101 protein-coding genes, 1 tRNA gene, 6 rRNA genes, 1 other RNA gene, 1 pseudogene and 1 riboswitch (2 of these 111 cut by a window edge) are annotated in these 115,343 nt (G+C 39.6%); of the genes and pseudogenes, 80 read left to right on the top strand and 30 right to left on the bottom strand.

Going from position 1 to position 115,343, the window contains the following annotated elements:
• Together nagB and ACSBPO_RS19515 are read left to right on the top strand one after the other, a co-directional pair.
• Positions 1 to 599: the 3' portion of a glucosamine-6-phosphate deaminase gene (gene nagB / locus ACSBPO_RS19520; RefSeq protein ID WP_442596232.1), read on the top strand. Its footprint begins 157 nt before the window's first position; only the last 599 of its 756 coding nucleotides appear in the window; the start codon falls outside the window, past its left edge; its stop codon occupies positions 597 to 599.
• Positions 596 to 1,318, top strand: a complete 723-nt coding sequence (locus ACSBPO_RS19515; protein WP_442596230.1) for a GntR family transcriptional regulator — start codon at positions 596 to 598, stop codon at positions 1,316 to 1,318. Before nagB ends, ACSBPO_RS19515 begins: the two co-directional genes overlap by 4 nt.
• A gap of 390 nt (positions 1,319 to 1,708) precedes the next feature.
• Here the strand turns inward: ACSBPO_RS19515 and ACSBPO_RS19510 are convergent.
• Positions 1,709 to 3,193 (bottom strand): annotated as a pseudogene (locus tag ACSBPO_RS19510) (glycoside hydrolase family 10 protein); the annotation flags it as partial.
• A 381-nt stretch (positions 3,194 to 3,574) separates the two neighbouring features.
• Here ACSBPO_RS19510 and ACSBPO_RS19505 point away from each other — a divergent pair.
• From ACSBPO_RS19505 to ACSBPO_RS19435, 15 genes are all read left to right on the top strand, one after another.
• Positions 3,575 to 4,429, top strand: a complete 855-nt coding sequence (locus ACSBPO_RS19505; RefSeq protein ID WP_442596229.1) for a MurR/RpiR family transcriptional regulator — start codon at positions 3,575 to 3,577, stop codon at positions 4,427 to 4,429.
• 42 nt (positions 4,430 to 4,471) lie between these two features.
• Positions 4,472 to 4,780, top strand: coding sequence for a PTS sugar transporter subunit IIB (locus ACSBPO_RS19500; RefSeq protein WP_442596227.1), 309 nt, complete (start codon positions 4,472 to 4,474; stop codon positions 4,778 to 4,780).
• A gap of 92 nt (positions 4,781 to 4,872) precedes the next feature.
• Positions 4,873 to 6,168, top strand: a complete 1,296-nt coding sequence (locus ACSBPO_RS19495) for a PTS sugar transporter subunit IIC (protein ID WP_442596225.1) — start codon at positions 4,873 to 4,875, stop codon at positions 6,166 to 6,168.
• Between the two features lie 182 nt (positions 6,169 to 6,350).
• Positions 6,351 to 6,632: a hypothetical protein gene (locus tag ACSBPO_RS19490; protein ID WP_442596223.1), complete on the top strand. Its 282-nt coding sequence runs from the start codon at positions 6,351 to 6,353 to the stop codon at positions 6,630 to 6,632.
• 11 nt (positions 6,633 to 6,643) lie between these two features.
• Entirely contained in the window at positions 6,644 to 7,960 is a 1,317-nt protein-coding gene (locus ACSBPO_RS19485; RefSeq protein ID WP_442596221.1) for a 6-phospho-beta-glucosidase, read from the top strand.
• A gap of 198 nt (positions 7,961 to 8,158) precedes the next feature.
• Positions 8,159 to 9,316: an anhydro-N-acetylmuramic acid kinase AnmK gene (gene anmK, locus ACSBPO_RS19480; protein WP_442596219.1), complete on the top strand. Its 1,158-nt coding sequence runs from the start codon at positions 8,159 to 8,161 to the stop codon at positions 9,314 to 9,316.
• Positions 9,316 to 9,642 carry a PTS lactose/cellobiose transporter subunit IIA gene (locus ACSBPO_RS19475; RefSeq protein ID WP_442596218.1) on the top strand — a complete coding sequence of 109 codons (327 nt, stop codon included), beginning with the start codon at positions 9,316 to 9,318 and terminating at the stop codon, positions 9,640 to 9,642. The genes anmK and ACSBPO_RS19475 overlap by 1 nt, the downstream gene beginning before the upstream one ends.
• Positions 9,643 to 9,648: 6 nt before the next feature.
• Complete coding sequence (locus ACSBPO_RS19470; RefSeq protein ID WP_442596216.1) at positions 9,649 to 10,737, top strand: DUF871 domain-containing protein; 1,089 nt, start codon at positions 9,649 to 9,651, stop codon at positions 10,735 to 10,737.
• Positions 10,738 to 10,749: 12 nt separating this feature from the next.
• Positions 10,750 to 11,649, top strand: a complete 900-nt coding sequence (locus ACSBPO_RS19465; RefSeq protein WP_442596214.1) for a BadF/BadG/BcrA/BcrD ATPase family protein — start codon at positions 10,750 to 10,752, stop codon at positions 11,647 to 11,649.
• Positions 11,650 to 11,665: 16 nt separating this feature from the next.
• On the top strand, positions 11,666 to 12,562 hold the full coding sequence (gene murQ / locus ACSBPO_RS19460) for an N-acetylmuramic acid 6-phosphate etherase (RefSeq protein ID WP_442596212.1): 897 nt from the start codon (positions 11,666 to 11,668) through the stop codon (positions 12,560 to 12,562).
• Positions 12,563 to 12,711: 149 nt separating this feature from the next.
• The gene (hprK, locus tag ACSBPO_RS19455; RefSeq protein ID WP_442596210.1) at positions 12,712 to 13,644 is read left to right on the top strand and encodes an HPr(Ser) kinase/phosphatase; all 933 of its coding nucleotides are present in this window, start codon (positions 12,712 to 12,714) and stop codon (positions 13,642 to 13,644) included.
• A gap of 141 nt (positions 13,645 to 13,785) precedes the next feature.
• On the top strand, positions 13,786 to 14,607 hold the full coding sequence (gene lgt, locus ACSBPO_RS19450) for a prolipoprotein diacylglyceryl transferase (RefSeq protein WP_442596208.1): 822 nt from the start codon (positions 13,786 to 13,788) through the stop codon (positions 14,605 to 14,607).
• 38 nt (positions 14,608 to 14,645) lie between these two features.
• Positions 14,646 to 15,593 carry a nucleoside recognition domain-containing protein gene (locus ACSBPO_RS19445; protein WP_442596206.1) on the top strand — a complete coding sequence of 316 codons (948 nt, stop codon included), beginning with the start codon at positions 14,646 to 14,648 and terminating at the stop codon, positions 15,591 to 15,593.
• Positions 15,583 to 16,233, top strand: coding sequence for a pyrophosphatase PpaX (ppaX, locus tag ACSBPO_RS19440; RefSeq protein WP_442596204.1), 651 nt, complete (start codon positions 15,583 to 15,585; stop codon positions 16,231 to 16,233). Before ACSBPO_RS19445 ends, ppaX begins: the two co-directional genes overlap by 11 nt.
• Complete coding sequence (locus tag ACSBPO_RS19435) at positions 16,233 to 16,760, top strand: acyltransferase (protein WP_442596202.1); 528 nt, start codon at positions 16,233 to 16,235, stop codon at positions 16,758 to 16,760. The genes ppaX and ACSBPO_RS19435 overlap by 1 nt, the downstream gene beginning before the upstream one ends.
• A gap of 726 nt (positions 16,761 to 17,486) precedes the next feature.
• On the opposite strand, the gene ACSBPO_RS19430 is transcribed toward ACSBPO_RS19435, so the two are convergent.
• Positions 17,487 to 17,801 carry a DMT family transporter gene (locus ACSBPO_RS19430; protein ID WP_442596200.1) on the bottom strand — a complete coding sequence of 105 codons (315 nt, stop codon included), beginning with the start codon at positions 17,799 to 17,801 and terminating at the stop codon, positions 17,487 to 17,489.
• A complete protein-coding gene (locus ACSBPO_RS19425) occupies positions 17,798 to 18,142 on the bottom strand; it encodes a DMT family transporter (RefSeq protein ID WP_442596198.1) in 345 nt (114 codons plus the stop codon). The genes ACSBPO_RS19430 and ACSBPO_RS19425 overlap by 4 nt, the downstream gene beginning before the upstream one ends.
• Before the next feature lie 72 nt (positions 18,143 to 18,214).
• Positions 18,215 to 18,385, bottom strand: a riboswitch (guanidine-I (ykkC/yxkD leader).
• Between the two features lie 196 nt (positions 18,386 to 18,581).
• Here ACSBPO_RS19425 and ACSBPO_RS19420 point away from each other — a divergent pair.
• The 8 genes from ACSBPO_RS19420 to hisIE all read left to right on the top strand — a co-directional run bounded on the left by ACSBPO_RS19420 (position 18,582) and on the right by hisIE (position 25,488).
• A complete protein-coding gene (locus tag ACSBPO_RS19420; RefSeq protein WP_442596196.1) occupies positions 18,582 to 19,766 on the top strand; it encodes an ATP phosphoribosyltransferase regulatory subunit in 1,185 nt (394 codons plus the stop codon).
• A 31-nt stretch (positions 19,767 to 19,797) separates the two neighbouring features.
• Positions 19,798 to 20,421: an ATP phosphoribosyltransferase gene (gene hisG / locus ACSBPO_RS19415; protein WP_442596194.1), complete on the top strand. Its 624-nt coding sequence runs from the start codon at positions 19,798 to 19,800 to the stop codon at positions 20,419 to 20,421.
• 31 nt (positions 20,422 to 20,452) lie between these two features.
• Positions 20,453 to 21,718, top strand: a complete 1,266-nt coding sequence (gene hisD, locus ACSBPO_RS19410; RefSeq protein WP_442596193.1) for a histidinol dehydrogenase — start codon at positions 20,453 to 20,455, stop codon at positions 21,716 to 21,718.
• A 428-nt stretch (positions 21,719 to 22,146) separates the two neighbouring features.
• On the top strand, positions 22,147 to 22,734 hold the full coding sequence (hisB, locus tag ACSBPO_RS19405; protein WP_442596191.1) for an imidazoleglycerol-phosphate dehydratase HisB: 588 nt from the start codon (positions 22,147 to 22,149) through the stop codon (positions 22,732 to 22,734).
• Positions 22,735 to 23,364 carry an imidazole glycerol phosphate synthase subunit HisH gene (gene hisH / locus ACSBPO_RS19400; RefSeq protein WP_442596189.1) on the top strand — a complete coding sequence of 210 codons (630 nt, stop codon included), beginning with the start codon at positions 22,735 to 22,737 and terminating at the stop codon, positions 23,362 to 23,364.
• Positions 23,361 to 24,092, top strand: a complete 732-nt coding sequence (gene hisA / locus ACSBPO_RS19395; RefSeq protein WP_442596187.1) for a 1-(5-phosphoribosyl)-5-[(5-phosphoribosylamino)methylideneamino]imidazole-4-carboxamide isomerase — start codon at positions 23,361 to 23,363, stop codon at positions 24,090 to 24,092. The genes hisH and hisA overlap by 4 nt, the downstream gene beginning before the upstream one ends.
• A 14-nt stretch (positions 24,093 to 24,106) precedes the next feature.
• Positions 24,107 to 24,865: an imidazole glycerol phosphate synthase subunit HisF gene (gene hisF / locus ACSBPO_RS19390; RefSeq protein WP_442596185.1), complete on the top strand. Its 759-nt coding sequence runs from the start codon at positions 24,107 to 24,109 to the stop codon at positions 24,863 to 24,865.
• Positions 24,862 to 25,488 carry a bifunctional phosphoribosyl-AMP cyclohydrolase/phosphoribosyl-ATP diphosphatase HisIE gene (gene hisIE, locus ACSBPO_RS19385; protein ID WP_442596183.1) on the top strand — a complete coding sequence of 209 codons (627 nt, stop codon included), beginning with the start codon at positions 24,862 to 24,864 and terminating at the stop codon, positions 25,486 to 25,488. Before hisF ends, hisIE begins: the two co-directional genes overlap by 4 nt.
• A 68-nt stretch (positions 25,489 to 25,556) precedes the next feature.
• Here the strand turns inward: hisIE and ACSBPO_RS19380 are convergent, their stop codons facing one another.
• From ACSBPO_RS19380 to ACSBPO_RS19355, 6 genes are all read right to left on the bottom strand, one after another.
• Positions 25,557 to 26,435 carry a CAP domain-containing protein gene (locus ACSBPO_RS19380; RefSeq protein ID WP_442600414.1) on the bottom strand — a complete coding sequence of 293 codons (879 nt, stop codon included), beginning with the start codon at positions 26,433 to 26,435 and terminating at the stop codon, positions 25,557 to 25,559.
• 402 nt (positions 26,436 to 26,837) lie between these two features.
• Entirely contained in the window at positions 26,838 to 27,665 is an 828-nt protein-coding gene (locus ACSBPO_RS19375) for a carbohydrate ABC transporter permease (RefSeq protein ID WP_442596181.1), read from the bottom strand.
• An 11-nt stretch (positions 27,666 to 27,676) separates the two neighbouring features.
• Positions 27,677 to 28,519 (bottom strand): carbohydrate ABC transporter permease, encoded by an 843-nt coding sequence (locus ACSBPO_RS19370; RefSeq protein WP_442600413.1) that lies wholly within the window; start codon positions 28,517 to 28,519, stop codon positions 27,677 to 27,679.
• A 388-nt stretch (positions 28,520 to 28,907) separates the two neighbouring features.
• Positions 28,908 to 30,176 carry an ABC transporter substrate-binding protein gene (locus tag ACSBPO_RS19365; RefSeq protein WP_442596180.1) on the bottom strand — a complete coding sequence of 423 codons (1,269 nt, stop codon included), beginning with the start codon at positions 30,174 to 30,176 and terminating at the stop codon, positions 28,908 to 28,910.
• A 64-nt stretch (positions 30,177 to 30,240) separates the two neighbouring features.
• Positions 30,241 to 32,328 carry an amylo-alpha-1,6-glucosidase gene (locus ACSBPO_RS19360; RefSeq protein ID WP_442596178.1) on the bottom strand — a complete coding sequence of 696 codons (2,088 nt, stop codon included), beginning with the start codon at positions 32,326 to 32,328 and terminating at the stop codon, positions 30,241 to 30,243.
• A gap of 206 nt (positions 32,329 to 32,534) precedes the next feature.
• Entirely contained in the window at positions 32,535 to 33,557 is a 1,023-nt protein-coding gene (locus ACSBPO_RS19355) for a LacI family DNA-binding transcriptional regulator (protein WP_442596176.1), read from the bottom strand.
• 241 nt (positions 33,558 to 33,798) lie between these two features.
• Here ACSBPO_RS19355 and ACSBPO_RS19350 point away from each other — a divergent pair, with 241 nt between their 5' ends.
• The 7 genes from ACSBPO_RS19350 (at position 33,799) to ACSBPO_RS19320 (ending at position 40,427) form a co-directional block, all read left to right on the top strand.
• A complete protein-coding gene (locus tag ACSBPO_RS19350; RefSeq protein WP_442596174.1) occupies positions 33,799 to 35,289 on the top strand; it encodes a tetratricopeptide repeat protein in 1,491 nt (496 codons plus the stop codon).
• Positions 35,290 to 35,384: 95 nt separating this feature from the next.
• Positions 35,385 to 36,332, top strand: a complete 948-nt coding sequence (gene trxB / locus ACSBPO_RS19345) for a thioredoxin-disulfide reductase (protein WP_442596172.1) — start codon at positions 35,385 to 35,387, stop codon at positions 36,330 to 36,332.
• A 380-nt stretch (positions 36,333 to 36,712) separates the two neighbouring features.
• Entirely contained in the window at positions 36,713 to 37,174 is a 462-nt protein-coding gene (locus ACSBPO_RS19340) for an NUDIX hydrolase (protein WP_442596170.1), read from the top strand.
• A gap of 36 nt (positions 37,175 to 37,210) precedes the next feature.
• On the top strand, positions 37,211 to 38,104 hold the full coding sequence (gene rapZ / locus ACSBPO_RS19335; protein WP_442596168.1) for an RNase adapter RapZ: 894 nt from the start codon (positions 37,211 to 37,213) through the stop codon (positions 38,102 to 38,104).
• Positions 38,101 to 39,084, top strand: coding sequence for a gluconeogenesis factor YvcK family protein (locus ACSBPO_RS19330; RefSeq protein ID WP_442596166.1), 984 nt, complete (start codon positions 38,101 to 38,103; stop codon positions 39,082 to 39,084). Before rapZ ends, ACSBPO_RS19330 begins: the two co-directional genes overlap by 4 nt.
• A gap of 97 nt (positions 39,085 to 39,181) precedes the next feature.
• Positions 39,182 to 40,129, top strand: a complete 948-nt coding sequence (gene whiA / locus ACSBPO_RS19325; protein WP_442596164.1) for a DNA-binding protein WhiA — start codon at positions 39,182 to 39,184, stop codon at positions 40,127 to 40,129.
• A 40-nt stretch (positions 40,130 to 40,169) separates the two neighbouring features.
• Complete coding sequence (locus ACSBPO_RS19320; protein ID WP_442596162.1) at positions 40,170 to 40,427, top strand: HPr family phosphocarrier protein; 258 nt, start codon at positions 40,170 to 40,172, stop codon at positions 40,425 to 40,427.
• Positions 40,428 to 41,245: 818 nt separating this feature from the next.
• Here the strand turns inward: ACSBPO_RS19320 and clpP are convergent.
• On the bottom strand, positions 41,246 to 41,857 hold the full coding sequence (clpP, locus tag ACSBPO_RS19315; RefSeq protein ID WP_442596160.1) for an ATP-dependent Clp endopeptidase proteolytic subunit ClpP: 612 nt from the start codon (positions 41,855 to 41,857) through the stop codon (positions 41,246 to 41,248).
• A 245-nt stretch (positions 41,858 to 42,102) separates the two neighbouring features.
• Between clpP and ACSBPO_RS19310 the strand changes: the two genes are divergently transcribed.
• A tRNA-Arg gene (locus ACSBPO_RS19310) sits at positions 42,103 to 42,174 on the top strand.
• A gap of 42 nt (positions 42,175 to 42,216) precedes the next feature.
• Here the strand turns inward: ACSBPO_RS19310 and ACSBPO_RS19305 are convergent.
• Positions 42,217 to 42,432 carry a helix-turn-helix domain-containing protein gene (locus tag ACSBPO_RS19305; RefSeq protein WP_442596158.1) on the bottom strand — a complete coding sequence of 72 codons (216 nt, stop codon included), beginning with the start codon at positions 42,430 to 42,432 and terminating at the stop codon, positions 42,217 to 42,219.
• A 103-nt stretch (positions 42,433 to 42,535) separates the two neighbouring features.
• Here ACSBPO_RS19305 and rpoN point away from each other — a divergent pair, with 103 nt between their 5' ends.
• From rpoN to ssrA, 14 genes are all read left to right on the top strand, one after another.
• Positions 42,536 to 43,861, top strand: a complete 1,326-nt coding sequence (gene rpoN, locus ACSBPO_RS19300) for an RNA polymerase factor sigma-54 (RefSeq protein ID WP_442596156.1) — start codon at positions 42,536 to 42,538, stop codon at positions 43,859 to 43,861.
• Between the two features lie 13 nt (positions 43,862 to 43,874).
• A complete protein-coding gene (locus ACSBPO_RS19295; protein ID WP_442596155.1) occupies positions 43,875 to 44,132 on the top strand; it encodes a glutaredoxin family protein in 258 nt (85 codons plus the stop codon).
• Between the two features lie 219 nt (positions 44,133 to 44,351).
• Entirely contained in the window at positions 44,352 to 45,398 is a 1,047-nt protein-coding gene (locus ACSBPO_RS19290) for a sugar-binding transcriptional regulator (RefSeq protein WP_442596153.1), read from the top strand.
• 133 nt (positions 45,399 to 45,531) lie between these two features.
• The gene (gap, locus tag ACSBPO_RS19285; protein ID WP_442596151.1) at positions 45,532 to 46,539 is read left to right on the top strand and encodes a type I glyceraldehyde-3-phosphate dehydrogenase; all 1,008 of its coding nucleotides are present in this window, start codon (positions 45,532 to 45,534) and stop codon (positions 46,537 to 46,539) included.
• A 223-nt stretch (positions 46,540 to 46,762) separates the two neighbouring features.
• Entirely contained in the window at positions 46,763 to 47,947 is a 1,185-nt protein-coding gene (locus ACSBPO_RS19280) for a phosphoglycerate kinase (protein WP_442596149.1), read from the top strand.
• An 89-nt stretch (positions 47,948 to 48,036) separates the two neighbouring features.
• Positions 48,037 to 48,795 carry a triose-phosphate isomerase gene (gene tpiA, locus ACSBPO_RS19275; protein WP_442596148.1) on the top strand — a complete coding sequence of 253 codons (759 nt, stop codon included), beginning with the start codon at positions 48,037 to 48,039 and terminating at the stop codon, positions 48,793 to 48,795.
• Positions 48,792 to 50,327 (top strand): 2,3-bisphosphoglycerate-independent phosphoglycerate mutase, encoded by a 1,536-nt coding sequence (gene gpmI / locus ACSBPO_RS19270; RefSeq protein ID WP_442596146.1) that lies wholly within the window; start codon positions 48,792 to 48,794, stop codon positions 50,325 to 50,327. The genes tpiA and gpmI overlap by 4 nt, the downstream gene beginning before the upstream one ends.
• A gap of 42 nt (positions 50,328 to 50,369) precedes the next feature.
• Positions 50,370 to 51,671 carry a phosphopyruvate hydratase gene (gene eno / locus ACSBPO_RS19265; RefSeq protein WP_442596144.1) on the top strand — a complete coding sequence of 434 codons (1,302 nt, stop codon included), beginning with the start codon at positions 50,370 to 50,372 and terminating at the stop codon, positions 51,669 to 51,671.
• Between the two features lie 485 nt (positions 51,672 to 52,156).
• Entirely contained in the window at positions 52,157 to 52,390 is a 234-nt protein-coding gene (gene secG / locus ACSBPO_RS19260) for a preprotein translocase subunit SecG (RefSeq protein ID WP_442596143.1), read from the top strand.
• A 100-nt stretch (positions 52,391 to 52,490) separates the two neighbouring features.
• Positions 52,491 to 52,922, top strand: a complete 432-nt coding sequence (locus ACSBPO_RS19255; protein WP_442596141.1) for a ferritin-like domain-containing protein — start codon at positions 52,491 to 52,493, stop codon at positions 52,920 to 52,922.
• Positions 52,923 to 53,141: 219 nt separating this feature from the next.
• Positions 53,142 to 53,888 (top strand): alpha/beta hydrolase, encoded by a 747-nt coding sequence (locus tag ACSBPO_RS19250; RefSeq protein ID WP_442596139.1) that lies wholly within the window; start codon positions 53,142 to 53,144, stop codon positions 53,886 to 53,888.
• A 66-nt stretch (positions 53,889 to 53,954) separates the two neighbouring features.
• A complete protein-coding gene (gene rnr / locus ACSBPO_RS19245; protein WP_442596138.1) occupies positions 53,955 to 56,423 on the top strand; it encodes a ribonuclease R in 2,469 nt (822 codons plus the stop codon).
• A gap of 102 nt (positions 56,424 to 56,525) precedes the next feature.
• Positions 56,526 to 56,990, top strand: coding sequence for an SsrA-binding protein SmpB (smpB, locus tag ACSBPO_RS19240; RefSeq protein WP_442596136.1), 465 nt, complete (start codon positions 56,526 to 56,528; stop codon positions 56,988 to 56,990).
• 200 nt (positions 56,991 to 57,190) lie between these two features.
• Positions 57,191 to 57,549: a transfer-messenger RNA gene (gene ssrA / locus ACSBPO_RS19235) on the top strand.
• Between the two features lie 65 nt (positions 57,550 to 57,614).
• On the opposite strand, the gene ACSBPO_RS19230 is transcribed toward ssrA, so the two are convergent.
• Together ACSBPO_RS19230 and ACSBPO_RS19225 are read right to left on the bottom strand one after the other, a co-directional pair.
• Complete coding sequence (locus ACSBPO_RS19230; RefSeq protein ID WP_442596134.1) at positions 57,615 to 58,061, bottom strand: GNAT family N-acetyltransferase; 447 nt, start codon at positions 58,059 to 58,061, stop codon at positions 57,615 to 57,617.
• A gap of 215 nt (positions 58,062 to 58,276) precedes the next feature.
• Complete coding sequence (locus ACSBPO_RS19225; protein ID WP_442596132.1) at positions 58,277 to 58,960, bottom strand: class I SAM-dependent methyltransferase; 684 nt, start codon at positions 58,958 to 58,960, stop codon at positions 58,277 to 58,279.
• 602 nt (positions 58,961 to 59,562) lie between these two features.
• Between ACSBPO_RS19225 and ACSBPO_RS19220 the strand changes: the two genes are divergently transcribed.
• The 7 genes from ACSBPO_RS19220 (at position 59,563) to ACSBPO_RS19190 (ending at position 70,682) form a co-directional block, all read left to right on the top strand.
• Positions 59,563 to 61,112, top strand: a 16S ribosomal RNA gene (locus ACSBPO_RS19220).
• Between the two features lie 326 nt (positions 61,113 to 61,438).
• Positions 61,439 to 64,375 (top strand): 23S ribosomal RNA (locus tag ACSBPO_RS19215).
• Positions 64,376 to 64,467: 92 nt separating this feature from the next.
• Positions 64,468 to 64,583: ribosomal RNA gene (rrf, locus tag ACSBPO_RS19210) — 5S ribosomal RNA — on the top strand.
• 280 nt (positions 64,584 to 64,863) lie between these two features.
• A 16S ribosomal RNA gene (locus ACSBPO_RS19205) occupies positions 64,864 to 66,413 on the top strand.
• A gap of 222 nt (positions 66,414 to 66,635) precedes the next feature.
• Positions 66,636 to 69,572 (top strand): 23S ribosomal RNA (locus ACSBPO_RS19200).
• 115 nt (positions 69,573 to 69,687) lie between these two features.
• Positions 69,688 to 69,803 (top strand): 5S ribosomal RNA (gene rrf / locus ACSBPO_RS19195).
• Together the 16S, 23S and 5S rRNA genes form the textbook arrangement of a ribosomal RNA operon.
• 141 nt (positions 69,804 to 69,944) lie before the next feature.
• Positions 69,945 to 70,682 carry an urease accessory protein UreH domain-containing protein gene (locus tag ACSBPO_RS19190; RefSeq protein ID WP_442596130.1) on the top strand — a complete coding sequence of 246 codons (738 nt, stop codon included), beginning with the start codon at positions 69,945 to 69,947 and terminating at the stop codon, positions 70,680 to 70,682.
• A 26-nt stretch (positions 70,683 to 70,708) separates the two neighbouring features.
• Here the strand turns inward: ACSBPO_RS19190 and ACSBPO_RS19185 are convergent, their stop codons facing one another.
• The 5 genes from ACSBPO_RS19185 to ACSBPO_RS19165 all read right to left on the bottom strand — a co-directional run bounded on the left by ACSBPO_RS19185 (position 70,709) and on the right by ACSBPO_RS19165 (position 75,547).
• Positions 70,709 to 71,263, bottom strand: coding sequence for a TVP38/TMEM64 family protein (locus tag ACSBPO_RS19185; protein WP_442596128.1), 555 nt, complete (start codon positions 71,261 to 71,263; stop codon positions 70,709 to 70,711).
• A complete protein-coding gene (locus ACSBPO_RS19180; protein WP_442600412.1) occupies positions 71,264 to 71,941 on the bottom strand; it encodes a response regulator transcription factor in 678 nt (225 codons plus the stop codon).
• Positions 71,941 to 73,311 carry an ATP-binding protein gene (locus ACSBPO_RS19175; protein ID WP_442596126.1) on the bottom strand — a complete coding sequence of 457 codons (1,371 nt, stop codon included), beginning with the start codon at positions 73,309 to 73,311 and terminating at the stop codon, positions 71,941 to 71,943. The genes ACSBPO_RS19180 and ACSBPO_RS19175 overlap by 1 nt, the downstream gene beginning before the upstream one ends.
• 212 nt (positions 73,312 to 73,523) lie before the next feature.
• Positions 73,524 to 73,772, bottom strand: a complete 249-nt coding sequence (locus ACSBPO_RS19170) for a hypothetical protein (RefSeq protein WP_442596124.1) — start codon at positions 73,770 to 73,772, stop codon at positions 73,524 to 73,526.
• Between the two features lie 95 nt (positions 73,773 to 73,867).
• The gene (locus ACSBPO_RS19165) at positions 73,868 to 75,547 is read right to left on the bottom strand and encodes an ATP-binding protein (RefSeq protein WP_442596122.1); all 1,680 of its coding nucleotides are present in this window, start codon (positions 75,545 to 75,547) and stop codon (positions 73,868 to 73,870) included.
• A gap of 246 nt (positions 75,548 to 75,793) precedes the next feature.
• Here ACSBPO_RS19165 and ACSBPO_RS19160 point away from each other — a divergent pair, with 246 nt between their 5' ends.
• The 7 genes from ACSBPO_RS19160 to ACSBPO_RS19130 all read left to right on the top strand — a co-directional run bounded on the left by ACSBPO_RS19160 (position 75,794) and on the right by ACSBPO_RS19130 (position 85,143).
• Positions 75,794 to 77,371 (top strand): alpha-amylase family glycosyl hydrolase, encoded by a 1,578-nt coding sequence (locus ACSBPO_RS19160; RefSeq protein ID WP_442596120.1) that lies wholly within the window; start codon positions 75,794 to 75,796, stop codon positions 77,369 to 77,371.
• 109 nt (positions 77,372 to 77,480) lie between these two features.
• Positions 77,481 to 77,789 carry an iron-sulfur cluster biosynthesis family protein gene (locus ACSBPO_RS19155; RefSeq protein WP_442596118.1) on the top strand — a complete coding sequence of 103 codons (309 nt, stop codon included), beginning with the start codon at positions 77,481 to 77,483 and terminating at the stop codon, positions 77,787 to 77,789.
• Positions 77,790 to 77,803: 14 nt separating this feature from the next.
• Positions 77,804 to 79,048, top strand: coding sequence for an MFS transporter (locus ACSBPO_RS19150; protein WP_442600411.1), 1,245 nt, complete (start codon positions 77,804 to 77,806; stop codon positions 79,046 to 79,048).
• Positions 79,049 to 79,074: 26 nt separating this feature from the next.
• Positions 79,075 to 80,022, top strand: coding sequence for an MBL fold metallo-hydrolase (locus tag ACSBPO_RS19145; RefSeq protein WP_442596116.1), 948 nt, complete (start codon positions 79,075 to 79,077; stop codon positions 80,020 to 80,022).
• A gap of 246 nt (positions 80,023 to 80,268) precedes the next feature.
• On the top strand, positions 80,269 to 81,414 hold the full coding sequence (locus ACSBPO_RS19140; protein ID WP_442596115.1) for a serine hydrolase domain-containing protein: 1,146 nt from the start codon (positions 80,269 to 80,271) through the stop codon (positions 81,412 to 81,414).
• A 152-nt stretch (positions 81,415 to 81,566) separates the two neighbouring features.
• Positions 81,567 to 82,019: a MarR family winged helix-turn-helix transcriptional regulator gene (locus tag ACSBPO_RS19135; protein ID WP_442596113.1), complete on the top strand. Its 453-nt coding sequence runs from the start codon at positions 81,567 to 81,569 to the stop codon at positions 82,017 to 82,019.
• A 4-nt stretch (positions 82,020 to 82,023) separates the two neighbouring features.
• Positions 82,024 to 85,143, top strand: coding sequence for an MMPL family transporter (locus ACSBPO_RS19130; RefSeq protein WP_442596111.1), 3,120 nt, complete (start codon positions 82,024 to 82,026; stop codon positions 85,141 to 85,143).
• Positions 85,144 to 85,231: 88 nt separating this feature from the next.
• Here ACSBPO_RS19130 and ACSBPO_RS19125 read toward each other — a convergent pair whose 3' ends face one another.
• Positions 85,232 to 85,948 carry a 3-ketoacyl-ACP reductase gene (locus ACSBPO_RS19125; protein ID WP_442596109.1) on the bottom strand — a complete coding sequence of 239 codons (717 nt, stop codon included), beginning with the start codon at positions 85,946 to 85,948 and terminating at the stop codon, positions 85,232 to 85,234.
• Between the two features lie 216 nt (positions 85,949 to 86,164).
• Between ACSBPO_RS19125 and ACSBPO_RS19120 the strand changes: the two genes are divergently transcribed.
• Positions 86,165 to 86,527 carry a winged helix-turn-helix transcriptional regulator gene (locus ACSBPO_RS19120; RefSeq protein WP_442596107.1) on the top strand — a complete coding sequence of 121 codons (363 nt, stop codon included), beginning with the start codon at positions 86,165 to 86,167 and terminating at the stop codon, positions 86,525 to 86,527.
• Positions 86,528 to 86,749: 222 nt separating this feature from the next.
• On the opposite strand, the gene ACSBPO_RS19115 is transcribed toward ACSBPO_RS19120, so the two are convergent.
• Positions 86,750 to 86,935, bottom strand: a complete 186-nt coding sequence (locus ACSBPO_RS19115) for a thioredoxin family protein (protein ID WP_442596105.1) — start codon at positions 86,933 to 86,935, stop codon at positions 86,750 to 86,752.
• Between the two features lie 405 nt (positions 86,936 to 87,340).
• Between ACSBPO_RS19115 and ACSBPO_RS19110 the strand changes: the two genes are divergently transcribed.
• The 7 genes from ACSBPO_RS19110 to ACSBPO_RS19080 all read left to right on the top strand — a co-directional run bounded on the left by ACSBPO_RS19110 (position 87,341) and on the right by ACSBPO_RS19080 (position 92,589).
• Positions 87,341 to 88,213, top strand: coding sequence for a carbon-nitrogen hydrolase family protein (locus ACSBPO_RS19110; protein WP_442596104.1), 873 nt, complete (start codon positions 87,341 to 87,343; stop codon positions 88,211 to 88,213).
• A 16-nt stretch (positions 88,214 to 88,229) separates the two neighbouring features.
• Complete coding sequence (locus ACSBPO_RS19105; protein WP_442596102.1) at positions 88,230 to 88,895, top strand: GNAT family N-acetyltransferase; 666 nt, start codon at positions 88,230 to 88,232, stop codon at positions 88,893 to 88,895.
• 17 nt (positions 88,896 to 88,912) lie between these two features.
• Positions 88,913 to 89,584, top strand: a complete 672-nt coding sequence (locus ACSBPO_RS19100; RefSeq protein ID WP_442596100.1) for a GNAT family N-acetyltransferase — start codon at positions 88,913 to 88,915, stop codon at positions 89,582 to 89,584.
• 144 nt (positions 89,585 to 89,728) lie between these two features.
• Positions 89,729 to 89,998 carry a hypothetical protein gene (locus ACSBPO_RS19095; RefSeq protein ID WP_442596098.1) on the top strand — a complete coding sequence of 90 codons (270 nt, stop codon included), beginning with the start codon at positions 89,729 to 89,731 and terminating at the stop codon, positions 89,996 to 89,998.
• Positions 89,999 to 90,317: 319 nt separating this feature from the next.
• The gene (locus ACSBPO_RS19090; protein ID WP_442596096.1) at positions 90,318 to 91,925 is read left to right on the top strand and encodes an ABC1 kinase family protein; all 1,608 of its coding nucleotides are present in this window, start codon (positions 90,318 to 90,320) and stop codon (positions 91,923 to 91,925) included.
• Positions 91,926 to 92,014: 89 nt separating this feature from the next.
• Positions 92,015 to 92,287, top strand: coding sequence for a ubiquitin-like small modifier protein 1 (locus ACSBPO_RS19085; protein WP_442596093.1), 273 nt, complete (start codon positions 92,015 to 92,017; stop codon positions 92,285 to 92,287).
• A gap of 29 nt (positions 92,288 to 92,316) precedes the next feature.
• Entirely contained in the window at positions 92,317 to 92,589 is a 273-nt protein-coding gene (locus ACSBPO_RS19080) for a hypothetical protein (protein ID WP_442596091.1), read from the top strand.
• Between the two features lie 22 nt (positions 92,590 to 92,611).
• On the opposite strand, the gene ACSBPO_RS19075 is transcribed toward ACSBPO_RS19080, so the two are convergent.
• A complete protein-coding gene (locus ACSBPO_RS19075; RefSeq protein WP_442596089.1) occupies positions 92,612 to 93,577 on the bottom strand; it encodes a nuclease-related domain-containing protein in 966 nt (321 codons plus the stop codon).
• Between the two features lie 523 nt (positions 93,578 to 94,100).
• Positions 94,101 to 95,942: an aldehyde ferredoxin oxidoreductase family protein gene (locus ACSBPO_RS19070; RefSeq protein WP_442596087.1), complete on the bottom strand. Its 1,842-nt coding sequence runs from the start codon at positions 95,940 to 95,942 to the stop codon at positions 94,101 to 94,103.
• A gap of 192 nt (positions 95,943 to 96,134) precedes the next feature.
• On the opposite strand from ACSBPO_RS19070, the gene ACSBPO_RS19065 reads away from it, so the two are divergent.
• The 3 genes from ACSBPO_RS19065 (at position 96,135) to ACSBPO_RS19055 (ending at position 102,203) form a co-directional block, all read left to right on the top strand.
• A complete protein-coding gene (locus ACSBPO_RS19065; protein WP_442596085.1) occupies positions 96,135 to 97,166 on the top strand; it encodes a ThiF family adenylyltransferase in 1,032 nt (343 codons plus the stop codon).
• A 176-nt stretch (positions 97,167 to 97,342) separates the two neighbouring features.
• The gene (locus ACSBPO_RS19060) at positions 97,343 to 98,806 is read left to right on the top strand and encodes a methyl-accepting chemotaxis protein (protein ID WP_442596083.1); all 1,464 of its coding nucleotides are present in this window, start codon (positions 97,343 to 97,345) and stop codon (positions 98,804 to 98,806) included.
• Between the two features lie 184 nt (positions 98,807 to 98,990).
• Complete coding sequence (locus ACSBPO_RS19055; protein WP_442596081.1) at positions 98,991 to 102,203, top strand: efflux RND transporter permease subunit; 3,213 nt, start codon at positions 98,991 to 98,993, stop codon at positions 102,201 to 102,203.
• A 13-nt stretch (positions 102,204 to 102,216) separates the two neighbouring features.
• Here the strand turns inward: ACSBPO_RS19055 and ACSBPO_RS19050 are convergent, their stop codons facing one another.
• The gene (locus tag ACSBPO_RS19050; RefSeq protein ID WP_442596079.1) at positions 102,217 to 102,762 is read right to left on the bottom strand and encodes a D-glycero-alpha-D-manno-heptose-1,7-bisphosphate 7-phosphatase; all 546 of its coding nucleotides are present in this window, start codon (positions 102,760 to 102,762) and stop codon (positions 102,217 to 102,219) included.
• 127 nt (positions 102,763 to 102,889) lie between these two features.
• Between ACSBPO_RS19050 and ACSBPO_RS19045 the strand changes: the two genes are divergently transcribed.
• Genes ACSBPO_RS19045 through ACSBPO_RS19025 form a run of 5 tightly spaced genes read left to right on the top strand, consistent with a single transcriptional unit; the run spans position 102,890 to position 108,129 of the window.
• Positions 102,890 to 103,135, top strand: coding sequence for a hypothetical protein (locus ACSBPO_RS19045; protein ID WP_442596077.1), 246 nt, complete (start codon positions 102,890 to 102,892; stop codon positions 103,133 to 103,135).
• Positions 103,125 to 104,228 (top strand): GerAB/ArcD/ProY family transporter, encoded by a 1,104-nt coding sequence (locus ACSBPO_RS19040; protein ID WP_442596075.1) that lies wholly within the window; start codon positions 103,125 to 103,127, stop codon positions 104,226 to 104,228. The genes ACSBPO_RS19045 and ACSBPO_RS19040 overlap by 11 nt, the downstream gene beginning before the upstream one ends.
• A gap of 14 nt (positions 104,229 to 104,242) precedes the next feature.
• Positions 104,243 to 105,346 carry a GerAB/ArcD/ProY family transporter gene (locus ACSBPO_RS19035; RefSeq protein WP_442596073.1) on the top strand — a complete coding sequence of 368 codons (1,104 nt, stop codon included), beginning with the start codon at positions 104,243 to 104,245 and terminating at the stop codon, positions 105,344 to 105,346.
• The gene (locus ACSBPO_RS19030; protein ID WP_442596071.1) at positions 105,333 to 106,910 is read left to right on the top strand and encodes a spore germination protein; all 1,578 of its coding nucleotides are present in this window, start codon (positions 105,333 to 105,335) and stop codon (positions 106,908 to 106,910) included. Before ACSBPO_RS19035 ends, ACSBPO_RS19030 begins: the two co-directional genes overlap by 14 nt.
• 1 nt (position 106,911) lies before the next feature.
• Complete coding sequence (locus ACSBPO_RS19025) at positions 106,912 to 108,129, top strand: Ger(x)C family spore germination protein (RefSeq protein WP_442596069.1); 1,218 nt, start codon at positions 106,912 to 106,914, stop codon at positions 108,127 to 108,129.
• A 293-nt stretch (positions 108,130 to 108,422) separates the two neighbouring features.
• On the opposite strand, the gene ACSBPO_RS19020 is transcribed toward ACSBPO_RS19025, so the two are convergent.
• The 3 genes from ACSBPO_RS19020 to ACSBPO_RS19010 form a co-directional block, all read right to left on the bottom strand.
• On the bottom strand, positions 108,423 to 109,316 hold the full coding sequence (locus tag ACSBPO_RS19020) for a YitT family protein (protein WP_442596067.1): 894 nt from the start codon (positions 109,314 to 109,316) through the stop codon (positions 108,423 to 108,425).
• Between the two features lie 115 nt (positions 109,317 to 109,431).
• Positions 109,432 to 109,920, bottom strand: a complete 489-nt coding sequence (locus tag ACSBPO_RS19015) for a hypothetical protein (RefSeq protein WP_442596065.1) — start codon at positions 109,918 to 109,920, stop codon at positions 109,432 to 109,434.
• Positions 109,921 to 109,932: 12 nt separating this feature from the next.
• Positions 109,933 to 110,190, bottom strand: a complete 258-nt coding sequence (locus tag ACSBPO_RS19010; protein ID WP_442596063.1) for a hypothetical protein — start codon at positions 110,188 to 110,190, stop codon at positions 109,933 to 109,935.
• A 228-nt stretch (positions 110,191 to 110,418) separates the two neighbouring features.
• On the opposite strand from ACSBPO_RS19010, the gene ACSBPO_RS19005 reads away from it, so the two are divergent.
• The 3 genes from ACSBPO_RS19005 to ACSBPO_RS18995 are packed head-to-tail and all read left to right on the top strand — an operon-like array spanning position 110,419 to position 112,702.
• The gene (locus ACSBPO_RS19005) at positions 110,419 to 111,264 is read left to right on the top strand and encodes an amino acid ABC transporter substrate-binding protein (RefSeq protein WP_442596061.1); all 846 of its coding nucleotides are present in this window, start codon (positions 110,419 to 110,421) and stop codon (positions 111,262 to 111,264) included.
• Positions 111,251 to 111,952, top strand: a complete 702-nt coding sequence (locus ACSBPO_RS19000; protein ID WP_442596059.1) for an amino acid ABC transporter permease — start codon at positions 111,251 to 111,253, stop codon at positions 111,950 to 111,952. Before ACSBPO_RS19005 ends, ACSBPO_RS19000 begins: the two co-directional genes overlap by 14 nt.
• A 12-nt stretch (positions 111,953 to 111,964) precedes the next feature.
• On the top strand, positions 111,965 to 112,702 hold the full coding sequence (locus ACSBPO_RS18995; RefSeq protein WP_442596057.1) for an amino acid ABC transporter ATP-binding protein: 738 nt from the start codon (positions 111,965 to 111,967) through the stop codon (positions 112,700 to 112,702).
• 58 nt (positions 112,703 to 112,760) lie between these two features.
• Here ACSBPO_RS18995 and ACSBPO_RS18990 read toward each other — a convergent pair whose 3' ends face one another.
• The 4 genes from ACSBPO_RS18990 to ACSBPO_RS18975 form a co-directional block, all read right to left on the bottom strand.
• Positions 112,761 to 113,507, bottom strand: coding sequence for an ABC transporter ATP-binding protein (locus tag ACSBPO_RS18990; RefSeq protein WP_442596055.1), 747 nt, complete (start codon positions 113,505 to 113,507; stop codon positions 112,761 to 112,763).
• Entirely contained in the window at positions 113,504 to 114,202 is a 699-nt protein-coding gene (locus ACSBPO_RS18985; protein WP_442596053.1) for an ABC transporter permease, read from the bottom strand. Before ACSBPO_RS18985 ends, ACSBPO_RS18990 begins: the two co-directional genes overlap by 4 nt.
• A 77-nt stretch (positions 114,203 to 114,279) precedes the next feature.
• Positions 114,280 to 115,161, bottom strand: coding sequence for a substrate-binding domain-containing protein (locus tag ACSBPO_RS18980; RefSeq protein WP_442596051.1), 882 nt, complete (start codon positions 115,159 to 115,161; stop codon positions 114,280 to 114,282).
• Positions 115,162 to 115,165: 4 nt separating this feature from the next.
• Positions 115,166 to 115,343, bottom strand: the 3' end of a protein-coding gene (locus tag ACSBPO_RS18975; RefSeq protein ID WP_442596049.1) for a substrate-binding domain-containing protein. Its footprint extends 758 nt past the window's final position; the window shows 178 of its 936 coding nt (coding positions 759–936); its start codon lies off the right edge, out of view; the stop codon is at positions 115,166 to 115,168.

Below are 115,343 nucleotides of genomic sequence, written 5' to 3'. Positions count from 1 at the left end.
TAGAAAAGCAATCGTTCCAACATGTCCGCACCGTCAATTTGGATGAATATGTGGGCTTAAGTTCAGAAAACCTTAACAGTTACCATTATTTTATGAGAGATCATCTTTTTGACCATATTGACATTCCAGTTGAAAATTACCACCTTCCTAATGGTCTCGCTAAAATTCCAGCTAACGAGTGTGAACGGTATGAACAGCTTATCGAGTCATTGGGCGGAATTGATTTACAATTATTAGGAATCGGACGAAACGGCCATATTGGCTTTAATGAGCCTGGTACCTCTTTTTTATCAAGAACGCATGTAGTACGGCTAACGGAATCCACGAGACAAGCGAATGCAAGATATTTTCCTAGTCTTGAAGAAGTTCCGACCGAAGCGATAACAATGGGTATCGCGACGATCATGAATAGTAAAAAAATCCTTTTACTCGTATCTGGGAAACACAAAGCGAACATCCTTCAGCAATTGTTTTATGGACCATTGGATGAACGCATTCCAGCCTCTATTTTAAAAACACATCCCCATGTGACCATTATTGCGGATGAAGAGGCGGTATCGTTATTGGATAGGAACGACCTGGAGGTAAACATGACATGATCAATAAAGAATTACCGATACCGATTTATTTTCAACTTGAGCAAGGGATAAAGGAACTTATTGAAAAACAAGAATTAAAACCCGGGGAGCTTATTCCCTCTGAACGTGAATTTTCAGAAACGTATCAAATAAGCCGCATGACCGTACGCCAAGCGATTACCAATTTAGTCAATGAAGGGATATTAGTTCGGGAACGCGGAAAGGGGACCTTTGTTGCTTTTCGAAAAATTGAGCAAAGATTAAAAGGATTAACGAGCTTTACCGAAAATATGAAGGCAAGAGGAATGCAGCCGAGCACCAAAGTACTTGATTTTTTTGTTAGAGGGGCCGACTCGCAAGTCAGTCACTTACTAGAAGTGGAAGAAGGGGCACTAGTTTATGAGATCATAAGAGTTCGCTATGCTGACGGCACTCCGATTGCATTAGAAAGCTTATATATGCCGAAAGCCTTAGTTCCTGATTTAATGATGGATCAGGCAGAAGAATCTATCTATGAATACGTGGGAAATCAATTGAATTTGGAAATTAGCAGGGGGATCCAGGAACTAGAGGCTTCGATTTCTACAAAAGAGGAAGCGGGTATCCTAGGAATAAAAGAAGGTGCACCAGTCTTACGAATCCAAAGAATTGGATACCTTGCAGATGGAACCGCCCTCGAACTAGCCCAGTCTGTTTACCGTGGTGATCTTTATAAGTATACGATTGAGCTGGAGAGGTAAATTTGAGTGATGGAGAAGTTGGCTTTTCTAGATATTGGTAGATGAAGGACAATACACTTTGAAAATGGAGACGAAATGTCCTTCATAAGACCGATGAAGGACAAAACACGGAAGGAATAGGATGAAAGTGTCCTTCATCTGGATGAATGTGGAAAATGAAGGACAAAACTAATCAAGAATGAAGGCGAAATGTCCTTCATAAGGCTCATGAAGGACAAAATGCAGCGGAAATAGGGTGAAAGTGTCCTTCATCTGGATGAATGTGGAAACCAAGGGGAATACACTTAAAAAGTGGGCGAAAATGTCCTCCATAATCACTGAAGCTAATCCCTCAAAAAAAGAAATGCCACCCAAGCGGCATTTCTAAACATCTAGCACTCTATAAAATTCTTATTTCACCTTCACGGTTATTTCTTGTGTCGGTAAGCTTTCGTTGTGAAGTCTGTCCAGAGCGGTAATCACATAAGTATAGGTTTTTCCAGGGTCTGCCGATTCATCCTTGAATTGTTGGGTATGCCCCGTTTTACGAACTGTAGTTAGCAGATTTCTAGAATCTTCTATATCTCCTTTTTTGTCACCATCAAAGCGATAAATAGCGTAATACGCGGTATCATCGCTATCATTTAATGTATGGTCCTCAATGCTTATCAAATTTCCATCCTTTTCTCGCTCAACATCACGCAGCTTTGGTCTCTTTGGTGCCTCATTGTCTAGCCATGGCATCGTTGGTACTAAGGCTGGATATTTATAAATATCATTCTTCAATTTATCCTTGATGCCCAGTGGATTACGATTCAAATCTTTAAGGCTAAAATGAGTGCTACCCATGACGTCTTGATATTGATGATTCAACGCAATTTGTCTTGGATACTCATCTGGATCAGACCATTCTGGCACAAAGTTATTATTAATTTTATAAGCAGCTTGCCCAATATAAAGGTGAATCGGTTTATTATGAACTTCCCTTGTCCACCAATCGAGGAGAATATCGTAGGCTGCCGGTTGGAAACCGATATTCCAGTAGATTTGTGGAGTAATATAGTCTAGGTATTCATTTTGAATCCATTCTCTTGTATCCGCATATAGATCATCATAATTCGTTTGCCCAGCGGTAGTAGCAGAACCAGAAGGATCTACAGCATTATTACGCCAAACGCCAAATGGACTAATGCCAAATTTCACATAAGGCTTTTCCTGCTTAATCGCGATATTGATGTCACGCACAAGCTGGTTAACATTATCCCTGCGCCAATCTCCAATATTCAAAAACTTGTCCGCCCCGTATTTTTCATACGTGTCTTGGTCAGGAAATTCCTTACCAGGTACCCGATAAGGATAAAAATAATCATCCATATGGACAGCATCAATGTCATAGTTTTTCACGACCTCTAAAATCCCATCTACGATAAATTGCTTTGCTTCTGGAATCCCAGGATTATAATAGAGCTTCCCACCATAAGCAACCACCCAATCTGGATGTTTTCGAGCAGGATGATCCGCAACTAGTTTATTTAAATTCGTATGATTCATGGTAATTCGGTATGGGTTAAACCAGGCATGGAATTCGAGATTACGCTTATGGGCTTCATCCACCATAAATTGCAGCGGATCATAACCAGGGTCTTTTCCTTGAACGCCTGTTAAGTATTCGGACCAGGGCCCGTACTCTGATGGATAAAAAGCATCAGCGGTCGGCTTCACTTGGACAACCACCGAATTCATGCCCATTTCTTTTACATCATCTAGTAATTTCACAAACTCTTGCTTTTGTACTTCTGGGGTTAATCCTTTTTTGGATGGCCAATCGATATTGGTGACCGTGGCAATCCATACCGAACGCATTTCCCTTTTTTGATAGGTTGTTTGTACTTCGGCTTTTGCTTTTACTGAGGGTTGAAGAGCAGAGGTGACTAACAGCAGCATGGATAAAAATACTAAACTCATGTTTCTAAATAGCTTCATTTACATTCCTCCCGCTAATTTTAAAAAGGAAGCTCCTTTTCGTGGAAAAAGATACCATGGGAAATGAAAGCATGTATATATTACGATTTTACTATTTTTTAGAAAATTCAAATTAATTAATATTTTGTAATAGCTTTATAGGTTAAACCTGCAAAGGCAATTAGTACTTCATAGGCACTCCTATTAATTTGGAGCGTAATTTTAACTTTTGTACAAAAATATTGAAATTTTACTCCAACACATCTTATAATTAAAACAAGAAATGAAAGCCCTTTCAAAAGTAGGAGTTATCATATGGAGAATTTTTCAATCATCAAATTAATTGAGCTACAAATGGAGAACTACAGCCCTTCTGAAAAAAAGGTTGCTGAATTTGTTTTGGCCTATCCGAATGATGTCTTGAACATGACGACGAAGCAGCTGGCCGAAGCTTGTGAAAGCAGTGAAGGAACGATTATTCGCTTTTGTCAAAAAGCAGGTATTAATAGTTTTAAAGGTCTTAAGCTTGAAATTGCGAAAGTCATTCGTTTATCCGAACCTCAAACAAGTGTCGATACGTTATTGAGCTTTGAGGACGATACCGCAACCGTTTTAGAAAAAGTCATGCGAAAAAACATCAGTGCCCTCACCAATACGAGTAAATTAGTTCAGCTTGAGCAAATCGATGCAGCCGTTCAGGCGATCGATGAGGCAGATCGTGTTTATGTTTATGGAGCTGGCGGTTCAGCTGTTGTCGCAATGGATGCAGAGTACAAGTTTTTAAGAATCAATGTCCCTACATTTTTATCGTTAGACCATCATGTTCAAATGATGATGATGGCCAATATTACGAAAAATGATGTTTTGTTTGTGGTCACGACTTCTGGAAAAACAAAAGAAGTGATTGACCTTTTAAATGTGGCGAAAGAAAAAGGAGCGAAAACCATCTGTCTCACCCAGCATGGTAAATCGCCGGCCCAAAGATTGTCGGATATCGTTCTGACTATCTCAGAAGAGGAACAGAATATTCGAATTGGAACGATGAGTGCGAGAATTGCCCAACTAGCGATCATTGATACGCTTTTTATCCGTTTATGTATTCGTAAAGGGTTAAAGGTGTACGAGCGCATTATTGATACCCATCAAATTGTGCAGAAGATGAAACGCTAGCGGGATTCTATAAAACTATCAAAAAGGAGGGAAGGAAATTTAATGAAAATATTATTTGTTTGTTCCGGTGGTATGTCTAGTGCCATTGTCGTGAAAGCGTTAAAAAATGAAGCGCAAAAGCAGGGCATTGATATGGAGGTATTAGCCATCGGAACAAGTGAAGTGGAAGATGAAATTCACAAGGGCTGGGATGTAGTCATGGTTGCTCCACAAGTGAGGCACCGTTTTGACAAAATAAAAGCATTTGCTGAGGAAGCTTCGGTTCCATGTGATGCCATTCCACCGCAAGCTTATACTCCTCTAGGTGGCCCAGCATTATTGAAAAAGGTAAGGGAAGTTGTCGGGAAATAGGAAGGTTCTAGCGTCATATAAACTGTTTTTGCAATCATTTTCGTGTTTTTTAACCTAGGCTCATAGAGCAAGAGGACAAAGGGGGTAAAAAGATGGATCGTTTTATCGCATTTTTAGAAAAGAATTTATCCGGTCCTATGGCAAGGCTTTCCGAACAAAGGCACTTGCAAGCGATTCGTGATGGGGTTATTTCCGCATTACCTTTTATTATCGTAGGAAGCTTCTTCCTCATTTTAGCTTTCCCGCCTGTACCGAAAGATTGGGGATTTGCAGTTTGGGCTAGTGAAAACATCGCCAATATCTTGATTCCTTATCGATTAACGATGTTTATTATGTCGCTCTATATAGCCTTTGGGATAGGGTACAATCTCGCCAGGAGCTATAAGATTGACCCATTGTCAGGTGCACAAATCTCCGTTGCTGCATTCCTTTTAACACTTGTACCGAAGGCGATCGAAGGGGAAGGTTTTATGCTCCCGATGGCCAACCTTGGCGGACATGGTTTATTCGTAGCCATGCTTGTATCCATACTATCCGTAGAAATTCTTCGTTTCTGTAAAACGAAAAACCTTACTTTTAAGATGCCTGACCAAGTACCGGCGTCCGTGTCCCGTTCATTTGAAGCACTTATTCCTGTTGCTATTGTGGTTGTGTTGATGACACTGATTACGGTTGTATTCAAGATTGATTTACATTATTTAGTAGACAAAGCCGTCGGCCCAATCGTAAAAGCTGGCGATAGTTTACCGGGTGTGTTAATTCCAGTATTTTTAATTACCTTCTTCTGGTCGTTTGGTATTCACGGAGTTTCTGTTGTTGGTACGGTTGCTCGACCAGTTTGGGAAGTTTATCTTGCGAAAAATGCAGAAGCAGTCGCAGCTGGTACATCTATACCTCATATTGCTCCAGAAACCTTCTATCAATGGTTCATTTGGATTGGTGGATCTGGTGCCACTTTAGGTCTCGTATTAGCGATGCTATTCTTCTCTAAATCTAAATATTTAAAGAATCTAGCAAAAACGTGTCTTATTCCGGGAATTTTTAATATCAATGAACCGGTTGTCTTCGGGGTACCGATTGTATTAAATCCAATCATGATCATTCCGTTTGTTATTACTCCTCTTGTAACGGCTACTATTTCTTATGTAGTAACCGCAATTGGATTAGTAACACCAACCTATGTTATGGCACCATGGACATTGCCTGCACCAATCGGCGCCTACCTGGCAACTGGAGGAGACTTCAAAGCTGTCATCCTAGTACTCGTCAACATCGCCATCTCCTTCTTTATCTATCTACCATTCTTCAAAATGTACGACAAAAAAATGCTTCAAATGGAAAGCGCTGATACAGAAGTAACCACCAGCAACAACACTTTTTCGGTGTAAAGCGTAAAGGTGACAGGCACGAAGGAAGTTTTGGTTTTTAAACTTCTGCCTGAATTTTGTCGAAAACAACCACCAAGTCTTAAACCCACTATACGAATTTAAATAGTTTTTTATCCAAAAGTGGGGATCATCGTTTGAGCTGATTCCCACTTTTGTTATTACATTTTGGCAGGTGATTTAGGATGGAATTCAAAATTAAGCGGATTGGTTTTAAAAGTGTGTTTACGTTTTTACTGATTGTTTGTTTGACGAATGTGGTGTTGACCAGCCCATTAACAATGCTGGGATTATCAACCGATGCAAGCCTATTTATTTGCACGAGCTTTTCGGCCGCCATTGCCATAACGGTGTGTGCCTTTTATGTTGAAAAACTATTAAAAAGCAAGAAACAAATGATCACCTGTTTCCTTCTATCTTTAGCGGCTTGTTCGATCGGTACGTATTTCCTCATCTTTTTTAACTAGGCGGTGCCAAAATGAATGAGCAAGGCATCAAAATTGTAACGATAGGTGGGGGCTCGAGTTATACCCCTGAGCTTGTGGAAGGATTTATTAAAAGATATGAAGAATTACCTGTTCGAGAGCTTTGGTTAGTGGATATTGAAGCAGGCAAAGAAAAGCTCGAGATTGTCGGGCAATTAGCCAAGCGGATGGTTAAAAAGGCGAATCTTCCCATTCAAATCCATTTAACCTTAAATCGTAGAGAAGCACTGAAAAATGCTGATTTTGTCACCACGCAAATGCGAGTCGGTTTATTAGAGGCACGAATCAAAGATGAACGAATTCCTTTGCAGCATGGAATCATTGGTCAGGAAACAAATGGGGCTGGTGGGCTTTTTAAAGGGTTACGAACGATTCCTGTTCTACTGGAAATTGCCGAAGAAATGCAGGAGCTATGTCCGGAAGCGTGGCTGATTAATTTTACAAACCCCGCGGGAATGGTAACGGAAGCGTTACTAAGATATAGCTCACACCAAAAGGTTGTCGGTGTTTGCAACCTTCCGATTCATATGAAAAAAAGTATAGCTAGGTTATTGGATGTAGCCGAAGAAAGAGTCATGATCGATTTTGCCGGGTTAAATCATCTTGTATATGGACTGAATGTGTACGTTGATGGAAAAATCGTCACCGCTCAAGTTATTGAATTACTAACGAACCCAGCAAACCATCTCTCGATGAAAAATATCACTCCGCTGCCATGGCAGCCGGACTTTTTAAAATCACTAGGGATCCTTTTATGTCCTTATCATCGCTATTATTATAAAACGAAGGAAATTCTCGAAGAAGAGCTCGAAGACTTTTTAAGCGGAAAGACACGGGCAGAGGTAGTCAAACGATTAGAAGAGGAGCTTTTTCAGCTTTATCAGGATCCAAACTTATCGATCAAACCGCCGCAATTAGAAAAACGAGGCGGTGCGTATTACAGCGATGCCGCCTGTAATCTGATTTCTTCTATTTATAATGATAAAAAGGATATTCAAACGTTAAATGTACAAAACAAGGGGGCAATCGCGGGGATTCCTTATGAATCTGCGGTTGAAGTCAATTGTCTCGTGACCAAAAACGGCCCTAAGCCAATATCCGTTGGCGAACTTCCAGTAGAGGTCAACGGTCTCGTTCAACAAATCAAATCATTTGAACGGGTTGCGGCAGAAGCGGCCGTGACAGGCTCCTATGAAAAAGCATTATTGGCGCTCACTATAAATCCTCTTGTCCCGAGCGATGAAGTAGCCAAGCAGGTGCTCGATGAAATGTTACAAGCTCATCGAGAATATCTGCCTCAATTTTTCTAAAAAGCTGTTATCGTATAGATTGTGGTCTTCGTAAAAATCCCTAAAGCCGGATTTTTACATGCTCTCTTAATAAGTGCTCAGCTCTTTTCTTCATTTTCTTAAGAGTTTATCAACCTATATTGTGAAATGCCTATTTATTAGTTACAAAAAGCAACAAAGTTTCAGAAAAGAGCCTTCCAAAAAGAAAGGAAATAAACGATGTACGCAGTTGGATTAATGTCGGGAACTTCATTAGATGGTATCGATGCCGCGTTAGTAGAGATCGAAAACAGCGGCGCACAAACGAAAATTCAATTACTAGATTTTCAAACAAATCCCTTCTCACCTGAAATAAAGGCGGAGATTCAAGATTGCCTTTCACTTGAAAAATCAACCGTTCAACTCATCTGCAGTGTGAACTTTAAACTAGGACATCTATTGGCTGAATCGGTTAAGACAATCTGTCAAAAAAATAACCTTCCTTTTGAAAAATTAGACTTTATCGGTTCACATGGACAAACCATCTATCATCAGCCTTCCTCACAAGGGCTGTTCATTCCTTCTACTTTGCAAATTGGAGAACCTGCGGTGATTGCCTATGAAACGGATACCATCGTCGTCTCTAATTTTCGAACAATGGATATGGCAGCAGGAGGGCAGGGCGCCCCGCTTGTTCCATTTTCGGAATTTGTCCTGTATCGAAGTGAACAGAAAAATCGCTTATTGCAAAACATTGGCGGCATCGGTAATGTCACGGTGATTCCGAAAAATGCCGATATCCATCACGTAACAGCGTTTGACACTGGTCCTGGCAATATGATTATCGATGAGATATGTCAGCGGTTGTTCCATATTCCATTTGATGAGGGTGGAAAATTAGCTGCACAAGGTAAGGTTGATGCAAATCTCCTAAAAGAATTAATGGCTACCCCTTATCTTTCAACTAAACCGCCAAAGACAACGGGGAGAGAGCTTTTTGGAAAAGAATTCACCACCCATCGCATCTTAAAAAATTACGCCCATCTGTCCAAGTTTGACCTTTTAACGACCGTAACGATGTTCACCGCTCAATCTATTGCCGCCAACTACCAACAGTTTATTTTTCCAAAATATTCAATCAATGAAGTCATTATTGGCGGTGGGGGAAGCTACAATACTACCTTGGTCTCGATGATTAAGGAGCTTTTAAAAAATGAGTGTGAGGTTTTTATTCAAGAAGATTTAGGCTTTTCATCGGAAGCGAAAGAAGCGATTGCCTTTGCGATCTTGGCAAATGAAACGCTTCATGGTAATACGAGTAATGTCCAGAGTGCTACCGGCGCGAGGGAATCGGTCATATTAGGGAATATCACGCTCCCGCCAAGGAGGAATATTTAATGGAAGAAACGATGAATTTAGAGGTTGAAATTTTTGAAATCATTGCCCATGGCGGTAATGCGAGAAGCTTAGCTTATGAAGCTCTCCAGGCAGCGGAGGAATTTGATTTTGAAAAAGCGCAGCAGTTGATTGAGGATGCCCAAAAAGAGTTAAATCTAGCTCATAAAACGCAAACGAAACTGATTCAAGCAGAAATAAACGGTGAGAAATACGAAAAGTCACTGTTGCTCATCCATGCGCAGGACCATTTAATGACCGCCATTTCCGAGCAAAAGCTGATTGAACATATGATTCGCATTATCAAAAAATTAAAAGAGGAGAAGTAAAGGATCATGAGACAACTAGGCATTTCGATTTATCCAGAACACTCCACCGTTGAAAAAGATAAAGAGTACATCACCCTTGCACATCAGTACGGGTTCAAGCGGATTTTCACCTGCTTATTATCGGTTGATGGAAATCAGGAAGAGATTATGAGTAGTTTTAAAGAAACCATTCGCCACGCAAACGAGCTGGGAATGGAAGTGATGGTGGACATCGCTCCAAGGATTTTTCAGAAACTAGGGATTTCCTATAATGACTTATCTTTTTTTCATGAATTAGGGGCGTATGGAATTCGTTTAGACCTCGGATTCACAGGAAATGAAGAATCGATTATGACCTATAATCCATATGGTTTAAAAATCGAAGTCAATATGAGCAGCGGTACGAAATATATTGATAATCTATTAAGCTATCGACCGAATAAAGAGAATTTAATCGGTTCACATAATTTTTACCCGCACCGTTATGCCGGATTATCGTATCCGCATTTTTTAAAATGTAGTCAGCAATTTAAAGACTTAGGCATTAGAACAGCAGCTTTTGTGAACTCACAAAGTGCAACCTTCGGACCTTGGCCGATTGTCGAGGGCTTATGTACGTTGGAAATGCACCGTGAGCTTCCGATTCAAGTGCAAGCTAAGCATCTTTTTAAAACCGGCTTGATTGATGATGTCATCATTGCCAATGCCTATGCATCGGAAGCAGAATTAAATGCGTTATCTTTAGAGACAAAAGAACCGTTTACTTTTGAAGTCGAGTTATTCGATTCAATCACTCCTTTAGAAAAAAAGATCGTTTTAGAAGAGTTTCATTTTTATAGAGGGGACGTATCGGACTATATGATTCGTTCCACACAAAGCCGCGTGAAATATAAACAGGAAGAATTTAAACCTACCTATACACCTGATATTCAGCGTGGTGATTTATTAATTGAAAATGAATTATATGGGCAGTACAAAGGAGAGCTTCAAATTGCCCTGCAAGGTATGAAAAACTCAGGTAAAACCAATGTTGTAGGAAGAATCAGACAAGAGGAGCATTTTCTACTAGACTACTTACAGCCTTGGGATAAGTTTGCTTTTAGTCTCGTAGAATAGGCAGGCAGCTGAATGGACTATTTGATTGGAGTAGACGGAGGCGGCACGAAAACAGAGGCCATTGCCTATGATTTAAATGGAAAAGATCTATCTTCAGGATCCAGCGGATTCGGTCATATCTTGATTGACCATGACCAAGCAACAGCAAATATTATCGAAGCCATTCGTCAATGTACAAATGCTCTCGACGGTCACTGTGTAAAAATAATCTTAGGATTAGCGGGTAGTGAAGGTGGAGACCGAGAAAAATTACTCAACACGTTACAGCTGGAATTTGCCACGGATATTTCCATCGTCAATGATGCCGTAATTGCGCATGCGGCTATGTTAGAAGGTAGGGATGGGATCTTAACGATTGCGGGTACAGGATCGATCTGTCTTGGAAAAAAAGGAGAACAGTATCTTTATACCGGTGGCTGGGGTCATTTGTTAGGGGATGAAGGCAGCGGCTATTGGATTGTCATGGAGGCATTTAAAAGAATGATAGACGAGGAAGATTCCGGTCGGGGGCTAGGGAAACTATCACATAAACTCCTTAAAGAGTTAAAAATGAATCTAGCACATGAGATTAAATATTTTATTTATACCTCTACGAAAGATCAAATTGCCGGTCTCGTACCTTTTATTGTTCAAGAAGCAGAAAATGACAATGTGCAGGCGAAAGCAATTTTACAAAAAGCTGGTGAAGCTCTTGGAAAAAAGGCTGTCCAACTGTATCGGAAATTAGATTACAACCAAAAGACTTGTGTGGCTTTGAAAGGCAGTATTTTTAGTAAAATTCCGATAGTGCGGAATACGTTTATTGATTATGTTCAAAAACAAATTGCTGTGGAAGAGTTTATGATCAAAGACATTTCTTCTACAAAAGGGGCTTATTTTTTGGCAAAAAAAGAGTCAGAGACAAGAGGGTAGCAGGAGGCCATATGGAATGAACTTACATCAAATATTGACGGAAACGAGAAATCCCCATACAACTCATATCGATGAAAAAACAAGTCTCGAAATCGTAACAATCATTAATGAAGAGGATCAATTAGTTCCTCAGGCGATAACCAATGAATTGCCAAAAATTGCGCAGCTGGTTGACCGAATTGTCGAAGGGCTTGAAAACAATGGACGTTTAATCTATGTAGGGGCAGGTACAAGCGGCCGTTTAGGTGTCTTGGATGCCTCGGAATGTCCGCCTACCTACGGAACTCCGTTTGAACAGGTTATCGGAATCATTGCGGGCGGTGATACGGCGTTACGTTTTCCGCTAGAAGGGGCAGAAGATGATGCGATCCAAGCGGAAAAAGACATGGAAGTCCTTACCCTTACTAAACATGATGTTTTAATCGGCATTGCGGCAAGCGGTCGAACTCCTTATACGATTTCCGCCATGAATCAAGCGAAAAAGGCAGGCGCAACGGTAGGTTGTATCGTTAATACGCTGCATTCAGAAATGGAACAGATCGCCGATATACCGATTGTTGTCCAATGTGGTCCGGAGGTGATAACCGGTTCGACAAGGATGAAGGCTGGAACGAGTCAAAAGCTTGTCTTAAATATGCTGTCAACGGCAGCCATGATTCGTTTGGGCAAGGTGTATGGAAACTTAATGGTCGATGTGCAACCATCAAACGAAAAGCTTACCCAGCGAGCAAAGGATATTATTGTCGAAGCGGCTAATGTCACTTTGAAGGAAGCGGAAAAAGCATTGGCGGAATACGGGTCAACAAAGGCCGCCATTCTATCTTTGGTTACAGGTCTGCAAGGGGAAGAGGTTCATCAAGTATTAGATCAATATAACGGTCACTTAAAAAAGGCTATTCAATCACAGATGTAAAAAATAAACCGCCGGAAATAGGAATTCCGGTTTTTTGTTGTTGGAAAAGACGATAACACAAGAAATGAAGCTTACCGTTTGGTTCTTACTAAAAAAGTGCTAAAATAGGGAAAGTATACATATTCGTCGCTCATAAGGAGGAGACCTATTTGGCTAAGGTTCGCACAAAGGATATTATTGAAAAATTTAATTTAGAACTGATTAGTGGAGAAGAAGGGGTCGACCGCCCGATTACAACAACTGATATTTCGAGACCTGGACTTGAAATGGCCGGTTATTTTGAATATTATCCCGCCGAACGAATTCAATTGCTTGGGAAAACAGAATTATCGTTTATACATCAATTAACAGAGTTTGACCGCGCTTCTAGGATGGAGCGGTTATGTACAGATATTACCCCTGCCATTATTATTACAAGGGAAATGGAAGTACCGGATGAGTTAATCGAAGCCTGTGAACGCGAAGCCGTTCCTCTTTTGCGAACAAAACAAAAATCCACTCGCTTTTCAAGTTTGTTAACGAATTATCTGGAAAGTAAATTAGCTCCAACAACTGCCGTTCACGGAGTGTTAGTAGACATTTATGGTGTTGGTGTACTGATCACAGGGAAGAGTGGAGTCGGTAAAAGTGAAACAGCATTGGAACTTGTCAAACGCGGACATCGCTTAGTAGCAGATGACTGTGTGGAAATACGTCAGGAGGATGTTGGGAATTTAATCGGGAATTCACCGGAATTAATTGAACACCTTTTAGAAATCCGCGGTCTAGGGATTATCAATGTGATGACCTTGTTTGGGGCTGGTGCTGTTCGAAGTAATAAACGAATTACACTTGTCATTGATTTAGAAATATGGGATCAGAAAAAACAATATGATCGCCTTGGCCTTGATGAAGAAAAAATGAAAATCATTGATTCCGAAATAACGAAACTAACCATCCCAGTTCGTCCAGGACGAAACTTAGCTGTTATTATTGAAGTAGCTGCGATGAACTATCGTTTAAAGAAAATGGGAATGGATGCGGCTCAGCAATTCAACGACCGCCTTCACGACGTCATCGACGACGGTGAAACAGAAGACTAAATGAATCGTAAACCGCACCACCGCATCACCGCACTGGGGGTCAGACCCCCGGCGCTTCACCGCGCCACAGTGCCGGGGGTCTGACCCCCACCACGTTAGTGTGTTAAAGCGAAAATGAAACGAATTGAGAGGAGAGAGAGAATGGAAGAGAATATTAAGCCGCTTAATCCGATAGCTCTTGATCTTGGGCCTATCGAAGTTCATTGGTATGGGATTATTATAGGTACCGGTTTGGCGCTTGCCTTATGGATGGCAATGCGTGAGTCCGAACGAAGAAACTTACAAAAAGAAATTTTTGCCGATTTAATGTTATGGGCGATTCCGATTGCGATTATTTCAGCGAGAATCTACTATGTTATTTTTGAATGGCATTATTATAAGGATCATCTGAGCCAAATCCCGCAAATTTGGGAGGGTGGAATTGCCATACACGGTGCCCTAATTGGTTCCGTCATCACCACCTATATTTTCACGAAAAGGAAAGGCGTTTCCTTCTGGAAGCTGGCCGATATCGCCGCTCCAAGCATCATTCTTGGCCAAGCCATCGGGCGTTGGGGTAACTTTATGAACCAAGAAGCACATGGTGGCGAAGTCACTCGCGCTTTTCTAGAAAACTTACATTTACCGCAATTTATCATTAATCAAATGTATATCAATGGCACTTATTATCATCCTACGTTTTTATATGAATCACTTTGGGACTTTGCAGGAGTCATCCTGTTATTAGCTCTTCGAAAAGTAAATCTCCGTCGTGGGGAAAGCTTCTTAACCTACGTGATCTGGTACTCCATCGGCCGCTTCTTTGTCGAGGGTATGAGAACAGACAGCTTAATGCTGACAGAATATTTACGAATGGCGCAGATGATTTCCATATTCCTAGTTGTCTTTGCCATCGTTTTAATCATCTTCCGTCGTAAAACAGGTCTTGCGGATAAACACTACTTAGACCCATCAAATAACTAAAAACTACTTTTTTACAGGAAATAGAGAGAAGGGGAACCATGTTAGCGGGGTCATTAAAAAGAGGATTTTTAGTTGGTTTAAAAACCACCTGGACACTCGGTAAAATTATCTTTCCGATTACGTTAATCGTCGGAATTTTAAAATATACACCAGTCTTACCGTGGGTGACAAAATTAATAGCCCCACTAATGGGACTCATTGGATTATCAGGCGATGCGGCTATCCCGCTTGTCCTTGGCGCACTTCTAAATCTATACGCAGCCATCGGCTCAATCTTAACCTTGGATTTTTCGGTAAAAGAAGTGTTTATTATCGCCGTCATGACCTCGTTTTCCCACAACCTATTAGTAGAATGTGGGGTTGCTGTAAAGGTTGGAGTAAAGCTCTGGCTAGTTTTATTAGTCAGACTTGGACTTGCTTTCCTTTCCGCCATCGTCATAAACCTAGTTTGGCATGGAGGAAGTGAGCCTGCACAATATGGATTCATTCCGGCAAAAGAAGAGCATATAAGTGGAATGATACCGATTGTACTTGAAGCACTCCAAAAAGCAGGCCTTGGTATCCTGCAATTAGCACTTATCGTCATTCCGCTTATGATGGCCATTCAAATTTTAAAAGATAAAAAATGGATTGATGTATTTTCACGCTGGACAGCTCCTGTTACAAGAGCACTAGGAATGCAGGAAAACACGTCCATGACCCTCGCAGCAGGCTTCCTTTTTGGCTTAGCGTATGGGGCAGGCGTGATGATTCAAGCGGTGAAAGAAGATGGGGTTAGCCCGAAAGATGTGACATTGGCGATTATTTTCCTCGTTTCCTGTCACGCAGCCGTCGAGGATACGCTTATTTTCCTCCCTTTAGGAATTTCGGTGTGGCCGTTATTTTTAATCCGCTTAGGTGTTGCCATTATTTTAACTCTAATTATTTCTCGTATTTGGAATCGAACCATTGCAGCTAGAAGAAAGGAGGCAACCTATGAACAATAAGATTACCACCATCCTTTTTGATTTAGACGGTACATTAATTGATACAAATGAACTAATTATCGCGTCATTTTTACACACATTGGAAAAATATTATCCAAGTCAATACAAGAGGGAGGATGTCCTTCCTTTTCTCGGACCAACTTTAAGGGAAACCTTTGAACCGATGGACAAGGACCGCGTTGATGAAATGATTGCTACTTACCGTGATTTCAACATTAGCAACCATGATGCGTTCGTCACGATTTTTCCAACAGTGTTAGAAACCGTGAAAACCTTAAAAAATCAAGGTTTCAAAGTTGGAATCGTGACCACCAAACTTTCCGATGTCGTCATGATGGGGCTTAGATTAACCAAGCTTGATTCCCTGTTTGATGTCATTGTCGCTCTTGATCATGTCGAAAAAGCAAAGCCAGATCCAGAGCCCATTTTTAAAGCATTAGAGCAGCTTGGTTCAAAGCCGGAGGAAGCCATCATGGTCGGAGACAACCATCATGACATTCTAGCTGGAAAAAATGCCGGAACCAAAACAGCAGCCTGCTCATGGTCCATCAAAGGCCGCGAGCATCTTGCCCAATACAATCCGGACTACATGCTTGAAGAAATGGCTGACATATTAAATATAGTAGGAGCTAAGAGGTAATGAGAAACACCGAACGTCACCCTGTCGAAGGCGCTAATTCACTATGGCATGTGTACAAAACGGTTCCTTTTTGGAAGGTTGTTAAAAACTTTATCATTATTCAGCTCGCCCGTTACACCCCATTTCTCGGAATGAAAAACTGGCTGTATCGTACTTTTCTGCGGATGAAGGTTGGCGATCAAACATCGTTTGCACTTATGGTCATGCTCGACGTCATGTTTCCTGAAAAAATCAGCGTCGGCCGCAACACCGTTATCGGCTATAATACAACGATTCTCGCTCACGAATACTTAATCAAAGAATTCCGCCTCGGCGAAGTTCGCATCGGCAGCGAAGTCATGATTGGCGCCAACACCACCATTTTGCCAGGTATTACTATTGGAGATGGAGCTATCGTTTCAGCTGGAACCCTTGTTCACAAAGACGTCCCAGCAGGTTCCTTTGTCGGTGGCAACCCAATGCGTATCATCTACACGAAAGAACAACTAGCCGAACGCTGGGCCGACGACCCGATATATGGAAAATGATTATTTTTTGAAAAAAAAACGCCATCCGAAAAAACTCTTAACGGGTTCTCTTCTGGAGTGCAAAATGTAAAAAATTAACACAAATAGCATGCTAAATCGCATATGATTTAGCATGCTATTTTTTATTGGAATAACAACATTTATGGTATTTTAACCTTAGAATTAACACAGTAATTAGCATACCAATTAGCAAAGTGAGAATGAATATTCTCATGCTGTTAGTTAATATGCTAAAACGGTTGTTAATATTTCGAAAAATTTGATAGGAAACTCGGCTGTATTTATGCGTCCTTAATTAAGTAACCAGCGAAAGTAAAATAAGCGGAGATTTTCCGGTTAAATTCAGAATGGAGCTCGTTTCGGGCTAAATAAGGGGAGGTTTTCCGGTTATACCAAGCAAAATCCCATATTTTCATGTTTTTCGAGTCAATAGGCGGAATCTCTCCGTCTAATTAAGCTATTTTTAATGCTATTTCCTAATTAAGCGGAATTTTTCCGTCTATTTATCTGATCGGGTATAACGGATAATACTCGGAGGCAAAAAAGCATGATGATTAAATTGCTAATCACCATACTTTTTACTACGTTATTTGTACTGTTATTTATGATTTTGCACCTCAAAAGAGAACCCGTTAAAAAAACTCTCGGAGGGCGTTTTTGCCAGCGCAAAATGTTTGGTTCCAAAGCCGCAGATTTCCACTAGAAATATCGTCAATAAATGAACCCTTAAGAAACAAGCTTCAACCCAACAGCAGCCACTAGCACCATCGCAATAAATAAAACCCGCTTCCAGTTACTTGATTCTCCGTACAAAACAATACCAAGAATAGCTCCGCCGGAGGCACCAATTCCTGTCCAGACCGCGTAAGCCGTTCCCATAGGAATATCCTTCATCGCTAAAGATAAAAATAGGAAGCTGCCGCCAAAACCTAAAATAAGGTACAAAAGCGACTGCCAATTGCGCTTTTGATGTAGACGATGCATAAGCACGACACCAAGCATCTCAAATACTCCCGCAATCACTAAATATAACCAACTCATTTGGAAGTCACTCCTTCCTCAGAGTTCTCGGAAGTGACAAGCTTTAGCCCCATCACTCCTATCAGTAAAAGTAAAATCAGCAACAGCTTAACCCATTTAAATGGTTCTCCAAAGAAGAGAATTTCAGCTGTTACCGTTCCGGCCGTCCCGAGTCCAACGAACACTGCATAAACCGTACCTACTGGTAGATTTTTTCCTGCAGCCACTAAACCATAAAAACTAATAGCAATGCTAATAGCAGTGCCTAGCCACGTCCATATATCATCAGCATGCTTTAGGCCCATCACCCAAAAAACCTCAAAAAATGCGGCCACAAACACCTTCAGCCATTCCTTATTCATTAAAAGTCACTCCCTATCTCTATTTTCACCTATACCCAACAAAAAAAGCCCAGAAGATTATAATCACTTATAATCTCCCGGGCTTTTATCCCTCCGTGGCATAGCAACGCTTTAAAGCACCGGGGGTCTGACCCCAGGTGCTTTAAAGGGGTAAAGTGAAGTAATACACTTTGCTATGAGTTTTCTCTCGGACCAGTCCAATTTATTCTATGGAAAAATTGCGGAACCCTAGAAAACTTAGTCATTATTAATATCCTTTTATTATACACGGCAATCTCTGATGAGCAAGCAAGAAATTTTGGGAAATACTACGTACAGACAAAACTTTTCAGTTGACGTTTGACCCAAAACAACGATACAATAACTTTAATTTACTACCATATTAGCGAACTAAAGGATTTCAGAAAATATAGTTCTTCAATTTAAAGGGGAGAGCATCTTGAGTCAGTTATTTATGTTTGAAAAACCGCTCGGTATGAGAGATACATTACCGAATTTATATGAAACGAAACATCTAACAAGATCCAAAATGGAAAATGCGATTAAACAGTGGGGCTATCAATTTATTGAAACACCCACGTTAGAATACTATGAAACCGTTGGGGCAGCATCGGCCATCCTTGATCAACAGCTTTTTAAGCTCCTTGATTCACAGGGACACACATTAGTCCTTCGCCCTGATATGACGACTCCAATCGTTCGTGTTGCGGCATCGAAACTTTTAAAGGAAGATCTGCCATTAAGACTCGCTTATGCAGCCAATGTATTCCGTGCCCAACAGCGAGAGGGTGGGAGACCGGCAGAATTCGAACAAATTGGTGTAGAGGCGATTGCCGACCCTACCGTTTCGATTGATGGAGAGGTGATTGCCCTCCTTGTCTCGACCTTACAGGAAGCAGGACTCGATCACTTCCAAATCTCTGTTGGCCATATCGGATTTGTACAGGAACTATTTTTGCAAATACTCGGAACCGAAGATCGAGCCAATGTTTTAAGACGTTATTTATATGAAAAAAATTATGTCGGCTACCGTGAGCATGTGAAATCACTATCATTATCTTCTATTGATAAACAACGCCTATTAGACTTTTTAAAGCTTCGCGGTGGGCAAGAAGCCATAGAAAAAGCGTTCGATATTGTGGAAAACGAACGCGGCAAGGAAGCACTTCGACAGCTGCAGGAGTTATACGCTATTCTTTCAGATTATGGCGTTGAAAGTTTCATTCAATTGGATTTAACCCTAGTCAGCCATATGAGTTACTACACGGGAATTTTATTTGAAGTGTATGCGGGCCAAGTCGGATTTCCAATTGGAAACGGTGGCCGTTATGATCAGCTTCTTGAAAAGTTTGGTGAGTCGAAAAGCGCTACCGGCTTTGGGATTCATTTAGACCGACTATTAGAAGCCATTGGAGATCCAGCAGAAGGGACCCCAACTTATTGCATTCTTTTTAGTAATGAAAGAAGAAAAGAAGCATTCGAACTTGCGAAAGCCAAACGCTCGGAAGGCAAGCAAATCGTGCTTCAAGATATAAACGGTGTTCAAAATATTGATCAGTACACAAAGAAATTTGCAGATGTCAGTTTTTTAATTGGCCGAGCGGGACGAGATTCTGCTTTTTAAAAGAACGAAATCGTAAAGAGGAGATTGCTTTATGACCCAATTTTTAACAGTGGCAATGCCGAAGGGGCGAATATTTGAAGAAGCGGTTGAGCTATTGCGACAAGCTGGCTACCAGCTTCCTCCCGAGTTCGCAGAATCCCGGAAGCTTATTATAGACGTAGACGAAGAAAAATTACGGTTTATCCTAGCCAAGCCGATGGATGTTCCCACTTATGTGGAGCATGGTGTTGCCGATATCGGGATTGCCGGCAAAGACGTCATGCTTGAGGAAGAGCGAGATGTTTACGAACTTTTAGATTTAAAAATTAGTGCCTGCTATCTGGCGGTTGCAGGTCTTCCGAATACAAAGATGAAGGATATTGCGCCAAAAATTGCGACGAAATATCCGAATATCGCTGCTGCCTATTTCCGTGAGCAAGGAGAGCAGGTTGAAATCATTAAATTAAACGGCTCGATTGAACTTGCACCAATAATTGGCTTAGCGGACCGCATCGTCGATATCGTTTCAACAGGCAGAACCCTTGTGGAAAATGGATTAGTAGAATATGAACAAATTGTTGGCATTACTTCTAGGCTGATTGCCAATCCGGTAAGCTACCGAATGAAGGACGAGCGAATTAGCGACATGGTCGAGCGCTTAAGTCGAATTATTTAAAAATAAGCCAACAACCATTCAGGGGGACAAAATGAAAATTTTAACGATCAATGAAGGTATTTCAATAAAAAGAACGCTTGAAGCAGGTACAGAAGAGCAGCTAAAAGCAGTCAAATCCATTATCAATTCTGTTCGCGCCAATGGAGATTCAGCGTTAAAAGAATTCACCGCAAAGTTTGACCGTGTTGAAATAAACTCGCTAAAGGTTTCGAAAGAGGAACTAGAGGAAGCGTATGAGCAACTAACAGATGAACAAATCAGCATCATTCAGGAAGCGGCAGCCAATATTAGATCTTTTCATGAAAAACAACTTCGTCCATCTTGGTTAACAACCGAGGAAAACGGAACGATCCTTGGGCAAAAAATGACTCCGTTGGATTCTGTCGGTGTTTATGTCCCAGGAGGAACAGCAGCTTATCCGTCTTCGGTACTAATGAACGTTATTCCTGCTAAAGTGGCTGGAGTTAAACGAATTGTGATGGTTTCCCCGCCTTCACAGGATGGACGTTTACCATCAGCTGTTCTTGTTGCTGCAAAAGAAGCAGGTGTAGAGGAAATCTACAAGGTAGGTGGCGCCCAAGCGGTAGCGGCACTCGCTTATGGTACGGAAACCATTAAATCGGTTGATAAAATCACCGGCCCTGGAAACATCTATGTGGCTCTTGCGAAAAAAGAAGTGTTCGGAGATGTGGACATCGATATGATTGCCGGTCCAAGTGAAATTGCCATCTTAGCAGATGAAACAGCCAGAGCAAATGAAGTAGCAGCGGACCTTCTTTCGCAAGCCGAACATGATCTGCGTGCTTGCAGTATTTTAGTTACGCCTTCACAAACATTGGCTGAGCAAGTAGCGCAGGAAGTTGAAAAGCAATTAGCGATTTTACCGAGACAAGAGATAGCTGCTGCATCCATCCGCGATTACGGTGCCATCTACGTGACGGCTGACCTTGATGAAGCGGTCAAGGTGATTAACGAAGTGGCACCAGAGCATTTAGAAATTGTCACGGAAAATGCGATGGAACTGTTAGGAAAAATTCGTCATGCTGGCGCTATCTTTATCGGTCGCTACAGTTCAGAACCAGTCGGAGACTATTTTGCTGGTCCTAATCATGTTTTACCTACAAATGGAACAGCACGATTTTCAAGTCCATTGAATGTGGATGATTTCCAGAAAAAATCAAGCATCATCTCCTACAGTCAAAAAGCATTTGAAGAAAATGCTGGAAAAATTGCCGCCTTTGCCCGTTTAGAAGGTCTAGAGGCACATGCTAGAGCCATCGAATCACGGTTTAAATAATTATGATACTTATGTAGGACAAAACAATCGATCAACCAGGTAGAAATGTCCATCATACCAATGATGAAGGACAAACCAGTCGGTGAACCAGTTCGGAATGTCCATCATAAAACTGATGAAGGACAAAACAGTTGGTGAACTAGGTAGAAATGTCCATCATACCAATGATGAAGGACAAAACCATCGGTGAACTAGGTAGAAATGTCCATCATACCAATGATGAAGGACAAACCAGTCGGTGAACCAGGCCGTGATGTCCATCATACCAATGATGAAGGACAAAACAATCAATCAACCAGGTAGAAATGTCCATCATAACACCGATGAAGGACAAACCAGTCGGTGAACTAGACCAAAAAGTCCATCATCCACACCGAAAACGCTAAAACGAAAGCTTATTAACTCGAAAAAAATGGAGGCCCAAATAAATGGAACGTATCGCAACAGTCCACCGCAAAACAGGGGAGACGGATATTAAATTAACCTTTGCCATTGACGGTGAAGGCAAATCAGAGCTAGAAACATGTGTCCCATTTATGACACATATGCTTGACCTTTTTACGAAACATGGCCAGTTTAATCTTGCTGTTGACGCAAAAGGGGATGTAGATGTCGATGACCATCATACAACCGAAGATATCGGCATCTGCCTTGGACAGGCTCTTCGTGACGCTCTAGGGGACAAAAAAGGAATTAAACGCTATGGCAATGCCTTTGTACCAATGGATGAGGCGCTTGCGCAAGTAGTGGTAGATTTAAGTAATCGACCTCACCTTGAAATGAGAGCGGAGTTCCCAAGCCAAAAGGTGGGTACCTTTGACACGGAGCTTGTGCACGAATTTCTGTGGAAGCTTGCATTAGAAGCACGCATGAATCTTCATGTCATTGTTCATTATGGGAAAAATACGCATCATATCATTGAAGCGATTTTTAAAGCATTAGCACGGGCTTTGGATGAAGCGACCACAATTGATCCTCGAATAAAGGGAGTCCCGTCAACGAAAGGGATGTTATAAATGATCGGAATTATCGATTATGGAATGGGGAACCTGTTCAGCGTCAGTAAAGCACTTGAACGCCTTGAAGTGGACTATTTCATTTCCGAGGATAAGGAAAAATTAGCCCAGGCAACAGCGCTTTTATTACCTGGAGTGGGATCATTTCGCGATGCGATGAAGCGCCTTCGTGAAGAGGGCCTTGATGTAATGATTAGGGAGTATGTCCAAACTGGAAAACCGCTTCTAGGCATTTGCCTCGGCATGCAGCTTCTATTTGAAGAAAGTGAAGAAAATGGACCAACCGAAGGACTAAAGCTTCTGCCAGGCAAGGTAAAACGTTTTCCAGGAGGGGACTACAAAGTACCCCATATGGGCTGGAACCAGCTTGAGTTTTTAAAGGAAACCCCTATAACAAGGGAATTATCTACACAAGAAGAGCATGTTTACTTTGTCCACTCCTATTACATAGATGCAAAAGAATCAAATGTGGTAATGGCGAAAAGCACCTATTATGAAGACGTTGCTGCCATTGTAGGACGTGGAAATATATACGGAATGCAATTTCATCCTGAAAAAAGCGGTAAGCTTGGGATGGCACTCCTCCAAAATTTTGCAAAATTAGTGGAAGAAAGTCAGGTGGCCCAATGAGTTTTACAATCTATCCGGCGATTGATATGCGTGGTGGGAAATGTGTCCGCCTACTACAAGGAGATTATGATAAAGAAACGATTTATGGTGACTCACCGTTTGAAATGGCCAAACGTTTTGCGGAAAATGGGGCTGAATGGATTCACATGGTCGATCTTGATGGAGCCAAGGATGGAAAAAGAGTCAACGATCAGTTTGTCATTGAAGCGTCACAAAAACTAGGAGTGCGAATTCAAATTGGCGGCGGAATTCGGACAGAGGAAGATATTTACCATTATTTAAAAAATGGAGTCGACCGCGTTATCTTAGGGAGTGTAGCTGTATCTAATCCGGAATTTGCCACGCAAATGATTCAAAAATATGGCGCCAATATCGTCATTGGCATTGATGCGCGTGATGGCTATGTAGCCACACACGGATGGCTGAATAAATCAGAACTAAAAGCGGTGGAAGTAGGAAAAGCATTTGCAGACGCAGGAGCAGATACCTTTATTTTTACCGATATCGCCACAGATGGTACACTTGCTGGCCCTAATTTTGAAGCAGTAGAGGAACTAGCATCTGAAACGAAGAAAAGTGTGATTGCCTCTGGGGGGATTAGTACGCTGGCGGACTTGAGCGGTTTAAAGGTTCTGATGAAAAAAGGAATTATGGGTGCCATTGTCGGAAAAGCCCTATACGAAGAACGCTTTACGTTAAAAGAAGCGTTACAAGAGGTGCAAGATTAACGAGGTGATTAAAAATGCTTACAAAAAGAATTATCCCTTGCTTAGATGTAAAGGACGGGCGAGTTGTGAAGGGAATTCAATTTGTTCAACTACGAGATGCCGGTGACCCAGTGGAGCTTGCAAAATTCTACGATGAACAAGGTGCTGATGAGTTAGTGTTCCTTGATATTTCTGCTTCACACGAAGGTCGTGCAACGATGACGGAGGTTGTGAAAGCTGTGGCTTCGCAATTAGCGATTCCTTTTACCGTCGGCGGCGGAATTAACTCGCTAGAAGATATGAAACGAATTTTAAGAGCCGGCGCCGATAAGGTTTCTCTTAATACAGCGGCCTTAATAAATCCGGAACTGATCACAGAGGGTGCTGACTTTTTTGGTTCCCAGTGTATCGTGGTTGCGATTGATGCGAAATATGACCAGGAACTTGGATCATGGAGAGTGTTCACTCATGGCGGCCGAAACGCAACGGATTCGGAAGTCATTGCTTGGGCAAAAGAAGCCGTTTCAAGAGGTGCAGGGGAAATTCTCCTTACCTCTATGGATAGTGATGGTGAGAAAAAGGGCTTCAATTTATCGCTAACGAGGGCGGTGAGTGAGGCGGTTTCTGTTCCTGTTATTGCCTCTGGTGGAGCGGGAAATGCCAAGCATTTTGCGGAAGCATTTAACGATGGGAAAGCAGATGCCGCGTTAGCTGCCTCTATTTTTCACTATAAAGAAACGTCTGTTGAAGAAGTTAAAACGTATTTACGAGAGCAGGGGGTGGCAGTACGATGAAATCATTAAAATTTGATGAAAAAGGGCTGATTCCAGCTATTGTGCAAGATGCTGAAACGAAGGAAGTTTTAACATTAGCTTATATGAATGAAGAATCACTAAATAAATCCTTAGAAACGGGGGAGACATGGTTTTACAGTCGGTCCCGTCAGGAGCTATGGCATAAAGGAGCAACAAGTGGAAACACGCAAAAAATCGTCGAACTAATTTACGATTGTGACCAAGATGCCCTTGTGGTAAAGGTCATTCCGAATGGACCTGCCTGTCATAACGGAACCACGAGCTGTTTTACAGAATCACTATGGAAAAATGAAGAAGAGGCAACTCCAACATCAAACTTATCTATTTTAAGCCGACTTGAAAAATTGATCCAACAACGTAATGTGGATAGACCCGAAGGAGCCTACACTACTTATTTGTTTGAAAAAGGGGTCGATAAGATATTAAAAAAGGTTGGCGAAGAAGCAGCAGAAGTCATTATTGCCGCGAAAAATCGCGACCGCGAAGAATTAAAATGGGAAGCAGCCGATTTGCTTTACCATTTACAAGTATTATTAGTGGAGCAAGGACTTCCATTACAAGAAGTCATTGGTGTACTTGAGGAAAGACATAATAAGAAATAAGGAAAAGGTCTGATCGTCAGCATGTGAGATCAGACCTTTCTTATTCCTAAACGGGCGCTTACGCTTTTCTATTTCCCAATAAACATTTGTGTCCAGTGGTTACCAGTTGTATCATGTCCAACCCCAATATGAGTAAAGGCAGGATTTAAGATGTTTTTACGGTGTCCTTCACTGTTCATCCAAGCGCGAACCACTTCTTCTGGAGTTTGTTGCCCTTGAGCAATATTTTCTCCAGCTGTTTGATACGTAATACCGAAGTCACGCATCATATCGAATGGTGATCCGTAAGTCGGACTTGTATGGGAGAAATAACCTTTAGCCTGCATGTCATTTGACTTTGTTCTTGCAACGGAACTTAATTTTGTGTCACCAGTTAACGGTTTAACACCTGCTTTTTGTCTTTCAGCATTTGTTAAATCAATTACTTTTTGCTCAGTAGCACTAATTCCAGCTGTTTTAGCCTGCTGAGTTTGTTGAGTAGTTGGTGCTTTTTGAGTCGTTGTTGGAGCCTTCTGCTGTGGTGCAGCTTGCTCAGTTGGCGCTTGTTGCTGTGGTGTTGCTTGCTGAGTTGGAGCCTGCTGTTGCGGTGTTACTTGTTCAGTTGGTGTTTGCTCAGTCCCAGGTTGCGTCATTTGCCCTGGAACTTGTCCACCTTGCCCTGCCATACCTGCTTGACCTTGGCCAGCTGCATAGTATGGTCGTCTTTGCTCAGCCTGATATTGACCGCGTTGTCTTTGAAGACGATCGACTATATTTTGCAATTTAGAACGGTCAAAATCAAAATTTTGCATATTTCCTTGGTTATTTCCTTGTAATTGATTTTGATTTCCTTGCATTTGCCCTTCAATCACATATTGATACTTTGCTTCTTGGATTTGAACGGGTCTCGTATGTGGGAAACTCTGACTATTCATTTCTGTATAGTCAGCAGAAATGGAGTCATCCATATTTCCTGCTAAATCATTACCAGGTCTTACTCCATAGCGTGTATTTCGAGCTGTATTTAAACCTTCCGCAGTATCATTCCCATTTCTTGTACGGAAGGCATCGCCCACATTGTCTCCTCTTTCGTCATTTACATTATCCTGATCGCCAGGAGTTAAAGCATCAAATGCAGAATTGTCGTTATCATTGTTACACGCAACAAGTAATATCAGAAGTAAACTTGTAGCAATCATTTGCAACTTTTTGACCATGTTTTCATTTCCTCCTTTAAACTCACATGATACGTTCTTATTGTCTTTTCTTTTTGAAAAAGTATAGATGGTAATTATCGAGATAAAAGGGTAGGTTTATGGAAAAAATAAAAATAACCTCGGCAAAAATTCGCCAAGGTTATTGCTTCTTCTTTATTTATCACCAATAAAAGACATACCTTTAATAAAATACTTGTTAAAAAAGGCATAAATTAGTAGGACTGGTAAAGTAAATACCATTGATGCTGCCATAATATAATTCCAGTAACTAATATATTGACCTTTAAAGGTGTTTAAGCCTAATGGTAAGGTGAACATTTTTGAATCAGATAGAATAATTAAAGGTCTCATAAAGTCATTCCATGAGCCCATAAAAACGAAAATGGCCTGTGCTGCCAAGGCTGGTGCAGCCATTGGTAAAACAATTTTGAAAAAGGTTCCAAATTTCCCTAATCCATCAAGTGAGGCAGCTTCTTCTAATTCCTTAGGGAAGTTGATGAAAAATTGCCGCATCATAAATATAAAGGTTGCATTAATCATAGTAGGAACAATCATCCCTTGATAGGTGTTGAGCCAGCCAAGCTCCTTTAAAATTAAATAATTGGGTATCATGGTTACTTGGGCAGGAATCATTAATACGGCAAGAATGATGACAAAGAGTGGCTTTTTGCCTGGAAAGCTTAATCTTGCTAATGCATATCCAGCCATTGAATTAAAAATAATATTTAATCCTGTAACCACAATCCCTATAAATAAACTGTTAAATAACCAACGTGGAAATAATTCTTGTTCAATGAATATCATTTTATAATTATCAAAGGTAAAGTTTTTTGGCATAAAACTCATGGATCCACTAACAATTTCCTCTAATGTTTTAAAAGAAGAGGACATTGCCCATAAAAAAGGAATGATGGTGACAATGGCATATATAACTAAAATGACATATAAAGAGGACTTTGCAAAGCCGACTTTTCTTTTCACGTTTTTCCCTCCTAGTAAAGAGACTCCTCTTTGGAGAATTTTCGTTGTATTAGGGTTGCCACTAGGATCAAAATGGCAAGGGCAAATGCTAGTGCAGCAGCGTAGCCAAGTGTTCCTAAACTCTTAAAGGCGTATTGATAAATTAATAAAACAATGGTTAAGGTTGAATTGTTAGGACCGCCGGAACCGGCAGAGAAGATATAAGATTGATCAAACAATTGGAATGTCCCGATCATTCCCATTACAACAACAAAACTTGTAACCGGTCGTAGATTTGGGATGGTTACATAAAAGAACTTTTGAATGGCGTTAGCCCCATCTAAACTAGCTGCTTCATAAAGAGAGTCTGGTATACCTTGAAGAGCTGCTAAATAAATAACCATAAAAAATGGAGCTGTAGACCATACATTCATGATCATGATGGCGTTCAAGGCTATTTGTGGGTCACCAAGCCAGTTGTAGGTTGGCAATCCAACCAATTCGAGTAAGTGATTGATTAAACCGTTTTGATTGTACATCCACATAAAAATGAGTGTTAAGACGGCAGAAGAAGTTAAGGTTGGTAAGAAATAAACAATTCTAAAAAACTTTTGCCCTTTCAAGCCAGCATTTAACGTTGCAGCTAAGACTAATGCCAAAAAGGTTTGAGTTGGCACCACAATCACAACATATTTTATCGTGTTCAAAAGAGCAATTTTAGCTCGGTCATCATCCAATATTCTTATAAAGTTATCGAATCCAACAAAATCTAATGAGGCATTTCCTAAAAGTTGAACCTTATGAAATGAAAGATATATCGCATAAAAAATAGGTCCTATTAAAAATAAAATAAGGACAAATAGTGTCGGTGCCATAAAAAGATAGCCTTGACCTGCATCTTTTAATAATTTCTTTCTATTTCTCACCCTTCTCAACTCCCTTTTCTCCCAAATCTAATATATGTGGGAAGATTCTTCTCATTGGTAGGTCAATATTTAAAATTGAGTGCTTTTTCTATTCAACTCTTTCAACCAACGTCGTAACATTGGCACAAAGAATTGTATAGGTTTTATAAAAGGGAGGAGAGAACAATCTCTCCTCATGCCTTATATATATATGGAGGTTGGACTTGTTACTAATCCAGCTTCAGCGCCTAGCCCCTCGAGGTCAAATAACCTCAAACCCAAGAAGTCAAAAAACGGACTTCTTGGGTCTGAGAACATTTGCTTGTCGGGGCTGTTCAAGCCGCTTACGCTTTTTTTATTACTTAGAATCGATTTCTTTATTTGCTGTATTTTGTCCTTCAGCAAGTGCTTCTTCAAGAGGTCTTTCACCTAAGTAAGCACTTACAAATTGGTTGTTAAAATTGTTAAATACGATTGGAAGATTGGTTCCTCTTGCCCAAACAGTAGCATATGGAGCACCTGCTACTAATGCACCACGTAATTCATCCTTGTCATAACCAAGTTTTTCAGCAACGGATTTACGAGATGGTAATTCGAATCCTTTGGAAGTCCAAGTTTCCATTCCTTCTTTACCTGTTAAATACGTAATTAACTCTGTAGCTGCTTCTTTCTTTTCAGATGCTGCATTCATAACGTAAGCAACTGTGAAAGCCATTGTCCCTTTCTTTCCATCAATAGTTGGAACTTCCGCCATTCCAAAATCAATATCCGGGAACGTATTTTGTAGGTAAGGAATAGCCCAGTTTCCTTCAATAACCATTGCTGCTTTACCTTGACCAAACATTTCTCCTGTCCAACCTGCACCAACATCACTTGGTTGTGCTGCGGTCTTATCAACTAAATGTTGGTCAACATACGTTTGATAAGCTTCTACAACTAGAGGATCGGCAAAATTAGCTTTGTCATCTTTTACAACTTCTCCGCCTTTTGATTCACCAATAAACACTGTACGGGCAAGTTCTGGATTTTGACCAAAACCATATACATCTTTACCTTTTGTTAGTGCTTTAGACACTTCACGTAATTCATCCCATGTTTTAGGAACTTCCACACCTGCATCAGCTAACATTTTTTTATTGTAGAAAAGTGCAAGTGTTGAGTAACCTTTAGGGAAGCCGTATGTTTTACCATCATATTGATAAGCCTCAAGCAGGGGTTTCTCAAAATCTTCAACATCAAAATCATCTGGAATATGCTCATCAAGTGGTTCAATGGCACCAGTTTGGATTAAAGCAGGTGCTTCAGATGCATCTAGATAAAATACATCGGGACCTTCTCCACCAATGAGTCGAGTTTTTATCACATCCATGTACTGATCTGCGATTACTTCATGATTTACTTTGATATTAGGATGTTTGGTTTGGAAATCAGCTAATACTTGCTCTAAAAGTTCAGTTTCTTCTGGAGAAGAACCCCAACCAGCAAGGGTGATTTCAACTTGCTTATCTTCTTCTTTTACAGGATCATTAGAGGCTTTTTCTTTTTCTCCGCCACTACAGCCTGCTAGCATACTACCAACAAGCATCGTTGATAAACCTAATGTTGCCAACCATTTTTTTCTTGACATATTTCTCTTTCCCCTTTCTTTTTATAAAAAATTTATCTCTTACGAAGTTTACCTTCGTGGAAGATTAAGCTTGAATAACTTCAAAACCAGTTGTGTTTTCTAAAATTTCTACTCCTGCTTCACGAGTAACACGAAGGGAGAGGTGACCATTTCCAATAGCTATACGACCAACCTGTAATTCATTCATTCCATTCAGTAGCTTTGGTGATAAATTAATTTTTCTTTTTAAACTATTAGGGAATAGTCCCAAGATAGATTGAATGAAAACAAGTGGAGTTCCTGCAGCCCATGCTTGTGGTGAACAGGCAACAGGATATTTGACAGCCTTTCCAATTGATTTATCGTAGCCACAAAATAGTTCCGGCAAGCGATCGTATTCAAAATGTTCTGAAGCAGCAATTAATCCTTCCGTTACGATATTTACTTCTTTGTTTTTACCAAGCTTGCTCATTCCTAATAGGGCCATACTATTATCATGCGGCCAAATACTTCCGTCATGATAGCTCATGGGATTATAGCCTGCTTCATCTGCCCCCATTGTACGAATTCCATATCCAGAGAACATTTTAGGTGAGACCAGCATGTTCACAACAGCATTTACACGGTCTTCGGAAAGCATTTTTGAAAAAAGGACATGGCCAGGATTGGAAGTAATTGTTCCAACCTGCTGTTTATTTTCATCTAGTGCAATCGCATAGTAATTTACATCATCCATCCAAAACTCTTGATCAAATTTTTTCTTTAATTTCTCGGCTTGATTTCGTAAGGAAGTAGCCTTTTCTTTATCGTCGATGCTTTCAAAAATCTCAGCCATTCCCATTTTCGCTTGGTATACATAGCCTTGGACTTCACTTAAAGCAATAGGGGTTTTGGCATAATCACCATTTCGATGCACTACACTATCCCCTGAATCTTTCCATCCTTGATTGGCAATCCCTTTACTCGATTCCTGATGGTATTCCACGAATAAATCTCCATCTCGGTCACCATACTGATCAATCCAGGTTAGCGCATCATCGATATTTTGTTTTAATGTAGTAACAATCTCCATATCACCAGTCCATCGAACATATTCGGTAAGAAGAACTAAGAATAAAGGAGTTGCATCAATGGTTCCGTAATAAGGGGTAAAAGGAATTTGGTTTGTATTCGCTAACTCCCCATAACGAATTTCATGCATGATTTTTCCAGGCTGTTCATCCCGCCAAGGGTCAACCTTTGTTCCTTGCTGGCTGGCCATTGTAAGCAATGTTCCTTTTGCTACCTCAGGATTAAAAGCCAGCATTTGTATGGCGGCAATGATGCTGTCCCGTCCAAATGGAACACCAAACCAAGGGAGGCCGGCAACTGGAAACTTACCGAAACCTAAATCTGTTAACAAAACACGTAAATCAGCAATTCCACGGTCAACGAGTCTTTGAAGAGAAGGGAAGTCCGTTTTGACTTTTGTAATTTGGTCTTCCCAAACCACATAAGAATGCTGAAGTTTTTTTAATGCTTGTTCCGGATGTAAAGGGTTTTTTGCTTTTTCTACACCAATAATTGGTTGAATCATAAATGTAACGCTGTCATCCGCCAGATGATCTAATTGAATATCAAAGTAGATGTTCCCGGTTTCATCCAAATTCGTTTCATTTTTGTCCCAATTCACCACTGTTGCTCTATGTAACTTATCTGCACCCTCATAGTGGAAGGTTAATGATTGAGTAGCTACCGTTTGCCCTGTTCGCTTTCCAATGTCACCTGTTTGAAAACCCCTAACGATAAACATATCAGTAAAATCAACGTCTAGATGAAGACTAATTTGGAATTTAACAGGCTTCGGATAATAGTTTTTTACTTTAATTTTTTCATAAAGAACATCGTCGTAAATAAATCTCGTTCTTTCCATTTCTACGGATTCACGCCAAAGGATTAATTTTCCATCTTTCTCCATATGCGGGTTTGTTAATAGGATTTTTGCCATATAATTTTCTGCAGCATCTGAAGAAAGGAGGATAGGTTCCTCACCATTAATTTTCAAATCTAGTTTACTTAGGAATCTAGTATCTTTGGTATAAAGGCCAAGCCCATAGGGATGATTCTCGGTAATATTTCCGTTTGTATCGGTTAATAAAAATACGTCATTCTCTTTAATCACACGGTAATCCATCATGTTCCTCCTTTGCAGCGAATCGGTTACTTTAACTAGTATGGCAGAAATGAAATCAACTATTTCCGAAACGTTTCGGTTTTTGGAGATAAAAAAACCAAAGTAATATAAAGTTTATTTTACAAATACCGACAAGTATTTCCAAAACGTTTCGGATTTTGCGTAAAGTAATACTGGTCAAATATAAACCAATGTTACTTGTATATCTAAAAAGATGGTTTCAAACATTTTGTTGTTTCTCGAACTTTAAGTTCGGTAGGCAACGTTATAATATGAGGGGCATCATCCGTTTCTAACATATTGATTAATAATTTTGCAGCTTCATAGCCCATCTGCACTTTATTTTGGGCAATAGTAGTTAGTGATGGTGTTATATGTGCAGCTAATAAAATATCATCATACCCAACTATGGATAAATCTTCAGGGACTTGTTTATTCATTTGCTTTGCTGCCCTAAGCACCCCCATTGCCATAAGGTCACTTGCACAAAAAATGGCCGTAATCTCAGGGTACTTGGTTAGTAATTCAATCGCTTTTTGCTCAGCTTTTGTTTCATCAAAATCACCATTAACAATCCAATTAGGGTTTATCGTCATACCTGAACCTTCAAATGCTTGAAAATAACCTTCCAATCTTTGTCTGCTGACAAAAGCATATTCATGCCCGTTAATCATGGCAATATTTCGGTGTCCTAGTTCCATCAAGTGCTGAATACCATGTTTTGCACCTAGAACATTATCAGTAGTTACGTAACCGACCGTGTTGGAATGAATCGGAATATCTATTAATACGCACGGTATGTCACTTTCAACAACTTCTTTTAAATAAGGATCATCCGTTCTTATTCCAGAAATAATAGCGCCGTCTACTTTTCTTTCACGACAAAGCTGGGAATACGTTTTTTCTCTTTGCTTGGTAGAGGTAGTACTGAAAATGACTAGGTCATAATCTGTTTCACCTACATACTGGTTTAACCCAGCTAAGACTTCAAAAGTAAAATTATCTTTAATACTGCTCTGGTTAAGCCCAGAAATGAGTAAACCAATGGTTTTTGATTTGTTCATGACAAGGCTTCGTGCAAGTGTATTAGGACTGTAGTTTAACTCTTTTGCAATACTTTCCACTTTTTTTCGTGTTTTTTCACTAACATCGGAATATCCGTTTAATGCTCTTGATACTGTTGTGACGGAGACCCCAGCAACTTTGGCAATATCCTTAATTGTAGTCATTACTAAATCCTCCAAAACGTTTCGGATATTTCTTGATTTGAATTTTACAGTAGAACGAAAACGTTTTCAATAACTTTTTTTGAACAAATTATGACCTATTTTTCCCCTTTTTAAGCAATGAAGGCATATAAAATATTTCGGTTGCCCAAACTCTTCTCTACAACCTCCCAATTGTGGTATAATACATAAGTTATGGCTGTTTCGCATAGCTCTTAGTGATTAATGTAATTCGGAGGAATCCATGAATAGAGACTCAAAAGCAAGAAAAAAGGAAACTGGAATGCTGTTATCCTTTTTACCAACAGGAGAATATTATTTTACAAAGGGTCTAAAGGCGTTTCATCGCCGGGATTTCGGGCGTGCGAAAAAATATTTAGAACGTGCGTTACAGTTGGAACCTGGAGAACCGATGATTGCTTGCCAGTTGGCGATTGTGTCAACAGAATTGGGGGAATACGAACATTCCAATCGATTGCTTCATCAAATTTTAGAAGAATTCGATGAATTTATGTTCGAATGCCACTATTTTTTAGCAAATAATTACGCTCATTTAGGCTTATTTAAAGATGCTTATCATCATGCTAATTTATATAAACAGCTAGATCCAGAAGGTGAGTTTAGTGACGATACCGAGGATCTCATTGAACTTCTCACCTTTGAAGCGGATGAGTTGGATGAAGATTGGTATGAACAAGATGACCTTATGATTAAGCAAGAGCAGGCTCGAGAGTTGCTTGAATCTGGTTACTTCCCTAAAGCGATTGAAGTGCTGGAGGAAGTGGTCGAGGGTTATCCTGAATACTGGTCTGCCTATAATAATTTAGCTTTAGCTTATTTTTATTTAGGAGAAACGGACAAAGCGGCCGAAATTCTTGAGGACGTTCTTCGGAAAAATCCAGGGAATTTACATGCCATTTGCAATCAGGCTGTTTTTGCCTTTTACCAAAATGATGAACCGCAAATGATGAAGCTAAAAGCGGCATTGGAAAAAATAAATCCTCTTTTAGATGAACATCAATTCAAATTAGGGGCCACCTTTGCTTTAATAGGTGAATATGCTCATGGTCATTTTTGGCTTCGTAAGCTTTATAAAAAGGGCTTTGAAGGGGATGGCTCGTTTTATTATTGGTTATCCTATACGGCGTTTCATTCTGGACATCCAACCTTTTCTAAATCAATCTGGAAAATTGTTCTTGAATTAAGTCCTGATAAAGAAGGGCATGAGCCATGGAATGAAGAGCAACCGATTTTAGGTGGCTATGAAGACCACACAGCATCTATTTTTCAAAAGCTCGAAAGTGAATATATGGAAGAAAGATTATTTGGTTTATTCCTAATGTCCATCTCTTCTAAAAAAGAACAGCTCTTAGATGCCCTATCACCTAAATCACTTTATAAATTGACCGAATTAGAAAATAACTATTTTGGTTTTGTGAAAAATGAACGTCAGCAGAGCAAAGTTTTTGATTTTCATGAGGTGGCACTCCATCTTTATGAACATCATCGTCCAATTGGTGCTCTAAAGGCGGGTATCTATTTACTTTGGTTCACGGTTTATCAAGAATCACAGCAACCATTAAAAAATTACCAGGCATGGGCTGCAGCCGTTGAGTATACATGGTTTAAACTACGCAGCGAAAAAATTTCTCAAACAGAAGTGGCGGAGAGATATGGATTATCCGTTTCGACTGTTCAAAAATATGTAAAATTGGTGAACAACTTACTTCAGTGAGCATATTCTTGGACTCGAATTGTGTTGTTTTATAGGATAGAGATATTAGGAAATAATAAATTCGAGTATTGGGTTTATTGAAGGAGTGAACATTTATGACAGAGGAAAAAATCTATGATGTTATCATTGCTGGTGCAGGTCCAGCAGGGATGACTGCTGCAGTATATACATCACGTGCAAACCTTTCTACTTTAATGTTAGAGCGCGGTGTCCCAGGCGGACAAATGGCTAACACAGAAGAAGTTGAAAACTATCCAGGTTATGACCATATTTTAGGACCGGATTTATCAACGAAAATGTTCGAACATGCAAAGAAGTTTGGTGCAGAATATGCATACGGGGACATCAAGGAAATTATTGATGGAAAAGAATATAAAACTGTTGTAGCTGGATCAAAACAATATAAAGCTCGCGCGATTATCATCTCAACGGGTGCTGAGTATAAAAAAATCGGAGTTCCAGGTGAAAAAGAACTTGGCGGCCGCGGTGTTTCTTATTGTGCGGTTTGTGACGGCGCATTCTTTAAGCAAAAAGAGCTTGTTGTGGTTGGTGGGGGAGACTCTGCTGTTGAAGAAGGTGTGTATCTAACTCGCTTTGCTTCAAAGGTAACCATCGTTCATAGACGCAGTGAGTTACGTGCTCAAAAGATCCTGCAAGATCGTGCGTTTGCCAATGAAAAAATTGATTTCATTTGGAATCACACTATAAAAGAAATTAACGATAAAGACGGTAAAGTCGGCAGTGTTACTCTTGTGAATACCGAAACAGGTGAGGAGCAAGAGTTTAAAGCAGATGGTATCTTCATTTATATCGGAATGGTTCCTCTCTCTAAGCCATTTGCTAACTTAGGTATTACCAACGAAAGCGGATATATTGAAACAAATGAACGAATGGAAACAAAGGTACCTGGAATCTTTGCAGCTGGGGATATTCGCGAAAAAACACTTCGTCAAATTGTTACGGCAACAGGTGACGGAAGTATCGCAGCCCAAAGTGCCCAACACTACGTAGAAGAACTGCTAGAAGAACTAAAATCTGAATAATTTAGCCCTTTAAAGCATCGGGGGTCAGACCCCCGATGCTTTAAATTGGTAAAGCGTTAATCAGATTTTACAGAAAAGTAACTTCGTTTTAACTAGAATGTAACAATAGTGAAATATTGATATAGTATGATAAGGGTAGAAATTGACCCCCTTTTAAAAATACTTTTGAATGCACAGGAGAAACCCCTCCTGTGCCCTTTTTTTGTTTCTTGCAAAGTTCGCTTACGCTTTTTAAATTTTGACAAGTTCTGTTCATTGTGAGCGCTTTATAATAATAGTATAATAAAAGGAATTACTAATTCATAAGAATGATACAAACATATTTGAACTTGCCATATGAGAAGTAATATATAGATGAAAAGGTAATCGAGGTGAAGGTTTTGCAACGTGTTACCAATTGTGTACTTTTAAAAGAGGATAAAATATTATTGCTACAAAAACCCCGAAGAGGCTGGTGGGTGGCACCAGGTGGAAAAATGGAACCGGGTGAATCTGTTCGAGATTCCTGTATTCGTGAATATCGGGAAGAAACCGGTGTCTATTTGAAAAATCCACAAATTAAAGGGATTTTCACCATCATTATTGAAGAAGAGGGTAAGGTTACATCAGAGTGGATGATGTTTACCTTCATGGCCTCTGATGCGGATGGAGTAAATGTAGAAGTATCGGAAGAAGGAAAGCTTTCATGGTACCATGTTGACAAAATTCGTGAACTTCCAATGGCACAGGGAGACTATCACATCTTAGATTACATGATTCATGGTAAAGGTATCATTTATGGAACTTTTAAATATACTCCAGATTTTGAACTAATTAGCTATCGTTTAGATCCTAGCAGTTAATTGATTATAGATAATTTTTAAAAGGGGGAAATAAAGATGAGTACGGGTTCGACTAGTGACACACAAATGGTCATTATAACTGGAATGTCAGGTGCAGGAAAAACCGTAGCAATTCAGAGTTTTGAAGACCTGGGATTCTTTTGTGTGGACAATTTACCTCCGACACTATTACCGAAGTTCTTAGAGCTAATGAAAGAGTCTGGAAATAAGATGAATAAAGTGGCTTTAGTTATGGACCTGAGAGGAAGAGAGTTTTTTGATCATCTCTTTAAAGCATTGGATGATTTAGCAGAAACGTCTTGGGTCACACCGCAAATTTTATTTTTAGATGCAGATGATTCTTCATTAGTGAGACGATATAAAGAAACAAGACGATCTCATCCATTGGCACCTTCTAGTTCGCCATTAGAAGGTATTAAGCTGGAAAGACAATTGCTAGAAGAATTAAAAGGTCGCGCCCAACAAATTTTTACTACTTCTGACATGAAGCCTAGAGAGCTTCGTGAAAAAATTCTAACGGAATTTACAGTAAATAAGAAAAATATTTTTACTGTCAATGTCATGTCATTTGGATTCAAACATGGGATTCCGATTGATGCGGACTTAGTGTTTGATGTGCGATTTTTACCCAACCCTCATTATATAGACCATATGCGTCCAAAAACGGGATTGGATGAAGAGGTATTTACTTATGTTTTAAAATGGAATGAAACACAAAAGTTCTTGGAGAAAGTAACCGACTTACTTTCTTTTATGCTTCCTCATTATAAACGTGAAGGAAAAGCGCAATTGGTGATTGCTATCGGCTGTACCGGCGGTCAACACCGTTCTGTTGCACTTGCTCAGCATATTGGCGAATTTTTCAAAAAGGATTATCATACATCTATTAACCATCGTGACATTGAGAGGAGAAAGGACACCACGACATGACAACGAACGGAAATCCACGTGTTGTAATTATTGGTGGTGGCACAGGACTACCTGTTCTATTGAGAGGTTTGAAGCAATATCCTTTAGATATCACTGCTATTGTCACGGTGGCAGATGATGGTGGGAGTTCTGGCCGAATTCGTGAGGATTTGCATATTCCGCCGCCTGGTGATATCCGAAATGTATTAGCGGCCCTTTCGGATGTAGAACCTTTGGTAGAGGAAATGTTCCAACATCGGTTTAAGACAACCAATGAATTGTCAGGGCATTCTCTTGGGAATTTGATATTGGCTGCCATGACCTCCATTACAGGGAACTTTGTTCATGCGATTCAAGAGATGAGTAAAGTTCTTAATGTTCGGGGAAAAGTTCTGCCTGCGGCGAATCAAAATGTCATTTTACATGCTCAGATGGAAGATGGTACAGTCGTTTCTGGTGAATCGAAAATTCCATTTTCAGGGAAAAGAATTCACCGGGTCTTTTTAAGTCCAGAAAATATTAGGCCATTGCCAGAAACGATCCTTGCGATCCGTCAAGCAGACTTGATTGTTATCGGACCAGGAAGTTTGTATACAAGTATTTTACCAAACTTGCTTGTGCCAAGATTGGGAGAAGAAGTTTGCAAAGCAAGTGCTAAAAAGGTATATATTTGTAATTTAATGACCCAAGCTGGTGAGACGCATGATTTTACAGCAAGTGATCATGTACAGGCGATTCATGACCATATGAATGCATCGTTTATTGATATGATTCTGGTTAATAATGAATTTATACCGGAGCCAGTGAAGATGCGTTACCATGAAGAACTTGCGATGCCAGTTAAATTCGATCTAGATCGTTTAAAAAATTTAGGGGTAGAAGTTCTTCAAGATGAAATTGCGAGCCTTGAAAACGGAGTCATCCGTCACGATACAAAAAAAGTAGCTAAAATTTTAAATCAAATCATAAAAGATGAAACCAAAAAGCGTTTCCATTCGTAAAGACTAGTGCAAGCGTTTGTCTGACCATTAAGGGTCCAGTTGCTTGTACCATTCCAAGTCTTCGCACCTGCGTATTTGGTTAAGGGGGGTGACAAGGGTGTCTTTTGCATCTGAAACAAAAAAAGAATTAACCACGTTAGACATAAAGGATTGCTGCGGGATATCGGAGTTGTCGGCCTTAATTCGAATGAATGGGTCATTATCCTTTTCTAACCGAAAATTAATCGTCGATATTCAAACCGAAAACGCAGCCATTGCTCGACGAATTTATACCCTTATTAAAAAGAACTTCCAAGTGCCAGTGGAACTGCTAGTTCGGAAAAAAATGAGATTAAAAAAGAATAATGTATACATTGTTCGTTTAAAAGAGCAAGCAAAAGAAATCCTTGAAGACCTAAAAATATTAGGTGAGAGCTTTACGTTTGTTCATGATATCTCCCAGGATTTAGTGAAGAAAAAATGCTGCCGCCGTTCTTACTTAAGAGGTGCATTTTTAGCAGGAGGTTCCGTAAATAACCCTGAAACATCATCCTATCATTTAGAGGTGTTTTCACTATATAAGGAACATAATGATTCACTTTGTGAGTTAATGAACACCTTTGATTTAAACAGCAAAACGTTAGAGCGAAAAAAAGGCTTTATCACTTATCTAAAAGAAGCTGAAAAAATCACTGAATTTCTAAATATTATCGGTGCTCATAATGCGCTCATGCACTTTGAAGATATCCGTATTGTTCGTGATATGAGAAATTCCGTAAATAGACTAGTGAACTGCGAAACCGCTAATCTGAATAAGACGATAGGGGCTTCAATCAGACAGGTCGAAAATATCCGTTATATTGAAAAAAACGTTGGTCTACATATTTTGCCAGATAAGTTAAGGGAAATAGCAGAGCTGCGTGTTCAATATCAAGATGTTACATTAAAGGAATTAGGTGAAATGATGTCTGGTGGCGCCATTAGTAAATCAGGAATCAATCATCGCCTAAGAAAAATTGATGAAATTGCTGAAAAGCTACGTTCAGGAGAAACAATCTCAAATTGAGATAAATAATAAATAGGATTCATTAGGGAGGAAGTTAAGTATGGTTGAGAGACAAGTTGAGGTAAAACTAAAAACAGGTTTACAAGCAAGACCAGCAGCACAGTTTGTACAGGAAGCTAACCGTTTTTCATCAGATGTGTTTTTAGAGAAGGACGGAAAAAAGGTAAATGCGAAAAGTATCATGGGTTTAATGAGTTTAGCGATTAGCTCAGGTTCAACGATTACCATTTCAACAGATGGTCATGATGAAACAGAAGCTTTAGCCGCTCTTGCGAAGTTTATCGAACAAGAAGCGTAAATAGATCAAAAGACTAGGCATTATATATGCTTAGTCTTTTGTTTTTTAGGTGCAAAATGTTTTTTCGTACCCTAAATTGAACTGCTTTTATCGTTGTGATTCATAAGTAAAAGCGGCAATTATATAATTCGTAAAGGAAATCACACTGGTGAACGTTAGACCTAATTAGCGTACCCTGTGTCCGCAAAAATGAGAGAAAACATTTATAGGACATACAATCCCTATTGCTAAAAATATAGGTGTTTTCACGCTCGTATAGGACACACGATCCGCTATTGAGGTAAAAGATGCCCATATCTGCTCCATTCTAAGCCGATAACGTATTCTGTGTCCTATAACTACTCCAAAATAGAGTAATTGACACAAATAGCGTACTCAGTGTCCTATAAAAAATAGAGATAAATTTATCGGACATACAATCCGTTATTCCTAAAAATATAGGTGTTTTCACGCTCGTATAGGACACACGATCCGCTATCAGGGTAAAAGGTGCCCGTTTCTGCTCCATTATAAGCCGATAGCGTACCCTGTGTCCGATAACTCTTCCAAAATAGCATAATTGACACAAATAGCGTACTCAGTGTCCTATAAAAAATAGAGATAAATTTATCGGACCTACCATCCGTTATTATTAAAATATGGGTGTTTTCTCACTCGTATAGGACGCACGATCCGCTATCGAGTCGAAGGTGCCTATTTTTGTGCAATTACAAGTCAATTGTGAAAACCATTGTTTTTTAATAATTTGTACTCCGAAACTAACTTTTCTTATAGAAACAAAAAAGGGACTAGGCAGAAGCCTTAGTCCCTATACTATATTATTTCTCAGTTTTTTTCTTATCAACTAATTCGTTACGTGTAATGATATGGTCAATTAAACCATATTCTTTTGCTACTTCAGCGGTCATGAAATTATCGCGGTCAGTATCCTTTGCGATCGTTTCCATTGGTTGACCTGTACGCTCAGCTAAAATACCGTTTAACTTATCACGTAAGAAAAGAATACGCTTCGCTGCGATTTCAATTTCAGTCGCTTGACCTTGTGCTCCGCCAAGTGGTTGGTGAATCATCACTTCAGCGTTTGGTAATGCATAACGTTTACCTTTTTCACCAGCCGCAAGTAAGAAAGCACCCATGGATGCTGCCATACCGATACAAATGGTTTGAACATTTGGCTTAATAAATTGCATCGTGTCATAAATCGCCATACCAGCAGTAATGCTTCCGCCAGGACTGTTAATGTAAAGGGATATATCTTTTTCAGGATTATCTGCTTCTAGGAAAAGTAATTGGGCTACGATACTGTTTGCAACATGATCATCAATAGCGCTTCCTAACATGATAATACGGTCTTTTAAAAGACGAGAGTAAATATCATAGGCTCTTTCGCCACGATTGGTTTGCTCAATAACTGTAGGTATCAAATTCATCTTTTATTTCCTCCTTTAAAATAAGAGTAGTTATGTATTGTTATCATACACTGATGGTCAATTAAGGTCAAACAATTCGAATCTTTAAAATGATGATTTCGTTCGACAACTTTCATAACCGAAAAATCCTTTATCCATCATACCCTAAAAATAGTTGTTTTAATCAACGTAGATTTAGCTTCGAACCCTGTTTCTTCTTGCAAAGAGGGTAAACCTCTTATATAATAGGAAAGCGACTGTTATATGTCCTCGTGGTGTAACGGATAGCACGTAAGATTCCGGTTCTTAAAATGGGGGTTCGATTCCCTCCGAGGGCGTTCCAACCAGCCTCTATGCATTTATCATAGAGGCGTTTTTAATTAATACCTTATTATTTTATATATTTCATTTAAATCGGTTATCTTTAAAGCGAAAGCAATCTCAGCTATTTCTTCGAGGTAAATTTTTTCATTTTCTTCTTTTAATATTCTTTTGATTTTAGTTAACGTGATTCCGGTCATCTCAACTAATTGTTCTTCGGTTATATTTCTCTCTTTTAAAATGCGACTAAGTCTAGATTCCAATCTAACTCCCACTAATAACACCCCCGATCATTTTATTTATGTAAACCCTTCCAATTTCTTCCCATTCACCAATTCCATTCAATATTGTAAAATAAGGGTTGGGGGTGAGGGTAGAATGAATTTTAAACAGGGGCTATTTCAACAACAAAGCTTAAAATTAACGATGACACAAGAGCTTTCCCAAGCGATTGCGTTGTTGCAATATTCTACACAAGAACTCACCGAATTTCTAGAAAACAAAGCGTTGGAAAATCCATTTATTCAAATAGAACCGGCAATAGTTCCTGTTAATCCCCTTAAAGAACGAAAGAAAAAGACCAAAACGCAAAATTCGATCCAAACCATTGAACAAAATTGGTTGGAACAATTGGGTGACACTAAAAAGTCCATTGTGGACCACTTAATGTCACAAATACCACTAATTGATGAGATTAAACCTCTAAGGCCATTCCTTGAAAAATTCATTTATTATATCGATGAAAATGGTTACCTATTGGAGGATGCTGTACAGATAGATCTCCCACAAGCGTACAAGGAAAAATGCTTGATGATTCTTCAAGCGATGGAGCCTGCTGGGATAGCAGCGCGATCCTTGCAAGAGTGTTTGTTGCTTCAATTAAAAAGGATGCCCACACCCCATTCTTTAGCCGTCACTCTTGTAGAATTCCATTTTGAACCCTTTGCGGAAAAGAAATGGAAGGAACTTGCCAAAGAACTAAAGGTAAGTTTAACTGAGATTCAATCAGCTTTTGACCTTATTATAACATTGGACCCCAAACCAGGGGCTGCTTATAAAACGGACCATACGGCCTTTATCGTTCCAGATATCGTTGTCAGCTGGGATGGTAAAGAATACATGATTACCGTGTTTGACGAACAACTTCCAAAGATTTCTTTTAACGAGACATACTATCAACAATATGCCAATGACGTTGATAAGAATGTTGCTCACTATATCGATCATCAAGTGCAAAATTATCATTGGCTAATGAGCAGTCTGGAACAAAGAAAAGAGACCCTTCAAAAGGTTGCCCTCAAAATCGTTGAAAAACAGCCTGGATTTTTTCAAAATGGACCCTCGAAATTAAAGCCGATGACGATGAAGGAAGTGGCAGATGAAATTGAGGTTCATGAATCGACGGTCAGTCGGGCAGTTCGTGAAAAATATGTTCAAACCCCTTTTGGGATTTACGGATTAAAATCATTTTTCACAAGCACGATTCAAACAACCAATGATGAATCGGCTTCCTCGACTCAAGTGAAAAATGCTCTTACAAAACTCATTGAAAATGAAAATAAACAAAAACCACTCTCTGATCAAGAAATCGTTTCTCTTTTAAAAGACAATGATGGAATTGTGGTTTCTCGAAGAACGGTTGCTAAATATCGTGATCAATTAGGAATTGCTTCTTCTTCCAAACGAAGAAGATATGATGGTTAAAGGAGTAAAAATAATGAACAAACCCACTCTTACTTTTTATACGAGAAATAAATGCCCGTTATGTGATAAAGCCAAAGCCGTAATAGAAGAGATTAAACTCGAAATGGATTTTATCTATATCGAAAGAGATATCGATGAAAGTGATGAATTAACAGAAAAATATGGCTTAATGATTCCGGTTGTCGAAATTGATAGGGAAGAGGTTGAATATGGGCATGTTAACAAAAATGTCATAAGAAACCGTTTACATGAAAAAAGCCAGATATTATAGCTTGAAACTAGTTTTCACTCCTGTTAAAATGTTTATTGTAGCAGGGGTGATTTTTTTTAATGTAAGTGGGACATAATTTGTCTTGGAGGGACATTTTTAGACCAGGGAATCATTTTAGACTTTGAATTTAGTTTTACCAAATCCATAGTTATTATGAACTCTGCTAAATTCTCTCGGATAAACTAGTCTGAATGCAAGACATGAAGGAGTTCTTGTCTGATGTACTCATTAATTAATATTCAAAAAAAATTAATACCTGACCTGCTTCAAGTCATGGAAAAACGCTACCTCATCCTACGTTACATAAATCGCATGCAGCCTGTAGGAAGACGAAGCTTAGCACAAAGTTTAGGTCTCACTGAACGTGTGTTGCGAAGTGAAGTCGAGTTTTTAAAGGATCAAAATCTTTTATCGGTTACGAGTGTTGGGATGGAATTAACCTCGATTGGTAAAGATTTGCTCGAAAAACTTGAAAGCGTCATGAGAGAGGCAGCAGGAATTGATGTAATGGAAGCTAAATTACAGTCTATGTTTCATATTCGCAAAGTAGTTGTGGTCCCTGGTGACAGCGATGAATCTCCTTGGATTAAAAGCGAATTAGGCAGGGCATGTGCTTCTGGAATAAAGGTCTTATTTCCTTCAAACATGAAGGAATCGGGGTCAGAAAAAAATATAATTGCAGTAACTGGTGGAACCACAATGGCAGCTGTCGCTGATAAGTTAACCCCTGATATCGTTTCAGGCGACGTGTTGTTTGTTCCAGCTAGAGGTGGAATTGGTGAAGATGTCCAAAATCAAGCCAACACGATTTGCTCGATTATGGCAACCAATACGAAACAAAAACATCGAGTTTTCTATGTCCCTGATCAAGTAAGCGAAGAAATTTATGCCTCCTTTATGAAGGAACCGATGATTAAAGAGGTAGTAGAAATTATTCGGTCTGCAAGCATGGTTTTACACGGGATTGGAGACGCTATAACAATGGCGGAACGTCGAAAAACCAATGCTGATGATATGGAGAAACTCAAAGAAGAAAAAGCAGTTGGCGAAGCGTTTGGCTATTATTTTAATGAATCTGGGGAAGTTGTTCATAAGGTATTAACTGTGGGTCTTCAACTTAGTGATTTAGATCAGATGCCGAATGTGATTGCTGTCGCCGGAGGTGCTTCAAAGGCTAAAGCGATTAGAGCCTACATGCAGAAAGCTCCGTCTTCAACGATATTGGTAACGGATGAAGGGGCAGCCAAAAGCTTGTTAATGGATTAGATGGATTTAGTGTCCAATCTGATTCATTTAAATATTAAAGTAACACCATACTATTTGGATTGTTACGAAAGCATTCAGAATGAATTCTGAGTAGCAAAAAATAAACCTTAATGTCCTGAAGGAGGAAATAAACATGGCAGTAAAAGTTGGTATTAATGGATTTGGTCGTATCGGACGTAACGTTTTCCGTGCAGCTTTAAAAAATTCTAATGTAGAAATCGTAGCAGTAAATGACTTAACAGATGCACACACTTTAGCGCATCTTTTAAAATATGATACCGTTCATGGAAAATTAGCTGAGGATGTAACAGTTGATGGTGAATATCTAGTTGTTGGTTCTCACAAAGTAAAGGTTCTTGCTGAAAGAGATCCTGCACAATTAGGATGGGGCGATCTTGGGGTAGATGTGGTTATCGAATCTACTGGTCGTTTCACAAAGCGTTCAGACGCAGCGAAACATTTAGAAGCTGGCGCAAAGAAAGTAATTATTTCTGCTCCTGCAACAGATGAAGATATTACAATCGTAATGGGTGTTAACCACGATAAGTATGATGCAGCTAACCACCATGTTATCTCAAATGCATCTTGTACAACAAACTGTTTAGCTCCTTTTGCTAAAGTTTTACATGACAACTTTGGAATCAAGCGTGGAATGATGACAACTGTTCACTCATACACAAATGACCAACAAATTCTTGATCTTCCGCATAAAGACCTTCGTCGTGCTCGTGCAGCTGCGGAAAACATTATCCCAACTTCTACTGGTGCTGCTAAAGCAGTTTCACTAGTATTACCTGAATTAAAAGGAAAATTAAATGGTGGAGCAATGCGTGTTCCAACTCCTAACGTTTCTTTAGTTGACCTAGTTGCTGAATTAGATAAAGATGTGACAGTTGACGAAATCAACTCAGCTCTTAAAGCAGCAGCTGAAGGTGATTTAAAAGGAATCCTTTACTACAGCGAAGAGCCACTTGTATCAAGTGACTATAATGGTAGCCCAGCTTCTTCTACTATCGATGCTCTTTCTACAATGGTTATGGAAGGCAGCATGGTTAAAGTTATTTCTTGGTATGATAACGAAAGTGGTTACTCTCACAGAGTTGTTGACCTAGTAGACTACATCGCTAATAAAGGACTTTAATTTTTGAAAAATAGTCACCATTTCTTTTAGTCCAAATTGGATATTAGAAAATGGAACGGCTATAATAAAAAATGGAAAATGATGCTAGTCACTTGAAAAGGGGAGCGGGGAGGATTCCCCCGCTCTCCTTTTCTGCTTCTTCACCGCATTAACGCATCGGGGGTCAGACCCCCGGCGCGTTAATGCGGTGAAGGGTTATTTCTATTTGGGAGGTCCTTCTAAGATGAATAAGAAGACGGTGAAAGATGTAGAGGTTAAGGGTAAGAGAGTTTTTTGTCGTGTCGATTTCAACGTGCCGATGCAGGATGGCAACGTAACGGATGATACAAGAATTCGTGCAGCTTTACCAACGATTCAATACTTAATGGATCAAGGGGCAAAGGTTATCCTTGCTAGCCATTTAGGTCGTCCGAAAGGGAAAGTAAACGAAGATATGCGTTTAACACCCGTTGCCGCTAGATTATCTGCGCTTTTAGGCAAGGATGTAAAAAAAGCGGATGAAGCTTACGGTGAAAGTGTGAAAGCTTTAATCAGCTCTATGGGTGAAGGAGACGTACTACTTCTAGAAAATGTTCGTTTCTATCCTGGCGAAGAAAAGAATGATCCAGAATTAGCTCAAGCCTTTGCAGAACTTGCAGATATCTATGTGAACGATGCCTTTGGTGCGGCACACCGTGCACATGCATCAACAGAAGGAATTGCTCACCACTTACCAGCTGTATCTGGATTCTTAATGGAAAAAGAGCTAGAAGTACTTGGAAAAGCTCTATCTAACCCAGAAAGACCATTCACAGCCATCATTGGTGGAGCAAAAGTGAAAGATAAGATTGGTGTAATCGATAATTTACTAGAAAAAGTAGATAACTTAATTATTGGTGGCGGTCTTGCTTATACCTTTATAAAAGCAAACGGTCATGAAATCGGTAAATCTCTTCTTGAAGAAGATAAGTTGGATCTTGCTAAAACCTTTATGGAAAAAGCAAAAGCAAAAGGCGTTAATTTCTATATGCCGGTTGATGCTGTAGTGGCGGATGATTTCTCACCGACTGCTAACAACAAAATCGTTGATATCTCTGAAATCCCTTCAGACTGGGAAGCATTAGATATCGGACCAAAAACAGCTGAAATCTATAAAGATGTGATTCAAAAATCAAAGCTTGTGATTTGGAACGGACCAATGGGTGTGTTTGAATTTGATGCATTTGCGAATGGTACAAAAGCGGTAGCTGATGCTTTAGCAGAAGCAACTGATACTTATTCAGTTATTGGCGGTGGAGATTCAGCCGCAGCTGTAGAAAAATTCAATCTTGCTGAAAAAATGAGCCATATTTCCACTGGTGGTGGAGCTTCCTTAGAATTTATGGAAGGAAAAGAACTTCCAGGAGTAGTGGCCTTAAACGATAAATAAGATTTTACGGCAAAAGCCTTTTCATAAAAATTTGGTATGCCGGCAAAAACATACATGATAATCAGGAATAGCAGAAAGGATGAACCTAGATGCGCAAACCAATTATTGCAGGAAACTGGAAAATGCACAAAACACTATCTGAGGCAAAAAGCTTTGTAGAGGAAATGAAAGGTCAAGTTCCTTCTAAAGACAAGATGGAATCTGTTATTTGTGCTCCAGCCCTCTTTTTAGAAAGCCTTGTTTCAGCAACAAAGGGTTCAGACGTTGGAATTGGTGGACAAAATATGCACTTTGAAGAAAGTGGTGCTTTTACAGGTGAGGTTAGCCCTGTTGCCCTAAAAGACTTAGGTGTTCAATATGTGATTTTAGGACATTCAGAACGTCGTGAAATGTTTAATGAAACAGACGAAGCGGTAAACAAAAAGACGCTAGCTGCTTTCAAACATAACCTAACACCAATCGTTTGCTGTGGTGAAACACTAGAACAACGTGAATCAGGACAAACGAACGAGCTAGTTGGCAACCAAGTGAAAATCGCGTTAACAGGTTTAACGGATGACCAAGTAAAACAAACGGTTATTGCGTACGAACCAATCTGGGCAATCGGAACGGGTAAATCATCTTCAGCAGCAGACGCTAATGAAGTTTGTGCCCATATCCGCCAAGTGATTGCTGAGCAATTTTCACAGGAAGTGGCGGCAGCCGTTCGTATTCAATACGGTGGCAGCGTGAAACCATCTAATATTGGTGAATACATGGCCCAACCGGATATTGATGGAGCACTTGTTGGTGGAGCCAGCTTAGAAGCTTCCTCATTCCTTCAATTATTGGAGGCAGGAGTGCAATGAGTAAATCTCCAGTTGCTTTAATCATCTTAGATGGATTTGCTTGTCGTGACGAAGTAAAAGGAAATGCAGTTGCTCAAGCAAACAAACCAAACTTTGATCGTTTTTGGAAAAATTATCCTCATTCACAACTAACGGCATCTGGTGAAGCAGTTGGATTGCCTGAAGGACAAATGGGTAACTCCGAAGTGGGTCACTTAAATATTGGCGCAGGTCGTATCGTTTATCAAAGCTTAACTCGTGTAAACGTAGCCATTCGTGAAGGCGATTTTGAAAAAAATGAAACGATTTGTGCAGCAATGGACCATGTGAAGAAAAATGGTACAAACCTTCATCTGTTCGGACTTCTATCAGATGGTGGTGTTCATAGTCATATCAACCATATGTTTGCTCTTTTAAAGCTAGCGGCTGAAGAAGGCGTTAAAAACGTGTATGTTCATGCCTTCCTAGATGGACGTGATGTTGGACCGAAAACGGCAGGAACATATATTGAGCAAACAATGGAGAAAATGAAGGAGTATGGCGTTGGAGAATTTGCGACAATCTCAGGACGCTATTATTCGATGGACCGCGATAAGCGTTGGGAACGTGTGGAGAAATCCTATCGTGCCATGGTTTATGGTGAAGGTCCAACCTATACGGAGCCAATGGAATTGGTAGAAGACTCCTATAAAAATGGAATCTTCGATGAATTCGTTTTACCATCGGTTATGACAAAAGAAGATGGTCAACCAGTGGCCACTATTTGTGAAAATGATGCGGTGATTTTCTATAATTTCCGCCCAGACCGAGCGATTCAAATTTCAAACACTTTCACAAACGAGGATTTTCGTTCCTTTGATCGTGGACCTAAACATCCAAAACATTTACATTTCGTATGTTTAACGCATTTTAGTGAAACAGTGGATGGCTATGTAGCCTTCAAACCAACAAACTTGGATAATACTTTAGGTGAAGTTTTATCACAAAATGGTTTACAACAGCTGCGTATTGCCGAAACTGAAAAATATCCACATGTCACCTTCTTTATGAGTGGTGGTCGTGAAGCTGAATTCCCTGGTGAAAAGCGAATTTTAATTAATTCACCGAAAGTAGCTACATACGATTTACAGCCTGAAATGAGTGCTTACGAGGTAACCGACGCCCTTGTTAAAGAAATTGAAGCGGACAATTTTGATGCGATTCTTTTAAACTTTGCCAATCCGGATATGGTAGGACATTCAGGGATGCTAGAGCCAACCATCAAAGCGATTGAAACGGTGGATGAGTGTTTAGGTCGTATCGTTGACCTGATCGTATCAAAAGGTGGAGCGGCTATTATTACAGCTGACCATGGGAATGCCGATGAGGTAATCACCTTAGAGGGTCAACCGATGACGGCGCATACAACAAACCCTGTACCGGTTATCGTCACAAAAGATGGTATCACATTACGTGAGGGTGGGATTCTTGGAGATTTAGCTCCAACTATGCTAGATTTATTAAATGTAGCAAAACCAGCTGAAATGACTGGTACCTCTTTAATTCAGAAATAATATTTTGTAAAAAATGAAACCCATTAAAAGGAGAGATTTTTCATGCCATTTATCGTAGACGTATACGCACGCGAAGTACTAGATTCTCGCGGTAACCCAACTATTGAAGTAGAAGTATTTACTGAATCAGGTGCATTTGGACGCGCAATGGTTCCAAGTGGAGCATCTACTGGGGAATACGAAGCAGTAGAACTTCGTGACGGAGACAATAGCCGTTACCTTGGTAAAGGTGTTTTAAAAGCAGTTGATAATGTAAACGAAATTATCGCTCCTTACCTAGTAGGCGAAGAGTTCAGCGTTTTAGATCAAGTTGCTCTTGATAAAGCACTTATCGAATTAGATGGTACAGAAAACAAAGGAAAATTAGGGGCAAACGCTATTCTTGGTGTGTCTATGGCTGCTGCACATGCTGCTGCTAACTACCTTGACGTTCCTTTATACCAATACCTTGGCGGATTCAACTCTAAGCAACTTCCAGTTCCAATGATGAACATTGTTAACGGTGGAGCTCATGCGGACAACAACGTGGATATCCAAGAATTCATGGTAATGCCTGTTGGAGCTGAAAGCTTCAAAGAAGCTCTTCGTATGGGCGCAGAAATTTTCCACAGCTTAAAGTCTGTATTAAAAGGCAAAGGCTTAAACACAGCTGTAGGTGACGAAGGCGGATTCGCTCCAAACCTTGGTTCAAACGAAGAAGCAATCACTACAATCATCGAAGCAATTGAAAAAGCTGGTTACAAGCCAGGTGAACAAGTAATGATCGCAATGGACGCTGCATCTTCTGAGTTCTACAATAAAGAAGACGGCAAATATCATTTAGCTGGTGAAGGTGTTGTCAAAACATCTGAAGAAATGGTTGACTGGTACGAAGAGCTTGCTTCTAAATATCCAATCATCTCTATTGAAGATGGATTAGACGAAAATGACTGGAAAGGTCACAAGCTTTTAACAGAACGTCTTGGTAAAAAAGTTCAATTAGTGGGTGACGATTTATTCGTTACAAACACACAAAAGCTTTCTCAAGGTATCGAACAAGGAATTGGAAACTCAATCTTAATCAAAGTGAACCAAATTGGTACACTAACTGAAACTTTCGATGCAATCGAAATGGCGAAGCGTGCTGGTTATACAGCTGTTATCTCTCACCGTTCTGGTGAAACAGAAGATAACACAATCGCTGATATCGCAGTTGCAACAAATGCTGGCCAAATCAAAACAGGTGCACCTTCTCGTACAGACCGTGTAGCGAAGTACAACCAATTACTTCGTATCGAAGATCAATTAGGTGACACAGCTCAATTCTTAGGCCGCAAATCTTTCTACAACTTAAATAATAAGTAATTTTTAAAAAGGGAGTGGCAGCGGTGGCTGCTACTTTCTTTTTTTTTAGTGCTGCTGAGCCCGAGAGATGCGCTGAAATTGTGACAAAGTCGGAAACATCCTTTAAAAAGTCGGATAACTGGTCACGAAACTCGGATAACTACTTTCGAAACTCGGATATCGGCTCTCAAAAGTCGGATAACTCATTTTTTCGAAAAATAGCACGCCATCTATCCACAGTTATTTGAAGTTATGAGGAGTGTTATTTAAAAAAATACAGATTGTATCCCCATACTTATCTACATATCTACATAAAAATAGAGATACCCACAGGAATTTTTTAAAAAAATATAAATATTTTGCTCATTTCAGTAGTTATCAACAGGTTAGACCTCTTTTGAATAGGGTTGTCCACTATTTGCCTTTACTCTGCTATTGTCCACTTTGGGAATTTATGATAAATTAATACTAATGCAGAATGTACGTTTTTTCAGGAGGTGGCTTTCGTGCACACAGTATTAGTTATTTTATTAGTTATCGTATGTATTGGTCTTATTGCGACAGTTCTTTTACAATCAGGGAAAAGCGCAGGACTTTCTGGAGCGATTTCTGGTGGAGCCGAGCAATTATTCGGTAAACAAAAGGCAAGAGGACTTGACCTAGTCTTACACCGCATTACGATCGTTCTAGTTGTATTGTTCTTCTTACTTACGATTGGTGTTGCTTATTTTAAACTTTAATTTTTGTACGATGGAGCCGTCCTAAAGCAGGGCGGCTTTTTGCATGTATGGGATATCTCCTTTTTTTCGAACAATACTATAAAAAAGGAAGGTGTCTTATATGGAAAATAAAGAGGTTGTTATAAAAGAGTTGAATGCCTTTTTAAAAGGACAATATATGGGGATTCACTCTTATGAACATTTAATACAAAAAGTTCATGATCCTGTGATGAAAGAAGAGTTTCAAAAGCTGCAGCAAGAGCATAAACAGCATGCGGCAATGGTGGCAGAGCGGATTCAAAATTTAGGTGGAACACCCGTTGATGACGAAGGACCAATCGGTTCCATTCAAAATTATTTTTCTCAATTCATGATACCAGATGACACAGAGGGTCTCGTGAAAACGGCTTTAAAAGGAGAAGACTACTATGGTATTCAAGTCTCAGAAGAAATAGTCAAGGGTGACCTCGATGACGAAAGCAAACAGCTCATCGAAACCATCCTAGACAAAGACCGCCAACACGTCCAACTCCTAAATCGTTTACTGCTTTAAAGCACTGGGGGTCAGACCCCCAGTGCGGTGATGTGCTAAAGTGCAGTGCAGACACCTGGTTAAGTAGCTGCTTCTTCAAATTCTTTTCAACTTCCCCTTTGTCTCAGTCTTTTTTCTGGAATGTTCCCGTTTACTTTGTTAAAACTAATAAGAAGGAAAAAATGAACGATATTAACAATAATGAATATAACGATTAGATATAAAGGAGATAGAAATAGAATGAAAATTGCCTTACCAAAACCATTTACGTTTGAGGGAGGAAAACGAGCGGTTTTATTATTACATGGTTTTACGGGGAATTCCTCCGATGTTCGCATGCTTGGTCGTTACCTTGAAGCAAGAGGGTATACCTGTCATGCACCACATTATAAAGGGCATGGCGTTCCACCAGAAGAATTAGTACATACGGGCCCTGAGGATTGGTGGCAGGATGTCTTACAAGGCTACCAACACTTAAAAGAGAAGGGTCATAATGAAATCGCCGTTGCCGGATTATCGCTAGGTGGGGTATTTTCCCTGAAATTGGGTTACACTCTACCTATAAAGGGTATCGTTCCTATGTGTGCTCCAATGCATATTAAAAGTGAGGAAGTCATGTATAAAGGAATACTAGACTATGCTCGCGAATATAAGAAACGAGAAGGAAAAACAGACGAGCAAATCGAACAGGAAATGATCGAGTTTGCCAAAACACCAATGTCCACACTAAAAGCTCTTCAAAATTTAATAAAAGAAGTTCGTGAAAATGTGGATATGATTTATGCCCCAACTTTTGTGGTTCAAGCAAGACATGACCACATGATTAACACGGAGAGTGCTAACATTATCTTTAATGAGGTGGAATCACCGGTTAAAGAATTAAAATGGTACGAAGAATCTGGTCATGTGATAACGCTCGATAAAGAAAAAGAGCAATTACACGAAGATGTTTATCAGTTTTTAGAAAAACTAGATTGGGCAGAATAGAAATAATTGAAAACTTTGTTCCTATTTTTAAAAAGGAACAACCCCACTATAAAGGAGGTTTGAAGAATGAGTGAAATACAAAATCATATAGACCGGTTACTGCGTCATATGAAAGATGAAACCTATAAACCCTTAACCGTTCAAGAGCTAGAGCAAGCCTTTGGCATCGAAGATTCCGCTGATTTTAAGGATTTTGTTAAGGCTCTTGTGATTATGGAGGAAAGGGGGCTTGTCGTACGTACGAGAAGTAACCGTTACGGGTTGCCGGAAAAAATGAATCTTATTCGTGGTAAATTGACTGGGCATGCAAAAGGCTTTGCTTTCGTGATCCCCGATGAACCAGGAATGGATGATATTTTTATTCCGCCAACTGAGACGAATAATGCGATGCATGGAGACATCGTTTTAGCGAGGATATCCTCGGAAACTTCGGGTCAAAGACGTGAAGGATCCATTGTCCGCATCTTAGAAAGAGGGATTAAGCAAATTGTAGGAACCTATGTGGAAAGCAAAAACTTCGGATTTGTGATTCCGGACGATAAAAAATTTGCTAGTGATGTCTTTATCCCGAAAGCAGCTTCTAAAGGGGCAGTGGAAGGTCACAAAGTTGTCGTACATCTGACAAGCTATCCAGAAGGTAGAAAAAGTGCAGAGGGAGAAGTAACTGAGATCCTTGGTCATAAGAATGACCCCGGTGTTGATATCCTTTCTGTTATTCATAAGCATGGGTTACCGGGACCATTTCCTGAAGATGCTATCGAACACGCAAATAACACACCGGGCGAAATTGATCCAAGTGAAATCAAGAATCGCCGTGACTTACGGAATGAAGTGATCGTGACGATTGACGGAGCAGATGCCAAGGATTTGGACGATGCGGTTACTGTTCAAAAATTAGAAAATGGGAACTATAAGCTAGGTGTACATATTGCCGATGTTACGTATTATGTGACAGAGGAATCACCAATTGACCGAGAAGCGGCAGACCGTGGAACGAGTGTGTATTTAGTGGACCGTGTTATCCCGATGATTCCACACCGATTATCCAACGGAATCTGTTCGTTAAATCCGAAAGTGGATCGCCTAACATTATCCTGTCATATGGAAATTACACCAACTGGGGAAGTCGTTGGGCATGAAATTTTTCAAAGTGTGATTAAAACAACAGAGCGCATGACGTACTCTGACGTGAATAAAATTCTTGTCGATAAAGATGAAGAAGTCATGAAACGATATGAACCATTAGTTCCAATGTTTCAATTAATGGAAGAGTTAGCACAAATATTACGAGAAAAGCGCATGAACCGTGGTGCGATTGACTTTGATTTTAAAGAAGCTAAGGTTCTAGTAGAAGAGGACGGAAAGCCAGTTGATGTTGTGCTTCGAGAGCGTTCAGTTGCGGAACGTCTAATCGAGGAATTCATGTTAGCCGCAAACGAAACGGTTGCCGAGCATTTCCACTGGATGGATGTTCCGTTTATCTATCGTATCCATGAGGATCCAAAGGAAGATAAGCTCCAACGGTTCTTCGAGTTTATTACAAACTTCGGATATCTTGTAAGAGGAACAGCCAATGATGTTCACCCTCGCGCTCTTCAGCAAATTATTGAAGAGGTACAAGGCAAACCAGAAGAGATGGTTGTTTCGACTGTCATGTTAAGATCGATGCAGCAAGCAAAGTATGACCCAGAAAGCCTAGGGCACTTTGGACTTTCAACGGAATTTTACACACACTTCACTTCACCGATTAGACGTTATCCGGATTTAATCGTCCATCGTTTAATCCGTACTTACTTAATTGAAGGGAAGATAGACGATGCAACCCGTCAAAAATGGAATGCACGCCTTCCTGAAATTGCCGACCATTCATCTAGAATGGAACGTCGTGCCGTTGATGCCGAACGTGAAACGGATGAATTGAAAAAAGCAGAGTTCATGGAAGACAAAATTGGTGTCGAATACGATGGTATCATTAGCTCTGTTACCAACTTTGGTATGTTCGTTGAACTTCCAAATACGATTGAAGGTCTTGTTCACGTTAGCTACTTAACCGATGACTACTATCGATATGATGAGCGCCATTTTGCGATGATTGGTGAGCGAACAGGGAATGTTTTTAGAATTGGTGATGAGATCACCGTTCGTGTTATAAATGTTAACAAAGAAGAAAGATCGATTGATTTTGAAGTAGTTGGCATGAAAGGCACTCGTCGTGAAAGAAGTGATACGAAAAAGATTTTCCGCTCGAAAGGTCCAGAAGGTACTCCTTCAAGAGGCGGAGGTCAAGGTCGACGTGGCGAAGGTCGTCCGTCAGGTTCAGGCGGAGGTCAAGGCAGACGCGGTGATGGCCGTCCATCTAGCTCTGGTGGTGGAAAAGGCCGTCGTGGTGGCGAGGGTCGACCATCAGCTAGTCAAGGTAGAAGTGGTGAAGGCGGCGGTCAGGCTGCTGCAGGAGAAGGCAAAAAGCCGAAAAAGAAACGCAAATTCTATGAAAATGCTCCTAGTGCGAAACGTAAACCGAAAAAACGTAAATAAGTTTAAAGTAGAGCTGGTTCATTTATGAATCGGCTCTCTTTCATCCTTGTGAATATTTTGGTAAAATAAAATTCATAACCCGTTTTGAAGGGGGAGAGACAGATGCCAAAAGGCGAAGGAAAATTAATTGCGAATAATAAAAAAGCCTATCATGACTTTTTCATCGAAGAGACCTATGAAGCTGGCTTAGTTTTACAAGGAACTGAAATAAAGGCAATCCGTGCAGGCAGAGTAAACTTAAAGGATTCATATGCAAGAATTCAAAATGGTGAAGCTTGGCTGTACAGTATGCATGTAAGCCCATATGAACAAGGGAATCGCTATAACCATGACCCACTCCGCACGAGAAAGCTTTTACTTCATAACCGTGAAATTGCCAAATTAATCGGTGAAACGAAGGAAGCAGGATATGCTTTAGTTCCATTAAAGCTTTATTTAAAAAATGGTTATGCGAAGGTTTTAATTGGACTTGCTAAGGGTAAAAAGAATTACGATAAGCGTGAGGATCTAAAGAAAAAAGAGGCCAAACGTGAAATCGAAAGAGCATTCCGCGATCGTCAAAAGTAATTGTAAAACAGTTGTTACCCAGAATTGGAATTTATTTTACAGTAACTTACAATTGAAATTGCATTGCTCTGTGATATAATAATAAATGTCGCAAGGTTACGAGATAATAAATCATAAGAGTTGCGACACCAACTTAGCTCAAACTTACAAATGAGCTTCCGACGTCAAGCAAGCGTAAAAGCTGCTGACCATTTTATAATGGGGACGCTACGGATTCGACAGGGGTAGTTCGAGCTTAGGTGGCGAGTCGAGGGGATCGGCCTCGTTAAAACGTCAAAGCCAATAACTGGCAAAACTAACAATAACTTAGCTTTCGCAGCTTAATACTGCATAGCTGTTCGCCCGTCCATCGCCTATGTGGTACGGTAGCGGACTCACTCTTAGTAGGCTACGCCGGAGTCCACCGTCTGAGGACAATGGAAGAGAACAACCAGACTAGCTGACCGGACGCCTGTCGATAGGCAAAAGGCTCAGCGAAGCGCCAATATGTCGACTACACTCGTAGAAGCTTAAGTGCCGATATCTTTGGACGTGGGTTCGACTCCCACCGTCTCCACCAAATACATATTTGGTGGTTTTTATTTTTTTACATGACGTCAAGCATAAGTTTTCCGTTTGGAAAGCTTATGCTTTATTTATATTTAATTCCATAACAGAAGAAATTTTTTTGAAACCTAGTTTTTCGTACATAGCTTTAGCTGGGTTTCCAGTGAATACATTCAATTGAACGGTTTCTATTTTCCTTGCCCATAGTTCCTTAATTGCAGCCTCCATTAATTGCTTACCAATACCTCTATCTCGATATCTTGGAAATACATATAAATGAAGAAGATGCCCAATTTCTTTTCCAGTTAACAGATTTCGGTCTTTAGTCAACAAAATCCAGCCTTTAATCTTTCTGTTTTCTTCTTCAACCAAATAATAGCCACCGTTCAAAATGATTGGCAAAAACATATTATAAGAATTTTGATAATTATTGGCTGCGTAACCCATAGAACTTTCATTTATTACATTTCCTGAAAATTTAAGAATGTAGTCAGTTTCTATTTCGTTTGCTTTTCTTATTGTCATATTAGCACCTCGAAAAAATAAAACTATTTATGTACTAATATATTTAAACTAGGCTGAAGGTGTCACAAACTATTAAATTAAAAATAATTAAACTTTTACCGTCTTAGTTTGTTGGAAATAAAACTATGTATGCCTTTGTCGCAGTGGGATAGAAATTTACTTATAATCAAATAAGGAAAGAATGGAAAAAGGGCTGTAATAAATACAAGCCCTTTCTATTTTATACATGAAAAAACTCGTACATCCATGATCCCTTGGTATTTCATTGTCATCAAAATATGCTGAATCATGATTGTAAATAGTTCAGGTTCTATATCTGAGGAATACTTGTATTCGGAAGGAGGGGTGTGTTCTAAAATGGATTCGTGATCCAGAGCTATTTTAATATCCCTGAATCCTGTTTCATTTAATAAAGTAATCCAATCTTTCTCCATGGGAAGTGAATCAAAACCATAGAATTCTTGAATCTCCTTTTTTTCAGCGATTCCTAGTGATTCATTTAATGTAAATTCATTGGCAATAATCTTTCCGCCGGTTTTTAATACACGAAATATTTCCTGCAAAGCCTTTGGTTTATTGACAAAAGCTAGCACTGATTCGGAAATCACATAATCAAAAGAATCGTTCTGAAAAGGGATGCTTTCTACTGAACCATGGATAATTTCAACAGGTAATTGTTGTGATATCATTCTATTTTTTGCTTTTTCAATCATAATAGGATTTATCTCAAGCCCAATAACCTTTGAACCATATTCACCGGCTAAATAAGCAGACGTCTGGCCAGTACCACATCCAACATCTAAAATAAGTGAATTCTGATTTAATCCCTCATCTTTCATTACTTCCTTTGTAAGAGGTAACCCTCCTGGATGAGCACTACCAATGCCGAATTTAGACAAAAAATCCAAATATAATGAATTATTACTAATAAAAACCACCTTCTTTAGTCTGGATAGTTGAATCTTATGTAGATAAGTCTCAGGAGGTTCCTATTGTTAAGCAAAAAAATGTGGATGCCTTTATGTTTGTGTACTAGATAGGGAAAATTAATTGGTTAATTAGTTACAAAGGTCAGCAGAATTATAGAAGTAAGTAATCGCCATTTGAATTCAATGTTTTTTTGTATTTGATTACATTATTCATTTAATGAAACTAATTATTATTGTTGCGTTTTGGGAGAAAAAATAGATTATCTAAATATGTATGTTACTTTAAACATCTCCTTATGAAAGGAAATGATAGATGAAAGTTTATTTTAAAAAGAAGTTGACTTCTACGAATCTATGTATTATATTAGTAAATGTCGCTGCAACGAAATTTAAAAATTAGTGAGTTTTCGCAGAAGTTGACAACGACGAAATGATATGCTAATATAGTATTTGTAAGTTAGAAAAAAATGCTCTTTGAAAACTAAACAACCAAACATTAACAAAGGTAAGGCTTCTATTATAGAAGTTTTTAAAAAAAGCCAGAGTAAACTTTATGAGCTATATCAAACACTTTATTGGAGAGTTTGATCCTGGCTCAGGACGAACGCTGGCGGCGTGCCTAATACATGCAAGTCGAGCGAATCTTTAGGAGCTTGCTCCTGAAGGTTAGCGGCGGACGGGTGAGTAACACGTGGGCAACCTGCCTGTAAGACTGGGATAACTTCGGGAAACCGGAGCTAATACCGGATAATCCTTTTCTTCACATGAGGGAAAGCTGAAAGACGGTTTCGGCTGTCACTTACAGATGGGCCCGCGGCGCATTAGCTAGTTGGTGAGGTAACGGCTCACCAAGGCGACGATGCGTAGCCGACCTGAGAGGGTGATCGGCCACACTGGGACTGAGACACGGCCCAGACTCCTACGGGAGGCAGCAGTAGGGAATCTTCCGCAATGGACGAAAGTCTGACGGAGCAACGCCGCGTGAACGATGAAGGCCTTCGGGTCGTAAAGTTCTGTTGTTAGGGAAGAACAAGTACCGGAGTAACTGCCGGTACCTTGACGGTACCTAACCAGAAAGCCACGGCTAACTACGTGCCAGCAGCCGCGGTAATACGTAGGTGGCAAGCGTTGTCCGGAATTATTGGGCGTAAAGCGCGCGCAGGCGGTCCTTTAAGTCTGATGTGAAAGCCCACGGCTCAACCGTGGAGGGTCATTGGAAACTGGGGGACTTGAGTACAGAAGAGGAAAGTGGAATTCCACGTGTAGCGGTGAAATGCGTAGAGATGTGGAGGAACACCAGTGGCGAAGGCGACTTTCTGGTCTGTAACTGACGCTGAGGCGCGAAAGCGTGGGGAGCAAACAGGATTAGATACCCTGGTAGTCCACGCCGTAAACGATGAGTGCTAAGTGTTAGAGGGTTTCCGCCCTTTAGTGCTGCAGCTAACGCATTAAGCACTCCGCCTGGGGAGTACGGTCGCAAGACTGAAACTCAAAGGAATTGACGGGGGCCCGCACAAGCGGTGGAGCATGTGGTTTAATTCGAAGCAACGCGAAGAACCTTACCAGGTCTTGACATCCTCTGACAACCCTAGAGATAGGGCTTTCCCCTTCGGGGGACAGAGTGACAGGTGGTGCATGGTTGTCGTCAGCTCGTGTCGTGAGATGTTGGGTTAAGTCCCGCAACGAGCGCAACCCTTGATCTTAGTTGCCAGCATTCAGTTGGGCACTCTAAGGTGACTGCCGGTGACAAACCGGAGGAAGGTGGGGATGACGTCAAATCATCATGCCCCTTATGACCTGGGCTACACACGTGCTACAATGGATGGTACAAAGGGCTGCAAGACCGCGAGGTTAAGCGAATCCCATAAAACCATTCTCAGTTCGGATTGCAGGCTGCAACTCGCCTGCATGAAGCTGGAATCGCTAGTAATCGCGGATCAGCATGCCGCGGTGAATACGTTCCCGGGCCTTGTACACACCGCCCGTCACACCACGAGAGTTTGTAACACCCGAAGTCGGTGGGGTAACCGTAAGGAGCCAGCCGCCTAAGGTGGGACAGATGATTGGGGTGAAGTCGTAACAAGGTAGCCGTATCGGAAGGTGCGGCTGGATCACCTCCTTTCTAAGGAATATAAGTGACTACTAGTCACAAAAAAGCATTTAAATCTTTGGTGTTAATTGTTTGGTGTTTAGTTTTGAGAGAGCAATCTCTCGGTAGCTTTTTGCTACTAATTAATTTTGCTCCTGCGGCACAGTGTGTTCGATGGTGTTAAGTTCACCTCGTCGCAAGGCTGCATGTAGCTTAGCCAAGAAGTCAATCATGATGTGATTGAAATTCGCGGCCTTGTTCCTTGAAAACTAGATAATCGTATAGAAGAAACCAAGTAAAAACCGAGTAATTGCCATTTTAGTTTCTCTCTTATTTTATAGTAAGAGAATTAACCTTTAGGTTAAGTTAATAAGGGCGCACGGTGGATGCCTTGGCACTAGGAGCCGATGAAGGACGGGACTAACGCCGATATGCTCCGGGGAGCTGTAAGTAAGCTTTGATCCGGAGATTTCCGAATGGGGAAACCCACTGCTCGTAATGGAGTAGTATCTTTACCTGAATACATAGGGTACTGATGGCATACCCGGGGAACTGAAACATCTAAGTACCCGGAGGAAGAGAAAGCAAACGCGATTCCCTGAGTAGCGGCGAGCGAAACGGGACATAGCCCAAACCAAGAGGCTTGCCTCTTGGGGTTGTAGGACACTCAACATGGAGTTACAAAGGAACGGGGTAGATGAACAGATCTGGAAAGATCGGTCAGAGAAGGTAAAAACCCTGTAGTCGAAACTCCGTTCCCTCCTGAGTGGATCCTGAGTACGGCCGGACACGAGAAATCCGGTCGGAAGCAGGGAGGACCATCTCCCAAGGCTAAATACTCCCTAGTGACCGATAGTGAACCAGTACCGTGAGGGAAAGGTGAAAAGCACCCCGGAAGGGGAGTGAAAAAGATCCTGAAACCGTGTGCCTACAAGTAGTTAGAGCCCGTTAATGGGTGATAGCGTGCCTTTTGTAGAATGAACCGGCGAGTTACGATTACATGCAAGGTTAAGTTGATAAGACGGAGCCGCAGCGAAAGCGAGTCTGAATAGGGCGAATGAGTATGTGGTCGTAGACCCGAAACCAGGTGATCTACCCATGTCCAGGGTGAAGTCCAGGTAACACTGGATGGAGGCCCGAACCCACGCACGTTGAAAAGTGCGGGGATGAGGTGTGGGTAGCGGAGAAATTCCAATCGAACTTGGAGATAGCTGGTTCTCTCCGAAATAGCTTTAGGGCTAGCCTCACGTAGTAAGAGTCTTGGAGGTAGAGCACTGTTTGGACTAGGGGCCCTCATCGGGTTACCGAATTCAGACAAACTCCGAATGCCAAAGACTTATCCGTGGGAGTCAGACTGCGAGTGATAAGATCCGTAGTCAAAAGGGAAACAGCCCAGACCACCAGCTAAGGTCCCAAAGTTTACGTTAAGTGGAAAAGGATGTGGAGTTGCTTAGACAACCAGGATGTTGGCTTAGAAGCAGCCACCATTTAAAGAGTGCGTAATAGCTCACTGGTCGAGTGACTCTGCGCCGAAAATGTATCGGGGCTAAACGTAACACCGAAGCTGTGGATTGACACCATATGGTGTCAGTGGTAGGAGAGCGTTCTAAGGGCGTTGAAGCTAGACCGTAAGGACTGGTGGAGCGCTTAGAAGTGAGAATGCCGGTATGAGTAGCGAAAGATGGGTGAGAATCCCATCCACCGTATGCCTAAGGTTTCCTGAGGAAGGCTCGTCCGCTCAGGGTTAGTCGGGACCTAAGCCGAGGCCGAAAGGCGTAGGCGATGGATAACAGGTTGATATTCCTGTACCACCTCTTTATCGTTTGAGCAATGGGGGGACGCAGAAGGATAGGGTAAGCGCACTGTTGGATATGTGCGTCTAAGCAGTTAGGCTGGTAACGAGGCAAATCCCGTTACCGTGAAGGCTGAGCTGTGATAGCGAGGGAAATATAGTACCGAAGTTCCTGATTCCACGCTGCCAAGAAAAGCCTCTAGCGAGATAAAAGGTGCCCGTACCGCAAACCGACACAGGTAGGCGAGGAGAGAATCCTAAGGTGTGCGAGAGAACTCTCGTTAAGGAACTCGGCAAAATGACCCCGTAACTTCGGGAGAAGGGGTGCTTTTTGGGGTGAATAGCCTCGAAAAGCCGCAGTGAATAGGCCCAGGCGACTGTTTAGCAAAAACACAGGTCTCTGCGAAGCCGTAAGGCGAAGTATAGGGGCTGACGCCTGCCCGGTGCTGGAAGGTTAAGAGGAGGGGTTAGCGCAAGCGAAGCTCTGAATCGAAGCCCCAGTAAACGGCGGCCGTAACTATAACGGTCCTAAGGTAGCGAAATTCCTTGTCGGGTAAGTTCCGACCCGCACGAAAGGCGTAACGATCTGGGCACTGTCTCAACGAGAGACTCGGTGAAATTATAGTACCTGTGAAGATGCAGGTTACCCGCGACAGGACGGAAAGACCCCGTGGAGCTTTACTGTAGCCTGATATTGAATTTTGGTACAGCTTGTACAGGATAGGTAGGAGCCTGAGAAGCCGGAGCGCCAGCTTCGGTGGAGGCGTCGGTGGGATACTACCCTGGCTGTATTGAAATTCTAACCCGCACCCCTCTATCGGGGTGGGAGACAGTGTCAGGTGGGCAGTTTGACTGGGGCGGTCGCCTCCTAAAGAGTAACGGAGGCGCCCAAAGGTTCCCTCAGAATGGTTGGAAATCATTCGTAGAGTGTAAAGGCACAAGGGAGCTTGACTGCGAGACCTACAAGTCGAGCAGGGACGAAAGTCGGGCTTAGTGATCCGGTGGTTCCGCATGGAAGGGCCATCGCTCAACGGATAAAAGCTACCCCGGGGATAACAGGCTTATCTCCCCCAAGAGTCCACATCGACGGGGAGGTTTGGCACCTCGATGTCGGCTCATCGCATCCTGGGGCTGTAGTCGGTCCCAAGGGTTGGGCTGTTCGCCCATTAAAGCGGTACGCGAGCTGGGTTCAGAACGTCGTGAGACAGTTCGGTCCCTATCCGTCGTGGGCGTAGGAAATTTGAGAGGAGCTGTCCTTAGTACGAGAGGACCGGGATGGACGCACCGCTGGTGTACCAGTTGTCTTGCCAAAGGCATCGCTGGGTAGCTATGTGCGGACGGGATAAGTGCTGAAAGCATCTAAGCATGAAGCCCCCCTCAAGATGAGATTTCCCATAGCGTAAGCTAGTAAGAACCCTGAAAGATGATCAGGTTGATAGGTCAGAGGTGGAAGCGCGGTGACGTGTGGAGCTGACTGATACTAATCGTTCGAGGACTTAACCAAAACATTTGGATATCCAAATTAGGCAAACTCGTTTTTTCTTCTTCTAATACATTATCTAGTTTTGAGGGAACAAAAACCTCAACAAAATATAGTCTGGTGGCGATGGCGAGAAGGTCACACCCGTTCCCATACCGAACACGGAAGTTAAGCTTCTCAGCGTCGATGGTAGTTGGAGGATTCCTCCTGTGAGAGTAGGACGTCGCCAGGCGAAAATACATAGAATTCACTTCCATGTATTTTTTATCCCTATAAGATAAATTTTATATTGTATTTAACACCGATGGTGTTATGATACGAAAGTTCCATTTTCAACTATTAAACTATTAAAAAGTTGTTGACGTGAACGTGATAAAATGATATGATATAAAAGTTGTCTCATTAAATTGTTCTTTGAAAACTAAACAACCAAACATTAACAAAGGTAAGGCTTCTATTATAGAAGTTTTTAAAAAAAGCCAGAGTAAACATTATGAGCTATATCAAACACTTTATTGGAGAGTTTGATCCTGGCTCAGGACGAACGCTGGCGGCGTGCCTAATACATGCAAGTCGAGCGAATCTTTAGGAGCTTGCTCCTGAAGGTTAGCGGCGGACGGGTGAGTAACACGTGGGCAACCTGCCTGTAAGACTGGGATAACTTCGGGAAACCGGAGCTAATACCGGATAATCCTTTTCTTCACATGAGGGAAAGCTGAAAGACGGTTTCGGCTGTCACTTACAGATGGGCCCGCGGCGCATTAGCTAGTTGGTGAGGTAACGGCTCACCAAGGCGACGATGCGTAGCCGACCTGAGAGGGTGATCGGCCACACTGGGACTGAGACACGGCCCAGACTCCTACGGGAGGCAGCAGTAGGGAATCTTCCGCAATGGACGAAAGTCTGACGGAGCAACGCCGCGTGAACGATGAAGGCCTTCGGGTCGTAAAGTTCTGTTGTTAGGGAAGAACAAGTACCGGAGTAACTGCCGGTACCTTGACGGTACCTAACCAGAAAGCCACGGCTAACTACGTGCCAGCAGCCGCGGTAATACGTAGGTGGCAAGCGTTGTCCGGAATTATTGGGCGTAAAGCGCGCGCAGGCGGTCCTTTAAGTCTGATGTGAAAGCCCACGGCTCAACCGTGGAGGGTCATTGGAAACTGGGGGACTTGAGTACAGAAGAGGAAAGTGGAATTCCACGTGTAGCGGTGAAATGCGTAGAGATGTGGAGGAACACCAGTGGCGAAGGCGACTTTCTGGTCTGTAACTGACGCTGAGGCGCGAAAGCGTGGGGAGCAAACAGGATTAGATACCCTGGTAGTCCACGCCGTAAACGATGAGTGCTAAGTGTTAGAGGGTTTCCGCCCTTTAGTGCTGCAGCTAACGCATTAAGCACTCCGCCTGGGGAGTACGGTCGCAAGACTGAAACTCAAAGGAATTGACGGGGGCCCGCACAAGCGGTGGAGCATGTGGTTTAATTCGAAGCAACGCGAAGAACCTTACCAGGTCTTGACATCCTCTGACAACCCTAGAGATAGGGCTTTCCCCTTCGGGGGACAGAGTGACAGGTGGTGCATGGTTGTCGTCAGCTCGTGTCGTGAGATGTTGGGTTAAGTCCCGCAACGAGCGCAACCCTTGATCTTAGTTGCCAGCATTCAGTTGGGCACTCTAAGGTGACTGCCGGTGACAAACCGGAGGAAGGTGGGGATGACGTCAAATCATCATGCCCCTTATGACCTGGGCTACACACGTGCTACAATGGATGGTACAAAGGGCTGCAAGACCGCGAGGTTAAGCGAATCCCATAAAACCATTCTCAGTTCGGATTGCAGGCTGCAACTCGCCTGCATGAAGCTGGAATCGCTAGTAATCGCGGATCAGCATGCCGCGGTGAATACGTTCCCGGGCCTTGTACACACCGCCCGTCACACCACGAGAGTTTGTAACACCCGAAGTCGGTGGGGTAACCGTAAGGAGCCAGCCGCCTAAGGTGGGACAGATGATTGGGGTGAAGTCGTAACAAGGTAGCCGTATCGGAAGGTGCGGCTGGATCACCTCCTTTCTAAGGAATATAAGTGACCATTGGTCACAAAAAAACATTTAAATCTTTGGTGTTAATTGTTTGGTGTTTAGTTTTGAGAGAGCAATCTCTCGGTAGCTATTTAGGTAGCTACTACTACTTGTTCCTTGAAAACTAGATAATCGTATAGAAGAAACCAAGTAAAAACCGAGTAATTGCCATTTTAGTTTCTCTCTTATTTTATAGTAAGAGAATTAACCTTTAGGTTAAGTTAATAAGGGCGCACGGTGGATGCCTTGGCACTAGGAGCCGATGAAGGACGGGACTAACGCCGATATGCTCCGGGGAGCTGTAAGTAAGCTTTGATCCGGAGATTTCCGAATGGGGAAACCCACTGCTCGTAATGGAGTAGTATCTTTACCTGAATACATAGGGTACTGATGGCATACCCGGGGAACTGAAACATCTAAGTACCCGGAGGAAGAGAAAGCAAACGCGATTCCCTGAGTAGCGGCGAGCGAAACGGGACATAGCCCAAACCAAGAGGCTTGCCTCTTGGGGTTGTAGGACACTCAACATGGAGTTACAAAGGAACGGGGTAGATGAACAGATCTGGAAAGATCGGTCAGAGAAGGTAAAAACCCTGTAGTCGAAACTCCGTTCCCTCCTGAGTGGATCCTGAGTACGGCCGGACACGAGAAATCCGGTCGGAAGCAGGGAGGACCATCTCCCAAGGCTAAATACTCCCTAGTGACCGATAGTGAACCAGTACCGTGAGGGAAAGGTGAAAAGCACCCCGGAAGGGGAGTGAAAAAGATCCTGAAACCGTGTGCCTACAAGTAGTTAGAGCCCGTTAATGGGTGATAGCGTGCCTTTTGTAGAATGAACCGGCGAGTTACGATTACATGCAAGGTTAAGTTGATAAGACGGAGCCGCAGCGAAAGCGAGTCTGAATAGGGCGAATGAGTATGTGGTCGTAGACCCGAAACCAGGTGATCTACCCATGTCCAGGGTGAAGTCCAGGTAACACTGGATGGAGGCCCGAACCCACGCACGTTGAAAAGTGCGGGGATGAGGTGTGGGTAGCGGAGAAATTCCAATCGAACTTGGAGATAGCTGGTTCTCTCCGAAATAGCTTTAGGGCTAGCCTCACGTAGTAAGAGTCTTGGAGGTAGAGCACTGTTTGGACTAGGGGCCCTCATCGGGTTACCGAATTCAGACAAACTCCGAATGCCAAAGACTTATCCGTGGGAGTCAGACTGCGAGTGATAAGATCCGTAGTCAAAAGGGAAACAGCCCAGACCACCAGCTAAGGTCCCAAAGTTTACGTTAAGTGGAAAAGGATGTGGAGTTGCTTAGACAACCAGGATGTTGGCTTAGAAGCAGCCACCATTTAAAGAGTGCGTAATAGCTCACTGGTCGAGTGACTCTGCGCCGAAAATGTATCGGGGCTAAACGTAACACCGAAGCTGTGGATTGACACCATATGGTGTCAGTGGTAGGAGAGCGTTCTAAGGGCGTTGAAGCTAGACCGTAAGGACTGGTGGAGCGCTTAGAAGTGAGAATGCCGGTATGAGTAGCGAAAGATGGGTGAGAATCCCATCCACCGTATGCCTAAGGTTTCCTGAGGAAGGCTCGTCCGCTCAGGGTTAGTCGGGACCTAAGCCGAGGCCGAAAGGCGTAGGCGATGGATAACAGGTTGATATTCCTGTACCACCTCTTTATCGTTTGAGCAATGGGGGGACGCAGAAGGATAGGGTAAGCGCACTGTTGGATATGTGCGTCTAAGCAGTTAGGCTGGTAACGAGGCAAATCCCGTTACCGTGAAGGCTGAGCTGTGATAGCGAGGGAAATATAGTACCGAAGTTCCTGATTCCACGCTGCCAAGAAAAGCCTCTAGCGAGATAAAAGGTGCCCGTACCGCAAACCGACACAGGTAGGCGAGGAGAGAATCCTAAGGTGTGCGAGAGAACTCTCGTTAAGGAACTCGGCAAAATGACCCCGTAACTTCGGGAGAAGGGGTGCTTTTTGGGGTGAATAGCCTCGAAAAGCCGCAGTGAATAGGCCCAGGCGACTGTTTAGCAAAAACACAGGTCTCTGCGAAGCCGTAAGGCGAAGTATAGGGGCTGACGCCTGCCCGGTGCTGGAAGGTTAAGAGGAGGGGTTAGCGCAAGCGAAGCTCTGAATCGAAGCCCCAGTAAACGGCGGCCGTAACTATAACGGTCCTAAGGTAGCGAAATTCCTTGTCGGGTAAGTTCCGACCCGCACGAAAGGCGTAACGATCTGGGCACTGTCTCAACGAGAGACTCGGTGAAATTATAGTACCTGTGAAGATGCAGGTTACCCGCGACAGGACGGAAAGACCCCGTGGAGCTTTACTGTAGCCTGATATTGAATTTTGGTACAGCTTGTACAGGATAGGTAGGAGCCTGAGAAGCCGGAGCGCCAGCTTCGGTGGAGGCGTCGGTGGGATACTACCCTGGCTGTATTGAAATTCTAACCCGCACCCCTCTATCGGGGTGGGAGACAGTGTCAGGTGGGCAGTTTGACTGGGGCGGTCGCCTCCTAAAGAGTAACGGAGGCGCCCAAAGGTTCCCTCAGAATGGTTGGAAATCATTCGTAGAGTGTAAAGGCACAAGGGAGCTTGACTGCGAGACCTACAAGTCGAGCAGGGACGAAAGTCGGGCTTAGTGATCCGGTGGTTCCGCATGGAAGGGCCATCGCTCAACGGATAAAAGCTACCCCGGGGATAACAGGCTTATCTCCCCCAAGAGTCCACATCGACGGGGAGGTTTGGCACCTCGATGTCGGCTCATCGCATCCTGGGGCTGTAGTCGGTCCCAAGGGTTGGGCTGTTCGCCCATTAAAGCGGTACGCGAGCTGGGTTCAGAACGTCGTGAGACAGTTCGGTCCCTATCCGTCGTGGGCGTAGGAAATTTGAGAGGAGCTGTCCTTAGTACGAGAGGACCGGGATGGACGCACCGCTGGTGTACCAGTTGTCTTGCCAAAGGCATCGCTGGGTAGCTATGTGCGGACGGGATAAGTGCTGAAAGCATCTAAGCATGAAGCCCCCCTCAAGATGAGATTTCCCATAGCGTAAGCTAGTAAGAACCCTGAAAGATGATCAGGTTGATAGGTCAGAGGTGGAAGCGCGGTGACGTGTGGAGCTGACTGATACTAATCGTTCGAGGACTTAACCAAAATATTTGGATTTCCAAATAAGGTAACTCGTTTTTACTTCTTCTAATACATTATCTAGTTTTGAGGGAACAAGACTTTTTCACGTAAGTGAAAAGAGTTTACCTCAACAAAATAGTCTGGTGGCGATGGCGAGAAGGTCACACCCGTTCCCATACCGAACACGGAAGTTAAGCTTCTCAGCGCCGATGGTAGTTGGAGGATTCCTCCTGTGAGAGTAGGACGTCGCCAGGCAAAAAGTGAACAACCTTAAAGGGTTGTTTTTTTTGTTTTTCAAAAAGTTTTCTTCATTTCTCCATAGTTTCTTGAGATTTTCATGCTATAGTTCTACTAAATTGAATTAATTGTTTACTTCCCAAAAAGGTGGTCCGACCCATGTATGAAATTTTTAGTCAGATAAGTAATTTTTTAAGCCAGCCCTTCCTTCAAATAATGAGAAGTACAGAGGGAGTTCCAGTTTTAACAGCCTTTATTTTAGGAATAATCGGTGCATTGGCACCGTGTCAATTTACAGGCAATTTAGGTGCCGTTACGATCTATGGAAATCAATCGCTTCAAAAAAGAATAGCATGGGTAGAGGTTCTATTCTTTATTTTAGGCAAAATCTTTGTTTTTTCTGGATTAGGTTTGATTGTTTGGATAGTAGGCAGTGAAATTCAAACTAGTTTAACGCTTATATTTCCTTTGGTTAGAAAAATTTTTGGCCCTTTATTAATCTTTATTGGTCTTTTTATGATAGGTATCATAAAGTTTCATAAATCCGTATCTCTTGGTTCCATTCCTGAAAAATTTTTTAAAAAAGGAAAGTTAGGGGCATTTCTAATGGGGGTTAGCTTTACCTTAGGCTTTTGTCCAACCATGTTTATTTTATTTTTTGTCACACTAATGCCTATTACACTAGCAGTTTCATATGGTGCCATACTTCCAACCATTTTTGCTATAGGGACCTCATTACCACTTATTTTATCTATTTTACTCATTTGGTATTTTGGGCTCAGTGGTAGATTCATGAAAAAAACTGGTAGAAGATATGGGCAGATTGTCCAAAGGATAGCAGGTGGCTTTATGCTTATTTTGGGGATATTAGATACTTTAACCTATTGGGGAATATAAAGAAAACAGCGGAAAATCCGCTGTTTTTATTTTCTTCTTTTTTTGCAAATGTAAAATAATAGACTTGTTAAAACAAAGAGTGCAATTAATGATAATTTCCAACCGGAGCTTAATTGTAGGGCTCGGTCAGTGGCATATGCTTCCATCAATAAGGAAGGGACTTTTCCTATTGTACTTGCTAAACCAAATGAAAATATCCCCATTTTACTATAAGCCGCATAAAGAGTCACAACACCAGAAGGAATAAAAGGTAATATTCTTAAGACTAGAACAAGAAACACTGCTTCAAGCCCTGTAGAGTGATGAAGTCTAGTTAAAATTTTATTTTTTAATGGTCCTTCATTTGAAAGTTTGGAAATCCCTTTTCGATATAAGATGAAGCTAATGATGGCACCAACCGCCTCACCGAAAATAGAAATAATTAGTCCTATTTTAAAGTCTAAAACAGCAATGTTAGCCGCAGTTAGAAAAGCACTTGGTAATATACCAGAAATAGCAATGACAACATTCACAATGATACTTAAAAGAACAAATAATAGTTTACTCTCAGGCATCCATTCCCAATAAATTTCTTCCATCATCTACACAGCATCTATCCATTTATAACCGACTCCCCAGACAGTAAGTAAATACTCATCTGCAGGGAATCCGGCTTTTCGCAGCTTATCTCTTAGGTTTCTAACATGTGAATCGATCGTTCGATCCTCCGTAGAAACACCATGACCCCATATCGTTGTAATTAAGTGATCACGTGTAAAAACTTTATTTACATTAGTTAAAAATAAATTCATCATCCCTATTTCTTTTGGTGTTAAGGGAATAGGCTTATGTTGAAATTGAAGTTCATAGGAATCCTGATTAAGAACAAGTCCTTGAAAGGTAATAATACTAGGTGAAGACTGATTTCTTCTTAATACGGCTTCTATTCTTGCGACTAATTCATCCCCATCAAAAGGTTTTGAGATATAATCATCTGCCCCAATATTTAACCCTTTTACAATGTCGGGCTTTTCTGTCCTAGCAGTAAGCATGATAATAGGATAGTCCCACTGCTTTTTGATAATCCGACAAGCCTCCCAACCATCCATTTCAGGCATCATAATATCTAGAAGGATTAAGTCAACTCGATTTGATTCCAAATATTCTATAGCTTCTATTGCCGATTCTTTTTTTATGCAGTGATAGCCCTTTGGAGATAAATAAAGGGTTAGTAAGTCTAACATCCTTGTTTCATCATCCACCAATAATATATTCTTCATCATCCGATTGCTCCTTTAAAGATAAGCTCAAACTGAGTTCCTATGTTCTCTTTACTTTTCACTTCAATGGTTCCGCCATGTGCATGTATCAGTTCACGGACAATGGCTAGTCCAAGCCCTGAACCACCAAGAGTACGTGTTCGAGATTTGTCAACTCGGTAAAAACGATCAAAAATATGCGGAATGTCTTTTTCAGGTATTCCTTTTCCAGTATCTGAAATGGATATATGACAGTTTGTGCCTTTTCGAATGACTCTTAAAACTGTTTTATCTCCACTTGAGGAATATTTCATCGCATTGTCCAACAGATTAAGAAAAATTTGCTCGAGTCTTGCGGGGTCAGCCATTAAGAACAAATTTTCAGGGCAGAAGACATCTAAAACCCTATCCTTTTCTTTAAAAGCTGGAGATAATTTTTGTTCGATATTATTTAGAAATTCATGTAAATCGATTTGCTGCTTTTGAATAACAAAGGTATTCTGGTCAAATTTTGCTAAAACAAATAACTCCTTTATCAGTACGGAAAGGCGAGTCGTTTCTTCTATAATGATTTCTAAATATTTCTCCTGTTCTTCTCGTGGTAAATTGCGCTTATGAACAATATCTGTATACCCTTTTATATAAGTCAACGGAGTGCGAAGTTCATGAGAGATACTAGCTAAAAAATCATTCCGTTCCTTTGTTAAATAGTTTAATTTTTGGGCAAGTAATTGAATCGAATTTGCCAAATCCCCCAGTTCATCATTTGCTACTTTCGGCAATGAGACCGTATAATTGCCATTACTGATTTGTGAAGTAGCTTCTTTCATTTCAAGCAATGGTTTAGTAAGAGCTTTTGAAAGAACTATAATGATAAAGAAGGTTAAAGCAATGGATATAAATCCTGCTAATAAAAAGTGTTCATTTAAATGTTTGATCAAAGATTGCACGGATGCAGTATCTTGAAACATATATACATACCCTACAACTTGCTTATCAATTTCTATCGGACTAACCGTTGCGATAAAGGGAGTCTTCCTCCAATTATTCTCAATTACCTTTCCATGTCTTGGAATATCATGTGTCTTAGATTGAATGTATTTTGAAAAATGAATACTTTGATTTGAAGATCCAATAAAATTCAAATCAGAATCTGTAATGACCACATCGGTATCAGCTTCGGATTCCATTAAGGTAATATGACTAATGGTAGTCTTGTCAAAGTTCATTTCTAAGACAGAGCGGTGAGAATTTCCTCTAGCCAATAATCCATTAAGTTCTTCCTCGACACGATTATCTACCAAGGCTGAATGCAAAAAGAAAAACATAAAGGATTCTAGCCCGAAAATAATAAGAAAAAAAATGATACCTAATTTTACAGATAGTTTCATGGGGATTCACTCATTTCAACCTATGTTACTCTTATTTTACTCTAAAAATATCAAGAATTTATGCAGAGATTTTATTAAAAAAATAAAAAGAAGGTGAACTTATCAGACTTCTTTTTATGCTCGACTTTCAGGGAGATATGCTCGACCTTTAGAAGAATATGCTCGACTTTATTTATATAAAGAAAAACGCCCTATAAAAGGGCGTTCATCTATTAGAAGTTATTCATCATATTTTCGGAATTCATATTTTTAAAGTTTTGATTCTGCATCATACCATTATTGCCGTGGCAGGTATCATACATCTCCTTCAGTTCTTCATTTGAAAAATTCGGATGCATTTGTTGCATAAAAGGCTTCATTTTTTCGAAATTGAAAAGATCCGTATCATTCCCAGCAGCAAAGGCTGCTGTCCCAATCGCTAACATGGAAACTAAGCTGATACTAAAAATGGTTTTCTTCATCTTCCACCACTCCTTATTGATTACTTACCTATATGATAGACGGTAAATTTGCATAATTTATCAAGAATTTGTGTGGATTTTGTGAAGAAATCAATCTAGTATGCTTTTTCTTCGGCTAAAGGTAACTTTATTTCGACCAAGGTTCCTTCTTTTACCTTACTTTTGTAGGTTATCGTACCATGATGCTGCTTAATAATTTTTTGGCAGATCATTAAACCGAGTCCTGTTCCTTTTTCTTTCAGACTATAAAAAGGTTCGCCGAGTCGTGGAATAAGCTCTTCAGGGATACCGCATCCTTCGTCCTTAAAGGTAATTAAACATTCATTCCGAGGTCCTTTTTGTAGTTTGATATCGATCACTCCGCCATCTTTCATCGCTTCCATCGCATTTTTTAAAATGTTAAGGAAAACCTGTTTCAACTGATTTTTTTCACCGATTACAAAAAATGGATGTTCCTCAAAATTTGCACGGAATTGGATAGCATTCATATGTGCTTGAGGTGAAAGGAGCTCAAGCGTGTTTTCTAACAACTCTCGTAAATTTGTCCGATTCATTTGAATCGCTTGTGGTTTTCCTAAGGTTAATAGTTCACTAGTGATTGTTTCAATCCGTTCTAATTCAGTCAAAAGCAATTCGGTAAATTCAAGTGGGCGATCTTCATTTTTATAAAGCTGTACAAAACCTTTAATGGTCGTAAGTGGATTTCGAATCTCATGGGCAATACCGGCAGCTAATTCCCCAACAATCGATAGCTTTTCAGATTGTAACAAAAATTCTTCCGCCTTTTTTCGTTCAGAAATATCCCGGCTAATAATAACAATATGCTCAATGGTGTTTTCTTCGCCTTTTACGGGCATACAACGAGATTCAATTTCAACATAATGACCTTCAATATGTTTAAAGCGCAATTCCATCGATTGGGCTTCCTTATGATGAATCAATTTTTCTAATGTATTTTTACATAAATGAACATCATCTGGATGAATGAAATGATACAATTCAAACTCTTTTAAATCCGTATCTTTGTAACCTAATACAAGTTCATGAGAGGGTGAGAAGTAACTGATAGAATGGTCTTTATTAACGACCATAATGAGATCTGATGTATTTTCAGCAATTAAGCGATATTTAAATTCACTTTCCTCTAATGTGGATAACGTTTCTTTTAATTCTTCTTGAGTGGCAGCAACCATCTTGAACATATTTGAATATTTAAAGTTTAATCTATGTAGCTTCATATAAGATTCAATCAGTAACACACCAACTATGACACCTAGTAAGACAAAAATTAAATATTGAACATGAAAGAACGAATTATCCCGAATAACATGAAAAATGAGCGGTACTGTGATGATGTAAATCAATATATAGGAACCATACAATAATAGGATTCTTTTAACTGGATGAAAACGTGTAGCTAGGAAAGATACAAATGTAAATGCAACGACAATAACGCTCCATCCAACGATAGCTGGTAACCAATTATCACCCGTAATGAGTCTTAACGCTAGGGCGAAACTTCCTGTAATAAAACCTGCTACAGGTCCAAGATAAGCATAGACGAGAATAACAGGGGCATAACGAATATCATAGGAGTATCCTTCATGGTGAATGGATAATATAACAAGAATGATAGAAACAATTCCTGCATAAACTCCTCCCACTATTCGAATTTTGCCAAGTGGTTTACGGGAAATAAATGAATGGATTACTAAAGGTGTACTAACCATTAGTGAAAAAATAGAGAGATTTACGATATAGTCAAAAAGAATCAATGAACTCCCACCTATTTAAGTCATTTCTAATCTATTATCCCTATCATAAACTAGCATTAAAAGCATTGCCATAAGTATTTCTCGACAGTGGAAAAATATTAACAATACATTAATAGTAGAAACATAATCCCCAAAAAAGACTCTACATGTTTTATTAAATGTTCAAATCTTTTTATTTCTTTCTTTATCTATTTCCTTTAAAATAGATTTAGGAAAACGTTTGCACAAAAACAGGAGGGTACATCTGTGAAAAAATTTGCTCTTAGTATCATTGCCCTATTTTTAGTCTTAACGGGTTGTCAGTCCCAAAAATCAACTGAAAAAGAAAAATCCTCTCCATCAACAGAAATGGTTTGGTCAAAAGACCAATCTGCAGCTGAAAACACCAAACATCGCGTTTATTACGAGATATTTGTACGAGCATTTGCAGATAGCAATGGCGATGGAATTGGTGATCTCAACGGTGTCACCAAACAATTAGATTATTTGAAAGAACTGGGCGTAGGCGGAATTTGGTTAATGCCGATTAATCCTTCTCCAAGCTATCATGGATATGATGTAACGGATTATATGAATGTGAATAAAGATTATGGAACATTAGAGGACATGAAAAATCTGGTAAGTGAAGCACATAAACGTGACATAAAAGTTGTCATGGATTTGGTCATGAACCACACCTCTAAGGAACATCCTTGGTTTCAAAAAGCACTGATTGGTGATCCAAAATATAGAGATTACTATGTATGGAGTGACGAAACAACCAACACGAATGCTGTGGGGGATTGGAATCAAAAAATATGGCATGGTACATCTGATCAAAAATATGAAGCTATTTTTTGGGATGGCATGCCTGACCTTAACTATAAAAATCCTGCCGTCATGACGGAAATGAAAAATGCTGGTCAATTTTGGTTATCCGATATTGGGATTGATGGATTCCGTTTGGACGCGGCTAAATATTTAATTAGCTCTCATCAGTCCGCAACTAATCATGAGGATAATGCAAAATTATGGAGTGAATTTAAACAAGCCACACAACAAGCAAAGCCTGACTCTATCCTTATCGGTGAAATTTGGGACAGCGCATCGATTGTAGGAAAATATTTAACAGCTTTAGACTCAGGATTTGATTTTGATTTATCGACTAAAATTTTATCATCCGTAAAAGGTGAAAATGATGCGGGGATTGCATCAAGCTTAGAACGAACAAGAGGTTATTTCCAAACCGTTTCCCCAACTTATATGGATAGTATCTTTATCACCAATCACGACATGAATCGTGTCATGAGTGAGCTAAACGGAGATGTGAATCATGCTAAAATGGCTGCATCTCTACTTTTAACCTTACCAGGTAACCCATTCCTATATTACGGAGAAGAGATTGGGTTAGAAGGGAAAAAACCGGACGAACATATTCGCGAACCGATGATTTGGACTCCTAGCGAGGAGGATGCGATTCATTCTAAATGGGTAAACCATTTGTACAGTAAAAATCGTGATGAAGTAGCAGTCTCCGTTCAAGAGAATGAAAAAGATTCATTATTAAATCATTACAAAACAATGATTGCTGTTAGAAATAGTCATCCAACCTTAATGGATGGAGAAATTAAAGCTTCTGCTATTCGAACAAAAGGACTCGTTTCGTTTGAAAGAGTAAAAGATGACTCTAGACTCCTAGTGTTGCATAATGTTTCGAAGGATAAATTGACAATTACCTTACCAGAAGACATGAAAGATGTTTACTTCTCATCCGAGTCCTATGTGAAAAAAGGAAAAGAGTTAACCTTGTCACCATATTCAACGATTATATTTGAAGCAAAATAAGGTAAAAGGCCAAGAAATGATTCTTGGCTTTTTATTTTACTCTTGTGATGGTCATAACATATAATGGTATTTTAGTGATTGTTTTAACTACATAAGGAAGGTGAACAGCATGGAAATCAATCTTAAACCATTAGCGATAACTGAATTAAAAAAAGTCGACTTTAATGAAAAGGAAGGACTTAGAATCGAAGCCATCTTTTTAGGGAACTGTTCGATTTATGCAGAATATCATCTGAAAATTGATCAAAAGAATGAAGAGGATGATGTATTTTTGATAGACGGTATTCCTGTTTTTGTTTCAAAAGAAAGTCAAAAACATCTGCACCATAGGATCTCAGTGGACTTCAATCCAAAGCTTGGCTATAAGTTATCCTCAGATGAGGAAGTGTATCGTTATAATTTAAAACTTGAAAGGTAGGGTTTACCTTGGAAATGTCTTCTTTACCAGCTGGGAAGCCAGCTCAAAGTATTTTTGCCAACAGGATTGTTCTGGCTATCATGTCTTCAAGCTTTTTGTTACAACTTGGAATTTGGGTAAGGAATTTTGCGATTCTATTGTATGTAACTGATATAACTGACAATGACCCTCGATATGTAGCCTTGATTTCTGTTGCAGAATTTACCCCCATTTTTATCTTCTCTTTTATTGGCGGTACGTTCGCAGATAGGTGGAAACCAAAATTAACCATGGTTTGGTGTGATTTTCTATCCGCCATATCAATCTTTGTCGTTTTATTAACCCTTATTTATGGTTCATGGCATGCGATTTTCTTTGCTACATTGGTTTCGGCTATTCTTTCCCAATTCTCGATGCCTTCAGCGATGAAGCTATTTAAACAGCATGTTTCTAGTGAACAATTACAATCCGTTATGGCGATGTTCCAAACGATGATGGCCATCTTTATGGTGATTGGCCCCATTTTAGGAACGTTTGTTTATCAAAAGTATGGAATTTACACGTCGATTGCCGTGATGGGAATTATGTTTTTACTATCTGCAGCTGTTTTGTTGTTCTTGCCAAGGGATATAAAAGAAAAGAAGGAAGAAGCAAACAACTTCAAAAAAGAATTAGCAGATGGTTTTCGTTATGTTCTGTCCAATAAAGTCTTAAAAACAATGGGTGGAGTATTTATTGCCTGTGGCTTAGCTGTCGGACTTATTCAACCTTTAATGATTTTTATCACTATGGAGAATTTAGGAAAGACAAAGGATTTTCTGCAATGGTTATTAATGGCTAACGGTATCGGGATGTTAATCGGTGGCGGTGTTATTTTTGCCATTTCCAAAAAAGTATCTCCGCAAAAGCTTCTGGCCATTGGAATATTTACGGGTATGATTTTTACCATTGGAATTGGCTGGTCTACTAGTTCGGTTATTACGCTCATTTTGCAGTTCTTAAACGGCTTATTTTTCCCATGTATTCATATCGGGATTAATACCTTAATTTTAAAAAATTCAGAGGAAGCCTTTGTAGGACGTGTAAATGGAGTCTTAAATCCACTATTTATGGGTATGATGGTCATCGGAATGACTGTATCCGGCATTATTAAAGAACCGATGACATTATTCGGTGTCTATTTACTATCCGGTATATTATTTTTACTGGGGTCATTATTAGTGGCGCCACTTTTTAAAATAAAAGAATATAATCAACCCATAATGGAAGTACAAGAGTAGAAAGTAATCCTTGAGGGGGATTGGTGTTGCGCACACGATATGAAAATTTAGACGGAGTCAGTAACAAAAAAACATATAAAGATATGCGCCGTTGGATGAAGGAAAGGCGTTCTAAAACAAAGGATTTAACAAGGCAAATCCCCCACGTCGCTGAAAAAGAGATGGATAAACTATTCCATAATAAGACCCTAGCCTCGATTACATGGGTTGGCCACTCCACCTTCCTCATTCAAATGAATGGGTTACATATTCTTACTGATCCTGTTTGGGCGAAAAGGATGGGGATGCAAACACGGTTAACAGAGCCAGGTATTCCAATTCATGAGCTTCCTGAAATAGATGTTGTTTTTATTTCACATGGCCACTATGACCATCTTGATTTTTCGAGCATAAAGAAGTTAAAAGGCGCTCCGATCTTTTACGTTCCCATTGGATTGAAGTCTGCCTTTACAAGAAGAGGTTATAAAAATGTGGTAGAGGCAAACTGGTGGGATTCCTTTGAAAGTTCAGGGCTCAGGTTTACCTTTGTTCCTGCACAACACTGGACGAGAAGAAGCCTGCGTGATATGAATACCTCCCATTGGGGTGGGTGGATAATCGAGGATAGTTCCACTCAAAAGTCTATTTATTTTGTTGGCGATACTGGCTATTTTCGTGGATTCAAAGAAATTGCCAAGAAGTTTGATATCGATATCGTGTTAATGCCGATCGGAGCCTATGAGCCAGAATGGTTTATGGCAGATTCTCATATAAATCCCGAAGATGCCATTAAAGCTTTTAAAGAGCTTGACGGGAATCTTTTTATCCCGATGCATTACGGAGCTTACCGTTTAGCAGATGATACCGGTCCAGAAGCACTGGAAAGATTATATAATGAATGGAAACGACTAGAACTAGAAGAACAGAAGCTGAAAGTATTGAGTTTAGGGGAAACCCTTTGGATAACTCAACATGATCAAGAACAAAACTCCTGATGAGAAGGCGGAAAAAGTATTTCATAAGCGAGATGAAGAACAAAACTCCTGACGGGAAGGCGGAAAAAGTACTTCATAAGCGTGATGAAAAACAAAACTATTTGCTAGAAGGCGGAAAAAGTACTTCATAACCTAGGTCCCTGATTTCAACATCAGGGATTTTTTTTGGCGAAAAATTTCTATTCATTTCCAATTAACTAGATTATAGTACTAATAGAAACTACTAATTTTAAGCGGGGATGAAATATGGCTCAGTTAGGAAAAACGTATACTCAATCTTTCCTTTCCTATATGTTCAAAAATAAATTTGCAGTTACCACCGATGATTATAAAATCTTGCCTAAAAACACCTTGCCGCCAAGAGTCCAACCATATCAATTTAAACAAAGCACCAATCCTAGAACCTTTTCCACTATAAACTATATACACAAAGGTACTCCAAGAAGTGCTGAGTTTCAACCATTTATGGAAGATTCGGGGACAACAGCTATTATTTTAATAAAAGACGACGAGGTCATCTTTGAACAGTACTTCAATGGGCACAAGCAGCATACTCCACATAAACTATTTTCAATATCAAAATCGTTTACATCTGCTTTAATCGGTATTGCCATTGAGAAACGTCTAATTAACAGTGTAAATGATCCTATTTCTCTGTATATACCGGAAATAGAGGTACCTACCGTCACCATTAAACAACTTTTGCAAATGGATGCTGGTATTAAATTTCAGGAAGGTCATTTTCCGTGGAAGGATGAACCAAAGACATACTTGCATCCTAATGCTAGAAAGCTAGCACTGGGCATATCTGAAGATTTTTCAAAGGATTTCTTTCACTACAATGATTATCATCTATTATTATTAGGCCTCATACTAGAAAGAACGACCGGAATGTCAAACACCGAATTTTTCATACAAAATATTTGGAATCCATTAGGAATGCAATACCCGGGGAACCTGATAGTAGACAGTGATGAACACCGTTTTGAAAAATTAGAAAGCGGCCTCGTGATGACGGCAATTGATTTAGCAAAGTTTGGCCGTTTATTTTTACAAAAAGGAAATTGGGAGGGAACACAGTTGGTGCCTGAGAGCTGGGTACAGGAATCGACTAGCAAAGAAAATGTTCCGACTGATAGCCAACATTTCCGCTATTATCATCAACACCCATGGGGAAAAATGTGGTTCAACCGAAATAAGGCATACTACAAATATTTATGGTGGGGCTACTTAAATAAGGAAACCAACAATGACTATTTTGCACTAGGAGCATTAGGACAAGTTCTTTATATCAGCCCAGAAAACAATACCATCGCCATTCGTCTCGGAAAAAAATGGGGTATAAAGGACTGGTGGCCAACTATTCTCCATAATATGATTCGAGATTCATAACTAGTAAAAGACTTACCTCCTAGGGTAAGTCTTTTTTTAAAACTAACTAATTGACTAACCAAATAGTCTGGATTATAGTTTAATAGGTAAATAGTTAAACAGTTGAACAATTAAACAATCGAATAATTCCAAAGTGGGGTGAATATATAAAAATGTCTGATGAGATCATCAAAAACTTAGTGGACCGTTACATAGCCGTTTCCCTTTCCGTCGAAAAAAAAGGTGGGGCCCTCGTAAAAGACCAAATCGGAAGTGATCTAACCAATGATCAGCATTTCACTCTGAGGTATATTTATCAGGTGGGTTCGTGTACTTCCTCAGAGTTAGCCGAAGTATTTGATGTACAGAAAAGTGCGATCACCGCGATTATTCAGCGCTTATGGGAAAAAGGCTTGATTCAAAGGACTCGTGATGAAAAGGATCGTAGAGTGGTTTATTTAACTCTTACGGAAAAAGGAAATGAGCTTTACCTAAAGGCTGAGCAAAGGATTCATCAGTTAGTAGAATCACTCATCAATAAGTTCGACCCTAATGAAATTAAGCAATTTATTGAAACATTTGAAAAGCTAAATCAATTGCTAATCAATTTTAAGATGGAGGAGTAGCAGCGTGAATTTTATCATAAAAAATAAATGGCTTGTCATTATTGCTTGGATAGCGATTACTGTTGGATTATTTATGTCGGCACCCAATATGGCAGAGCTTGTTCGTGACAAAGGTGAAATCAAGGTACCTGAAGGGTATTCCTCTACTTTAGCAGGGGAAATTATGGATCAAGTGAAAGAAGACGAAGGTGGGGGAAATACATCCCAAGTGGCCCTCGTTTTTCATGATGACAAAAAATTGACTCAAGAGGAAATAAAGGAAGCCGAAAAGGCGATTCGTTTACTTGAAGACCATCAAAAAGAGCTTGGGATTACCGAAATTCTTACTCATTTTAATGAAGAGAATTTAAAGGATCAGCTTGTCTCAAAAGATGGAAAATCAATCCTAGCTTCTGTCAGTGTGGAATTTAACGATCGTGTAGCCACCGAAGTTAGTGAGGACCTCTACAAAGCAATTGAAGATGTAAAGGTCGATCACTATTATACGAGCGGCTGGATGATTAGTGAAGACTTAATGAAAAGTTCGGAAGAAGGCTTGAAAAAAACAGAAGGGATTACGCTAGTCTTTATCCTGGCTGTTCTATTTTTAGTTTTTAAATCGGCGATTGCACCACTTATCCCGGTATTAACCGTTGGATTTTCGTATCTGGCTTCCCAATCGATTGTATCGGTACTAGTCGATAAGCTTGATTTTCCGATTTCCAATTATACGCAAATATTCATGGTAGCCGTGCTCTTTGGTATTGGTACGGACTATTGTATTCTCCTGCTTAGCCGTTTTAAAGAGGAATTAGCAGTTAGAGAAAGTATTTCAGAAGCGATTGTGGAAACATACCGCAATGCAGGACGTACTGTATTTTTCAGCGGTGTAGCCGTAATGATTGGCTTTGCCGCCATTGGTTTTTCTAAATTTATCCTTTATCAATCTGCCGCAGCAGTAGCGGTAGGAGTGGCTTTACTTCTTGTGGCATTGTTTACGGTTGTACCATTCTTTATGGCTCTTTTAGGGCAAAAAATCTTTTGGCCATCTAAAGCCAAAGCAGAGCATGGTGACAGTAAGCTATGGGCCATTTTTGGGAAATTCTCGCTTGCACGTCCTTTCCTAGCTTTATTGGTTGTTGCCATTGTTTGTGTCCCTTTCCTTATTAAATATGATGGAAAAATTTCTTTTAACCAGCTTGAAGAAATTAGCGGCGATGTTAATTCCATTAAAGCGTTCAACGCGATTGCAGATAGCTTTAGACCGGGGGAATCCATGCCAACTCAAATCGTCATTAAAAATGATGAAAAAATGGATTCAGTAGAATATGTTGGTTTAGCTGAAAAAATCAGTGAAGAGCTCGAAAAAGTGGATTTAGTTGATGCCGTTCGTTCGGTGACAAGACCAACTGGTGAACCAATTGAGGACTTTTTTGTTTCGAAGCAAGCGGAAAGTCTAGAAGAAGGACTTGGTCAAGGGAAAGAAGGGATCGATAAAATTAGTGAAGGATTAAATGAAGCCGGAACGAAATTATCGAAATCTGCACCAGAGTTAGAAGGAGCAACAAAAGGAATCAATGATTTAATCACTGGAACAAGTGCCATTCAATCAGGACTAGGTGAAATTCAAACAAACCTTGCGAAAATTGAAAATGGAATCCGTCAAGGCACTGCTGGTTCAGACGAGTTGAAAAAAGGTTTAGCGCAAACGAAAGCTGGTGCCGAAGATTTATTGAAGGCTTACCAACAAATGCAAAAAGGCTACCAAGAGATTGGTGGAAACTTAACAAATTTACAAAAAGAATATACTAAGATTGGTAATGGATTAACTTCATTAAATACAGCACTAAGCCAAATTTCTGGTGAGGATTTTGCCTACTTAGAAAATAAATACCAAGGTGTTGCTGGTGAAGCTCAATATCAAAAAATAAAAGGAACCGTTCAAGCTGTACAGCAGCAATTAGCTCCTCTTTCTGCTGGGTTAAACCAATTAAATGGTGGATTATCTCAAATTAACGGGGGAATGACCAAAGCAAACGCAGGCTTTAGTCAAGCAATTGGTGGACAGCAGCAGCTTGTAACCGGTTTAGAAAAATTAATCCAAGGCATTGAACAGCAACAAGCTGGTTTCAATCAGTTAGCTGATGGCCAAGGTCAAATTGTTTCAAATATGCCAAAGCTAACAAATGGTTTGGGTGATATAAATAACGGTCAAAAGCAATTATTGGCTGGATTTGGAGACCTTGGGGGTCAATTAAGTCAACTAACAGATGGTCTTAACCAAAGCTCAAAAGGATTAAATCAAGTTTCAGAAGGTTTAGGCTCTGCCCAAGATTATTTATCAGGCTTAACGGAATCTACGAATGATGGATTTTATTTGCCGAAAGAGGTTCTAGAGAGTAAGGACTTTGCACGTGCGTTAGATGCGTACATGTCTGATGATCGCAAAGTGATGACGATGGATGTAATTTTTAAATCGAATCCATATTCCAATGAAGCGATTGACCAAGTGGATGAGGTAAAAGCAGCTGTCAAAAGAGCGACTAAAGATACGAAACTAGAAAATGCGACGATTGCTGTCGGCGGGATGACAAGCGTGAACGCTGATTTACGTACGGTTTCTGGCGAGGATTATTCTCGTACCGTCGTATTGATGTTACTTGGAATATCTATTATTCTCGTGTTCCTTTTCCGTTCTATCATAATGCCAATCTATATTATTGGCTCATTAATTTTAACGTATTTTACATCAATGGGAATTAACGAAGCGATCTTTGTTGACTTGCTAGGTTACACAGGTATTAGCTGGGCAGTACCATTCTTTGCCTTCGTTATCCTTATGGCTCTGGGCGTTGACTACAGTATTTTCTTAATGGACCGCTTCAATGAATATAAGGATTTATCTGTTGCAGAAGCGATGTTCATTTCGATGAAAAAAATGGGTACCGTCATCATTTCAGCTGCCATCATTTTAGGTGGAACATTTGCCGCCATGATGCCAAGTGGAATGTTATCCTTACTACAGATTGCTAGTATTATTTTAGTAGGGTTACTGCTTTACACATTTGTCGTTTTACCAATGTTTATCCCAGTGATGGTGAAAAACTTCGGCAAAGCCAACTGGTGGCCATTTAAAAGAGCATAGTAATGAGGGGAAGAGGCATCTCCTTTTTGTGAGGTGCTTCTTTCTATGAAAAAAAATTGCAGATTCCAAAGGGGAATCTGCTAACTTTTTATGGATTGGTAGACCATAATCCTGCTTGTTTCATAAATACTCTTGGATGAAGTTTTAATTGAGCAACAATAAGCTCAGCCAAGTCTTCCGGCTGCATTACATTTTCAGGATTACCTGAAATAAGGTTTGTCTCCATCGCTAAATCTGTCGCGACCGTACTTGGTGTTAAAGCGGATACACGAATATTATGCTTTCTTACTTCAAGCATTAGAGATTCTGTTAAACCTAAAACAGCAAACTTCGAGGCACTATAGGCACTGGTAACGGGGGCGCCTTTTTGACCAGCGGAGGAAGAAATATTAATGATATCTCCCGACTTTTGTTCGATCATTCCTGGTAAAACGGCTCTTGTAACGTTATAAACCCCCATTACATTTACTTTAATAATGTTTTCCCACTCTTCAGGTGAAAGGTCGAGAAAACCGCCAAATTTAGCAATCCCCGCATTATTAACTAAAATATCAATGGAACCTAATTCTGATTTAATATGATCAATCGCATGTTGCACAGAGGTTAAATCAGATACATCTGCCGCCGCCGCTGATACGTTAACCCCATATGGCTCGATTTCAGTTGCTACTTTTTCAAGATTCGCGATATTTAAACCAATCATCCCAATATGAACGCCTTCCTTTGCTAATGCAATCGCAGTAGCACGTCCAATTCCTCTGCCTGCTCCCGTAATTAAGGCTGTTTTTCCATTTATTGAAGGCATATGCTCTCTCCTTTTTATAAAAAATTTACACTTTATTTAGTGTAGCCTCATAGAGTTCTGTTATTCTAAGTTGGTCGTTTTTAATCCTGTTGTGAACGAATTAAAAATCCTATCAAATATAATACATATCATTCTTTGTTGGAAGTACGCACTTTATTATTACATAGTGCTAAAAAGTATACTAATGGATTACAATAACAATGGAGGTGGGGCAAGATGTCTCGTATGCAGGATAAAATATTCAATTGTGAAAAAGAATTAACGTTATCAGTTATTGGCGGCAAATGGAAAATGTTAATATTATGGCATTTAGGTAAAGAAGGGACGAAGCGATTCGGTGAATTGAAATCCCTGATGCCTGGAATTACCCAAAGAATGCTAGTTAACCAATTACGTGAATTGGAAGAAGATTTAATCGTTCATCGTGAAGTCTATCCAGTTGTGCCTCCAAAGGTGGAATATTCTCTTACTGAACAAGGAAGAAGCTTAATGCCGATATTGGATGCGATGTATAAATGGGGTAAGGACTATATGGAGACAGTCGGTGTAAAGCCGTTGGTTAGGTCTGAATCGAAGTGATAAAATTAGGGTCAAAATAAAAGCCTTTATGAATAAACATCCTAAAGGCTCAATATAACAGATAAGATAGCATACATAACTTTTAGGGACTTCGAAAATTGTCTAGCTCCAGCGCCTAGCCCCTCGAGGTTAAATAACCTCTAGCCTAAGAAGTCAAAGTTCGGACTTCTTAGGCTAGAGAACATTTGCTTGTCGGGGCTAACCAAGGCGCTTGCGCTTTTCTTACGAAAGGGCAAACTCTTTTATTTCATCCTCAGGAATATACCCTCTGGAACGATTGGTTTCTTGCCCATTCTTGATTTGTATTAAAGTAGGTATGCTTTGCACGCCAAACATACTAGCTAGTTCTGGAGCTATATCCAAATCGACATAGTAAAAATCAACATTACTTTCTTGTTCTGCAACCATAGAGACCACCGGCCTCATAAAGCGACAGCTTGGTCACCAATCTGCTCCAAATTCAAGAACAATCGGCTTAGTTGCATGCTTAATAATTTCTTCAAACTCTACTCCTGTTATCCCCTTAGCCACTTTTCCACCTCATTTATTCTTTTTCACCCATTTATTAAGCAAAAAAGTTTCCATCTTCTTGAAACTATTATATGTTAAAGTTGAATCTATCATAAAACATCCTACTTTAACAGGACTTTTTTTCAACAAGAAATGGAATAATAGTAAAAGTTTCTAATAGTAAGGAGCTATGTTTTACACAGTATACTTTTTTACACTATGTTACTGTAATGTGCGTACTTGCTCATCCATCATTATTCACTAATAATAGGAAATATGACTAATAAAGAAAGAGGGGATATTATGCAATTAAGAGTCTCTGCCGTACAATATCATCTTCATACCATTCAATCCTTTGAAGAATTCGCTCATCAAGTAGAGCATTATATAAAAACAGCTCAAGAATTCAACTCCGATTTTATTATTTTTCCTGAGTTCTTCACAACCCAGCTGATGTCAATTGGTAACGAAAAAGGCGAAGCATTAACGATTCAGGAGTTACCTAACTTCACTGAACAATACCGAAATTTATTTATCAATCTAGCTAAACAAACTGGTATGCATATCATTGGTGGTACCCATGTGATTCGTAAAGGCGATAAGATTTACAATGTCGCTCACCTTTTTTATCCAGATGGAAGAGTAGCAGAACAAGCAAAACTTCATATCACTCCTACGGAAGTGGAAGAATGGAATATGTCTGCTGGTGAAGGCCTTGAGGTGTTCGAGACCGATAAAGGAACGATTGCGGTGTTAACGTGTTACGACATCGAGTTCCCAGAGATTGTTAGAATGGCGAAAGCGAAGGGGGCAGATGTGATTTTCTGTCCATCTTGTACAGATGATCGCCATGGATTTCACCGAGTTCGTTACACAAGTCATGCACGTGCGATTGAAAATCAAGTCTATGTCGTCACAACTGGAACAGTTGGCTCACTGCCAACCGTTGATTTTATGAGAGGAAATTTCGGTCAAGCGGTTGTAATTACGCCTAATGATGTTCCTTTCCCGCCAAAAGGCATTTTGGTTGAAGGAGAAATTAACCAGGATATGATTGTGACTGCAGATTTAAATTTAGATCTTTTATACAAAGTGCGTGAAAGCGGATCGGTAACAACTTGGCGTGACCGTCGTTCAGACCTTTATCCTGATTGGGAAAAAGAAGTGAAAAAATAAGAGGGAGGGATTACCTTTGTATCGAAAAGAATTTTACGTTTTCGACCAAGATAAACCTGTTCCTGCCATTATACGAAATTATACAGAAGAAGACTTTACAAACTTGATTCAGATTCAACAGGAATGTTTTCCACCTCCATTTCCATCTGAACTTTGGTGGAATCACGAGCAGTTGAAAAATCATATCACGTTGTTCCCAGAAGGGGCTTTATGTATTGAAGTGGATGGTGAACTTGCTGGTTCAATGACGGGCTTGCTAGTAAATTTTGATCCAACTCATCCAGATCATACGTGGGAAGAAGTAACCGCTAACGGTTATATTACGAACCATGACCCAAAAGGAAATACGTTATACGTGGTTGATATTAGTGTCCGCCCGGCTTTTCGCAAGCTTGGTCTGGGAAAATGGTTAATGTCATCTATGTATGATGTAGTGGTTCATTTAGGATTAGATCGATTATTAGGTGGTGGCAGAATGCCAGGTTACCATCTAAAATCTAGTGAACTAACAGCTGAACAATACTTAGATGCTATTGTAAAAGGCGAAGTAAAAGACCCAGTCATTACTTTCCTGCTCCGTTGCGGACGTACACCTGTTAAAGTGGTGGCCAATTATTTAGATGATGAAGAATCATGCCATTATGGAACACTGATGGAATGGAAGAACCCATTTAAGATTTAGAGAGGAGTATTTTTAAGATGGAATATACAAGAATTACTCATATTGATGACCCGTTATTTAAGCAAATGCACCAATTAATGCAAGATGTTTTCCCACCGGAAGAAGTGTTGGAGTTTAGCCTTTGGAAGGACCCTTTAGAAGACCCAGGGATTCGTGTTTTTGTAGCTGTCCATGAGGGAAAAGTAGTGGGTGCAACCGAATACCGTTATTATGAAGACTTTAATGTTGCAATGACCGATTTTACGATTATTGGTCAGGCTGGTTTAGGAATTGGACCTTTCCTTGCTAATCACCGTGCAGAGGATTTAAAAGCACTTGCCGAAGCAAACGGAAAAAAACTATATGGAATGTTTGCCGAAATTTATGACCCATACCGAGTGGAACACCATGAATTTGGCGGTGTTAAGCCAATGAACCCTTATGTTCGCCGTGAAGTTTTATCCCATTTAGGATATAAACGTCTAGACTTCCCGTACGTTCATCCATCTTGGAACAATGATGGTGAAGCCGTAGAAGGACTGGATCTTTCATTTTTGCCAATGGAACCGGGAGTAACAGAACTAGATTCAGAGTTGATTGTGAAATTCTTAAGAAGATACTACACCGTTCTTCCAAACAAACCACAAGCTTGGCTAGATATGATTGAAAGCTTAGAAACAAAAGACAAGATAGCTTTAAAGCCGTTTTAAATGATAATAAGTCTGATCCTCGACTTTATAAGGCGAGGATTTTTTGTGGCTTTAGAATCATTTTTCAAAAATTTAGTAGCTCGTCCAAGCCATATTAAAGTTCGGACATAAAGTAAAGAAGATTAAGAGAAAGGAGGGAAAACAATGGAAGAACATGAAGTTGTTACACAAGCCCAAGCTCAATGTCCAGATTGTGGAAGTCAAACATGTGAACCAACAGACCTTCTGTGCGTGAACATTCCATGTACAACAACAGTCGTTCTTTTAGGTTTGGTCACTCTAACTCTAGGACCTGTATGTTTAAAAGTTTCTGGGGCAGATAGTTTGTTAAACTTAACAGAAGAACAGAAGCTTGCTAAACTTCAGCAGGTTTTTGGGGCATTAGGTAACGCTCTTCCACGTTTCACAGCTTAAGCTTGAAATAAGGAGGAAAGGGAATGATAAACAACCTTAGTCCAGAGTGACTAAGGTTGTTTTTTATATAGGCTCTTTTCTGAAACTTTGTTGCTTTTTGTGAATATTAATAGGCATTTCTCCATATAGGGTGTTAAACTCATATGAAAATGAAGAAAAGAGCTGAGCACTTTTTAAGAGAGCCCTAAAACCACAAACTATAAGAAAACAGCTTTTATATAAAAGGAATGCTACTAGTCCATGCCGAACTTTATTATGAAACGTTATATTTTTTAACACGTATATAAGCAAAGAATGTATAAACAGTGGGGGACTCCTGATGAAATCCGAGAAAAAATTATATCGCATGTGGAAGGTACTGAGCTTTGCTTTTTCCTTAGTCATACAAGTGTATTGGTATAAATTCCGTAAAAAATCTGAAGCAGAATGGGATCAATTATGGGAGAAGTTAGGGAAGCAATTTCGCCAGATGCTGTTTGAATTAGAAGGATTGTTAATTAAAGTTGGGCAAATGTTAAGTATCCGTGCCGACCTTTTACCTAATGGATTTATTAAACAGATCCAGGACTTAGTGGATAAAGTTCCTCCTTCTCCTTGGGAAGATATTAAAAATGTACTCGAAAGAGAATGGAATGGCCCTATTGAAGAAAAGTTGTTAGCACTGGAACGTAAGGCCGTTGCTTCAGCCTCCATCGGCGAAGTGTATCGCGGGGTATTAAAAGATGGGACAGAAGTTGCGGTGAAAGTTCAGCGTCCGACCATTCAATCCATTGTTAAAACAGACTTTCGAACACTATCAATTATCATTTGGTTTGCCCATCACTTTGCCCCAGTTCCAAAGGGATTTATTAGTTTTAAAATGCTCTATCAGGAATTAAAACAAGTGATTGAAAGAGAGCTCGATTTTAAGAAGGAAAGAGAGACAGCCGAGCATTTTCAAAATCGTTTTCATTCTTTTGCTCAGTTGAAAATACCTCAAGTATACCCGGAGCTCAGTACTTCACAAGTGTTAGTAATGGAATGGGTGGACGGGATTCGTATAACAGATGTAGACTTTTTACTGCGATCCAATATCGATCGAGATGAATTGGCTCAAAGATTATTCAGAGTGTTTCTGCCTCAATGGCTGGAAGCGGGGATTTTCCATGCCGACCCCCATTCAGGGAACGTACTTGTCCAACCTGATGGAACGATCGTTCTTTTAGACTTTGGGATGGTGGGAGAAATATCGAAATCCGATGCAGCTAATTTTCAAAGCTTACTAGAGGCTATTTTATTAAAAAATTATTCAAAGGCCGCAGAGGTATTATGTGATTTAGGTTTCCTACTGCCTAATGCCAATCTAAAACCTATTGAAAAAATTCTTGGTGAAGCATTAAATTTTGAATTAGCTCAATTAAAAGAAATGGACCTTTTTGCCGTTAAAAAGGAAATGAATGATATCGTTAAATCCTTACCCATTCAAATCCCAACGCGTTTTGTCTTTTTAGGGCGTTCTTTTGTGACTATTGAAGGGATGTTACATACGATTAATCCTGAAAAAGAGGTGCTGGAAGTCATAAAACCGGCTTTTATGGACTGGCTTCATCACAGTGAAACAAACAAATGGAAGTTATTTTTAAAATGGATGAACTCCCAACCTATTTTTCAAATCTTTCATTCTGTTACCGATTTGATTAAGAAACCACAACAGCTGTTGGAACAAAGGGAAATTCAACAACAGCGGGAATTTCATTTTTCCATTTTTGAAAACCAGAAAAAGCAATGCGTTTATTTAGGGATAGTGGGAGTCATCGGCAGCTTACTAGGGGTTTATGTAGAGCAAGATATACTTTGGCAACTCTCTAGTGGATTATCTGGAATGTGCTTATTTGGATATGCGATTGTTAGCCTAAAACAAAGGAAATGGTTGAAAACACTATCATAAGGACTTATTTTCAAACTATTAAAATAAATCGGATGACAATAAATATGATTCACTTTAATATGAATAGTAAGAAGGGGGAACGGATTGATATGTTGGTAAAAGTGTTTGCGAATCTTCGAGTGATTTGCGGCGGAGTTTCCGTTAATGTTGAGCCGGATGGCGACCGTGTAATGGACGTGCTGGATAAAATGATTGAAATGTTTCCTGATTTAAAGGATGAAATATATACAGAAGAGAAAAAACTAAAACCATTTGTGCATTTATATGTGAATGGCAGAAACATCATCCACGCAGAGGACTTAGAGACAAGGGTAAAGGAAACCGATCAATTAGCCTTATTCCCACCTGTTGCAGGCGGTTGATAGAATCATAGAATAGGAGGGCGATCAAATTGGTCAATCGCGACCTTGAATTTCGTGGTATAAATCGTGCCCACCTAGCCATGTATTTTAAAGAATTAGGTGGAAAACAAGTAACGGATTCCTTTCCATACCTATTCGAAGGCAACGGTTGGAGAGGCGAAATCTTGTCTGAAGAAGAACGAGCTTTTACCTCGGTTTTTAAAGTGAACGCCGTTTACATTCGATTTACTGCGGAAAATGAAGAGGAACTAGAAAAACTGATAAAAAATTATCGATATAAAACCACTCGAGTAGGGGGATAGGAGCATGTGCTTCTGTCCTTTTTTAGTCTTGATTAGGATTGTATTCAGGAGAATAGTAGACTCTGCCTTTGTTGGTTCCTATATATGGTAGTTTTAATGAAATTAAGATTCGAGTTGCCACTTGTCTATCTTTCAAAAGAGTGAACTCTCTAAATTGTTTATTTGTGATAGTTGGGCCATTTAATAAAAAGTGATCTTGAATCGTTTTTATATGTGCCGTTTTTGATTTAGTCAGGCATTTTGGACATTCCCATTTTCCATAGATATGATCCATGGGGATAGCGTTACATGAAGGACATTGTACACCAGGAATCAGCTCTTCTTTTGAAATTTTGTATTTTTTTAGTACATCGGGATTTAGCGGTGTATGAGCTTTAAGTAACAATTTTCTTAATCTCTTACGTTCTTTAAGGGAGATATGCTCTGTTTTATACATTTTTTCGTAAATTTGAATTTTTTCTAGAAGGTCTTGTCCGCTACATATCTTCCAATATTGGTCGGGTAATCCTGATGGAGAGTTTATTTTTGTTGAAGGATTGGACATCGCAACAAGAAAATCGGGGATGGGGGGACAATTTTTATTTTGAAGCCAATCTGTAAGTTGAAGCTTTTGCAATTTCACCTGTGATAAGGGATTAGTTATAACTCCTCCACTATTTGTGAATTTATTATTTTTCCTATCATATTCGATTGTTCCTGCTAGATTCTTTATTTCTATTGGTAATATAAAGGCATTTGAAATGATAAGCGTATCAATTTGGAAGTAAGTTTTTCCGTTAAACAATCTTATCCCATGATAAAAATCATACTTATCTTGATCCATTAACGAGAAGTAGTAATCAACCGCTTTTTCACCTTGATAACCTGCTAAAAAACGAGAGTGAGCTAATTTAAGAATTCCCTGTTTTTCGTGAAAAGGAGATAACCTTCCACTTAAAGCCTCTAACTTAGGAATAATCTTTGGTATTTCTCGTTCTAAAATATTCATTTTCATCACTCCATATCATTTTTATTAAAAAAATTAACTATTTTAAGAGAAAGTCGTGCAATTCAGAGGAAAAAATAGAGATTTTCTAGGGAGGAAGACAATCTTTAAAGTAAATTTGCTCGACTTTGAGAAGGAAATGCTCGAGTTTAAAAAAATATGCTCGACTTTGCGGGAGAAATGCTCGAGTTTAAAAAAATATGCTCGACTTAGATAGGGGCATGATGGAACCTTCCACTAGTTGCTCAGTTTATCCGAGATTCACAACCAAACCACCCAAAAGAAGCAAGTTAAATAGAAAGGGAGACAACGAGGGAAGAAATACCAAAAGCAAGTTACCTCTTTTTGGGGAAAACCAAACTCAAATTAACACCTATACTATAACTCTCCCATTTACATTATTCAACAACATTAAGAACTCCCTAACCAGGCCATCAAAACCCATGAACCCCATAACACCACCACTCAACCCCAAACCAAAAAGGGCCCAAAAACTCGGCCCTTTCAAAACAACTCAATCAGTTTATTACTGCTCTACAGTTTCCCCAGAGTCAGCTTTTTCAATGATTCCTAATTCAACTAATTTCTCAGTCGGAACCACTCCGTCTTTCCATCCGCGGACGTTGTAGTATTCATCTAACATGATGTCCATGCGGCTTACAGAGCCGGCACTGTTACCGGTTGCGCCTTCTTCTGTAAAGCGTTTAGGTAAGAAATCATCCTCAGCCTTATCGAAACCAGCAAGGTTATTGTAGTAGCGCTCTAAGTTATAGATACGTTCACCAGCAAGCATAACATCTTCAGCTGTCATTGGAATGCCAGTCATTCCGCTGTATTGCTCTGCATAATGCTCAGCATTTTCAGAGAATGAAGAGAATTTACAGATATTCATAGAGTCAGAGAAAGATAATAGGTCTTGGAACACTTTCAATAATTCGCCTTTACCTTCTGCTGCTAAGCGGTCAGTCGGTTCAGGAATTCCTGCGATTTCACTGGCAACTGTATAACCGCGTAAGTGACATGCACCACGGTTACTTGTCGCATAGCCAAGTCCAATCCCTTGGATTCCGCGTGGATCATAAGCAGGAATAGATTGCCCCTTAACAGACATCGATAACTCTGGAGCACCCCACATTGCAGTAGCCCGTGCAGGTCCTTCAGCTAATACGCCGCCGAAACCTTCACGGTGAGCAATTTTACGAGTCATTTCGATCATGCTGTCTGCGTCGCCCCAGTCAAGCTTTTCATCGACAAGACCCTTTTCAAAAGCTTCCATTGTCACAGATAAACAATGTCCTAGTTCAATAGTATCCATTCCATATTCATTACATAAATCGATTAAGTAAGCGATGGCTTCAGAGTTGCTTAAACCGCTGTTGGCACCAAGCGCCCAAGCCGATTCAAACTCAAAGCTTTCTACACGAGTTTTGTATTTACCTTCTTTTACTTCAACCTCAATTTTACAAGCTACTGGACATGCATGGCATGTGTTGTTGGCTACCAATAAATGCTCATTTACCCATTCACCACTGTGCTTTTCAGCCTCATCCCAGTTAGTCGCTTGAGAGTTCATAGTAGGAAGAGCTCCCACTTCATTAATTAAATTTGTTAGTACGTTCGTACCGTAAACGGATAAACCACCTTTATTTGGCGCTGTTAAGCCGCCATCAAGAATGGCTTTAACAGCCTTCTTGTTTGCTTCTTTATATTCATCTGCATTTTTCGCTTCCGGCATATTTCCTTTTTGAGTTGCCTTAATAACGATGGCCTTCAACAGTTTGAAACCTGCTACGGCACCAGTACCTCCACGACCTGCAGCACGGTCATGTTCATTCATGAATCCGGCAAAACGAACTTTGTTTTCACCAGCTTGGCCGATAGTCATAACGCTCAGGTCATCTGCACCATATTTGTCTTTGAAAGCTTGAACCGTTGCGCGAGTACTTTTTCCCCAAAGGTCAGAAGCATCACGAAGTTCTGCCTGCCCATTTTCGATATAAAGGTAAACAGGCTTATCACTTTTTCCTTTAAAAATAATATTATCAATGCCAGCCCACTTTAGACGAGCTGCTGTCCAACCGCCCATATGAGAGTCTGTAACAGTGCCAGTTAATGGGGATTTTGTGACTACACATAAACGTCCGCTCATGGATGAACGTGATCCCGTAACAGGACCTGTCATGATACATAGGATATTATCTTCAGATAATGGCTCAACCTCAGGACCGTTATCTAAAACGTATTTCACACCTAAACCACGTCCACCGATGAATTTCTTTGCATACTCTTCGTTAACGGGTCTGTAATCAACGGAACCACTTGTTAAATCTACTAAGACTTCTTTGTTTTTAAATCCGCCAAGATTCATCCTTCTTCGACACCTCTTTCATATAATGATTACGTAAAAACATGTATGCTCCTTTATAAAATATTAGATACTTGCCCAAGAAATTCCTCTACATATTTATTAAATAATAGAATTTTAGTAAAATTTTTATAAGTCTAATTTTAAAAAGGCAGCGGAAGTTCAAAAATTATCTGCTATTAAGGGGGGAAATGGATGCAAAAGGAGCTGGAAAGATATTCACGCCAAATTCTTTTTCAACCAATTGGGAAGGAAGGACAGCTCAAGTTATTAAAAAGCCGAGCAGTGCTAGTCGGAATGGGTGCGTTAGGAACGGTTATTTCGAATCATCTTGTTCGGTCTGGTGTTGGTTATCTTCGGATCATTGATCGCGATTTTGTGGAGCTTTCCAATTTACAAAGACAATCCTTATACAAGGAATCGGATGCCTTACAACAGCTTCCTAAAGTCATAGCTGCCGAAAAAACATTAACCGAAATCAATTCCTCCGTCACGATTGAACCTATTATTGCGGACATTAACATGAATAATGCAGAAGAACTACTGAGTGGTTTTGATGTGATTGTAGACGGAACAGATAATTTTCTTACAAGGTATTTAATCAATGATGTGGCTGTAAAGCATGGTATTCCATGGGTACATGGAGGAGCGGTAAGTTCAAGGGGAATGTTTGCGACGATTATTCCTGGAAAAACGCCTTGTTATCGTTGTTTATTCCCCGACCTTCCAGCTGGAAGAGGAGAAACCTGTGATACGGTAGGGGTACTTTCACCCATTACCGATATCATTGGCTCCTTTGAGGCGATGGAGGCGATAAAGGTATTGGTTGGTGCCGAGCCGAATCCTAATCTAGAGCAATTGGATATCTGGGATAACTCCACGTTCCAAATGGATATATCCAATGGACATAATCCAAAATGCCCTACTTGTGTGGAACGCCATTTTGAATTTTTGGAGACACGGTCGAGCCATCAAACTACCTATTCTACCTTATGTGGCAGAGATACGGTGCAAATTGTGAGTCGAAATAAAGAGGAATTTGATTTTAACAAAATGGCTGAGCAGTTTAAAAAAATCGGAGAGGTTAAAGTAAATCCATATTTACTGCGCTTTTCTCCGGATGAAGAAATTTCCATGGTGCTTTTTAAAGACGGACGTGCTCTCATCCACGGGACAAATGATATAACAAAAGCCAAATCGTATTATTCGAGATATATTGGAAGTTAAGATTTTCGTCACCAAAAATATTTTTTTTGGTGGCTTTTTTCTATTAAAAAAATTCTTTATCCTCCGATAATTTATATACAAGACATTTTAAAAGAAATGTCGATTCTTGGAAAAGTATTTATTTCAAAAGATACTTAACAAGAATCTAAGTTTTTAAAAAGAGGGAGACATCTTATATGTCGATTGCGGAGTTAAATCTACAGACGTTGCGCAGTAAGAACAAAATCGCTTTAATCATGTTAATCATTTCAGCACTCTTAGCGGTAGTGGTTGATTTTGCGCTGGGTCAGGAATTGATTGTTATTTTGGTTATTGCAATTGGCGGGGCGCTTATATGCTCAACCATTGCTTTTCTACACCTCACAAAGAGACTGTCGGATAAGATACCTTATATTGCCATACTTGGCTTGACCATTATTTCTGGGTTAATTATGTATTTGAGCCCTTCGGATAACAATATTGCCTTGGTTTATTATGTATTGGTTTGTTCAGCACTTTATATGGACCGAGTCATTTATTACATTGGAGCCATATTAAGTACTATATTATTAGTTGCCTCGTATCTATTGTTTCCAGATGCGTATGCTTCAACTTTATCCAATGCATTGCTTATTTTTGCTTTAGCTGTCATTGTATTATTTTTTCAGCAAAATATATCTAGCACCCTTTCTAAGAATATTAATAGTATGCAAGCTACGATTGAAGAAAAATTACAAAAGGAAGCAGAACAAAAGAAGTCTTTATTAGATAATTCACAAATTATTGCTGATAATATGCAAAAGGTACAGGAACAATCTGAAGCAGAAAAAGCAACAACAGAGGAAATAAACGTGGCATTGCAAGAAATTGCGGCTGGTACCCATTCACAGGGAAATGCCATCAACGATATTATGGATGCCATTGAAAGCACTACAAAACAAGTATCAGTTATGAATCAACGTGTTCAGCAGGTGGGAGATCAAACGGGACAAATGACTGGTCAAATCGAAGAGGGGAGAAATCAGTCTCAAATCCTCAGAAAACAAATGCTAGAATTTAAAAACTTCATTGAAATCATGGAAAAAGATATGAAGACATTGAGTGAAAATATTGATTCATCCTTAAGCTCAATTCAATTGATTCAAGGTATTACGTCTCAGACCAATCTTTTAGCATTAAATGCTTCCATTGAAGCAGCACGTGCTGGAGAAGCCGGCAGAGGATTTTCAGTGGTAGCTGAAGAGATTCGTAAACTAGCAGAAACAACAGATACAACAGCGGTTCAAATCTCAACTACCTTAAACCAAATCCATTCCAATAACCGAGAAACTCAAGAACAAATGAATTTTGTCGCAAATAAGATGGATGAAAATATTGAAGGTACGATGAAGAATCATACGATTTTTGAATCGATTAAACATTCCATCGAGAAATTGCAAAATGAGATGGATTCATTTGGAACAGTGGCTAAAAGCATCGACAAAGATACAGGCTCCATCGAGGTGGCCGTAAATGAATTTGCGTCCATTTTGGAAGAAGCATCAGCCTCACTTGAAGAAATCTCTGCAACCGTACAAAGCCAAACAGATAATAAAGAACAACTTACACAACTTATCCATGACACAAATAAAGCAACTCAAAATTTAGTCAATCTTTTTTAATAGAAAACAAAAATGGCTACCATGAAAACTGGTAGCCATTTTGCTGTTACACTTTGACTTATCGGTCATAAATATTTTTTAATGTTATGAAAATAATATAAATAATTGACCAATTTTTTTAGTAAAGTTATAGTTAATATGGATATGACCAGTCAGTCAACTTAGTGAAGAAAAGGGGAAAAAAATGAACAAAATCATTAATTTTGCGCTGAAAAATAAATTTGCCGTATGGCTGCTTACGATTATTATAACCGTTGCGGGGCTCTATTCTGGATTTAATATGAAATTGGAAACACTTCCTGATATCACCATACCTGTTGTAACCATTACAACACCTTACCCAGGAGCTACTCCAGAAGAAGTGGCCGATCAAATTTCTGAACCATTAGAAAAAAGACTCCAGAATCTAAAAGGGGTAAAAGCAGTAAGCTCGTCATCCTTCCAAAATGCTTCAGCCCTTCAAATTGAATATACGTACCAAACCGATATGGAGGAAGCAAAGCGAGAGGTAGATGAGATCATTGCCGATATGACCTTTCCAGAAGGGGCGTTAGAATCAAAGGTCTCACGGATTAGCTTTAATGCCTTCCCTATATTGGCTGTTAGTGTGGCCAATGATAAAAAATCGTTGTCGGAGTTAACCAGTGAAGTGGAGGATGAAATTCTTCCTGCCATCGAGGGTCTAGAGGGTGTATCCTCCGTGCAAATCTCCGGGCAACAAGTAGAAGAGGCTCAACTACAATTTAAAGAAGATCAATTAAAGGCATTAGGACTTAATAAAGATACAGTCCAAAATATCATTAAAGGTTCAAACGTAAACATGCCATTAGGTTTGTATACGTTTAAAGATACACAAAAAGCGGTTGTGGTTGACGGAAATATCATGAATCTGGAAGATTTGAAAAAAATGAAGATTCCAGTAATCCCTACTGCCGCTGCTGGCCAAGGTAATCCAGGAATGATGCCTCAATCCGGTACAAATCAAGGTAATCCAGGTGCGATGCCGCAAACAGGTATGGGTCAAAGTAATCAAGCATCAATGCCACAAGCAACACCAGGTAATCCAACTGGCCAGCAAGGGTCAGTAACTCCATTCGAATTGCCAACAGTTGAATTGCAGGATATTGCTGATATAAAGATTGTAGGTAAGGCAGAGTCAATTTCACGGACAAATGGTCAGGAAGCCATTGCGCTACAAATTGTGAAAGCGGCAGATGCCAACACAGTAGATGTAGCCAATGCTGTAAAGGATAAAATTAATCAGCTTGAGGACCAATTTGAAGGAACGAAATTTATTATCGGGTTTGATCAAGGGGAACCAATTGAAAAATCAGTAGAAACGATGCTAAATAAAGCGCTGTTTGGGGCTGTATTTGCGATTATCATCATCCTACTGTTTTTAAGAAGTTTTAAATCAACCATTATCTCGGTTATATCGATTCCTCTCTCCCTATTGATTGCGATTTTACTATTAAAGCAAATGGATATTACCTTAAACATTATGACATTAGGTGCTATGACCGTTGCTATTGGTAGGGTCATTGATGATTCAATCGTTGTTATCGAAAATATTTACCGCAGAATGTCATTATCAAAGGAAACTTTATCGGGCAAGGATTTAATCAGAGAAGCCACGAAGGAAATGTTCATTCCGATTCTGTCATCAACGATTGTAACGGTTGCGGTCTTTTTACCACTAGGACTTGTAAAAGGGCAAATAGGTGAATTATTTTTACCATTTGCTTTAACCGTGGTATTTGCTCTTTTAGCTTCCTTACTAGTGGCTATTACCATCGTACCAATGATGGCTCATACCTTTTTTAAGAAAGGGCTTAAACATAAACATGAACAAGGAAAGCCAGGTAAGTTAGCTTTATTTTATAAAGGAATCTTGAATTGGTCATTAAATCATAAGATCATCACATTTGGACTGGCGATTCTATTATTGTTGGGAAGTTTCTTTTTAGTTCCAATCATTGGCGTTAGCTTCTTACCATCTGAAGAAGAGAAGATGGCGATGGTTACCTTTAAGCCAGCACCAGGACAAACACTCGAGGATGTAGAAGAACTGGCATTGGATGCAGAAAGTTTCTTCCTGAAACGTAAAAATGTTGAAACCGTTCAATATTCGGTTGGTGGAGAAAATCCGATGAACCCAGGTGCCAATAACCAAGCTCTCTTCTATGTTATTTATGATAAAGATACAGAAAACTTTGAGACTGAAAAAGAAAATGTAGTCAAAGAGCTTCAAAGTAAGACGGAAAAAGGAGAATGGGAATCACAAGATTTTACTGGCGGCACGGGTAATAAGGTTTCTTATTTCGTCTATGGTGAAAAGGTTTCTGATTTAGAACCAACCGTGAAGAAGATTGAAGAAATCATGAAAAAGAATGATTCTTTCCGAAATGTCGATACAAGCATCTCTCAAACGTATGATGAATACACCTTAGTAGTTGATCAAGAAAAACTAAGTAAACTTGGATTAACAACTGGTCAAATTGGCATGGAGCTCATGCAACAACGTCAGCGACCAGTGGTAACAACCATTGAAAAAGATGGAGAAAAATTAAATGTCTATCTTGAGGTTGCCAAACAGAATTACGAAAAAATTAACGATCTAACAGATAAAACCATCACCAGTCCACTTGGGCAAACTATTAAAATTGAAGATGTTGTGAAAATAAATGAAGGAAAAACTTCTGATACAGTAACAAGACGTGACGGAAAGATATATGTTTCCGTAAGCGGTGAATTAACCACAAAGGATGTATCGAAAGCATCAAAGAACCTGCAGAAGGAAGTGGATAAGCTCGAGATCCCATCTAATATTGAAGTGAAAATGGGTGGGGTTACGGAGGATATTCAAGAATCCTTTACGCAGCTTGGATTAGCGATGCTAGCAGCGATTGCCATCGTCTATATTGTCCTTGTGATTACCTTTGGTGGAGCACTTGCACCGTTTGCGATTTTATTCTCTCTTCCATTTAGCATTATTGGCGGATTAGTTGGATTGTTGATAGCCGGAGAAACATTAAGTATCTCTGCAATGATAGGGGCCTTAATGTTAATTGGGATCGTGGTAACAAATGCGATCGTGTTAGTAGACCGTGTCATTCATAAAGAAAATGAAGGATATACGACGAGAGAAGCTTTACTTGAAGCAGGAGTCACTCGCCTTCGTCCAATCTTAATGACAGCCATCGCGACCATAGGGGCATTAATTCCATTAGCTCTTGGTATTGAAGGAAGTGGAGTGATATCAAGAGGTCTGGGAGTCACCGTCATTGGCGGATTAACAAGTTCTACTTTACTGACTCTATTAATTGTTCCGATTGTATATGAAACCTTAACAAAGCTAAAAAGAGGCAAGAGAAGATCAGCTGAAAAAATGATGTAAATGGAAAACGCGCCTATGAATTAGGCGCGTTTTCATTTTCAAGCAATTCAAGAATATCTTCCACTGCTGAAAGCAAACTATCTGCTTTCTGATCAGCGCTTGTTTCTTCATTCCCGATAAAAACGGTTTTGCAGCCAGCTTTTTTACCTGCTTCGATGTCTCGTTCATGATCCCCTACCATGACGCTTCTTTTCAAATCAATATCATACTTTTTCGCTAAATCTAACAGCAATCCAGCATTAGGCTTCCGACATTCACATCCTGCCTTTGGTTTATGCGGACAATACGTAATTTCTTTTAACTTTCCTCCTTTTTCTCCTACTAACTCACAAAGTCTTTCGTGAATCCTATGTAATTCCTTCTCTTTTAAAAATCCTAATCCCACTCCACCTTGATTCGTTACAACAAACACATCATAATCTGCTTTTGTAAACTCAGCAATCGCCTCAGCCGCGCCTTCCAATAAATAGAGGTGCTCTGGTTTATTGACAAATTTCACACGATGGGAAAGCACTTCATTGATAACGCCATCTCTGTCTAAAAAAATTGCTTGTTTCATTTTTTTCCTCCATTACATAAGACCCTATATGATATATGATTCCGATAAAACTCTTATGGCAATTCTCTGTTTAAATTTTCCTTTGTTAGTAAAGATTAATAGTAAGTCAAAAATAATGGGTGGCAGCATGGTTACGTTGGCATTTGTATTAATCTTTACTATGTTAACCTCTTTAGTCGGTATGATTGATATCTTCTTTTTACATAAATCAATTGGTGAGTTTTTCTATTCCGTACTTTCACTAGAATTCGGTACAAGAAAATGGTGGGTTTTTTTCGGTTTATTTTTAGGATTATTTTATTCCATTATGACTGACTATAAACGTTTTCGAAAGAAAAAAGGAGTACCTGAGGGAACACAAAATGGAACGTAAAATGGATGAAAAGATTTCATTATGGCAGCTATTTTTATTAATTTTTATTTTTGAAACGGGCTCTGCTGTGGTTGTAGGAATTGCTGGAGAAGCCAAAAAAGATGCATGGATTGCTTTATTAATCGCAACAGTTATTGGAATCATCATTATCTTATATTATTTTTTCATAATAGAAAAAAGTGGTAATAAAAACCTGTTTGAGATATTAGAGTTTTGTTTCGGAAAATACATAAGTAAGTTGTTTATTTTCCTCTATATTGTTTATTTTTTTTACATTGCTTCCCGAGTATTAAGAGATTTTGGAGAGTTAATGGTTTCGACCATTTTTGAAAAAACACCGATCGAATTTATTAGTATAACGATGATGTTTTTGATCGCCTATTTTTTAATCTTAGGAATTGAAATCTTAGGGAGAACCTCTGAAATTTTTATCCCTTATATTGCGATATTTATCGTTTTTGTTGGTTTGGGAATTTTATTATCCAATGAACTAGATATTGCTAATTTATTGCCTATTTTAGGAGATGGATTTAAGCCAGTCATTAAGTCAGTTTTTCCTTCCCTGATAGTCTTTCCTTTTGGTGAACTCATTGTTTTTACAGCCTTTATTCCCAGAGTTACAAAAATAAAAAAAGGGAAGACCGTTGCTGCTATTTCTGTTTTTTTAAGCGGATTACTCCTTGTTTATACAACAGTGATTCAACTCGCTACCTTAGGTGATAATATTCGCAACCGTTCGAACTTTCCCATGTTATCAGCTGCTCGGGAGATCTCTCTTTTGAATTTTATCGAGCGTGTCGATTTAATCATTGTTTTTATCGTAATGTTTGGAATCATAGTTAAGGTAACAATCTTTTTTTATGGAGGATTAGTTGGCTTGGAAAAAGTATTTAATGTTCCGTATCGTCAGTTTGTTATTCCCATGGCACTCCTCATCTCTTTTTCATCAATTATTATTAGTAAAAATTTTGCAGAACATATTGAGGAAGGTTTAAAAGTGGTCCCACTATATTTACATTTACCTTTGCAGTTGGGGCTTCCGTTATGCCTTTTTCCGATTATTTGGATTAAAAAGAAGCGTCAAAAAAAGTGAACGGATGATCGTGAATGAAAGAAAATATCTCACTTTGGCAATTATTTATTCTCGTCTTTCTCTTTCTATTAGGGAGTTCTATTGTTGTTAACATAGGAGTAAAAGCTGAGCGTGATGCATGGATTGCAATATTAATTGCTTGTATCTCGGGTCTTTTTCTTGTTTTTAATTACTTGCAGCTGCTTAAATGGTTTCCTAGTAAAAATTTATTTGAAATTTTAGAAGAATGTTTAGGAAAGTGGCTTGGTGGTTTACTAGGTATCATCTATGTTACTTTCTTTTTTTTACTAGCTTCATTTGTATTACGGGATTTTGGGGAACTGATGGTTTCTTCCATTTTTTTGAGAACACCCATTGAATTTATCTCCATTACGATGATTTTTCTTATCGTATATATTGTCTATTTAGGTATTGAGGTACTGGGGAGAATAACGGAAATTTTTATTCCGTATGCTGTAGTTTTTCTTCTTTTTCTTGGTGTAGGCGTTTTATTTTCAGGAACCGTAGAATTTAAAAATATATTGCCTATTTTAGGAGAAGGTGTAACACCTGTTCTTACACCCGTTTTTGAAGAGATTATTCACTTTCCTTTTGGAGAATTTATTGCTTTTATGGTGATTATTCCTCATGTCTCTAAGTTTAAGTATGCTGCTAAAACAAGTGTGATTGCTTATCTGCTAGCTGGGATATTTCTGGTCTATTCCTCCTTGTTGCAGATTACCACTCTAGGTGTGTTAAAAGAACGAGTGAACTTTCCACTTTTATCAACAGCGAGGCAAATATCTTTATTGAATTTTATCGAACGCGTCGATTTATTGATTGTATTTATCATGATGTTGGGGATTATTGTAAAGGCATCCGTTTTGCTTTATGGGGGATTAAAGGGGCTAGAGAAAATTTTCAAAAGACCATATCGTGATTTTGCTTTTCCAATGGGAATGTTGATTGCACTTTATTCCATATTAATTGGCGAAGATTATTATGAATATATCATGATTGGAGGAAAGATATTAACGGTCTATATACAAACTTTTCTTCAAATCATTGTTCCAATTAGTTTGTTAGCCATAGCTTTTTTTATAAAGAAAAAGGTGGTGAAAAAGAGTGAGTCTAATTAAAAACTTGTTTAAAGAATTATTCCCAAATAATCAAGAAACTCGAAAAGATTTATTAACGGTTGAGCCCACTTATACGAGTAAGAATCTATTGGAGAATAAAGAAAAAATAATAGAAATATTTAGTTCTTCAAGTGACTTTTCCTATCAAAAGATAAAGTTTGGCACTAAAGAAGCTTATCTCTTTTTTTTACAAAGCATGGTGGACGAAAAAGAAATCAATCTTCGGATCCATCAAAATCTAAAAGAACTAAATCAAGCGGAAAAAGTAGTCATTACAGATGAGGATTTAGAATCGGTTAGAGATAAGTATTTTTCAGCACTAAATTATCACTATTCAAATGAATTTCATCACCTCGCAGAAGATATTCTTAACGGACATATCATTTTGATGATCGACCGGTTCGAAAAGGCATTGGCTTTTGCGATTGATAATATCGAATTTCGTCCTATTTCAGAGCCTAGCACCCAAACGATTATTAGGGGGCCAAAAGATAGTTTTACGGAATCAGTCAGTACCAATATTAGCTTAATACGCAGACGAATTAAAAATCCAAAACTAAAATTTGAAGAATCTATTATTGGATTAGATTCACGAACGAAAATATCAATTGGTTATTTGGATGGAGTGGTAAATCAAGGCTTGCTCCAAGAGGCAAAGACACGCTTAAATTCTATCCAACTTAGTTCTATCTTAGATTCTGGAAACATTGAAGAATCAATAACAGATGAGTATTTAACCCCATTTCCATTAGTATTTAATACCGAACGACCAGATGTAGTTGCTGCTGGTATCATGGAAGGGAAAATTGGCATTATCGTGGATGGCAGCCCATTTGTGTTAATTATTCCAGCGGTGCTAACGGATTTCTTTCAAAGCTCTGAGGATTATTATCAACCTTATCTGATGGCATCCTTTATACGAATGATACGCTATGTTTCATTCATGGTTGCGCTTATTTTACCATCTTTATATGTTTCCATTGTAACGTTTCACCAAGAGTTATTACCGACCAATTTACTTGTAAGTATTCAAGCCCAAAGAGAAGGAGTTCCATTCCCTGCGGTTATTGAGGTATTAATCATGGAAATGACTTTCGAAATTTTAAGAGAAGCGGGAGTAAGGATGCCTCGTGCTGTAGGACAAACCGTATCCATTGTAGGGGCATTAGTCATTGGGCAAGCTGCCGTGGAAGCAGGATTAGTATCCAACGTTTTAGTCATAGTAGTTGCGTTTACGGCCATTGCTTCATTTGTTTCACCTATTTATAATTTTTCGATTTCCACTAGGCTCATACGTTTTGTTTTAATTTTTGCAGCGGCCATAGCAGGATTATATGGAATTCTTCTGTCTTTAATCATAATGGTAGCTCATTTAGCCAGCCTTCGGTCATTTGGCATTCCGTATTTATCACCGATTGCTCCATTAATTATGGAAGACCAACAGGATGTCTTTATTCGATTGCCTAATTGGTCAAATCGAACAAGACCAACCTTTTTAAAGACAGAACAAAGTATCAAATTCGATGAAGTAAAACCGCCTAGTCCACCTAAAAAGGAGGAGTAAAATGGTTAAGCGAATTTTCTTATTACCCTTATTTGCTGTGACTTTTCTTCTATCAGGATGTTGGGATAAGGTCGAATTAAATGAAATTGCGATCGTTTCAGGAATTACGATTGAAAAAGGGGAAAATGCCAGATATAAAGTAACCGTGAGTGCCATAAACTCTGCCGAACAATCGAAAACAAGTGCGATGGGCAATACCCCTTCTGTTTCCTATTCCTTAGAGGGGGATTCGGTCTCAGAGCTATCGCAAAAGATGAATGTAGGTGTATCTAGAAAGTTAATCTATTCTCATACACGGGTACTAGTTATTGACGAAGCAGTGGCAAGAGAAGGTTTACTAGAATTTTTAGATTTTCTTGAACGAAGCGGTGAATTTAGAAATGACTTTAACATCCTTATTGCAAGAGAGGGAGAAGCTCAAGATATTTTAAAAATAACCTACCCTATTCAAAAAGATCCCTCGTTAAAAATCCATGACCAAGCACAAGCTCTGCATAATGAGTGGGGAGGAGATCCTGGAATTCGATTAACAGATTTTATTACTACTTTAATTTTAGAAGGCAAACATGCAGTAGCTGCCGCTGTAAAAGTAAAAGGAGATCCAGAAAAAGGATCCAGTGTTGAAAATAATAAAAAAATAGATTTAGATGCATTAATTGAATTTGATGGTTTAGCCGTGTTTAATTTTGATAAGTTAGTTGGATTTCTGTCTCTAGAGGATGCTCGCAGCTATTTATGGACAGAGGATCTTGAACAGACAGAATTAAGTGTTCCTTGTAATGAAGAGAAAGATAAGTTTATTGATATAAAAGTGATCTCAACTTCTACTAAAAAAGAAACAGAGTTTAAAAATGGTAAGGCCGAATTAGTGGTAAATGTAATTGGGGAAGCAGACCTTGTTGGAACACAATGTACAGACCCATTAGACAAGATTGACACGTTCAATAAATACGAAAAATTAACAGAAAAATTCATTGAAAAAAATATTAAGGAAACCATAACGAAAACTCAAGAAAAATATAAAGTGGACATTTTTGGTTTTGGTGATACTTTAAATCGCTCCAATCATAAAGAATTTAAAAAAATTAAGTATGATTGGGATCAATATTTTAGTGAAGCATCTTTAACCGTAAAAGCAAATATCTTTTTAAGACGCTCCGGCATCAGAAATAAGAGTTTTCTTACTGACCTAGAAAAATATAAAGAAAGAGCAGAGTAGTGGAATGCAAAAAAAATAGACATATACCTGAAAAGGCTATGTCTGTTTTTTTTGATTCTTTAGGAATTTATTAAATTTAACTTTGTGGATATATTTAGACGGAGTTTTTCGTAATCCAGCTCCAGCAGGGAAGAAAGTACTTCATTTCTTCCTTCCTAGCCCCTCGAGGTCAAATAACCTCTAGTGTAAGAAGTCGAAGTTCAGACTTCTTACACTAGAGAACATTTGCTTGTCGGGGCTGGGAAAAAATGAACTTCTTTTTTCCTTATTCAAGGCGCTTGCGCTTTTTGTTTTTAATGAATCGCTTTCTTCTTAAATCGACCACCACGAACCTCTGATATCGCAGCAACTGCTAAAAAAGCAGATGGGTCAATGTCTTCGACAAGGGATTTTAATTTTGCTTCTTCTAATCGAGTAATGACACAGAAGATAACTTTTTTATCATCACCAGTATACGCCCCTTCACCATTTAGGTAAGTGACTCCTCGTCCAAGTCTTGCCAGAATAGCATCTCCAATTTCTTTATAATGTTCACTAATAATCCAGGCTGATTTAGATTCATCGAGTCCAGCTATGACGATATCAATGGTCTTAAAAGCAATAAAGTACGTTAATAAAGAGTACATGGCACGATCCCAACCAAAGACAAAACCAGCAATGGTAAAAATAACAACATTAAAAATCATAATAATTTCGCCGACGGAAAAAGGCAGTTTTTTATCTAAAAGAATGGCCATAATTTCCGTACCATCTAGTGATCCACCATAACGAATGACGATCCCTACTCCTGCTCCAAGGGTTATACCTCCAAAGACGGTTGCTAATAAAAGGTCCTCAGTAAATACGGGAACATCATGCAATAATATAGTTGTGATTGATAAGACAGCAATACCTAAAAGGGTGGAGAAGGCAAACGTTTTACCTATTTGTTTGTATCCGATATAGAGAAAAGGAATATTGAGGATGAAGATGAAAATACCGAGTTTTATACCGGTGAGATGAGATAGGATAATGGAAACACCAACAATTCCACCATCTAAAATATTATTTTGTACTAAAAACTCCTCAATCCCAACCCCCATGAGAGCTGCTCCGAGGATGATAAAGAAAATTCTTTGAGCTAATTTCTTCTTTGATAAGCCTTTATGTTTCGTTTGAGCTAGTAATTGTTCTTGTATCTGATTCATATATCCCCTCCGCTTAATATGACATATCCTATAGGCATTCTATAGGTTTATTTTATCACAAACTATATAAAATTTGCTTATATGGAGCTTGGACTATTTTTCGTTCATAAATCGATTATGATTGGCTGAAAATATGAAGTAACACAAAGGTAAGAAATATAAAGGCCGTGATGATATGAAATTTTCGGCGATGACCGCTCGCTCTTCGTTTTCTCAAATAACCAGCAAATAAAGTGAAGACCAAACAGCAAGCGGCAATAAGGCCGAACCACATTTTTATACTGGATGTGTCAAAGGATATGTTCATTAAGATAAAAGTTATATGTAAAATAATCAAGCTTGTGGCTGTAATCGCAATGGGAATGTGATATTTCATGATGGTACGCGATGCTTTTGCCAAGGTTAGTTTCGTTTTACGTTTTGTACTCTTCCGAATGAGAAGAAAAATAAAGTACATATTGATATTAAATAAAACCAAAATAACCGCTGCCTGAGAAAACAAAGTAGCAATTTGTAAACCAAACCCGTTTGTCTCTTGAAGAAAGCTCCAAGTAACCATTCCAATAATCAATAATACATTTACTGCTAGCCATATGATGACCATAATCATCGCCCCTTATGGAAAATAAATTTCAGTTCGAAAAGTTTCCCATTCCATCACAAAATAATTAGGAAAGCTCCCATCCTTCCGAAAATGTAAACGGTTAGGTATTGCTAATTCATAAAGTAACTGTTCATCTTTATAAACATACATTTTATGATCAGTAATGATTATTTCTTTAAAAAAGAATCCATTACGCTTGAATAATTCCTCATCCATATATTCATTTATGATGATTTGTCTATTTTTATAATTCATTATCGTTTTGAACATCATCAATCCATCCTTTAGCAATAGGTTAACAACATCATACTAGCAGAAACCTAACTGTTAAGAAGTGATATAGATTATAAAAAGTCATTAAATTTGTGAGAAATACATGTAAGTAAGAAAGTGAACAAATATCCACTTAAAAATAAAATTTTTCTTTTGACAGATATAGTGACCTGTAATATGATAGTTAATGCCGACAAAATATATAGGAATTGTGAGGTTTAAAAAATGAAAAAATTAACGATTATGTTTGCTCTGTTCTTTAGTATGATGTTTCTCCTTGCTGGGTGCGGAACTTCTGAAAAACAAGAGAGCAATGAAAATAATAAAACAGAAGAAAATACAAATGGTGCTAGCAAAGCAGCAGATCAAGATTTATTAGCAAAAGTAAAAGAAGAAGGTAAATTGTTAATAGGTACAGAAGGAACCTACGCACCGTTTACGTTCCACGATGAAAAAGGTGAGTTAACAGGTTTTGACGTGGAAATGGCGAAGGAAATTGCTAAGCGTCTTGATGTTGAACCGGTATTTATGGAAACACAATGGGATGCCATGTTTGCTGGATTAGATGCAAAACGTTTTGACATGATTGCCAACCAAGTAGGAATTCGTCCAGATCGCCTAGAAAAATATGATTTCTCTAATGGATATATCACGTCAGCTGGGGTCCTTATTGTTAATGAAGATAATAATGACATTAAGGCATTTGAAGATTTAAAGGGTAAAAAATCAGCTCAATCAATGACAAGTAACTATGCGGATATAGCAAAATCATTTGGAGCCGAAATTGTCGGTGTAGAAGGCTTTAACCAAGCTATCGAGCTACTTGCTACAAAACGTGCGGATACAACCATCAATGATAAATTATCCTTTTTAGATTTCAAAAAGCAAAAGCCTGATGCTCCAGTCAAAATCGTTGCAACAGCTGATGATGCATCTCAAAGCGGATTTATGTTCCGAAAAGGCAGTGATACGCTTGTAACTGAAGTGAATAAAGCATTACAAGCTATGATTGATGATGGCACTTACCTAGAAATCTCTAAGAAATGGTTTGGCGAAGATGTACTTAAGTAGTATTTTTGCTAATCCAGAAAGAATGGAAAGACTTATTTCCATAGCAGAAAGTTCCCTTCTTCCTTTGGTGAAGGGAGCTCTTTTTTATACATTTCCACTTGCCATTATTACATTTATTATTGGGATTATTTTAGCTATCCTCACTGCATTAGCTAGAATTTCAAGTGTGAGAATTTTTCAAGGTATTGCTCGTTTTTATATTTCAGCTATTCGTGGTACTCCACTACTTGTTCAGCTTTATATTATTTTTTATGGATTACCGAATATCGGAGTCATGTTAGACCCTTTTCCAGCTGCCGTTATTGGTTTTTCATTAAATGTAGGGGCATATGCTTCGGAAATTATTCGCGCCGCTATTCTTTCCATTCCTAAAGGACAATGGGAAGCGGGCTCTTCACTTGGGATGTCCTATTGGCAAAACTTAAAGCGAATCATTTTACCGCAAGCTTATCGTGTTTCAATACCACCGTTATCCAATACCTTTATTGGCCTAGTAAAAGATACCTCCCTGGCTTCAGCGATTCTTGTAACAGAGATGTTTAGAAAGGCACAGGAGATTGTTGCAACGACTTATGAGGTATTATTACTTTATTCCGAAGCTGCCCTTATTTACTGGGTGATTTGTTTCTTCCTTTCTATCATCCAACAACGATTAGAAAAGAAGATGGACCGTTATATTACAAGATAAGGGGGCGATGGCATGATTTCAGTAAAAGGTTTGAAAAAAAAATTCAATCAGCTCGAAGTATTAAAAGGAATTGATTTAGAAGTTGGGAAAGGAAAGGTTATTGTGTTAATTGGTCCTTCCGGGTCTGGAAAAACGACTTTCTTACGCTGCCTAAATGCCTTGGAAACACCGAGCGATGGTGTCATTTCAATTGGGGATGAAAAATTAGACTTTTCTAATTCAATCACAAAGAAACAGGTTGCTTCTTTTCGCAGACAAACGGGAATGGTCTTTCAAAGCTATAATCTGTTTCCTCATATGACTGCCTTAGAAAATGTAATGGAAGGTCCTATTACCGTAAAAAAAGAAAACAAGGAACAAGTACTAAGCAAAGCAAAATCTTTACTCCAAAAAGTTGGTTTAGGAGATAAATTAGATTATTACCCATTCCAACTATCTGGTGGCCAACAGCAACGGGTTGGTATTGCTAGAGCGTTAGCCATGGAACCTAATGTCATGCTTTTTGATGAACCGACTTCTGCTCTTGATCCAGAACTTGTTGGAGAAGTCCTAAAGGTCATGAAGGATTTGGCCAATGAAGGTATGACCATGGTTGTAGTCACACATGAGATGAGATTTGCGAAGGAAGCAGCTGACGAAGTACTTTTCTTAGATCAAGGTGTCATTGTAGAAAGAGGAACACCTGAACAAATCTTCACCCATCCAAAAGAAGCGAGAACCAAGCAATTTTTAAGTTTAATTGAGCAATAGAGGATAATAAAAAAACGATTTAATGCATTAACGCACCGGGGGTCAGACCCCCGGTGCGTTAATGCGTTAAAATAGGGAAATGTTTGGTCCATGGCTGCAGGAATTCTGCGACTAGTGGATTAGGGTTTTGGATCACCTGTTTGGTTGGTCCAACCTGTGCCATTTCTCCATCCATTAACAGTAATAAGCGCTTCGAAAGCGATTGAATTTCAAGTAAGTCATGACTAATCAGTACAGTGGTGGTTCTTGTCAATTCAATAATTCGTTGAAAATCTTCAATTAGTTTCACCTTTGTAGGAAAATCCAAAGCAGAGAACGGTTCATCAAGAAAAAGAACTTCGGGCTCCGTTACAAGAGCTCGCGCTAAATTGACACGCTGTGCTTCCCCGCCAGACAATTGATTCGAACTTTTTTTAGCGAGATGATGAATGTCAAATAACTCCAACATTTCCATGACTTTATTGCTCAAACCTGCTTTTTTCTCCCCGCGTAATTTCAACCCGATGGCTACATTTTCGAATACAGTCCCTTGAAGCAAAAGTGACTGTTGAAGAGCAACCGAAAATCTTCTTCTTAAGGGAAGTGGGAGAGAAGCGGCTGTCCATTTTTCACCACGGTAACGAATCGAACCTGCACTTTGATTTTCAAGAAAAGCTAGTAACTTTAAAAAGGTACTTTTCCCTGCACCGTTTGGGCCCATAATTCCAAGCCATTCACCTTCATACAGCTCAAATGATGGAAGATCCAAAATCTTCCTATCCCGGATATTATATTTGACCCCTTCCATTTCTAAGATCGGAATCATTTAGTTGTCCTCCTTTGCTGTAGAAGTGTCAAAATAAGGGTAATCATAAAAGCCAATGTCATGAGAATAAATGAAAGGGCTAAGGCAATATCGAAGTTTCCTTTCGAAACCTCCATCACGATAGAGGTCGTTAAAATTCGGGTATCTCCACGAATATTTCCCCCTACCATCATGGCGGCACCTACTTCTGCCATAATTCTTCCCAATCCGGCCATAACGGCTGCAAAAATCGCAATCTTTGTTTCTTTTAATAATAAAACAAGAGCTTGCCATTTAGTGGCCCCTAAAGCTTTTAGTTGTAAGAGAAACTTTGAATCAATTTGTTGAAAAGCAGAGCTTGTTAACCCAATAATGATGGGAAGAGAAACTAAAATTTGAGCAATGATAATCGCTTTTGGGGTATATAACCATGATAACCAGCCTAAAGGTCCGGAACGCCAAAGAAAGATGGTAATCCATAACCCAGCCACAACAGGAGGGAGGCCCATTCCGATATTAATGAAAACAAGAAGAATACTTCTACCTGGAAAATGGGCCAATCCTAATACAACTCCTACAGGAATTCCGATTAACATACTTAAGATAATAGCTGTCATTGACACCTTGAGCGTTAACCAAGTGATTTGAAAAATTTCACTATCACCGGAGATGATCATGTCCCATGCTTTGATAAAACCATCGATTAGTAAATCCATGCTTGCCTCCCAGTCCTCTGCCCATTAAGCTCTGCTTTCTAATAACTACCTTTTAAAACTATTAAACTTGCACATTTCTATTCTGTATATTTAAAAAATAAAGATTGTCCATATTCTTCCTTACCAAAATCCTCAATGACTTGCTGAGTAGAATCTTTCACCATAAATTCAACAAATGCATTAGCTCCATCTGCATTCACTTTATCATGCTTTTCAGGATTTACCTGCATCACATGATAAATATTTAATAAATCCTCATCCCCTTCAACAAGGATGCTCATGCCTTTAAGATTCTTTTGTTGTGCTAAATAAGTAGCACGATCTGTTAATACATATCCTAGTTTTTCCACCGCTACATTTAGAGTAGCACCCATACCTTGTCCAGTCTCAATCCGATTTTCCAACGTACTTGGATCGAGATTGATTCCTTTCCAAATGGATAATTCCTTTTTATGCGTTCCAGAATCATCCCCACGAGAAATAAATGTTCCTTTATTATCGGCTATTTTTTGGAATGCTTCCTTTACTTCAAGCCCTTTAATTCCCGCCGGATCTGAGTTTGGTCCAACAATAACAAAATCGTTGTACATCACACGTTTACGGTTAATAGCATCACCGCTATACACTATTTCTTGTTCCGCTGCTGGGGCATGAACGAGTAATACATCTGCTTCCCCTTTTACACCCATTTCTAATGCTTGTCCAGTTCCAACGGCAATCGTTTTTACTTTATATCCACTTTCTTCTTCAAACATAGGAACCAATACATCTAGTAGACCACTATCCTGTGTGCTAGTAGTTGTCGCCAAAATTAAGTCCTTATTCACAACCTCTGTTTTTTCTGTATCAGATTGTTTCTCGTTTGCTTGAGATTTAGAACCAGTAGTTTCAGTCTGGCCACATCCTGTAAAAATAAATAGAGTTAATATAATAGCAAGAGCTGGATAAAAACGTTTCATAAAATTAGGTCTCCTTAAGATTAGAATGATAGATGATTTCCCCTAATTGCTTTAAACAATAGCCAACATGATGTTTTAACTCTTGCTGCAGGTTTTGGTCTTGGAGAATGTCGAGTAATTGCTGCAAAGCATTTCGGTTACCTTTCGTCCATTTGAATACTAAATCAAATTGTTCCTTGGCG

This window comes from Neobacillus sp. D3-1R, assembly GCF_052180215.1.
GTDB lineage: Bacteria > Bacillota > Bacilli > Bacillales > Cytobacillaceae > Pseudoneobacillus.
This window is presented reverse-complemented; position numbering and strand designations above follow the sequence as displayed.

Excerpts from the sequence above, each read along its gene's own strand:
- ACSBPO_RS19485 (WP_442596221.1), top strand. The coding sequence starts at position 6,644 with ATGAATGAGCAAGGCATCAAAATTGTAACGATAGGTGGGGGCTCGAGT.
- anmK (WP_442596219.1), top strand. The coding sequence starts at position 8,159 with ATGTACGCAGTTGGATTAATGTCGGGAACTTCATTAGATGGTATCGAT.
- ACSBPO_RS19045 (WP_442596077.1), top strand. The coding sequence starts at position 102,890 with ATGGTTACGTTGGCATTTGTATTAATCTTTACTATGTTAACCTCTTTA.
- ACSBPO_RS19055 (WP_442596081.1), top strand. The coding sequence starts at position 98,991 with ATGAACAAAATCATTAATTTTGCGCTGAAAAATAAATTTGCCGTATGG.
- ACSBPO_RS19020 (WP_442596067.1), bottom strand. The coding sequence starts at position 109,316 with ATGAATCAGATACAAGAACAATTACTAGCTCAAACGAAACATAAAGGC.
- ACSBPO_RS19445 (WP_442596206.1), top strand. The coding sequence starts at position 14,646 with ATGTTAGCGGGGTCATTAAAAAGAGGATTTTTAGTTGGTTTAAAAACC.
- ACSBPO_RS18990 (WP_442596055.1), bottom strand. The coding sequence starts at position 113,507 with ATGATTCCGATCTTAGAAATGGAAGGGGTCAAATATAATATCCGGGAT.
- hisA (WP_442596187.1), top strand. The coding sequence starts at position 23,361 with ATGAGTTTTACAATCTATCCGGCGATTGATATGCGTGGTGGGAAATGT.
- ACSBPO_RS19350 (WP_442596174.1), top strand. The coding sequence starts at position 33,799 with ATGAATAGAGACTCAAAAGCAAGAAAAAAGGAAACTGGAATGCTGTTA.
- ACSBPO_RS19005 (WP_442596061.1), top strand. The coding sequence starts at position 110,419 with ATGAAAAAATTAACGATTATGTTTGCTCTGTTCTTTAGTATGATGTTT.
- ACSBPO_RS19090 (WP_442596096.1), top strand. The coding sequence starts at position 90,318 with ATGAAATCCGAGAAAAAATTATATCGCATGTGGAAGGTACTGAGCTTT.
- ACSBPO_RS19365 (WP_442596180.1), bottom strand. The coding sequence starts at position 30,176 with ATGTCAAGAAAAAAATGGTTGGCAACATTAGGTTTATCAACGATGCTT.
- ppaX (WP_442596204.1), top strand. The coding sequence starts at position 15,583 with ATGAACAATAAGATTACCACCATCCTTTTTGATTTAGACGGTACATTA.
- ACSBPO_RS19070 (WP_442596087.1), bottom strand. The coding sequence starts at position 95,942 with ATGAATCTTGGCGGATTTAAAAACAAAGAAGTCTTAGTAGATTTAACA.
- ACSBPO_RS19135 (WP_442596113.1), top strand. The coding sequence starts at position 81,567 with ATGTCTGATGAGATCATCAAAAACTTAGTGGACCGTTACATAGCCGTT.
- ACSBPO_RS19010 (WP_442596063.1), bottom strand. The coding sequence starts at position 110,190 with ATGTTCAAAACGATAATGAATTATAAAAATAGACAAATCATCATAAAT.
- hisD (WP_442596193.1), top strand. The coding sequence starts at position 20,453 with ATGAAAATTTTAACGATCAATGAAGGTATTTCAATAAAAAGAACGCTT.
- ACSBPO_RS19255 (WP_442596141.1), top strand. The coding sequence starts at position 52,491 with ATGGAAAATAAAGAGGTTGTTATAAAAGAGTTGAATGCCTTTTTAAAA.
- ACSBPO_RS19110 (WP_442596104.1), top strand. The coding sequence starts at position 87,341 with ATGCAATTAAGAGTCTCTGCCGTACAATATCATCTTCATACCATTCAA.
- ACSBPO_RS19380 (WP_442600414.1), bottom strand. The coding sequence starts at position 26,435 with ATGGATGACTCCATTTCTGCTGACTATACAGAAATGAATAGTCAGAGT.
- ACSBPO_RS19330 (WP_442596166.1), top strand. The coding sequence starts at position 38,101 with ATGACAACGAACGGAAATCCACGTGTTGTAATTATTGGTGGTGGCACA.
- ACSBPO_RS18995 (WP_442596057.1), top strand. The coding sequence starts at position 111,965 with ATGATTTCAGTAAAAGGTTTGAAAAAAAAATTCAATCAGCTCGAAGTA.
- ACSBPO_RS19505 (WP_442596229.1), top strand. The coding sequence starts at position 3,575 with ATGGAGAATTTTTCAATCATCAAATTAATTGAGCTACAAATGGAGAAC.
- clpP (WP_442596160.1), bottom strand. The coding sequence starts at position 41,857 with ATGAATTTGATACCTACAGTTATTGAGCAAACCAATCGTGGCGAAAGA.
- ACSBPO_RS19100 (WP_442596100.1), top strand. The coding sequence starts at position 88,913 with ATGGAATATACAAGAATTACTCATATTGATGACCCGTTATTTAAGCAA.
- ACSBPO_RS19185 (WP_442596128.1), bottom strand. The coding sequence starts at position 71,263 with ATGATGGAAGAAATTTATTGGGAATGGATGCCTGAGAGTAAACTATTA.
- ACSBPO_RS19475 (WP_442596218.1), top strand. The coding sequence starts at position 9,316 with ATGGAAGAAACGATGAATTTAGAGGTTGAAATTTTTGAAATCATTGCC.
- hisH (WP_442596189.1), top strand. The coding sequence starts at position 22,735 with ATGATCGGAATTATCGATTATGGAATGGGGAACCTGTTCAGCGTCAGT.
- gap (WP_442596151.1), top strand. The coding sequence starts at position 45,532 with ATGGCAGTAAAAGTTGGTATTAATGGATTTGGTCGTATCGGACGTAAC.
- ACSBPO_RS19000 (WP_442596059.1), top strand. The coding sequence starts at position 111,251 with ATGTACTTAAGTAGTATTTTTGCTAATCCAGAAAGAATGGAAAGACTT.
- ACSBPO_RS19175 (WP_442596126.1), bottom strand. The coding sequence starts at position 73,311 with ATGAAACTATCTGTAAAATTAGGTATCATTTTTTTTCTTATTATTTTC.
- ACSBPO_RS19280 (WP_442596149.1), top strand. The coding sequence starts at position 46,763 with ATGAATAAGAAGACGGTGAAAGATGTAGAGGTTAAGGGTAAGAGAGTT.
- ACSBPO_RS19435 (WP_442596202.1), top strand. The coding sequence starts at position 16,233 with ATGAGAAACACCGAACGTCACCCTGTCGAAGGCGCTAATTCACTATGG.
- ACSBPO_RS19025 (WP_442596069.1), top strand. The coding sequence starts at position 106,912 with ATGGTTAAGCGAATTTTCTTATTACCCTTATTTGCTGTGACTTTTCTT.
- ACSBPO_RS19085 (WP_442596093.1), top strand. The coding sequence starts at position 92,015 with ATGTTGGTAAAAGTGTTTGCGAATCTTCGAGTGATTTGCGGCGGAGTT.
- murQ (WP_442596212.1), top strand. The coding sequence starts at position 11,666 with ATGAACTTACATCAAATATTGACGGAAACGAGAAATCCCCATACAACT.
- ACSBPO_RS18985 (WP_442596053.1), bottom strand. The coding sequence starts at position 114,202 with ATGGATTTACTAATCGATGGTTTTATCAAAGCATGGGACATGATCATC.
- rpoN (WP_442596156.1), top strand. The coding sequence starts at position 42,536 with ATGAATTTTAAACAGGGGCTATTTCAACAACAAAGCTTAAAATTAACG.
- ACSBPO_RS19250 (WP_442596139.1), top strand. The coding sequence starts at position 53,142 with ATGAAAATTGCCTTACCAAAACCATTTACGTTTGAGGGAGGAAAACGA.
- hisG (WP_442596194.1), top strand. The coding sequence starts at position 19,798 with ATGACCCAATTTTTAACAGTGGCAATGCCGAAGGGGCGAATATTTGAA.
- ACSBPO_RS19500 (WP_442596227.1), top strand. The coding sequence starts at position 4,472 with ATGAAAATATTATTTGTTTGTTCCGGTGGTATGTCTAGTGCCATTGTC.
- trxB (WP_442596172.1), top strand. The coding sequence starts at position 35,385 with ATGACAGAGGAAAAAATCTATGATGTTATCATTGCTGGTGCAGGTCCA.
- rapZ (WP_442596168.1), top strand. The coding sequence starts at position 37,211 with ATGAGTACGGGTTCGACTAGTGACACACAAATGGTCATTATAACTGGA.
- ACSBPO_RS19035 (WP_442596073.1), top strand. The coding sequence starts at position 104,243 with ATGAAAGAAAATATCTCACTTTGGCAATTATTTATTCTCGTCTTTCTC.
- smpB (WP_442596136.1), top strand. The coding sequence starts at position 56,526 with ATGCCAAAAGGCGAAGGAAAATTAATTGCGAATAATAAAAAAGCCTAT.
- ACSBPO_RS19060 (WP_442596083.1), top strand. The coding sequence starts at position 97,343 with ATGTCGATTGCGGAGTTAAATCTACAGACGTTGCGCAGTAAGAACAAA.
- ACSBPO_RS19040 (WP_442596075.1), top strand. The coding sequence starts at position 103,125 with ATGGAACGTAAAATGGATGAAAAGATTTCATTATGGCAGCTATTTTTA.
- eno (WP_442596144.1), top strand. The coding sequence starts at position 50,370 with ATGCCATTTATCGTAGACGTATACGCACGCGAAGTACTAGATTCTCGC.
- ACSBPO_RS19295 (WP_442596155.1), top strand. The coding sequence starts at position 43,875 with ATGAACAAACCCACTCTTACTTTTTATACGAGAAATAAATGCCCGTTA.
- ACSBPO_RS19370 (WP_442600413.1), bottom strand. The coding sequence starts at position 28,519 with ATGGCACCGACACTATTTGTCCTTATTTTATTTTTAATAGGACCTATT.
- ACSBPO_RS19095 (WP_442596098.1), top strand. The coding sequence starts at position 89,729 with ATGGAAGAACATGAAGTTGTTACACAAGCCCAAGCTCAATGTCCAGAT.
- ACSBPO_RS19075 (WP_442596089.1), bottom strand. The coding sequence starts at position 93,577 with ATGAATATTTTAGAACGAGAAATACCAAAGATTATTCCTAAGTTAGAG.
- hisF (WP_442596185.1), top strand. The coding sequence starts at position 24,107 with ATGCTTACAAAAAGAATTATCCCTTGCTTAGATGTAAAGGACGGGCGA.
- tpiA (WP_442596148.1), top strand. The coding sequence starts at position 48,037 with ATGCGCAAACCAATTATTGCAGGAAACTGGAAAATGCACAAAACACTA.
- ACSBPO_RS19465 (WP_442596214.1), top strand. The coding sequence starts at position 10,750 with ATGGACTATTTGATTGGAGTAGACGGAGGCGGCACGAAAACAGAGGCC.
- ACSBPO_RS18980 (WP_442596051.1), bottom strand. The coding sequence starts at position 115,161 with ATGAAACGTTTTTATCCAGCTCTTGCTATTATATTAACTCTATTTATT.
- hisIE (WP_442596183.1), top strand. The coding sequence starts at position 24,862 with ATGAAATCATTAAAATTTGATGAAAAAGGGCTGATTCCAGCTATTGTG.
- ACSBPO_RS19290 (WP_442596153.1), top strand. The coding sequence starts at position 44,352 with ATGTACTCATTAATTAATATTCAAAAAAAATTAATACCTGACCTGCTT.
- gpmI (WP_442596146.1), top strand. The coding sequence starts at position 48,792 with ATGAGTAAATCTCCAGTTGCTTTAATCATCTTAGATGGATTTGCTTGT.
- ACSBPO_RS19015 (WP_442596065.1), bottom strand. The coding sequence starts at position 109,920 with ATGGTCATCATATGGCTAGCAGTAAATGTATTATTGATTATTGGAATG.
- ACSBPO_RS19360 (WP_442596178.1), bottom strand. The coding sequence starts at position 32,328 with ATGGATTACCGTGTGATTAAAGAGAATGACGTATTTTTATTAACCGAT.
- lgt (WP_442596208.1), top strand. The coding sequence starts at position 13,786 with ATGGAAGAGAATATTAAGCCGCTTAATCCGATAGCTCTTGATCTTGGG.
- ACSBPO_RS19120 (WP_442596107.1), top strand. The coding sequence starts at position 86,165 with ATGTCTCGTATGCAGGATAAAATATTCAATTGTGAAAAAGAATTAACG.
- hisB (WP_442596191.1), top strand. The coding sequence starts at position 22,147 with ATGGAACGTATCGCAACAGTCCACCGCAAAACAGGGGAGACGGATATT.
- ACSBPO_RS19065 (WP_442596085.1), top strand. The coding sequence starts at position 96,135 with ATGCAAAAGGAGCTGGAAAGATATTCACGCCAAATTCTTTTTCAACCA.
- ACSBPO_RS19425 (WP_442596198.1), bottom strand. The coding sequence starts at position 18,142 with ATGAATAAGGAATGGCTGAAGGTGTTTGTGGCCGCATTTTTTGAGGTT.
- ACSBPO_RS19180 (WP_442600412.1), bottom strand. The coding sequence starts at position 71,941 with ATGAAGAATATATTATTGGTGGATGATGAAACAAGGATGTTAGACTTA.
- ACSBPO_RS19115 (WP_442596105.1), bottom strand. The coding sequence starts at position 86,935 with ATGGTTGCAGAACAAGAAAGTAATGTTGATTTTTACTATGTCGATTTG.
- ACSBPO_RS19320 (WP_442596162.1), top strand. The coding sequence starts at position 40,170 with ATGGTTGAGAGACAAGTTGAGGTAAAACTAAAAACAGGTTTACAAGCA.
- ACSBPO_RS19355 (WP_442596176.1), bottom strand. The coding sequence starts at position 33,557 with ATGACTACAATTAAGGATATTGCCAAAGTTGCTGGGGTCTCCGTCACA.
- ACSBPO_RS19125 (WP_442596109.1), bottom strand. The coding sequence starts at position 85,948 with ATGCCTTCAATAAATGGAAAAACAGCCTTAATTACGGGAGCAGGCAGA.
- ACSBPO_RS19490 (WP_442596223.1), top strand. The coding sequence starts at position 6,351 with ATGGAATTCAAAATTAAGCGGATTGGTTTTAAAAGTGTGTTTACGTTT.
- ACSBPO_RS19170 (WP_442596124.1), bottom strand. The coding sequence starts at position 73,772 with ATGAAGAAAACCATTTTTAGTATCAGCTTAGTTTCCATGTTAGCGATT.
- ACSBPO_RS19155 (WP_442596118.1), top strand. The coding sequence starts at position 77,481 with ATGGAAATCAATCTTAAACCATTAGCGATAACTGAATTAAAAAAAGTC.
- ACSBPO_RS19140 (WP_442596115.1), top strand. The coding sequence starts at position 80,269 with ATGGCTCAGTTAGGAAAAACGTATACTCAATCTTTCCTTTCCTATATG.
- ACSBPO_RS19150 (WP_442600411.1), top strand. The coding sequence starts at position 77,804 with ATGTCTTCTTTACCAGCTGGGAAGCCAGCTCAAAGTATTTTTGCCAAC.
- ACSBPO_RS19190 (WP_442596130.1), top strand. The coding sequence starts at position 69,945 with ATGTATGAAATTTTTAGTCAGATAAGTAATTTTTTAAGCCAGCCCTTC.
- ACSBPO_RS19430 (WP_442596200.1), bottom strand. The coding sequence starts at position 17,801 with ATGAGTTGGTTATATTTAGTGATTGCGGGAGTATTTGAGATGCTTGGT.
- ACSBPO_RS19230 (WP_442596134.1), bottom strand. The coding sequence starts at position 58,061 with ATGACAATAAGAAAAGCAAACGAAATAGAAACTGACTACATTCTTAAA.
- ACSBPO_RS19470 (WP_442596216.1), top strand. The coding sequence starts at position 9,649 with ATGAGACAACTAGGCATTTCGATTTATCCAGAACACTCCACCGTTGAA.
- ACSBPO_RS19495 (WP_442596225.1), top strand. The coding sequence starts at position 4,873 with ATGGATCGTTTTATCGCATTTTTAGAAAAGAATTTATCCGGTCCTATG.
- ACSBPO_RS19050 (WP_442596079.1), bottom strand. The coding sequence starts at position 102,762 with ATGAAACAAGCAATTTTTTTAGACAGAGATGGCGTTATCAATGAAGTG.
- ACSBPO_RS19515 (WP_442596230.1), top strand. The coding sequence starts at position 596 with ATGATCAATAAAGAATTACCGATACCGATTTATTTTCAACTTGAGCAA.
- rnr (WP_442596138.1), top strand. The coding sequence starts at position 53,955 with ATGAGTGAAATACAAAATCATATAGACCGGTTACTGCGTCATATGAAA.